This is a genomic window from Kribbella sp. NPDC051620, from assembly GCF_044453825.1.
GTDB lineage: Bacteria > Actinomycetota > Actinomycetes > Propionibacteriales > Kribbellaceae > Kribbella.
In genome coordinates this window covers 885371-1000713 of the sequence record NZ_JBITDB010000003.1, presented here as the reverse complement: position 1 = coordinate 1000713, position 115343 = coordinate 885371, and the positions used below count along the sequence as shown (strand labels likewise).

Annotated in this window: 96 protein-coding genes and 1 pseudogene (2 of these 97 running past the window's edge); 64 read left to right on the top strand and 33 right to left on the bottom strand. The window is 68.2% G+C overall.

All coding sequences use genetic code 11. The features are described 5' to 3' along the window. Positions 1–306, top strand: partial view of a hypothetical protein gene (locus ACIA12_RS17650; protein ID WP_396368045.1) — the 3' portion only. 240 nt of this gene lie to the left of the window's left edge; the window shows 306 of its 546 coding nt (coding positions 241–546); its start codon lies beyond the left edge, outside the window; the stop codon is at positions 304–306. Positions 307–1448: 1142 nt separating this feature from the next. Here the strand turns inward: ACIA12_RS17650 and ACIA12_RS17645 are convergent. Next, positions 1449–1697, bottom strand: a complete 249-nt coding sequence (locus ACIA12_RS17645) for a helix-turn-helix domain-containing protein (protein WP_396368044.1) — start codon at positions 1695–1697, stop codon at positions 1449–1451. A 214-nt stretch (positions 1698–1911) separates the two neighbouring features. On the opposite strand from ACIA12_RS17645, the gene ACIA12_RS17640 reads away from it, so the two are divergent. From ACIA12_RS17640 to ACIA12_RS17620, 5 genes are read left to right on the top strand one after another with little or no spacing between them, the layout of a single operon-like run. Beyond that, the gene (locus tag ACIA12_RS17640; protein ID WP_396368043.1) at positions 1912–2568 is read left to right on the top strand and encodes an SAF domain-containing protein; all 657 of its coding nucleotides are present in this window, start codon (positions 1912–1914) and stop codon (positions 2566–2568) included. After that, positions 2568–3830: a CpaE family protein gene (locus ACIA12_RS17635; protein WP_396368042.1), complete on the top strand. Its 1263-nt coding sequence runs from the start codon at positions 2568–2570 to the stop codon at positions 3828–3830. The genes ACIA12_RS17640 and ACIA12_RS17635 overlap by 1 nt, the downstream gene beginning before the upstream one ends. A 54-nt stretch (positions 3831–3884) precedes the next feature. Continuing rightward, complete coding sequence (locus ACIA12_RS17630) at positions 3885–4673, top strand: DUF4097 family beta strand repeat-containing protein (RefSeq protein ID WP_396368041.1); 789 nt, start codon at positions 3885–3887, stop codon at positions 4671–4673. A 46-nt stretch (positions 4674–4719) separates the two neighbouring features. Next, positions 4720–5376: an HAD family hydrolase gene (locus tag ACIA12_RS17625; protein WP_396368040.1), complete on the top strand. Its 657-nt coding sequence runs from the start codon at positions 4720–4722 to the stop codon at positions 5374–5376. A gap of 2 nt (positions 5377–5378) precedes the next feature. Beyond that, positions 5379–6629, top strand: a complete 1251-nt coding sequence (locus ACIA12_RS17620) for a glycosyltransferase 87 family protein (protein WP_396368298.1) — start codon at positions 5379–5381, stop codon at positions 6627–6629. Here the strand turns inward: ACIA12_RS17620 and ACIA12_RS17615 are convergent. Together ACIA12_RS17615 and ACIA12_RS17610 are read right to left on the bottom strand one after the other, a co-directional pair. Beyond that, a complete protein-coding gene (locus ACIA12_RS17615) occupies positions 6626–7951 on the bottom strand; it encodes a hypothetical protein (protein ID WP_396368039.1) in 1326 nt (441 codons plus the stop codon). The two genes, ACIA12_RS17620 and ACIA12_RS17615, sit on opposite strands and share 4 nt — an antisense overlap. A 10-nt stretch (positions 7952–7961) precedes the next feature. Next, positions 7962–8453 carry a cupredoxin domain-containing protein gene (locus tag ACIA12_RS17610; protein WP_396368038.1) on the bottom strand — a complete coding sequence of 164 codons (492 nt, stop codon included), beginning with the start codon at positions 8451–8453 and terminating at the stop codon, positions 7962–7964. Between the two features lie 267 nt (positions 8454–8720). Between ACIA12_RS17610 and ACIA12_RS17605 the strand changes: the two genes are divergently transcribed. The 7 genes from ACIA12_RS17605 (at position 8721) to pruA (ending at position 18239) form a co-directional block, all read left to right on the top strand. Continuing rightward, on the top strand, positions 8721–10184 hold the full coding sequence (locus tag ACIA12_RS17605) for a wax ester/triacylglycerol synthase family O-acyltransferase (protein WP_396368037.1): 1464 nt from the start codon (positions 8721–8723) through the stop codon (positions 10182–10184). Beyond that, positions 10181–10732 (top strand): DUF6912 family protein, encoded by a 552-nt coding sequence (locus tag ACIA12_RS17600; RefSeq protein ID WP_396368036.1) that lies wholly within the window; start codon positions 10181–10183, stop codon positions 10730–10732. The genes ACIA12_RS17605 and ACIA12_RS17600 overlap by 4 nt, the downstream gene beginning before the upstream one ends. Before the next feature lie 10 nt (positions 10733–10742). Next, a complete protein-coding gene (locus tag ACIA12_RS17595; protein WP_396368035.1) occupies positions 10743–11693 on the top strand; it encodes a Ku protein in 951 nt (316 codons plus the stop codon). 4 nt (positions 11694–11697) lie between these two features. Then, positions 11698–14424, top strand: a complete 2727-nt coding sequence (locus ACIA12_RS17590) for a BTAD domain-containing putative transcriptional regulator (RefSeq protein ID WP_396368034.1) — start codon at positions 11698–11700, stop codon at positions 14422–14424. Positions 14425–14461: 37 nt separating this feature from the next. Next, a complete protein-coding gene (locus ACIA12_RS17585; protein ID WP_396368033.1) occupies positions 14462–14746 on the top strand; it encodes a hypothetical protein in 285 nt (94 codons plus the stop codon). 15 nt (positions 14747–14761) lie between these two features. Continuing rightward, complete coding sequence (locus ACIA12_RS17580) at positions 14762–16504, top strand: RiPP maturation radical SAM C-methyltransferase (RefSeq protein ID WP_396368032.1); 1743 nt, start codon at positions 14762–14764, stop codon at positions 16502–16504. Between the two features lie 106 nt (positions 16505–16610). After that, the gene (gene pruA, locus ACIA12_RS17575; protein WP_396368031.1) at positions 16611–18239 is read left to right on the top strand and encodes an L-glutamate gamma-semialdehyde dehydrogenase; all 1629 of its coding nucleotides are present in this window, start codon (positions 16611–16613) and stop codon (positions 18237–18239) included. A 409-nt stretch (positions 18240–18648) separates the two neighbouring features. Here the strand turns inward: pruA and ACIA12_RS17570 are convergent, their stop codons facing one another. Next, complete coding sequence (locus ACIA12_RS17570) at positions 18649–19305, bottom strand: TetR/AcrR family transcriptional regulator (protein ID WP_396368030.1); 657 nt, start codon at positions 19303–19305, stop codon at positions 18649–18651. A 138-nt stretch (positions 19306–19443) separates the two neighbouring features. Here ACIA12_RS17570 and ACIA12_RS17565 point away from each other — a divergent pair, with 138 nt between their 5' ends. Continuing rightward, on the top strand, positions 19444–20307 hold the full coding sequence (locus ACIA12_RS17565) for an alpha/beta fold hydrolase (protein ID WP_396368029.1): 864 nt from the start codon (positions 19444–19446) through the stop codon (positions 20305–20307). 73 nt (positions 20308–20380) lie between these two features. On the opposite strand, the gene ACIA12_RS17560 is transcribed toward ACIA12_RS17565, so the two are convergent. Together ACIA12_RS17560 and ACIA12_RS17555 are read right to left on the bottom strand one after the other, a co-directional pair. Next, entirely contained in the window at positions 20381–20572 is a 192-nt protein-coding gene (locus tag ACIA12_RS17560) for a hypothetical protein (RefSeq protein WP_396368028.1), read from the bottom strand. Between the two features lie 83 nt (positions 20573–20655). Next, on the bottom strand, positions 20656–21153 hold the full coding sequence (locus ACIA12_RS17555) for a DUF2505 domain-containing protein (RefSeq protein ID WP_396368027.1): 498 nt from the start codon (positions 21151–21153) through the stop codon (positions 20656–20658). A 396-nt stretch (positions 21154–21549) separates the two neighbouring features. Between ACIA12_RS17555 and ACIA12_RS17550 the strand changes: the two genes are divergently transcribed. The 4 genes from ACIA12_RS17550 (at position 21550) to ACIA12_RS17535 (ending at position 25561) form a co-directional block, all read left to right on the top strand. Further along, entirely contained in the window at positions 21550–23328 is a 1779-nt protein-coding gene (locus ACIA12_RS17550) for a glycoside hydrolase domain-containing protein (RefSeq protein WP_396368026.1), read from the top strand. A gap of 114 nt (positions 23329–23442) precedes the next feature. Then, on the top strand, positions 23443–23913 hold the full coding sequence (locus ACIA12_RS17545; protein WP_396368025.1) for a MarR family winged helix-turn-helix transcriptional regulator: 471 nt from the start codon (positions 23443–23445) through the stop codon (positions 23911–23913). Next, positions 23910–24530, top strand: a complete 621-nt coding sequence (locus ACIA12_RS17540; RefSeq protein WP_396368024.1) for an NADPH-dependent F420 reductase — start codon at positions 23910–23912, stop codon at positions 24528–24530. The genes ACIA12_RS17545 and ACIA12_RS17540 overlap by 4 nt, the downstream gene beginning before the upstream one ends. Beyond that, positions 24527–25561: an LLM class flavin-dependent oxidoreductase gene (locus ACIA12_RS17535; protein ID WP_396368023.1), complete on the top strand. Its 1035-nt coding sequence runs from the start codon at positions 24527–24529 to the stop codon at positions 25559–25561. Before ACIA12_RS17540 ends, ACIA12_RS17535 begins: the two co-directional genes overlap by 4 nt. A gap of 35 nt (positions 25562–25596) precedes the next feature. Here ACIA12_RS17535 and ACIA12_RS17530 read toward each other — a convergent pair whose 3' ends face one another. The 5 genes from ACIA12_RS17530 to ACIA12_RS17510 all read right to left on the bottom strand — a co-directional run bounded on the left by ACIA12_RS17530 (position 25597) and on the right by ACIA12_RS17510 (position 35988). Then, complete coding sequence (locus ACIA12_RS17530) at positions 25597–29238, bottom strand: S8 family peptidase (RefSeq protein WP_396368022.1); 3642 nt, start codon at positions 29236–29238, stop codon at positions 25597–25599. A gap of 119 nt (positions 29239–29357) precedes the next feature. Beyond that, complete coding sequence (locus tag ACIA12_RS17525) at positions 29358–30323, bottom strand: winged helix-turn-helix transcriptional regulator (protein ID WP_396368021.1); 966 nt, start codon at positions 30321–30323, stop codon at positions 29358–29360. 81 nt (positions 30324–30404) lie between these two features. Continuing rightward, entirely contained in the window at positions 30405–31127 is a 723-nt protein-coding gene (locus tag ACIA12_RS17520; protein WP_396368020.1) for a FadR/GntR family transcriptional regulator, read from the bottom strand. Beyond that, a complete protein-coding gene (locus ACIA12_RS17515) occupies positions 31128–34376 on the bottom strand; it encodes a discoidin domain-containing protein (RefSeq protein ID WP_396368019.1) in 3249 nt (1082 codons plus the stop codon). 97 nt (positions 34377–34473) lie between these two features. Further along, a complete protein-coding gene (locus ACIA12_RS17510; protein WP_396368017.1) occupies positions 34474–35988 on the bottom strand; it encodes a hypothetical protein in 1515 nt (504 codons plus the stop codon). Positions 35989–36077: 89 nt separating this feature from the next. Between ACIA12_RS17510 and ACIA12_RS17505 the strand changes: the two genes are divergently transcribed. Then, the gene (locus tag ACIA12_RS17505) at positions 36078–36584 is read left to right on the top strand and encodes a SigE family RNA polymerase sigma factor (RefSeq protein WP_396368016.1); all 507 of its coding nucleotides are present in this window, start codon (positions 36078–36080) and stop codon (positions 36582–36584) included. Next, the gene (locus ACIA12_RS17500; RefSeq protein WP_396368015.1) at positions 36581–37786 is read left to right on the top strand and encodes a hypothetical protein; all 1206 of its coding nucleotides are present in this window, start codon (positions 36581–36583) and stop codon (positions 37784–37786) included. Before ACIA12_RS17505 ends, ACIA12_RS17500 begins: the two co-directional genes overlap by 4 nt. A 9-nt stretch (positions 37787–37795) precedes the next feature. Here the strand turns inward: ACIA12_RS17500 and ACIA12_RS17495 are convergent, their stop codons facing one another. Further along, positions 37796–40519, bottom strand: a complete 2724-nt coding sequence (locus ACIA12_RS17495) for an AbfB domain-containing protein (RefSeq protein WP_396368014.1) — start codon at positions 40517–40519, stop codon at positions 37796–37798. Continuing rightward, the gene (locus ACIA12_RS17490) at positions 40516–41982 is read right to left on the bottom strand and encodes a glycoside hydrolase family 76 protein (protein WP_396368013.1); all 1467 of its coding nucleotides are present in this window, start codon (positions 41980–41982) and stop codon (positions 40516–40518) included. The genes ACIA12_RS17495 and ACIA12_RS17490 overlap by 4 nt, the downstream gene beginning before the upstream one ends. Before the next feature lie 110 nt (positions 41983–42092). On the opposite strand from ACIA12_RS17490, the gene ACIA12_RS17485 reads away from it, so the two are divergent. After that, positions 42093–46571: a glycoside hydrolase family 2 TIM barrel-domain containing protein gene (locus tag ACIA12_RS17485; RefSeq protein WP_396368012.1), complete on the top strand. Its 4479-nt coding sequence runs from the start codon at positions 42093–42095 to the stop codon at positions 46569–46571. On the opposite strand, the gene ACIA12_RS17480 is transcribed toward ACIA12_RS17485, so the two are convergent. Continuing rightward, positions 46561–48405, bottom strand: coding sequence for a hypothetical protein (locus tag ACIA12_RS17480; protein WP_396368011.1), 1845 nt, complete (start codon positions 48403–48405; stop codon positions 46561–46563). The genes ACIA12_RS17485 and ACIA12_RS17480 overlap by 11 nt on opposite strands. Positions 48406–48547: 142 nt before the next feature. On the opposite strand from ACIA12_RS17480, the gene ACIA12_RS17475 reads away from it, so the two are divergent. Both ACIA12_RS17475 and ACIA12_RS17470 read left to right on the top strand, forming a co-directional pair. Then, a complete protein-coding gene (locus ACIA12_RS17475; protein WP_396368010.1) occupies positions 48548–49180 on the top strand; it encodes a hypothetical protein in 633 nt (210 codons plus the stop codon). Positions 49181–49214: 34 nt separating this feature from the next. Continuing rightward, positions 49215–50057, top strand: a complete 843-nt coding sequence (locus ACIA12_RS17470) for a tryptophan 2,3-dioxygenase (RefSeq protein ID WP_396368009.1) — start codon at positions 49215–49217, stop codon at positions 50055–50057. On the opposite strand, the gene ACIA12_RS17465 is transcribed toward ACIA12_RS17470, so the two are convergent. The 3 genes from ACIA12_RS17465 to ACIA12_RS17455 are packed head-to-tail and all read right to left on the bottom strand — an operon-like array spanning position 50054 to position 57153. Next, entirely contained in the window at positions 50054–50512 is a 459-nt protein-coding gene (locus ACIA12_RS17465; RefSeq protein WP_396368008.1) for a winged helix-turn-helix transcriptional regulator, read from the bottom strand. The genes ACIA12_RS17470 and ACIA12_RS17465 overlap by 4 nt on opposite strands. A 51-nt stretch (positions 50513–50563) precedes the next feature. After that, positions 50564–55972: an AAA domain-containing protein gene (locus ACIA12_RS17460; RefSeq protein ID WP_396368007.1), complete on the bottom strand. Its 5409-nt coding sequence runs from the start codon at positions 55970–55972 to the stop codon at positions 50564–50566. Continuing rightward, positions 55969–57153 carry a M48 family metalloprotease gene (locus ACIA12_RS17455; RefSeq protein WP_396368006.1) on the bottom strand — a complete coding sequence of 395 codons (1185 nt, stop codon included), beginning with the start codon at positions 57151–57153 and terminating at the stop codon, positions 55969–55971. Before ACIA12_RS17455 ends, ACIA12_RS17460 begins: the two co-directional genes overlap by 4 nt. A 100-nt stretch (positions 57154–57253) precedes the next feature. Here ACIA12_RS17455 and ACIA12_RS17450 point away from each other — a divergent pair, with 100 nt between their 5' ends. From ACIA12_RS17450 to ACIA12_RS17440, 3 genes are read left to right on the top strand one after another with little or no spacing between them, the layout of a single operon-like run. Next, positions 57254–57862 (top strand): hypothetical protein, encoded by a 609-nt coding sequence (locus ACIA12_RS17450; protein ID WP_396368005.1) that lies wholly within the window; start codon positions 57254–57256, stop codon positions 57860–57862. A gap of 14 nt (positions 57863–57876) precedes the next feature. After that, the gene (locus tag ACIA12_RS17445; RefSeq protein WP_396368004.1) at positions 57877–58566 is read left to right on the top strand and encodes a response regulator transcription factor; all 690 of its coding nucleotides are present in this window, start codon (positions 57877–57879) and stop codon (positions 58564–58566) included. Positions 58567–58568: 2 nt separating this feature from the next. Next, positions 58569–59906 carry an ATP-binding protein gene (locus ACIA12_RS17440; RefSeq protein ID WP_396368003.1) on the top strand — a complete coding sequence of 446 codons (1338 nt, stop codon included), beginning with the start codon at positions 58569–58571 and terminating at the stop codon, positions 59904–59906. Between the two features lie 15 nt (positions 59907–59921). Here the strand turns inward: ACIA12_RS17440 and ACIA12_RS17435 are convergent, their stop codons facing one another. After that, positions 59922–60611 carry an HNH endonuclease family protein gene (locus tag ACIA12_RS17435; protein WP_396368002.1) on the bottom strand — a complete coding sequence of 230 codons (690 nt, stop codon included), beginning with the start codon at positions 60609–60611 and terminating at the stop codon, positions 59922–59924. A 120-nt stretch (positions 60612–60731) separates the two neighbouring features. Beyond that, positions 60732–61322 (bottom strand): TetR family transcriptional regulator, encoded by a 591-nt coding sequence (locus ACIA12_RS17430; RefSeq protein WP_396368001.1) that lies wholly within the window; start codon positions 61320–61322, stop codon positions 60732–60734. A gap of 101 nt (positions 61323–61423) precedes the next feature. Here ACIA12_RS17430 and ACIA12_RS17425 point away from each other — a divergent pair, with 101 nt between their 5' ends. The 4 genes from ACIA12_RS17425 to ACIA12_RS17410 are packed head-to-tail and all read left to right on the top strand — an operon-like array spanning position 61424 to position 62843. Further along, the gene (locus ACIA12_RS17425; RefSeq protein ID WP_396368000.1) at positions 61424–62191 is read left to right on the top strand and encodes an SDR family NAD(P)-dependent oxidoreductase; all 768 of its coding nucleotides are present in this window, start codon (positions 61424–61426) and stop codon (positions 62189–62191) included. Positions 62192–62212: 21 nt separating this feature from the next. Beyond that, positions 62213–62521, top strand: a complete 309-nt coding sequence (locus ACIA12_RS17420; RefSeq protein ID WP_396367999.1) for an alcohol dehydrogenase catalytic domain-containing protein — start codon at positions 62213–62215, stop codon at positions 62519–62521. Further along, the gene (locus ACIA12_RS17415) at positions 62455–62733 is read left to right on the top strand and encodes a hypothetical protein (protein ID WP_396368306.1); all 279 of its coding nucleotides are present in this window, start codon (positions 62455–62457) and stop codon (positions 62731–62733) included. The genes ACIA12_RS17420 and ACIA12_RS17415 overlap by 67 nt, the downstream gene beginning before the upstream one ends. Further along, positions 62703–62843, top strand: a complete 141-nt coding sequence (locus ACIA12_RS17410) for a hypothetical protein (RefSeq protein WP_396367998.1) — start codon at positions 62703–62705, stop codon at positions 62841–62843. Before ACIA12_RS17415 ends, ACIA12_RS17410 begins: the two co-directional genes overlap by 31 nt. A gap of 21 nt (positions 62844–62864) precedes the next feature. Here the strand turns inward: ACIA12_RS17410 and ACIA12_RS17405 are convergent, their stop codons facing one another. Both ACIA12_RS17405 and ACIA12_RS17400 read right to left on the bottom strand, forming a co-directional pair. Next, positions 62865–64742, bottom strand: coding sequence for an amino acid transporter (locus ACIA12_RS17405; protein ID WP_396367997.1), 1878 nt, complete (start codon positions 64740–64742; stop codon positions 62865–62867). A gap of 277 nt (positions 64743–65019) precedes the next feature. Continuing rightward, positions 65020–67986, bottom strand: coding sequence for a BREX system ATP-binding domain-containing protein (locus ACIA12_RS17400; RefSeq protein ID WP_396367996.1), 2967 nt, complete (start codon positions 67984–67986; stop codon positions 65020–65022). Positions 67987–68130: 144 nt separating this feature from the next. Between ACIA12_RS17400 and ACIA12_RS17395 the strand changes: the two genes are divergently transcribed. Then, entirely contained in the window at positions 68131–68481 is a 351-nt protein-coding gene (locus ACIA12_RS17395; protein ID WP_396367995.1) for a hypothetical protein, read from the top strand. On the opposite strand, the gene ACIA12_RS17390 is transcribed toward ACIA12_RS17395, so the two are convergent. Next, positions 68474–69673: an MFS transporter gene (locus ACIA12_RS17390; protein ID WP_396367994.1), complete on the bottom strand. Its 1200-nt coding sequence runs from the start codon at positions 69671–69673 to the stop codon at positions 68474–68476. The two genes, ACIA12_RS17395 and ACIA12_RS17390, sit on opposite strands and share 8 nt — an antisense overlap. A 104-nt stretch (positions 69674–69777) precedes the next feature. On the opposite strand from ACIA12_RS17390, the gene ACIA12_RS17385 reads away from it, so the two are divergent. Then, the gene (locus ACIA12_RS17385) at positions 69778–70248 is read left to right on the top strand and encodes a winged helix-turn-helix transcriptional regulator (RefSeq protein ID WP_396367993.1); all 471 of its coding nucleotides are present in this window, start codon (positions 69778–69780) and stop codon (positions 70246–70248) included. Between the two features lie 167 nt (positions 70249–70415). Here the strand turns inward: ACIA12_RS17385 and ACIA12_RS17380 are convergent, their stop codons facing one another. Next, positions 70416–71396, bottom strand: a complete 981-nt coding sequence (locus ACIA12_RS17380; RefSeq protein ID WP_396367992.1) for an NmrA/HSCARG family protein — start codon at positions 71394–71396, stop codon at positions 70416–70418. Between the two features lie 89 nt (positions 71397–71485). Between ACIA12_RS17380 and ACIA12_RS17375 the strand changes: the two genes are divergently transcribed. The 8 genes from ACIA12_RS17375 (at position 71486) to ACIA12_RS17340 (ending at position 80965) form a co-directional block, all read left to right on the top strand. Next, positions 71486–71986 (top strand): MarR family winged helix-turn-helix transcriptional regulator, encoded by a 501-nt coding sequence (locus ACIA12_RS17375; RefSeq protein ID WP_396367991.1) that lies wholly within the window; start codon positions 71486–71488, stop codon positions 71984–71986. Between the two features lie 91 nt (positions 71987–72077). Continuing rightward, complete coding sequence (locus ACIA12_RS17370; protein ID WP_396367990.1) at positions 72078–72374, top strand: hypothetical protein; 297 nt, start codon at positions 72078–72080, stop codon at positions 72372–72374. Continuing rightward, positions 72371–73279, top strand: a complete 909-nt coding sequence (locus tag ACIA12_RS17365; protein WP_396367989.1) for an FAD:protein FMN transferase — start codon at positions 72371–72373, stop codon at positions 73277–73279. The genes ACIA12_RS17370 and ACIA12_RS17365 overlap by 4 nt, the downstream gene beginning before the upstream one ends. Next, a complete protein-coding gene (locus tag ACIA12_RS17360; RefSeq protein ID WP_396367988.1) occupies positions 73279–73830 on the top strand; it encodes a hypothetical protein in 552 nt (183 codons plus the stop codon). Before ACIA12_RS17365 ends, ACIA12_RS17360 begins: the two co-directional genes overlap by 1 nt. Next, positions 73827–75038: an NADH-ubiquinone oxidoreductase-F iron-sulfur binding region domain-containing protein gene (locus ACIA12_RS17355; RefSeq protein WP_396367987.1), complete on the top strand. Its 1212-nt coding sequence runs from the start codon at positions 73827–73829 to the stop codon at positions 75036–75038. Before ACIA12_RS17360 ends, ACIA12_RS17355 begins: the two co-directional genes overlap by 4 nt. Continuing rightward, positions 75035–75247, top strand: coding sequence for a ferredoxin (locus ACIA12_RS17350; RefSeq protein ID WP_396367986.1), 213 nt, complete (start codon positions 75035–75037; stop codon positions 75245–75247). The genes ACIA12_RS17355 and ACIA12_RS17350 overlap by 4 nt, the downstream gene beginning before the upstream one ends. 126 nt (positions 75248–75373) lie before the next feature. Continuing rightward, on the top strand, positions 75374–80239 hold the full coding sequence (locus ACIA12_RS17345; RefSeq protein ID WP_396367985.1) for an NAD-glutamate dehydrogenase: 4866 nt from the start codon (positions 75374–75376) through the stop codon (positions 80237–80239). 42 nt (positions 80240–80281) lie between these two features. Next, positions 80282–80965: an IMP cyclohydrolase gene (locus tag ACIA12_RS17340; protein WP_396367984.1), complete on the top strand. Its 684-nt coding sequence runs from the start codon at positions 80282–80284 to the stop codon at positions 80963–80965. 3 nt (positions 80966–80968) lie between these two features. Here ACIA12_RS17340 and ACIA12_RS17335 read toward each other — a convergent pair whose 3' ends face one another. Both ACIA12_RS17335 and ACIA12_RS17330 read right to left on the bottom strand, forming a co-directional pair. Then, a complete protein-coding gene (locus ACIA12_RS17335; RefSeq protein ID WP_396367983.1) occupies positions 80969–81424 on the bottom strand; it encodes a hypothetical protein in 456 nt (151 codons plus the stop codon). 27 nt (positions 81425–81451) lie between these two features. Next, entirely contained in the window at positions 81452–82189 is a 738-nt protein-coding gene (locus tag ACIA12_RS17330; RefSeq protein ID WP_396367982.1) for a GntR family transcriptional regulator, read from the bottom strand. 162 nt (positions 82190–82351) lie between these two features. On the opposite strand from ACIA12_RS17330, the gene ACIA12_RS17325 reads away from it, so the two are divergent. From ACIA12_RS17325 to ACIA12_RS17270, 12 genes are all read left to right on the top strand, one after another. Beyond that, the gene (locus ACIA12_RS17325; RefSeq protein WP_396367981.1) at positions 82352–83353 is read left to right on the top strand and encodes a Gfo/Idh/MocA family oxidoreductase; all 1002 of its coding nucleotides are present in this window, start codon (positions 82352–82354) and stop codon (positions 83351–83353) included. Continuing rightward, positions 83350–84231 carry a sugar phosphate isomerase/epimerase family protein gene (locus tag ACIA12_RS17320; protein ID WP_396367980.1) on the top strand — a complete coding sequence of 294 codons (882 nt, stop codon included), beginning with the start codon at positions 83350–83352 and terminating at the stop codon, positions 84229–84231. The genes ACIA12_RS17325 and ACIA12_RS17320 overlap by 4 nt, the downstream gene beginning before the upstream one ends. After that, positions 84231–85172 (top strand): 5-dehydro-2-deoxygluconokinase, encoded by a 942-nt coding sequence (gene iolC, locus ACIA12_RS17315; protein ID WP_396367979.1) that lies wholly within the window; start codon positions 84231–84233, stop codon positions 85170–85172. Before ACIA12_RS17320 ends, iolC begins: the two co-directional genes overlap by 1 nt. A gap of 791 nt (positions 85173–85963) precedes the next feature. Beyond that, on the top strand, positions 85964–86836 hold the full coding sequence (locus tag ACIA12_RS17310) for a deoxyribose-phosphate aldolase (protein WP_396367978.1): 873 nt from the start codon (positions 85964–85966) through the stop codon (positions 86834–86836). Further along, entirely contained in the window at positions 86833–87723 is an 891-nt protein-coding gene (iolB, locus tag ACIA12_RS17305; RefSeq protein ID WP_396367977.1) for a 5-deoxy-glucuronate isomerase, read from the top strand. The genes ACIA12_RS17310 and iolB overlap by 4 nt, the downstream gene beginning before the upstream one ends. A gap of 97 nt (positions 87724–87820) precedes the next feature. Continuing rightward, a complete protein-coding gene (iolD, locus tag ACIA12_RS17300) occupies positions 87821–89752 on the top strand; it encodes a 3D-(3,5/4)-trihydroxycyclohexane-1,2-dione acylhydrolase (decyclizing) (RefSeq protein ID WP_396367976.1) in 1932 nt (643 codons plus the stop codon). Beyond that, positions 89745–90641, top strand: coding sequence for a TIM barrel protein (locus ACIA12_RS17295; RefSeq protein WP_396367975.1), 897 nt, complete (start codon positions 89745–89747; stop codon positions 90639–90641). The genes iolD and ACIA12_RS17295 overlap by 8 nt, the downstream gene beginning before the upstream one ends. A gap of 81 nt (positions 90642–90722) precedes the next feature. After that, positions 90723–91718, top strand: coding sequence for a substrate-binding domain-containing protein (locus ACIA12_RS17290; protein ID WP_396367974.1), 996 nt, complete (start codon positions 90723–90725; stop codon positions 91716–91718). Between the two features lie 9 nt (positions 91719–91727). Further along, a complete protein-coding gene (locus ACIA12_RS17285; protein WP_396367973.1) occupies positions 91728–92774 on the top strand; it encodes an ABC transporter permease in 1047 nt (348 codons plus the stop codon). Then, positions 92771–93646: an ATP-binding cassette domain-containing protein gene (locus ACIA12_RS17280; RefSeq protein ID WP_396367972.1), complete on the top strand. Its 876-nt coding sequence runs from the start codon at positions 92771–92773 to the stop codon at positions 93644–93646. Before ACIA12_RS17285 ends, ACIA12_RS17280 begins: the two co-directional genes overlap by 4 nt. After that, entirely contained in the window at positions 93643–94866 is a 1224-nt protein-coding gene (locus tag ACIA12_RS17275; RefSeq protein WP_396367971.1) for a Gfo/Idh/MocA family protein, read from the top strand. The genes ACIA12_RS17280 and ACIA12_RS17275 overlap by 4 nt, the downstream gene beginning before the upstream one ends. 37 nt (positions 94867–94903) lie before the next feature. Next, positions 94904–96400 (top strand): CoA-acylating methylmalonate-semialdehyde dehydrogenase, encoded by a 1497-nt coding sequence (locus tag ACIA12_RS17270; RefSeq protein WP_396367970.1) that lies wholly within the window; start codon positions 94904–94906, stop codon positions 96398–96400. Positions 96401–97024: 624 nt separating this feature from the next. Here ACIA12_RS17270 and ACIA12_RS17265 read toward each other — a convergent pair. Together ACIA12_RS17265 and ACIA12_RS17260 are read right to left on the bottom strand one after the other, a co-directional pair. Continuing rightward, a complete protein-coding gene (locus ACIA12_RS17265) occupies positions 97025–100414 on the bottom strand; it encodes a beta-N-acetylglucosaminidase domain-containing protein (RefSeq protein WP_396367969.1) in 3390 nt (1129 codons plus the stop codon). Between the two features lie 88 nt (positions 100415–100502). Beyond that, on the bottom strand, positions 100503–101021 hold the full coding sequence (locus ACIA12_RS17260; RefSeq protein ID WP_396367968.1) for a TetR/AcrR family transcriptional regulator: 519 nt from the start codon (positions 101019–101021) through the stop codon (positions 100503–100505). 58 nt (positions 101022–101079) lie between these two features. Here ACIA12_RS17260 and ACIA12_RS17255 point away from each other — a divergent pair, with 58 nt between their 5' ends. Then, the gene (locus ACIA12_RS17255) at positions 101080–102135 is read left to right on the top strand and encodes an amidohydrolase family protein (protein ID WP_396367967.1); all 1056 of its coding nucleotides are present in this window, start codon (positions 101080–101082) and stop codon (positions 102133–102135) included. On the opposite strand, the gene ACIA12_RS17250 is transcribed toward ACIA12_RS17255, so the two are convergent. The 4 genes and pseudogenes from ACIA12_RS17250 to ACIA12_RS17235 form a co-directional block, all read right to left on the bottom strand. Continuing rightward, positions 102110–103129, bottom strand: a complete 1020-nt coding sequence (locus tag ACIA12_RS17250) for a Gfo/Idh/MocA family protein (protein WP_396367966.1) — start codon at positions 103127–103129, stop codon at positions 102110–102112. The genes ACIA12_RS17255 and ACIA12_RS17250 overlap by 26 nt on opposite strands. Positions 103130–103143: 14 nt before the next feature. Next, positions 103144–103557, bottom strand: coding sequence for a phytanoyl-CoA dioxygenase family protein (locus ACIA12_RS17245; protein WP_396367965.1), 414 nt, complete (start codon positions 103555–103557; stop codon positions 103144–103146). Between the two features lie 110 nt (positions 103558–103667). Then, positions 103668–104282: pseudogene (locus ACIA12_RS17240) on the bottom strand (phytanoyl-CoA dioxygenase family protein); the annotation flags it as partial. After that, complete coding sequence (locus tag ACIA12_RS17235; protein ID WP_396367964.1) at positions 104279–105277, bottom strand: LacI family DNA-binding transcriptional regulator; 999 nt, start codon at positions 105275–105277, stop codon at positions 104279–104281. The pseudogene ACIA12_RS17240 and the gene ACIA12_RS17235, both read right to left, overlap by 4 nt. A gap of 166 nt (positions 105278–105443) precedes the next feature. On the opposite strand from ACIA12_RS17235, the gene ACIA12_RS17230 reads away from it, so the two are divergent. Both ACIA12_RS17230 and ACIA12_RS17225 read left to right on the top strand, forming a co-directional pair. Continuing rightward, positions 105444–106481 (top strand): Gfo/Idh/MocA family oxidoreductase, encoded by a 1038-nt coding sequence (locus ACIA12_RS17230; protein ID WP_396367963.1) that lies wholly within the window; start codon positions 105444–105446, stop codon positions 106479–106481. 89 nt (positions 106482–106570) lie between these two features. Beyond that, entirely contained in the window at positions 106571–107314 is a 744-nt protein-coding gene (locus ACIA12_RS17225; protein ID WP_396367962.1) for a GntR family transcriptional regulator, read from the top strand. Between the two features lie 39 nt (positions 107315–107353). Here the strand turns inward: ACIA12_RS17225 and ACIA12_RS17220 are convergent, their stop codons facing one another. Then, a complete protein-coding gene (locus ACIA12_RS17220; protein ID WP_396367961.1) occupies positions 107354–108628 on the bottom strand; it encodes a hypothetical protein in 1275 nt (424 codons plus the stop codon). Between the two features lie 14 nt (positions 108629–108642). Then, the gene (locus ACIA12_RS17215) at positions 108643–109143 is read right to left on the bottom strand and encodes a SigE family RNA polymerase sigma factor (protein WP_396367960.1); all 501 of its coding nucleotides are present in this window, start codon (positions 109141–109143) and stop codon (positions 108643–108645) included. 450 nt (positions 109144–109593) lie between these two features. Here ACIA12_RS17215 and ACIA12_RS17210 point away from each other — a divergent pair, with 450 nt between their 5' ends. The 9 genes from ACIA12_RS17210 to ACIA12_RS17170 all read left to right on the top strand — a co-directional run. After that, positions 109594–110871, top strand: a complete 1278-nt coding sequence (locus tag ACIA12_RS17210) for a CpaF family protein (protein ID WP_396367959.1) — start codon at positions 109594–109596, stop codon at positions 110869–110871. Then, positions 110871–111731, top strand: a complete 861-nt coding sequence (locus tag ACIA12_RS17205) for a type II secretion system F family protein (RefSeq protein ID WP_396367958.1) — start codon at positions 110871–110873, stop codon at positions 111729–111731. The genes ACIA12_RS17210 and ACIA12_RS17205 overlap by 1 nt, the downstream gene beginning before the upstream one ends. A gap of 55 nt (positions 111732–111786) precedes the next feature. Next, positions 111787–112725 (top strand): type II secretion system F family protein, encoded by a 939-nt coding sequence (locus ACIA12_RS17200; RefSeq protein WP_396367957.1) that lies wholly within the window; start codon positions 111787–111789, stop codon positions 112723–112725. A 14-nt stretch (positions 112726–112739) separates the two neighbouring features. Next, the gene (locus ACIA12_RS17195) at positions 112740–112937 is read left to right on the top strand and encodes a hypothetical protein (protein WP_396367956.1); all 198 of its coding nucleotides are present in this window, start codon (positions 112740–112742) and stop codon (positions 112935–112937) included. Positions 112938–113050: 113 nt separating this feature from the next. Continuing rightward, positions 113051–113404 carry a TadE/TadG family type IV pilus assembly protein gene (locus tag ACIA12_RS17190; protein ID WP_396367955.1) on the top strand — a complete coding sequence of 118 codons (354 nt, stop codon included), beginning with the start codon at positions 113051–113053 and terminating at the stop codon, positions 113402–113404. Continuing rightward, positions 113401–113847, top strand: a complete 447-nt coding sequence (locus tag ACIA12_RS17185; protein ID WP_396367954.1) for a TadE/TadG family type IV pilus assembly protein — start codon at positions 113401–113403, stop codon at positions 113845–113847. The genes ACIA12_RS17190 and ACIA12_RS17185 overlap by 4 nt, the downstream gene beginning before the upstream one ends. A gap of 32 nt (positions 113848–113879) precedes the next feature. Further along, positions 113880–114278: a Tad domain-containing protein gene (locus ACIA12_RS17180; RefSeq protein ID WP_396367953.1), complete on the top strand. Its 399-nt coding sequence runs from the start codon at positions 113880–113882 to the stop codon at positions 114276–114278. An 81-nt stretch (positions 114279–114359) separates the two neighbouring features. After that, positions 114360–115154: an SDR family NAD(P)-dependent oxidoreductase gene (locus ACIA12_RS17175; RefSeq protein WP_396367952.1), complete on the top strand. Its 795-nt coding sequence runs from the start codon at positions 114360–114362 to the stop codon at positions 115152–115154. A gap of 25 nt (positions 115155–115179) precedes the next feature. Continuing rightward, positions 115180–115343 carry the 5' portion of an SDR family NAD(P)-dependent oxidoreductase gene (locus ACIA12_RS17170; RefSeq protein WP_396367951.1) on the top strand. 568 nt of this gene lie beyond the right edge of the window, so only the first 164 of its 732 coding nucleotides appear in the window; its start codon is at positions 115180–115182; its stop codon lies beyond the right edge, outside the window.

Genomic DNA, 115343 nt, shown 5'->3' with positions numbered 1-115343 from the left:
GAGGAGTGGCTGATCCCCGATACCGCACTCACCGGGATCCACGGGCTCGGCCCGTTCGCGGAACCGGCGGAGGGAGCTGTCGCCGCCAAGCTCGGTCTCGCGCATCTGCTGCGTGGGATCGCCCGGGATCGTTCACCGGTGACCTTGTACGCCGGCGGGCACCCGGTCACCGGCACGATCGACCGGGTCGGCGCCGACTTCCTCGAGATCGCCGAACACGCCCTAGACGCACCACGCCGCCGCACCGAGGTCTACAACTCCCGCCTCGTCCCCACCCAAGCCCTCGCCGCCGTCCGCCGCCGCTGACCCCGCCGCGCCCCACCCAAGCCCTGACCGCCGTCCGCCGCCGCTGACCCACACGCCGCGCCCCGGGACGCCGACGGCGCCATCCACTTTGAGCACCGAGCAGTCGCCCCTTCACGAGATCGGTGACTACTGGGTGCCCAAAGTCGCGCCGTCCGCCGCCGCTGACCCACCCCGCCCCACCCGAGCTCTGGCTGCTGTCGGCCGTGGCTGACCCACCACGCTCCACCCGAGCTCTGGCTGCCGTCCGCCGCCGGTGACCCACCACGCCCCACCCAAGCCCTGACTGTCGTCGGCCGTCGCTGACCCACCACGCTCCACCCGAGCTCTGGCTGCCGTCCGCCGCCGCTGATCCACCACGCCCCACCCGAGCTCTGGCTGCTGTCGGCCGTCGCTGACCCGCACGCCGCGCCCGGGACGCCGACGGCGCCATCCACTTTGAGCACCGAGCAGTCGCCCCTTCACGAGATCGGTGACTACTGGGTGCCCAAAGTCGCGCCGTAGCCGGCGAGTGGCCGCACTTTGGGCACGGAGTGGTCGCGAATCGACGAGTTCGGTGGCTGGCGGGTGCTCAAAGTGGCCGCAACCGCGCCTGGGTGGCCGACGGAAGTAGCTGGCGGCGTGGCGAAGGAGCTGCGGGGGGACGGGTTGGGAGCGGGGGTCAGACGAGTGGCCGCAACGGCGCTGGGGCGGCGGGGGTGGCTGGGGTGTGGTGAAGTCGCGGCGGGGCGCCCTGGGCGGGAGAGAGGGGAGGGTGAGCCGGCGCGGGCCGGGGGCCGTGGCGCTGGGGCGGCGGGGGTGGCTGGGGTGTGGTGAAGTCGCGGCGGGGAGCCCTGGGCGGGAGCGAGGGGAGGGCGAGTCGGCGCAGGCGGGGGGCCGTGGCGCGGGGGTGAGGCGGTCGGGGCGTTGCGGGGTTTTGAGCGAGCCGGGGCGTGCATGCGCGGCGAGGCGTGGGAGTGACGCGTGGGTTGGCAAAGTGCCCGGTGTGCCCGGTGTGCCCGGTGTGCCCGGTGTGCCCGGTGTGCCCGGGGTACCCGGGGTACCCGGGGTGGGCGGGGGCGGGTGAGGGGCGCTGCGGGTGAGGGGTGTGGCGGGGGCGGGTGAGGGGTGTGGTGGGCGCGGGTGGGGGCGGGGGCTGGTGGGGGTTAGAGCTGGGCGTCTTCGGGGGTTTCGGCTTCTTCGCCGAAGGGGTGGGTGTCTATGAATTGTTTGGTTTCGGTGTAGAGGCGTTCGATGTACTTCTCCAGCTCGGACGACTCCACCCGCCACTGGCCGCGGCCGCCGATCTTCACCGCTGGGATGTCGCCGCGGCGGACCAGGGCGTAGACCTGGTTGGCCGAGATGTTCAGGACCTCGGCGACGTCGGACAGCTGGAGGAAGCGTGGAGCCGGCATACGCGCTAGGTCCTTTCGAGAGGTCGGTTGCTTCAGTTTGCCACGGTTGGCATCTGGATGAGCCCGTTTGTCCCCAGGGTCAGCCGACCTGTGGATGACGGTGAACGCCGGACCGCCGGACACGGCAGAATGTCGGTCGCCAAGGGGCAACGGACAGCGATCGCCCGCAATCAATTGGTGACCGATACAAGAAACAAACTGGGGAGTGTGCCGAGTGGCCGACAGTCCTGTGCTGCGGAGTGGGTTCGCGGCGCCGTCAACGCCGACCCTGCGGACCCGGCGGGCGCGCTGGAAGGACGGCCGGCTGCTGCTCGGGGTGCTGCTGGTCGCGATCACCGCGCTGGCCGGCGCCAAGCTCCTGTCCGCGGCCGACGACACCACCACCGTCTGGGCCGCCAAGCGCGACCTGCCGATCGGCCAGACCCTCACCGGCGACGACCTGACCACCGTCAACGTCCGCTTCACCAGCGACGCCGCCGCCGGTCAGTACGTCACCGCCGACGCCGACCTCAAGGGCCTGATCGTCACCCGGCCGGTCACCAAGGGCCAGTTCGTACCGCGCGACGCCGCGACCCCCAAGACGGACAGTGAGCGCACTGAGCTGCCACTGTCGGTCGCAACCGGCCACCTCCCGTCCGACACCGCAGTAGGCGACCACGTCGACGTCTGGGTGGTCACCAAGGACCAGCCCGCCAGGATGCTCTGGACGGAGGTCCGCGTAGTACAGGTCGACCAGGTGAAGGGCGTCTCCGGCAGCTCGGCCCGCAGACAGGTGCTGATCGCCCTGGAAGCCAATGACGTCACCAAGCTGTCCGCCACCCTGGCCCTGCTGAACAACGGCGAGCCAGTGCTCATCCGGCGGGGCAGCTGATGTCCGTCCCTGTACTGCTCGCCGTCACCGGCGCGCCCTGGGAAGCAGACGTCGTACGCCGGGCCGAACGGGCCAACGGCATCCGCGTGGTCCGCCGCTGCGTCGACATCGCCGATGTGATGGCCGCGGCCGCCAGCGGGCAAGCACGAGCCGTCGTGCTCGCAGAAGACCTGCCCAGGCTGACCTCCGACGCAGTAGCCGCGCTCCACGCCAGGCACATCGCCCTGGTCGCCCTGGTCGACCCCTCCGACAACGGCGAACCATCAGGCGCCGAAGACCGCCTGAGCCGGATGGGCATCGAGCGGATCCTCCCCGCCGACGTCAGCGCGGACGACCTCGGCCGGGCGATCATCGACGCCGTCGAGTCAGGCCCGCCGGCAACCGTCTCCCACTTCGCAGGTGGCTTCGTACCGTTCAACAGCGACTCAGCACCCAACCCTGAGCCCTACGGTCAGGGCACCGGCCGGATCATCGCCGTCTGGGGCCCCACGGGAGCACCAGGCCGCAGTACGGTCGCCGTAGGGCTCGCAGCAGAGCTAGCAGCGCGGCAGATCCCCACCCTGCTGGCCGATGCCGACGTGTACGGCGGCACGGTGGCTCAGCTACTCGGCATGCTCGACGAGACCTCAGGTCTGGCCGCAGCAGCGAGATCGGCAAGCGGCGGCTCCCTGGACGTAGCAGTGCTCGCCAGGCACGCCAGACAGGTCGGGCCGAACCAACTGGTCCTCACCGGCCTCAGCCGCGCGGACCGCTGGACAGAGCTGCGTCCCACTGCCGTCGAGTCGGTCTGGTCGACCGCGAGGATGCTCGCACCCTGCACAGTCGTCGACGCCGGCTTCTGCATCGAGAGCGACGAGGAGATCTCCTTCGACACGCTCGCACCACGCCGCAACGGCGCCACCCTGGCAACGCTCGAGGAGGCCGACGAGGTGGTCGTGGTCGGGACGGCCGACCCGGTCGGCCTCACCCGGTTGATCAGGTCCCTGCACGAGCTCAGGGCGGTCGTACCGTCGGTCACCACTCGGGTGGTGGTCAACAGGGTTCGCTCAGGGTCGCTCGGAAGCTCTCCAGGCGACGCAGTGACCGAGGCGCTCACTCGGTACGCCGGAGTCGAGCCCGCCGCGTTGCTCCCCTTCGACCAGGCGGCAGCAGACGCCGCGCTGTCGCATGGCCGGAGCCTGGTGGAGGCGGCGAAGTCCAGCAAGCTCCGTAAGGGAATGCAGCAGCTGGCAGCGGGGGTAATCAGGGATCTGTTCAGTTGAAGATCGGGGGTTAACCCCACCGACAAGGCCCCGGCCGTGTGCCAGGGTTGAGCCATGTCCGATATCGAGGGCCGACCGGCCAGCACGATGAGTCCCGAGCGCCGGTACGGCATCGCGATCTCGGTCGCCCTGATCCTGGGCGGCGTCTACTGGGCGCTGACCAGCCTGAGCGAGGACACCAAGACCAGCCACCAGACCTACCCGGTGGTCGGCTCGGCGCTGTCGATCGAGACCAGCTCGACCGATCTCCAGGTGCACTCGGGCGACGTCAAGGAGATCACCGTCGACCGCAAGTTCGAGCGCAACGCCCTCGGCTCGGATCCGAAGGACAAGTACGACAACGGCAAGCTGGAGATCAGCGACTCCGGCTGCGGGTTCCTGTCGTTCGGCTGCCACACCGACTACGTGGTGACCGTGCCCAGGGACCTCGACGTGACGATCAGGACCAGCAGCGGTGATCTCAAGGTGGTCGGCCTGGGCGGATCGACCACGCTGGAGTCGAGCTCCGGCAAGATCGAGGCACAGAATCTGTCCGGCAGCCTGACGATGGAGTCCTCGTCCGGCGATCTCGAGGCGGCCGGTCTGAGTTCGGGCTCGGTGACGTCGAAGAGCAGTTCCGGCAGCGTCGAGCTGAGCTTCAGCACGGCGCCGACGACCGTCGACGTGACGACCAGCTCCGGTGACGCGCTGGTGCGGCTGCCGGAGGGCGTCGAGGCGTACAAGGTCGACACCGACAGCAAGTCCGGCGACGAGAACGCCGAGGTGAAGATCGACCCGGCCGCCACCCGCACGATCAAGGTCAAGTCCTCTTCCGGCGACGCGGTGGTCGAGTACGACCGGTGAGCAGGCGGCCGGGACCCGTGACCATGTCCTGAGTAGTCTTGCGCGCATGCCTGACGACACGCCCGTACTCCGTGGCCTGCTGGTGGACTGGGGTGGTGTGCTCACCTCCGGTCTGGACGACGCCCTGGGCCGCTGGGCCGAGTTGGACGGCCTCGACTTCGAGGCGTACTACCGGGCGATGGTCGACTGGCTGTCCGCCAGCCCGGTCGAGGCCGAGGTGAACCCGATCCACGCGCTCGAGCGCGGGCAGATCGCGGTCCCCGACTTCGAGCGCAAGCTGGCCTCGATGCTGGTCCGCAAGGACGGTGGCCCGGTCGAGCCCGAGGGCTTGATCGAGCGGATGTTCGCGCACTTCGAGCACCAGCCGCAGATGTCCGCGCTGATCCGCCGCGCCCGTGGCCACGGCATCAAGACCGCGCTGCTCTCCAACTCCTGGGGCAACAGCTACCCGCGCGAGACCTGGGACGGCATGTTCGACGACATCGTCATCTCCGGCGAAGTCGGCCTGCGGAAGCCGGAGCCGGAGATCTACCACCTGGCTGCCCAACGGCTCGCCCTCAGGCCGAGCGAATGCGTCTTCATCGACGATCTCGAGCTGAACGTCGTCGCCGCCCGCGAGCTCGGCATCACTGCGATCCTGCACACCTCGTACGACGAGACGCGCCGCGAACTGGAAGCCCTCTTCGGAGTCGATCTGACGTGACCATGCCCTCCACGACACCAGGCACCACACCGAGCACCCCGCCGAGTACCGACCGCCGCTGGATCGTCGTCGCCGTCCTCGGCTGCGCGGCCTTCGTCGCCCTCGGGGCCTGGGCCTACGGACTGTTCGACGGCATGATCGACCTGCGCGTGTACCGGCTGGGCGGCTCGGTCCTGCTCGACCGCGCTTCCCTGTACGACGCACAGCTCCCCGGTTCGGGCCTGCCGTTCACCTACCCGCCGTTCGCGGCGATCGCGATGGTGCCGCTGGCCGTCGTGCCGTGGGGCGTCGCGCTGGTGGTCTGGACGACCATCTCGGTGCTCTGCATCGGACTGATCTGGCGGGCGGCGCTGCCGGCAGCAGCCTGGACGCTCGTCCCAACCCAGTGGCGCGACCGGCGGATCGTAGTACTGGCTGCGCTGACCGGGTTGTCGTTGCTGCTCGAACCGGTCTGGCAGACGATCCAGTTCGGCCAGATCAACTTGTTGCTCACCGCAATGATCCTGCTCGACCTGGTCCGGCCGGCGAACGCGAAGTGGCGCGGGTTCTGGGTCGGCGTGACGATCGGGGTGAAGCTGACCCCGCTGCCGTTTCTCGCGTTCCTGCTGATCACCAAGCAGTGGCGGGCGTTCCGCAACGCGGTGCTCGGGCTGCTCGCGACGATGGCGATCGGCTTCGCGGTCGTACCGCACCAGTCCTGGCAGTACTGGACCGTCGTGATCCGCAACGCGAACCGGGTCGGCGGCCTGGCGTACACGGCGAACCAGTCGTTCATGGGGTTCCTCAGCCGGCTCGGCGACGAGGCGTCCTGGGTGAAGCCGGTCTGGTTCCTGCTGTCGGCGATCTTCGGCCTGGCCGTGCTCTGGCTGGCCCGCAAGTACTGGCTGGCCGACGAGCGCGTCACCGCGATCTCCGTGATGGCGCTGGCCGTGCTCTACGCGTCGCCGGTCAGCTGGAGCCACCACTGGGTCTGGATCATCCCGCTCGGCATCAGCCTGATCCGCGCGGTCCACCGCGAATGGGGCACCAGGCCCGCCCTAGTCACCGGCATCCTCTGGTACGGCCTGTTCATCCTCAGATCGATCTGGTGGGTCCCGTTCCGCGACGACCGCGAACTCAGCTGGACCGTCTGGCAGTCCATCCCCGGCAACTCCCACCTGATCCTCGGCATGCTCGCCTTCCTCACCCTGGCCTACACCAGCCGTTCCCTGCCCGGTACCTCCGCCGCAGCAGAGGCACCGGCCAAGGGCTAAGCGGAGAACAGCAGTAGCAGGCCACCAACCGTGTAGCCGACCATGACTACCAGGAGGGGGAGTTGGCCGGCCAGGGCCTTGTTGCGAGGGAAGAGGGCTACTGCTCGGTCGTGGGCGGAGATGACGCCCATCAGGTGGCCGCAGACGACGGCCAGGACCTGGATGACCGAGATTGTCGTGCTGTGGTTGGTGATTCCGGTGTTGAGGCCGAGCAGGCCGGTGCCGAAGATGTTGGCGCCGTTGGACAGCGGGTCGCTCAGGTAGATGAGGGTCCGCTGGCCTTCCAGGATCAACAGCGTCAGGTAGTGCGCCACGACGTACCCGAAGGCGATCGGTACTACGGAGTGCGCGAACAACCCGGGAAGCGCCGACCGGGAGCTGTCCGACAGTCGCCCGGCCAGGAGAGTCGCGCTCGAATACGTCACCAGCACGAACAGGATGAAGACGATCAGCGCGAGCGTGCCGAGCGTCGTCATCGAGTAGTCGGTGTTCTGCGCCCAGCCGATCCAGGCCGTCGAGTTGGAGAAACCGTCGTACGCCGTCGAGCCGAGCAGCGCGGCGACCATACCGACCAGGCCTGGTTGCGCCTTCAGCCCGTCGAGGTTCTCCAGCGGACGCCGGATGACGAGCTTGCCGTCGTCGCGCCGGCCCCACGGGGACAGCCGCGCCATCAGCGTCGCGTAGACCTCGAACGGGTCGGCCGTCGAGAACCAGCGATCGCCGAACAGAAGAGCGCCGAACAGCGTGATCACGACGTACAGCGCGAGCCACGCCTGCAGGACCGGCTGGGTGGCACGGTCCGGGGCGACCAGCTCGAGCCAGGTGAAGGCGAAGATGCCGAGCGCGGCCGGCCACAGACCGAGCCACTTCGGCAGCGTGAGCAGGCCTTGCGACGGCGGCTGGCGGAGCAGTTTGCTGAGCAGCAGGTGGATTGTGCGCAGCGGGTTCAGCGTGCGCCAGACCGGGCCGAGGAGCAGCGAGATCGGCACCAGCCCAACCCAGACCAGGATGTAGATGAACCCGAAGATCGGGTTCGTCAGCCGGTCCACGCCGAACACCAGCGCCACCATCGCGTACAGGAAGATCGCCAGCCCGACCAGCCGGACGAACCAGCGGAAGCCGGCCGAGTCGACCGTCCGGGTGACCACCTCTGGCAACGCCTTGCCGGATTTGTCACCCCGGTACTTCGGGTTGCGCCACGCGAGTCCGAGGACGACGAAGGAGAGCGCGATCGCGACGCCGGCACCGCCGACGGCGATCCCGAACGGTACGGGCAGGTCTTGCCGGCCGCCGATCCCGTGCAGCGGCAGGAGCAGAGGCATCACGGCCGGGTCAGGAGACGACGAGCTTGGCGACCAGCTTGCCGCTCTTGTGCGTCTCGATCTCGAAGGTGCCCTTCATGTCCGCGGTGAACCTGACCGAGTTGGGCTTGCCCGGCGCCAGCTCGAGCTCCTTGTCGTAGCCGTGGATGTGCAGCTCCTCGTCGGCGTCGCTGACCGCGGTGATCAGCACGGTCTGGCCGGCCTTCACCTTGACGCTGGCGCCGCTCGGGTTGACCTTGCCGTTGGCAACGATGACGTTGATGGTCACGTCCGCGGTCTCGCCGGACGGGTCGGTGGTGTTCGACGGCGACTTGGTGTTCGGCGTGCTGCCCGGGCCGCTCGGCGTCTCGGTCGGGACCGACGTCGGCGCGGTGGTCGGGGCGCTCGACGGGCTGGTCGGGCTCGATCCGCTGCTGGAGTCGTCGCCGCAGCCGGCCAGGACCAGCATGCCGAGAGCGGGCAGGAGCGCGAGCGCGGTACCGCGGGAGAACGTCGAACGCATGAGACGAGGGGCCTTTCGAAAGGTCGATTCACTAGCCGGGCGCACGACACGCCCCCTTGCCTGACGAACGCGCGGGGCCCAGTGTTCCCGCTGTGCACCATCAGTCGTGTCACGGTCGCTGACAGCCAGGTTCGCCACTCATGGCAAGTGTCGCAGCCCACTGTCGGCGGACCCGGTTAGGGTGTTGCTGCTCGTCTCGTGCAGTAGGGAGCAGCAACCCCCTAGGGTGACTGAACACGAAACCTCAACGCCGAAGGAGGGCCCGCGATGCCGGACCGGTTGACGTCGCTGGACCTGACCTTCCTGAAGGCCGAGAGCCCGGCCACGCCGATGCACGTCGGCACCGTGGACATCTTCGAGCCGCCGGTGCACGGTGACGACGGGTTCGACTACGAGAGCCTGGTCGCGCTGATCCGGGACCGGATCGCCTTCGTACCGCGGTACCGGCAGCGGATCCAGCAGATCCCGGGCCGGTTCGCCGGGCCGATCTGGGTGGACGACGAGGACTTCGACATCACTTTCCATGTACGCCGGTCCGCGCTGCCGCGGCCGGGCACGCATGCGCAACTGCTGGAGCTGGTCGCCCGGATCATGTCCCGGCGACTCGACCGGGCCCGGCCGCTGTGGGAGATGTACCTGGTCGAGGGGCTGCAGGGCGACCGGTTCGCGATCATCGCGAAGTCCCACCAAGCGCTTGTCGACGGCAACAGCACGGTCGACATCGGTCAGGTCGTCCTGGACTCCACTGCCCACCCGCGGGACACCCCCACCGACACCTGGCAGCCGGCGCACCCGCCCTCGGCCCTGGAGCTGCTCGCGGGCGTGTTCGCCGACGCCACCCGGCACCCGACCGCAGTGCTGGAGCTGGCGCGGGCCGAGATGACCAGCCTGACCGGCTCGACCTCGCTGCGTGAGGTGCTCGGTGACGTGGTCGGCTCGGTGGTCGCGCAGCGCCATGTCCAGGAGAGCTCGCTGCACGTCAAGACGTCAGGGCAGCGCCGGTTCACCACCGTGCAGACCGACCTCGAGGACTACCGGGCCGTCCGGGCGATGCACGGTGGCACCGTGAACGACGTGATCCTGGCCGTGGTGGCCGGCGCGCTGCGCGCCTGGATGATGACCCGGGGTGAGTCGGTCAGCCCGACGCGCGGGGTGCGCGCCGTAGTACCGGTCAGCATCCGGGACGACGATGACGAGGAGCCGACGTCGCTCGGCTCGCGGGTGATCGCCTCGACGGTGAACCTGCCGGTCGGGGAGAACTCGCCGGTCATGCGGCTGCACCAGATCTCGTACCAGACCAAGGTGCACAAGGACACCGGGCGAGCCGTCAGCGCCCGCTCGCTGGTCGGGATCGCCGGCTTCGCGCCGACCACGCTGCACGCCCTGGCGGCGCGGGTGGCGACGGCGACGGTGCGGCCGATCGACGACGTGGTGATCACCAATGTGCCCGGCCCGCAGTTCCCGCTCTACGCGCAGGGCGCGCCGATGCTCGCGTCGTACCCGGTGGTGCCGTTGATGCCGGGGCAAGGACTGTCCGTGGGCGTCACGTCGTACGACGGGAAGGTGTCGTTCGGGCTCAACGCGGACCGGACGGCGATGCCCGACCTGGCCGTGTTCGCCCAGTGCGTGACGGATGCGCTGGACGAGTTGCTGGACACCACCAAGGGGAGTCGTAGCCGCGCAGCGCGGGGACGCAAAAAACCTCGCAGTACCAAGAAGGCGGACTCATGAGGATCTACATCCCATCCACCGTTCCCCTGCTCGACGCCGCCTGCCATGCGGGGGAGTTCGGACCGGCGCCGCAGACCGTGTACGCGGTGACGCCGGCGCTGCGCGAGTGGTTCGCGACGGCCGACGACGAGGAGCTCGAGTACGCCGCGATGGAGCAGGCGGCCCGGGCGTCGATCGGACTGATCGCGGCCGACCCGGCCGCCCCGCGCAAGCGGGTCGTGGTGGCGTGCGACGTCTCGGCGATCCCGCCCGCGGATGGCACCGTCCAGCTGGGCGACGCGCGGCTGGAGCTGCACGTCGTCGTGCCGTGGACGGCGGTCGCGGCGGTGCATCTGGACGGCGACCCCGCGGTCGAGGTGGTCCGCAAGGCTGCCGAGCTGTGGGACGTGGCGCACGGAGACACCGCGAATCCGGCCCACGAAGACGCTGTCTTCGCCCTCGACTCGTGCGAAGGTGAAGACCTGTTGTGGTACGCGACACAGGAGATCCCGGATTTCCTCGCGGCCGTCGGGCCGCGCGGCGATCTGCAGGGTCGGGCGACGAGCTGACAGGGAGCTGATGGCGATGCAGGCGATCTGGAAGGGCGCCATCTCGTTCGGGATGGTGACGATCCCGATCAAGGTGTTCTCGGCGACGGAGGAGAAGGACATCTCCTTCCGTCAGGTGCATGTCGCCGACGGCGGCCGGATCAAGTACAAGCGGGTCTGCTCGATCGACGGCGAGGAGGTCCCGTACTCCGACATCGGCAAGGGCTACGAGATGGCCGACGGCCGGATGGTGGTGCTCGAGCCGGAGGACTTCGCCGATCTGCCGCTGTCGAGCAAGAAGGTCATCGACGTGCTGGAGTTCGTGCCGGCCGACCAGGTCGACCCGCTCTACCTGGGCAAGTCGTACTACCTCGCTGCCGACGGCGGTCCGGGCGCCAAGCCGTACGTGTTGCTCCGGGACGCGCTGGAGGGGTCCGAGCTGTATGCGCTGGTGAAGGTCGCGCTGCGATCTCGCGAATCGCTCGGACTGCTCCGTACGCACGACAACGTGCTCGTCCTCCAGGTCATGCTGTGGCCGGACGAGGTCCGCGACTCGTCCTTCGCGGCGCCGGACGAGGACGTGGAGATCCGCAAGCAGGAGAAGGCGATGGCGGAGTCCTACATCGACACCCTGCGCGGCGAGTTCGACCCGGACCAGTACCACGACGAATACCGGCACGCGCTGGAGCAAGTGGTCGAGGCGAAGGCTGCCGGCGTACCGCTGCCGGCCGAGTCGGAGGAAGAGGAGACCGAGGGCGCCGAGGTGGTCGATCTGGTTGCCGCCCTTCGTGCTTCGGTCGAGGCTGCCAAGGCTCGCCGAGCAGCCGGCGGCTCCGGCGGTGGCGGTCAGGGCGACGCGACCCCGGCCAAGAAGGCCCCGGCTGCGAAGAAGGCACCGGCCAAGAAGACCGCTGCCGCCAAGAAGGCTGCCGCGCCCGCGAAGAAGACCGCCGCCAAGAAGGCCACCAAGAAATCGGCCTGAGGCGGTGGAGTTCCGCCTGTTCGGAGGGGTCGACGTCCTGTCGGCGGGCCGGCTGCTGGAGGCCGGCTCCCCTCGCCAACGGCTGGTGCTGGCCGCGCTGCTCGTCGACCCGGGCCGCGCGGTCACCATCGAGACCCTGATCGACCGGGTCTGGGACGACGATCCACCGCCTGCCGCGCGCAATGTGCTGTACGCGCACCTGAGCCGCATCCGCCGCCTCCTCGGCCCGGACGTGAAGGTCGAACGACGCCACACCGGCTACCTGCTGGGGATCGACCCCGACCAGGTCGATCTGCACCGCTTCTGGCAGTTGGCCGATCGGGCCAACAACCCGGAGTACGGCGCCCAGGACCGCGCGAGTCAGCTCGCGAAGGCGCTCGAGTTGTGGCAAGGGACGCCGCTGGCCAACCTGCCCGGGGCGTGGGCCGCGCAGGTCCGCGACCGCTGGGACCGGCGCAGGGTGGACGCCGTCGTGCAGTGGGCCGAGTCCGAGCTCCGCCTGGGCAATACCGCCACGGTGATCGCGGAACTGCCCGACCTGATCGCCGAGTATCCCTTGGTCGAGCCGCTCGAAGCCCTGCTCATGCGGGCCTTGCACGCAGCCGGGCGTCCCGCCGAGGCGCTCGACCGCTACGCCTTGGTTCAGCGGCGTTTAGTGGAGGAGCTCGGCGCGGATCCGGGCATCGAGTTGAGCGAGGTGCATCGAGCGATCCTGCGCGGCGAACTGCCGGTTCAACCGGCCGCGAGGCTCGCAGTGCCGGCCCAGTTGCCTCCGGACACCTTTGGCTTCACCGGCAGGGTCAGCCACTTGCGCCGCCTGGACGACATCCTCGGGAACGCCGAACAGGGCGGCATCGCCGTGGTCTCGGGGACGGCAGGAGTCGGGAAGACCGCTCTTGCCCTCCGCTGGGCACATCAGGCGCGCGACCGGTTCCCCGACGGTCAGATCTACCTGAACCTCCGCGGCTTCGATCCAGGCGGTACGCCGGTGAGCCCGGCCGAGGCGGTCCGGATCCTGCTCGACGCCTTCGCCGTAGAACCTGACCGGATCCCCGCTGGACTCGAGGCGCAGATCGGGCTCTACCGCAGCCTGGTCGCCGATCGCCGGGTCCTGATCGTGCTCGACAACGTGGCCGACGCGGACCAGGCCAGGCCGCTGCTGCCGGGTGCCCGGGGGTGCCGGGTAGTCGTGACCAGCAGGAACCAGCTGCGCGGTCTGCTGACGGCCGACGGAGCCCAGCCGGTCACTCTCGACCTGCTCTCGCTCAGCGAGGCCCGCTCGCTACTGGCTCAGCGCCTCGGCGCCGACCGGGTGTCCGCCGAACCGGCCGCTGTCGACGACATCATCACGCACTGCGCGCGGCTCCCGCTGGCGCTCTCGATCGTTGCCGCCCGGGCGGTCACGTATCCCGAGTTCAGTCTGGAGGTGCTGGCGAGCGAACTGCGGGCCGGCTTGGACGAGTTCGCGGGCGCCGACAGCGCGACCGACGTCCGGGTCGTCTTCTCCTGGTCGTACCTGCGGCTCTCCCCGGACGCGGCCCGGCTGTTCCGGTTGCTCGGGCTTCATCCCGGCCCGGACATCGGCCTGCCGGCGGCGGTCAGTCTCGCCGCTGAGGCGCCTCGCCAGGTACGGCGGTTGCTCGGCGAGTTGTGCGCCGCGCATCTGCTGACCGAGCACGCGCCCGGTAGGTACGCCTTCCACGACCTTTTGCGGGCGTACGCCGGTGAGTTGGCGGTGACGGAGCATCCTGAGTCCGAGCGGCGCGAGGTGTGGCGGCGGATGCTCGACCACTACGTGCATACCGGCTACTTGGCGGACGGTCTGCTCAACACCCGCCGCGACGATGATCCGACCGTGCTCGCGCCGGTGTCGCCAGGGGTCGTTCCCGAGTGTCCGTCGTCGTACGACGAGGGGCTCGGGTGGTTCACCACCGAGCAGGCTGTGCTGTTGTCGATCGTGCGTACGGCGTCGGCCGTGGACCCGTGGCAGCTGGTCTGGACGATGACCAGATTCCTCGCCTATCGCGGGCTCTGGCAGGAGTCCCTGGAGGCGCTCGGCGTCGCGGTCGCGGCCGCCGAGCGGTCGGGTGACCAGGCCCGGCAAGCCTTTGCGTATCGCTATCTCGGCTGTGCGCAGATCCGGCTCGGGCAGTACGACGACGCGGCGGTCCAGCTGCAGGCGGCCCTCGACCGGTACCTGGCGTCCGGCGATACGGTCGGCGCCGCGCATACACATCGGCATCTGGCCTGGATGCTCGATCGGCAGGCCGCCCACGCGGAGGCGCTGAAACATGCCGAGCTGGCGCTGGCACTGTTCGAGTCGGCCGGACACCGGGCCGGGCAGGCGCGATCGCTCAACGCCGTCGGCTGGTTCCACGCGATGCTCGGCGACTACACCGACGCCCTGCGAAACTGCGAGCTCGCGCTCGAGCTGCAGGCGAGTCTGGCCGACCGCTTCGGGCAGGCCGAGACGCTCGACAGCCTCGGGTACATCCAGCAGCGGCTCGGCCGGCTCCCGGAGGCGATGGACTGCTACGAGCGAGGAGTGGCCTTGTTCCAAGCGGTCGGTGATCGCTATAACGAGGCCGACACGCTTGTCTCGCTCGGGGACGTCCACCACGCCGCTGGAGATGACAGTGCTGCCCGGATCGCCTGGGCCCGGGCGGTCGACGTACTGGAGCGGCTCGGCCACCCCGATGCCGATGCTCTTCGGGCTAGACTCGAATCCTGAAACCTGAACGTTCACGGGGCCGAACCTGGGGGAGACGATGGCCGAAATAACTGTCAGCGCCGACGACGTCGCCGGACTGGTGACGACGCTGGACCAGCTGAATCTGCCGGAGCCGCAGCGGGTGCTCTTGTCGGGGCTGCTGGCGTTAGCCCTCGAGGTCATCGGCAACGGTGAGCCGACGGCGACCGTCGAGGTGGCCGAGCCGCTACCGTCGTTCGCCGACCAGTTCGCGACGGCGTTCACCCCCGGAACGATGGCGCGCCTCGATACGGGCGGCACCGGAGCGGTCAGCTTCACGAAGTCGTCGAAGATCACCCGTTAGCCCCGGGGCCGTCTGATGCGGACGGTCCTGGTGTCCATGCCGTTCATGGACGTCGATCGGCCTTCGATCCAGCTCGGTCTGCTGAAGGCGATCGCCGGGCAGCAGGGCCTCGACGTCCGGACGCTGCACGCCAACCTCGACTTCGCGGCACAGCTCGGCGTCGAGCTGTATCGCAAGCTGTCCGAGCATCGCGGCCGGCTGATCGGGGACTGGCTGTTCTCGATCGAGGCCTTCGGCGACGAGGCGCCCGATGCCGCCGGAGCGCTGCTGGCCGACCACGACTTCGGCTACCTGGTCGATGACGCCGAGCGGCTGCTGCGCCGGATCCGCGACCACGAGGTGCCGGTTTTCCTCGACAACCTGCTGGAAACCCTTGCCTGGCAGGAGGTTCAGGTCGTCGGGTTCAGTTGCACCTTCCAGCAGAGCGTGGCGTCGTTCGCCTTCGCCCGGCGGCTGAAGGAGCGGTACCCGCAGATCGTCACGGTCTTCGGCGGCGCGAACTTCGACGGTGAGATGGGCCACGAGCTGGCCAGGTCGATCGACTGCATCGACCACGCGGTCGTCGGTGAGGGCGACACGGCCTTCCCGGCGCTCCTGCGCAAGCTTGCTGAGGGCAACGAGCTGGGGAAGGTCAGCAGCCAGCCCGTCATGACCAGGATGGCGGACCTCCCCGCTCCCGACTATGACGAGTACTTCGAGCGCTCGGAGCGGCTCGGCGTCCTCCCGGACGACCTGTGGATCCCGTTCGAGTCGGCCCGCGGTTGCTGGTGGGGTGCGAAACACCACTGCACGTTCTGCGGCCTCAACGGCACGACGATGCAGTTCCGCTCGAAGCCGGCCGGACAGGTCATCACAGAGCTCGCGGGTCAGGCCAGGCGGTACCAGACCTCCCGCTTCGAGGCTGTCGACAACATCATCGACATGACCTACCTGAAGGACCTCTTCCCGGCGCTCATCGAGGCAGGCGCCGGCTATGAGTTGTTCTACGAAGTGAAGGCCAACCTCAGCCGGGCACAACTCGAACTCATGGCCAAGGGCGGGGTCCGGGTGCTCCAGCCCGGAGTGGAGTCCCTGAGCAGCAACGTCCTGCGCCTGATGGACAAGGGAGTTCGCGCGGCCCAGAACGTCAACTTGCTGCGCTGGGCGCAGTACTACGGGATCCAGGTCGAGTGGAACATCCTGTTGGGATTCCCCGGCGAGACCGCCCAGGACTACGCGGACCAGGCGGCCGTAGTACCGGAGCTGGTGCATCTCCGACCGCCGTCGAGCGCTGCTCGGATCTGGATGGAACGCTTCAGCCCGCTCTTCTCCAGCCCCGGCCGTCGCTCCCCGGAAAGCAGTTACCGGCACGTCTATCCGGCCGGCGTCGATCTCGGCAAGGTGGCCTACTTCTTCGAGGACGACCTTCCGGGTGCCCTGCCCGACGCCGCGTACGACGAACTGCGGAAGGCTGTGGACGAGTGGAAGACCGCCTGGACCGGCGACCGGCTTCCGACCCTGCGGTACTGGTCGTCACCCGGCCGGCTGGAGATCTACGACACCCGCCGAGCGGGGCAAGAGGGCACGTACACCTTTGAGAACGCACTCGCCGACATCTATCTGGCGTGCAGTGACCGGCCCACCACCGCGAGTGCCGTCGGACGCAAGCTGGAGCTGCCCGTGGAGGCGGTCGGCGAGGCTTTCGCCGGGTTCGCGGAGCGCGGCCTGATGTTCCTGGACGAGGACCTCGCCGTCGCGCTGGCCGTCCCCGGAGAGTAGACCTGTCAGGTTCGTGGTTCTCGTTTGGACATGGCACCATGGCAGCGTCAGGTCTGGAGGCCGCCCGCTGCGACCCAGTCGAGCCGAACGAGGAGCACCGCACACCATGGATGCCGTCACCGCAGTACCCACTCCGATCAACGAGACCGTGCGTGGGTACGCACCCGGTTCGCCCGAGCGGGCCAGCCTGGAGGCGAAGCTCAAGGAGTTCAACGCGGCCGGTGCGATCGACCTGACCTGCACGATCGGCGGCGAGCAGAAGCTCGGCGGCGGTACGCCGATCCAGGTGGTGCAGCCGCACAAGCACGCCCACGTGCTCGGCACCCTCGGCAACGCGACCGAAGCAGACGGCAAGGCCGCCGTCGACGCGGCCCTCGCGGCCGCTCCGGCCTGGCGGGCGCTGTCCTTCGACGACCGCGCCGCCGTCTTCCTCAAGGCCGCCGACCTGCTGGCCGGCCCGTGGCGCGACACGCTGAACGCCGCGACCATGCTCGGCCAGTCCAAGACGGTCCAGCAGGCCGAGATCGACGCCGCCTGCGAGCTGATCGACTTCCTCCGCTTCAACGTCTCGTTCGCGCGCACCATCATCAACGACCAGCCGATCTCCTCGCCGGGGATCTGGAACCGGGTCGACTACCGCCCGCTCGAGGGCTTCGTCTACGCGATCACCCCGTTCAACTTCACCGCCATCGCCGGCAACCTGCCGGCCGCGCCCGCGCTGATGGGCAACACGGTCGTCTGGAAGCCGTCGCCGACGCAGCAGTTCGCGGCGCACTTCACGATGCGGCTGTTCGAGGCGGCCGGTCTTCCCGCCGGTGTGATCAACCTGGTCACCGGCGACGGCATCGACGTCAGCAAGGCGGCGCTGACCCACCCGGACCTGGCCGGCATCCACTTCACCGGCTCCACCAAGACCTTCCAGTCGTTGTGGGGCACGGTCGGCGCCAACATCGCTTCGTACAAGACGTACCCACGACTGGTCGGCGAGACGGGCGGCAAGGACTTCATCCTGGCGCACCCGTCGGCGGATCCGGCAGTACTGAAGACCGCGATGGTCCGGGGTGCCTTCGAGTACCAGGGCCAGAAGTGCTCGGCTGCCAGCCGCTCGTACGTCCCGCGCAGCGTCTGGAACCAGATCCGCGACGACATCGCGGCGGAGACCGACTCGCTGACGATGGGCGACGTCACCGACCTGTCGAACTTCATCGGCGCAGTGATCGACGACCGCGCGTTCGCCAAGCACAAGGCGGCGCTCGACCGGGCCCAGCAGGCGGCCGGTATCGAGGTCCTTGCCGGTGGCACCTATGACGACTCCGAGGGGTACTTCGTCCGGCCGACGCTGCTGGTCTCGGACGACCCGACCGACGAGATCTTCAGCACCGAGTACTTCGGCCCGATCCTCGGCGTGCACGTCTACGAGGACGGCGACTTCACCAAGGTGATGCAGCAGATGGAGCACTCGGCGCCGTACGGGCTGACCGGTGCGGTCATCGCGCAGGACCGGCACGCGGTCGCGGAGGCCGCGGAGTACCTGCGCTTCGCCGCCGGCAACTTCTACGTGAACGACAAGCCGACCGGCGCCGTTGTCGGGCAGCAGCCGTTCGGTGGAGCGCGTGCGAGCGGCACGAACGACAAGGCCGGCTCGATGTGGAACCTGATCCGCTGGGCCAGCCCGCGGTCGATGAAGGAGACCTTCACCCCGCCGACCGACTACCGCTACCCGCACCAGGGCTAGGCCGCTAGTCCTCTCCGGACGGGGGAATAGGCACTTGGCCCCACCCGTGCTCGTGTTGGGGGCTGGAGTGTTGAGCCCGCCCGAACCACTTGGGTCGGGCGCGCATGGCGTAGTCGACCCCGCTTGTCGCAGTGGGGCTGGTGCATGGCCAGCCGTGCTCGTGTTGCGGGTTGGAGCGTTGTGGCCGCCCGAGCCGCAGTTGAGTGGGCGCCTGACCTTGTTGACTGGGCTGGGCGTGGCTCGGCCGGCAGTCACTGGCTGGGGTGGGCTGGAGATCCGCGCGCGGTCAGTCGTTGTCGAAGGCTGACCAGATGGTGCGGCGTTGGTCGGCGGGGCATCCAGGGCTGTTGTGAGGTCACCAGTGGGTGCCGCGTGCTGGTCGGCGACTAGCTGGGTGTTCGATGGCGGGTTAGGCCGCCAGGCCTCGGCGGACTGTGATGTAGAACGACGTCAGGTCTTCGATCAGGGCTTCTACCTGGTCGGGGACGCTGGGGTCCGCGTCGAGGAGCCAGTCGGCGATCAGGTCGAAGAGGCCGCCGACCAGGCCGATGGCGATCGCGTGGCGGGTGTGCAGGTCGGACTCGTCGCGGTCCAGTTCCTCGGCGGAGTCGGGGACTTCGTCGTACCGGTCCCAGATCTGCTCCAGGAAGCCGGCCGCCCAGCGCCGGTTGGTCCGCCGCTGGCGCTCGACCGTCTTGGAGATGCCTCCGGCCTGGCCGAACGTGACCTTGGCGACTCGCGGATCGTCGAGCAGCGCGTGCGCGAAGGCGGCGACGATGCCGGGGACCGCCTGGCGCTCGTTGCCCTCGGCCCGGGCCGCGACCGCCATCATGTCGGCCATCAGCCGCTCCGACGTCCGCTGCAGGAGTGCGACGTAGCAGTCCTCGCGGTTGTCGAAGACCTCGTAGAAGCTCTTCGTTCCGACGTACGCCGTACTGCAGATCTGCTCGATCGACGTGCCCAGGTAGCCGTGCGCGGCGATCAGGTCGAGCGCGGCGTCGAGCAGCTGCTCGCGGCGCTCGGCTTTGCGCTGCTCGGCCGTCAGACCTCTGATCACTCGCCCCATGGAGCGACGTTACCCCCGGTGGCGGGTTGATAACCACTCGGCGAGTTATGAACACGAAGGCTTGTTCATAACCGCGAGACGTGCTCCACTGTCGGTCATCCCGTCGTCACCGAACGACACTGCCCCTCGGGAGCCGCTATGAGAACTGTTCTCCGGCGAGCCGCAGCAGGCCTGGTGGCCGCCGCACTGCTCGCCAGCACCTTCACGGCCTCGGCACAGGCCGCCGCGCCCAGCTCCGGCTTCGACAACTGGTCCTGCAAGCCGTCGGCCGCGCACCCCAACCCCCTCGTGCTGCTGCACGGCCTGGGCGGCAACGGCCCGGGCAACTACTCGTTCCTCGGGCCGTACCTCGCAGCGAAGGGGTACTGCGCCTTCACGCTCACCTACGGGCAGGCGACGCCGGCTATCCCGGTCGGCGGGACGGTCTCGATCGTCCAGTCGTCGGCGGAGATCGAGGCGTTCGTCGACCGCGTCCGGACGACCACGGGGGCGGCGAAGGTCGACATCGTCGGGCACTCCGAGGGTGGGTTCCAGAGCCTGTACGGTCCGAAGGTTCGCGGGTACGCGGGCAAGGTCGGCCAGGTGGTCGCGCTCGCGCCGCCGACGCACGGTACGACGTTCGGCGGTCTGGTGAGCGTCGGCGACTATCTCGGGCTGCGGCCGCTGGTCGACCAGGTACTCCGGGAGTTCGGCTGCCCGGCCTGCGACGAGATCATCGTCGGGGGTGCTGAGGTGGCGAAGCTGACGGCCGGCCCGATCGCGCAGCCTGGGGTCAAGTACACGGTGATCGCCTCGCGCGCGGACTTGTTGGTGACGCCGCATGAGACGTCGTTCATCCGCGAGGCCGGTGTGCGGAATGAGTTCGTCCAGGACACCTGCCCGCTCGATCCGGTCGGGCACGTGGGACTCGCCTTCGACCCGACGGTGGCGCAGCTGGTCGCCAACGCGCTCGACCCGGCGCATGCGTCGCGCGTGGTGTGCGGCTTCGGCCCGCCGCTGTGAGTGCGGGGCGCTAGACCTGGGGGCGGCGCGGATGTCAGCAGCAGGGGAGTTGGCATCCGTGCCGTTGCTTTTGTCAGGCGGTCCGGTCGAGGGGCTGAGCGGCGGGGCCGATCAGGACGGCTGAGCCACAGGCGACGCAGATCCATTCGTCGGACAGGTCGTCGGCTGGATGGTCGCCCGGATCGACCCGCTCGAAGGGGACCGTGTCGTCGCAGAGTACGCAGTACCAGGTGTCGTCGATCGGGCCGCGGCGTCGGGTACGCATCAGAAAACCCACCTCCGATAGTCCTTCTCAGGTTGCCATCGGAGGCGGGTTCACCAGGTCAGCGACACGGCCGCCGGACGGGATCAGTTGTCGCCGTTGTGCCAGTCGCGGCCGAGGTCGTGCTCCTTCTGCAGGCCCTTGCGGATCGCGTCCACGACGAACGGCTCGATCTTGCGGCCGATCAGCGGCACCGCCACCTTCACGTCCAGGTCGATCGCCTGCACCGTCTCGCCACCCGTCGAGGTGATGCTCGCAGTGCCCTTGAGGGTGACCGGCGTGTTCGCGATCTCGCCCTTCACCTCGGCATTGCGCGACCCGTCCGCGTTGGCCGGATGCCAGGTCTCGGTCTGCACGACGGTGAGCGTGCCACCGACGAACTTCCGCGCGATGTCCGGCACGTCGTCGGCCGGCATCTCCCGCTCCACCCGCACCACGGTGTCCACACCGGACTGACTCACCTTCACGTCGTACGACAACGCCTTGGTCTTCTCACACGCCTGCTCGCGAAAGGTAGCGTCCGTGACGATCGAGAAGACTTCCTCCGGGGTGGCGTCATAAGACGCCGACATCTTCAGCTCCATGCCGCACATCATGACATCACCGCCAGCACCCACCTTGGATTGCAGGAAGTTGCAGTGGGTGGGCGGGGAGGGAGGACCTTTGGGTCGGTAGGGTTCCAGGGCTCGGGGGTGGCTAGGTGAGGAGAATTGGTGAGGGTTTTCAGGGCTGTTGTGGGGTCTGTGGTTGTTGCGTTGGTGGGTGGACTGGTTGGTGGGGCCGGGGTTGCGGGGGCGGAGGATACGAAGACTGTCTCTTACCTTGGGTATGAGGTGACGGTGCCGGCCAGTTGGCCTGTGGTGGATCTGGTGAAGGATCCGACGGCGTGTGTGCGGTTCGACCAGGCGGCGGTTTACCTGGGGCGGAGTGGTGGGCAGTCTGATTGCCCCGCGCATCTTGTGGGGCGTAGTGAAGGGCTGGTGCTGGCGCCGCTTACCGCGCCGGCCAAGTCGGTTGAGGGTGAGCTGCAGGTTGCCGTCAAGGACGCCGGTGTGCTCGCGACCGCGTACTACGTGCCCGGTGCGGATCAGACAGCGCGCAAGGTGCTCGCCAGTGGTCGGGTGACCGCCAAGGCGGTGGCCAGAGCGGTACCGGCGGCGCCGCGGGCGATCCAGGCCGCGCCTTCGATCATCGCTACCAAGAACATCTACCAGCCTGCGTTCGACATCTGCGACGCGCCGAGCCAGAGCACGATGGATGCCTGGAAGGCGCCGAATTCGCCGTACCGCGCGATCGGTATCTACATCAGCGGCGCTTCCCGTGGTTGCGCCGCCCAGCCCAACCTGACGCCGCAATGGGTCGCCGCGCAGGACAGTGCCGGATGGCAGTTCCTCCTGATCGACGTCGGCAAGCAGGCGCCCTGCACCGGCTTCTCGAACAAGATCTCCACTACCCCGGCAACGGCGGTCAGCGAAGGCCGGACGGCCGCAGCCAATGCGGTCGCTGCGGCGCAAGCGCTGGGCTTTGCTCCGCGGAGCGCGATCTACAGCGACATCGAGCACTACACAACGACGGCGGCCTGCAAGGCTTCCGTGCTCTCGTACCTGAGTGGCTGGACGCAGGAGCTCAACTCCCGCGGGTATGTCGGTGGCGCGTACGTCGGCGCATCGTCCGGTGGTGCGGACCTGTCCAGCGCTTACACCAGTACGGCGTACACGCGGCCGGACAACCTGTGGTTCGCCCACTGGAAGAACACGCCGGTCCTCACGAGTAGGTTCATCCCGGCCGGCTACTGGGCGGCACACCAGCGGGTGCACCAGAACGAAGGCGACGTCAGCAGGACCTACAACGGTGTGACTCTCAGCGTCGACGAGAACATGCTGGACCTGACGATGCCGCCCGCTGCTGTCACGGGCGTCACTGGCACCGGCCGGAACGGGTCTGCCGTACTGCGCTGGACCCTGCCCGCCACGACCGTCAGCCAGGTCGTTGTCCGCCGCAACGCGGGCAAGGTCGCCCCGGCGCTGCCGACCTCCGGTACGGCGGTCTACGCGGGTGCGAGTATCAGCGCTGTCAACGCGGGCGGCCTGGTGAGCGGTACCGGCTACACCTTCCGTATCTGGGTCAAGGACAAGTACGGCAAGTTCAGCCCGGGCGCTGACAAGTACCTCGCCGGTACTTCGAGTACGGCCGCCGCCAGCGCCGCGTCCATCATGTACACCGGGTCGGTCACGCTGAAGAGCCAAGTCAAGCGACTGGACACCGGAGCGGTCCTGGCCGGCGTACCGGTAACCCTGTACGCCAAGGCGATCAACGCGTCGAAGTGGACCGCCGTCGCGACCGTGAAGTCGTCCACCACCGGCGCAGTGAGCGCGGCGCACAAGCCGACCGTCACCACCCGCTACATGTGGACCTACAACGGCACAACCGACGTGCTGGGATCGGGAAGCCCGATCGTGACGGTTGCCGTCCACCCGGCGATGTCGAGCTACCTGTCCCCGGCAGCGATCAAGCTGGGCGCGAGCAGCGTCTTCTACGGCTACCTGAACCCGGCCCACGCCGGCTCAACCGCCTACCTGCAACGCAAGTCCGGCACCAAGTGGGTCGCGGTCACCACCACCAAGCTGTCGACCAACGGCAAGTACACCTTCGCCATCAAGCCGACCGCCCGCGGCACCTACACCTACCGCGTCGTCTGGCTGGCCGACGCGGACCACCAAGGCACCCAGACGGTCGCCAAGGTCCTCACGGTCAGCTGACCGAGCCCCCAAGAAACCGCCCCACCCATGAGGTGGGGCGGTTTTTTCTGTCCCCAGCCAGTGCATTTGGTTGATGTGTCATCATTGATACATCAATCAAGTGCGAGGTGGAACGTGAGCAGGACGGCTGCGGTGGGGCGGCGGCGGATGTCGGTGGGGGAGTTGGCGGTTTGGCGGGCGTTGGTCGATACGACCGACGAGTTGCGGCGGCGGCTCGGCAACCAGCTGGCGGAGGAGTCGGGACTGTCGGCTGCTGACTATCGGGTGCTGCTGGCGTTGAGCGAGGCCGACGGCAAGCGGAGCCGGTCGTCGCGGCTGGCCGAGCAGATGGAGTGGGAGCGGAGCCGGCTTTCGCATCAGCTCGGCCGGATGGAGAAGCGCGGGCTGATTCGCCGGGAGGACTGCGCGACCGACAACCGTGGCGCCGAGGTCGTGCTCACCGCCGAAGGGGCGGACGCGTTCCGGAAGGCGACGGCGCCGCACACCAAGGCGATCAAGAAGCACTTCGCGGATGCGCTGACCCCCGCCCAGTTCGACGCCCTCGAGGACATCCTGCAGTCGCTGGAAAGGCACCTGCAGCAATGAGGATCGCGGTGCTGGGTGCCGGCCATGTCGGGCCGGTGATCGCGCGCGTCGCGGTCGAGGCCGGGTACGACGTGTCGATCGCGGCGTCGGGGGATCCGGCCAGGATCGAGTTGATCACGCAGGTGATGGTGCCGGGAGCCAAGGCGCTCTGGGCCACCGACGCCGCGGCCGACGCAGACCTCGTCGTGCTGGCGATCCCGCTCCACAAGTTCGCCACCTTCGACCCCGCCATCGTCGAAGGAAAGCTGGTCGTCGACACGATGAACTACTGGCCGCCGGTCGACGGAGTGCAGGAGCTGTTCGAGGACCCGTTGCTGACCAGCAGCGAGGTCGTCCAGCAGAAGCTCAGCAAATCAACGGTGGTGAAGACCTTCAACCACCTCGGCTACCACGAGCTCGCGGACGACCGCAGGCCGCCAAACCAGCCGGACCGCCGCGCGATGGGCATCGCCGGCAACCGGCCGGAAACCGAAACAGTTGCCGAGATCATCGATGCCATCGGCTACGACCCCGTGATCCTGGACGGCCTGCACAACAGTCGCCTGCTCCAACCCGGTGGCCCCGCGTTCGGCGTACCGCTCGGAAAAGCACAACTAGTGAGAGAGATGCAACGATGACAGACTTCCCGCTCGTGATCGGGCTGGACACCTTCGGCGACGTGACCTCGGACGAGCAGGGCCGGCCGGTCTCGCACGCCCAGACCATCCGTGACCTGGTGGAGCAAGGCGTGAAAGCAGACGAGGTCGGCCTCGACTTCTTCGGCATCGGCGAGCACCACACCGACGACTTCCCGCTGTCTGCCGCCGACGTCGTGCTCAGCGCCATCGCCGCCCGGACGCAGAACATCCACCTGGGCTCGGCCGTCACCGTCCTCAGCTCGGACGATCCGGTCCGGGTCTTCCAGCGCTACTCGACCCTCAACGCAGTCTCCAACGGCCGCGCCGAAGTCATCCTCGGCCGCGGCTCGAGCGTCGACTCCTTCCCGCTGTTCGGCTACGACCTCGCCGACTACGAGACCCTCTTCGAGGAGAAGACCAACCTCTTCGCCGAGCTGCTCAAGGGCGGCCGTGTCAGCTGGGAAGGCAAGACCCGCGCGGCCCTCCATGACCAGGACGTCGTACCGCACCTGGACACCCCGCTGCCGACCTGGATCGGCGTCGGCGGCAGCCCGCAGTCGGTGATCCGGGCCGCGCACTACGGCTTCAACCTGATGCTCGCGATCATCGGCGGCAGCCCGTCGCGGTTCGCTCCCTTCTCCGACCTGTACCACCGTGCCCTCGAGCAGTTCGGCCGCGACCCGCTACCGATCGGCGTGCACTCGCCGGGTCACGTGGCCGAGACCGACGCGCAGGCCCGGGAGGAGTTCTGGCCGCGCTACCTCGAGGTGATCACCCGGATCGGCAAAACCCGCGGCTTCGCGACCCCGACCAAGGCCCAGTACCTGGCCGAGGTCGGCCCGAAGGGCGCCCTGTTCGTCGGCTCACCCGAGACGGTCGCCCAGAAGATCGCCGCGACCCTGAAGAACCTGAAGGCCACCCGCTTCGACCTCAAGTACGGCATGGGCGGCCTGACGCACGAGTCCCTGATGACCAACATCGAACTCTTCGGCACCCAGGTCGCCCCGCGAGTCCGGGAACTGATGGCTTAGCAGAGCCAGCAGTCCCCGGACCCCGTCAAGGGGAGTCAGCGCAGGCCGACTGCCCGGTCGATGGTCTGGCTGACGCTGTTGCCCGCTTTGTCGCGAGCGACAGCACGAAGGCTGACAAAACCAGCCTTCGACGGTGCGTCCAGGCGGCCGATCCAGTCGTTGCCGGAGTGGCGCAAGGACAGCGTCTTCCAGTGGGCGCCGTCGTCGTAGGAGACGTCCAGCGTGACCGTGCTGATCACACCGGCACCGGCAGCGCCGGCCAGATGCGACGGCGTCACGGCGATGTCGGTACGCCGCGAAGCCCGGCCGCTCAGATCGGTACTGACCCCATAGTCGAGCTGGATCAGCGGCAGCGTCTCCAAGTACCGGTAGTCGGCGTTGTCGGAGTTGAAGCCCCACTCCGTCCGAGTCCGCGGCGAGTACGGCCGGCCCGGCAGGTCACGGGTGGTGTCGACGACCAGCCGGTACGGAAGCTTGTCCGGTGACACCTCCGTCGAGACGAAGTCGCTGCCCTCGCTCACCAGGGTGGTGCCCTGGTAGAGCGCGGTGTTCAGCGTGACGCCGCCGTACACCGTCCCTTCATGGCGCCCATCGCCCCACCCCGGCATCCCGAAGGTGCTGATGATGTCGCCCACCCGCGACGGCGGCGTGCTGTTCACGTTGTCCGCGAGCAGCCGAGGCCGCTGGATCCCACCGAACCACGTTTCCTTCGTGGTACTCCGTGCCTTGTACGCCGTCGACGACCCAAAAAGCGTCAGGTCGGAAACAGCCGTCTGGGTCAGCCACTTCACAGGCCCGGCCGTCACCCACGCCGTGTAGTTGCCTTGCGCAAGAACTTGCGTCGCTGCCGCGCCCACTCCCCAAGAGAAGTCGGGGGAGAGGTCATAGCGGATGTCCAGCGCCCGGCCCTGCTTGGTGTCCCGGAACGTCTCGTCGATGCGAGCCAGCTCTCCCGGACCCGGCCGGTACGACGGGTCGGCCGGGATCGCGCCGTCGTGGTGCTGCACGAGGTCGTACAGGTACTGCGGTTGCGGATGCGACGTCACCACGAGAACCCGCCCACCACGCTGGATCCGGTCGAGGAACTGCTGCGCGCGATCAGTCCCCAGCGAAGCCACCGGCAGGGCAGGCGTCTCCTCCTGCGGGAGGTCGGCCCAGGCGTCCAACGGCCCGAAGCCGTCGTTGAGGATCAGCAACAGCTTGGCGCCGGCCTTGAAGGCAGCCGCGGCCTGCTCGGTCGGGGCAACCTCGTCGTTGCGATGGACGACAGCGATCTTGCCTCGGGCAACGACCTTCGCGAAGTCGGCCACTGAACCTTTGCCGGCCAGAACGACCGGGTAAGCAGACGTACCCGTCGGCAAGGAAGGTGACCAGCTCTGGACGTTCACGTCGAAGGAACCGACGGTCAACGGCGACTGCACCTCACGCCACCGCGACGCGAACGTGTAGGACCCCTGCGTAACCTTGCGCGTCGGGGTCGCCCACACGCTGTCGTAGATCCACGGCTCGAGCTGATACATGTCGACAAACCGATGGAGATCTCCGTAGCTGCGGTACTGGTCGACCCGCACGTAGCTGTTGACCGTCTGCTGCGGTGCCGTTGCCTCAACCTTGCGGAGCTTCGATGCGTCGAACCTCAGCGTCCGATCGCCATCGACGACCACCTCGGGATCGCTGAGCACGGCCCGGCTGAGTGAATGCGGGCTGTCGAGTCCGCGCGCATCGGCGTACAGCCAAGCGGCGTACGTGCTCGGCTGGATGCTGAGGTCAAGCTTGCCGGTCGCGTCCACCTCGTAGACCTTCGGCACCGTGTCTCGCTTGATGTCCTTCATGACGAGCATGCCGGGCAGCGACGAGTTGACGCTCAGCTTCACCCGCTGGCTCTGCTTGGTGAGGCCGACGGGCGTGTGCGTGCGCAGTACGCCGTCCGTGCCGGTGGCAGTCAGTACTGCGCTGTAGCCGGCGTCCTCGACCGCAGCGCCGAGGTGGCTGACCACTCCGACAGATGCCGTCCCGGCGGCGGGCACTGTCACCGAAGGCGCGGTCAGGGTGAACAGGCCGTCGGGGATGCCCTGCGTCTTCAGCACCAGGTTCAGCGTGATCGGCGAAGCGCCGGAGTTGGTGTAGGTCACGTCCTTCTGCGTGGTCTGCGACGCCGGATACGGCCACGTCGCGAAAGCGAAGGCGGAGCCGGTCGCGAAAACAGTGCTGCGAACCGCGGCCGCCACATCCAGCCGACCACTGCCGGCCGCGAACGGGCTGTACTGCTGGGTCGTCTTCGTCGTGCTGACCAGGGCGTCCTTCAGTTGCTGCCCGGTCCAGTCAGGATGCGTCCGAGCGAGCAACGCGGCGGCGCCGGCGACATGCGGGGTCGCCATCGACGTCCCGCTCATGGTCAGGTACGAGCCTTCACCTTCCGGCGCGTACTGCGAACGCGCGGCGAGCACGTCGACACCGGGTGCCGTCAGGTCGGGCTTGAGTCCGTTGTCGCCGGTACGCGGGCCACGGCTGGAGAATCCCGCGAGCCGGTCGGCGCTGTCGACGGCACCCACGGTCAGGGCCGCATCCGCCGCGCCCGGTGCGCTCACGGAGAACGGGCCCGGCCCGTCGTTGCCGGCGGCGATGACGAACAGCGCGCCCGTCTCGGCGCTGAGCCGGTTGACGGCCTCGCTCATCGGGTCGGTCCCGTCGGTGGGGCCGGAGCCGAGGCTCATGCTGATCACCTTGGCGTGCTGGTCGCGGGCGGCCCATTCCATCCCGGCCAGGATCCACGAGTCCTGCCCGCTGCCGTCGTTGTCGAGCACCTTGCCGATGTGCAGGTTGGCCCCGGGCGCGACACCGCGCTCGACTCCGCCCGAGGCTGCGCCGGTACCGGCGATGGTCGAGGCGACGTGTGTGCCGTGGCCGTGCCGGTCGGTGATGTCGAGCCCGGGGACGAAGCTCTGAGAGGCCGCGATCCGGCCACCGAAGTCGGGATGCGCGGCGTCGATACCGGTGTCGAGGACGGCGACGTCCACGCCTTGGCCGGTATCACCGCCGGCCCAGACCTCGGGGGCGCCGATCTGTGCGGTGGTGTCTGCGAGCGTCGCCTTGGCCTTGCCGTCCAGCCAGATCCTGGCGATCCCGCCACCGAGCTTGGCGGACCCAGCGGAGCGCTTGGCGGCAGTGGCGGCAGTCAATGAGGTCCACAAGGCGGCAGAGCGGTCGGTGGTCAGCGCGGCGCCCTGGATGCTGGTCAGCGCGAGAGTTCGGCGGGCGCCTGGCGGGACAGCCTGCTTGCGAGCGGCGGCGTCCGTGTAGCTGACGATCAGCGGGAGTTGCTTGCTGTGCGCGTCGTCGTAGCCGTCGGCCAGCAGCTCGGTGACGTTGAACAGGTGCTCGTCGAGTACGCCGGACGCGAGGTAGGCCAGCGCGGCGTCGGGGTAGACGTAGGTGTCCTTGCCCGACGTCATGATGTGCGCGCCTGCCGGTCGACCGGCCGCGTTCTGCACCGTCGCGGTGGTGTGACCGTCGGCGGTGACGGCGGCCGTCACCTTGTCGCCGGTGATCAGGGTGACGGTCTGCAGCGGGAGAGCCCGGTTGGGGCTTGAGCTGGGGCTGGTGCTGGGGAGCGGCGGGGTGGCCTGGGACAGGCCCGGGGTCGCGAGCAGGGCGAGGGCGGCACCGAGCGCGATCACCCCACGTTTGGAGGAGGGCAGCAAGGGGGCTCCAAGGTAGGTGGAGCCCTGATTAAAGGCAGGTCAGAACATGGAGCACTACTTACTTTCTTGGCGCAAAGAAGACACGGCCAAGTCGGTCAGAGCCAGCCGCGCTCGCGAGCCTGCCAGCCGAGCTGCAACCGGGAGCGCGAGTTGGTCTGCTCCATCAGCAGTTGTACCCGCCGCGCGACCGTCCGGCGGCTGATCCCGAGCCGTGCCCCGGCCGCGTCGTCGGTCAGCCCGGCGACCAGGAGTGACAACAGGTACCGGTCTTCGGCGGACATCGTCGCCTCGGCGGTCAGCTCGTCCGCCGCGGTCACCGACAGCGGGCTGGCGCGCATCCAGACGGTCTCGAAGAGCGCGACCAGTGCGTCCAGCAGGCTGCTCGGATGGACCAGCAGAGCCGCGTCGTGCGCGGACGTCGTCCAGTCCAGCGGCAGCAACGCCAGATCCCGGTCCGCGATCGCGAGCTTGGTCGGTACCGTGTCGGCGATCCGGGCCTGCTCGCCCGCCTCGACGTGGGTGACCGTGCTCGCGGACAACAGCCGGTCCTCCAGCGCCGTACTGTCGTAGACGACCCGATACGCGACACCCGCGGCCTGGCGGTTCAGCTGGGTCCTGTTCACCTCGGCCGACGCGACGTACGGAGCTGCGACCAGCCCGCGGAACTCCTTCTGGGCGGACAGCTGCACCCGGTCGAAGGCCCAGCCGACCGCGTCCTGGCCGGAGACGATCTCGATCAGCTCCTCGGTCCGCCGGCTCGTGGGCTTGCGGTACGCCTCGGCCGCCAGCCGTTGAGCCGCCTCGCGAGTCCGGATCAACTCCTGCTCCTGCTGCCGGATGAACTGCTCGACCGCCAGGTCGGGTGGCACCGCGACGACCAGTTCCTGCGGCGGCGGAGTACGGTGCACGAACCCTTCACGCTGCAGGGCCGCGACGGCCCGGCGTACCTGGGCGATGCTCAGGCCGACGCGCTCGGCGAGCTGGGGGACGGAGGCGCTGCCCTGCCGGACCAGCGCAAGGTAGGTCGCCTCCTTGGACTCGGGAAGGCCGACGGCCTTCATGACAACCCTGCCGTCGAGAACTCGCGCATGGCTCTTCGTATCACCGCAAGCCGAGCTGCGTCAGCCTTTTCCCGGCTGATCTCACTGCGGCGCTTGCAGCCGGTCGCGGATGCGTTGCTCGAACTGCGCTTGGGTGGTGTCGATGTGCTGGGTCATCGCGGTCGAGGCCTTGTCGGGATCACCGGCCGCGATCGCTTCCGCGATGTGGACATGTTGCTGTGCCGCGACCTCGAGCGAGCCGGGCAGGCCGCCCGCGAACAGCAGCCGGTCGGACTGCTCCTTGAAGTCCCGCAGCTTCGAGACCGCGGCCTGCAGGAACACATTGCCCGAGGCCTCGGCGACGGCGTCGTGGAAGGTCCGGTCGTACTGCCGGAACGCCTCGTGATCGGAGTAGGCGGCGACCGACGCCTCGGCCGCCGTCCGGATCGTGTGGACCTGGGCCGGCCGGGCCGACGTCGCCGCCAGCCGGGCCGACTCGGCCTCGATCAGCCGTCGGTGGTCGAACAACATCGCCACGTGCCGCAGATCGGTCGGCTGGAAGTAGCCGACCTGGTCGTCGGCCTGCTGGTTGGTGGGCACGGACACGAAGATGCCCGCGCCCCGCCGGGTCTGCAGCCGGCCGACGGCCGCGAGAACCTTGATCGCCTCGCGCGTCACCGAGCGGCCGGTGCCGAGCAACTCGGCCAGCGCCTTCTCGGTCGGCAACCGGTCGCCGGGCCGCAGGCCCTGCTCCGCGATGTACGTGACGAGCTGCTCGGCGACGAGTTCGTAGCCGGGACGGTAGGGATCAAGGTTCTCGGGCATTCAGAAACCGCCGTAGATCTGGAGTTCGTAGATGCTGCCGCCGTTGAAGTTGGAGCCGGTGACAGTCAGCTTGACATACCGGGCCTGAACGGCGGCCGTCCGGATCGACGGATTGCGCCGCACACTCGTGGCCACCGCGGTGTGGTCGTCGAACATCGACCAGTTCGTGCCGTCGAGCGAGTACTCCAGCTTGTACTTGTACCCGCTCGGCAGCTCGAAGTTGGTGACGATGCTCTTCACCGCGGTCGGGGCGCCCAGGTCGACCTGGAGCCAGGACGGGTCGGGCAGCCCGAGCCCCTGCGCCCACCGCGTGGACAGGTCGCCGTCGACGGCCAGTGCCGGGACGTTCGGTTCGGAGTACGACGAGACCGTGACCGGCTTGCCGACCGCGATCCCGGCCTCGGCCGGAGTGGTGACCGTCGTCGCCGGGCTCGGCGGCGCGGCGTTCAGGTTCACGTCACGGGCCACGACCGTGTAGCTGTGCGTGGAGCCGGCGGCCAGGCCGTCGACGCGCAGTTGGTTCAGCGGGGTGGTGGCGATCCGCTGACCGTCCTGGTAGACGACGTAACTGGTCACGCCGACATTGTCCGTGCCGGTCGGCCAGCTGAGGTCGATGGTCGTCGGCAGCAGCACGTTCGCCGTCGGCTTCGGCAGCGCGGCCGGCGGCTGCTGGTCGTCGGTGATGACGGCCGGCTTCCCGTAGGCCTCGATCTCGTAGATGCTGCCGCCGTTGAAGTTGGAGCCGACGATGGTGAGCCGGAGATACCTGCCCCGCACCTGAGCGGCCGCGTAGTTGTCCGACTGGGTCGTCGCGGTTCCGGTGTGGTCCTCGAACATCGTCCAGTCCTGGCCATCGGGCGACACCTCGAGCTTGTACCGGTAGCCGCTGGTCAGCTCGAACGTGGTGATCACCCCGGTCAGGTCGTACTGCGCGCCGAGGTCGACCTGCAGCCAGGACGGATCGGGCAGCCCGAGTCCTTGCGCCCACCGCGTCGACAGCTTGCCGTCGACCGCGAGGGAGGGGACGTTCGGTTCGGAGTACGAGGAGACTGTGACCGGCTTGCCGAGGGCGAGGTCCGCGCCGGCCGGCATTGTCGCCGTGACGCTCTGGCTCTTGCCGGACTCGTTGCCGACCGCATCGCGGGCGCTGACGGCGAAGGTGTAGGTCTGGCCGGAGACGAGACCGGTGATCCTCGCCGACGGCTCCTTCGACGCGCTGGTGAGCTTGCCGTTGACGTAGATCGAGTAGCCGGTGACACCGACCGCGTCCGTCGAGGCCGGCCAGGTCAGGTCGGCGATCGTCGGGAAGCTCGGCTGGACGACCGGTGTGCCCGGCGTGGTCGGCGCGAGCTGGTCGGTCGGCGCCGGCTGCGGGTCGAGGTACCGGTACGCCGGTTCGAGCCCGGCGTTGTCGACGATCGACGCGGGCAGCTGCTCACAGCCCGGGACGACCGGGTTGTTCGCGATCGTCGAGTTGATCGTGTTGGCCTGCGTCGCCGACCGGGGCTGGGTGGTGAAGTTGTGCTGGGCGTCGATGTCGATGCCGTGGTTGAGGAACAGCCACAGCGCGTCGACGTTGCACAGCGCGTTGCCGGTCGTGGTGAAGCCGCGGCTGCCCTCGTCGTGGTAGATCGCGCCGTACGCCGGGCCAGGGGTGTTCTTGATGTAGTTGCCTTCGACAACACTGTTCGGCTGCATGCCGAGCGTGTAGATCGCGCCGCCGTCGGCCTGGTGCTTCATGATGTCGCTGATCGCGTTGTCGCGGATGATGTTGTTCTTCGCGGTGGTCGGGGTGTCGTAGATCGGGATGCCGAAGTTGCCCGGGTAGTTGGTGTCACCGCCGACGTCGGTGTTGCCCCAGCCCCAGCCGACCGAGATCCCGGAGTACGGGAGGTCGTAGATCTTGTTGTGCTCGATCACGGTGTGCTCGGTGTAGCCGGCCAGGATCGCGAGCGAGCCGCTGTAGTCGGCGGCCGCCCTGGTGATCAGGTTGTTGCTGACCAGGGTGTCCTTGGTGATCGCCCGGGCATCGCTCGGGTGGTGATCGATGATGTCCGTGCCGCCGACCTGGATGCCGGTCGCGGCGACGTCGCGGACGATGTTGCCGCGGATCGTCGTACCCTGCGAACCGGTGTTGAGGTTGAGGCCGACCGCGCCGAGATGGGTGAACGTGTTGCCGGTGAAGGAGATGTTCCGGCTGTGGCCGACGTTCACCGCGCCCGGGGTCTTCTCCCAGTACAGCCGGGAGGCGTCGAAGTCCTTCCAGCCGGTGCCGTTGATCCGGAAGCCGGCCTGACCCTCGACCATGCCGTCGTCGCTGCTCGGCGCGAGCCAGGTGGAGTAGGAGAAGGTGATCCCGTCGAACTGGATGTTCTGCACGGGATCGGTGATGGACCCGGTGACGTCCACCAGGTTCTGGACCTGGGGAACCACGACCGTAGCGGTGGTCGGGCTCTGGCCAGGCTTGGGCATGTAGTAGACGTCACCCGTGCTCTTGTCGAGGTACCACTCGCCGGGCGAGTCCAGTAGCTCGTACGCGTTCTCGATCCAGGTCGGGTTCTGGATCTCCTGGCCTTCGTGCAGGTTGGCGTTGTAGTAGCAGGGCTGCTGCATCGTCACCGTCGTGCCGACGGCCGACTGGACCGGGCAGCGGTAGTGCATCCAGCCCCAGCGGCTGTCGACCTCGATGTCGCCCTGGTTCTTGAAGCTCGCCAGGCTGCGGGTCGTGTCGGTGTAGCCGGTCGCGGTCTTGGACCAGCCGGGCGGGTTCTCCGGGCCGCGTGCGCGCTGCTGGCGTTCGCCGTTCACGTAGAACTGGCGGAAGTCGATCGAGCCGACATGCGCCTTGTAGATGTTCTTGGCCGGGTCGGACAACGTCCAGCCGGTCACCAGCCGGCCGCCGTCAATGGTCACCGACGTCCCGGGCAACGCCTGGTAGATGACCTTGTGCCCGTTCCGCCCGGAGTCCTGGCTGGTGAGCTGGAAGGTGCCGGTACGCCGGTAGTCGCCCGGCAGCAGTACGACGTGGATGTCGCCGCGCTGGTGCTTGGTCAGCTTGCGGACCTGGTCGCGCGCCAGTTCGAGCGAGCTGAGCGGGCGGCTGAGACTCCCCGACCCGCCCGTGGCGTGGGCGGCGGGGGAGACGTACAGGGTGGTCGGGCCGGTGGCCTCAGCGGGCGCGGCAAGGAGTGCGGTGGGAACCAGCAAGCCGGCGAAGGCAGCGAGCAGCCGGCGCGGAACGTTTGGCATTGACGGGCCAATCGATCGACGATGGGGGATGAATCAGGTTCATTCGCCGGAAGAATCGCACACTTCGCCGGTGAGTGGAAGATGAATCGGGTTTATTTCAGTCCGAGTTGAACCAGGACCACTTCTCGGTCTTCAGCGGCACCCCCGCCTCGGTGAACCAGCGCGCCACCCGGTCGCGGTTCTCCTCCAACGGAAGGTGGTCGGCCAGCTCACCCCTGGCCGTCACGGCGGCGAAGCTCGCGACCAGCCGCTCGCTGAGGGTGCCGCTCGTCGGCTGCCCGAGCCGCTGATCGAAATACTCGACGAGCGCCTCAGCCGAGCCGAAAGGCGTCTGAACGCTGTAGGCGTACTCGCGCCCCGTGTCCGCCGAGCCGGGTAGATAGTCGTAGTGCTCGGAGAAGTGAATGCCCGCTTTCTCGTCGGTCGCGTCCAGGGTGAGCTTGAGCGTGAAGATGCAGTTGGTCCGCTCCCGGTACACGCTGAGCAGCGTCTCCTTCCAGTCGTGGCCCCAACTCTTGAACTCCACGCCGGCCGCCGTCAGCCAGCCGGCGACCCGGTCCCGAACAGCCATCGGCCGTCCCGGCGCGAGCTCACCCCGCTCAGCGAGTACGCCGAACGCCCGCACCAGCCGGTCGTCGACACTCAGCCCCTCGGCCTGCTCGCCCACCCGCGCTTCCAGCCAGCCCAGCAGAGTCTCGGCCGCAGTCCACGGAATCTCCACCTGATAGTGACCGTCACGATAGGTCTGATCGGAGACGCCATAGCTCTCCTCGAACCGAAGCTGCTTGTTGTAGCTGCCGATCGAGAGTGACACCGTGACGAGTCGGTCACCGCCCCGCGGCTGTTGCAGCAGGACTTCTCGGCGGTCGTACCCAGGCGGGCCTTCGGCCCATTCGACCCCGGCTGCTGCCCGCCAGCGCGCGACCTGGTCCCGGGCGGTCGCTTGCCCGGCTCCCGGGTCGAGCCGGCCACCGGCGATGGCCTCCTCCAGGCAGCGAATCAGGAGATCCTCGGGGTCCGCGGGCTCATCGGCGATGCCCAGTTGCTCTGCCAGATAGGCGGCCAGTACGGGCAGATCGCCGTACGCCATCGGCACTGTGTAGGTGTAGCCGAGCACCTCGTCCGGCGCGCGGTACTCCTCCGTGAAGGTGAAATGGTCGTTGTCCCGGCCGACGGTGCGGAAGTCGATGCTGTACATGACTGACCGGTCGGTGCCCGCCTGAGGCACCCGCAGGAGGACGTGCTCGCGCTCGATCCGCCGGTGCGCGCCGCCCTCGACCTCGATCCATTCATGCGACAGGCCCGCCTTGTGGAACCAGCGTCCGACGGCGTCGCGGATCGACCAGAGGTCGTAACTGCTGAGGTCATCCTGTTCCGCCTTCGCCCGGGCAGCCGTCCCGAGTCGCTGCACGTCGGCGCCCACGACCGGGCCGGTGCCTTCGAGGAAGCCGGTCAGCGTCTCGATCCCGGTTCCCCGGATCAGGGCCTGGTCCTCTTGCTCGGGCGTCTTGAGCGGGCGGTAGGTCAGTACGAACTCGATGTCGTCGGCCGCGGACACTTCGAGCACACCGGCAGGCATCCGCGAGTTACCGGCCGTCCTGAGGATCTCCATGGCCCCAAGTTATGGGCCAATGGGGTCTGACAACCGATCTCCGGGCCGTTCCGTATTCATCGGTGACGGGATGAGCGAGGGGATGTGGGATGGCACGAGACGCTGAGTTCAGCGAGTACGTCGGGCAGCGCCGGACGCAGTTGCGGCGGATCGCGTACCTGCTCTGCGGAGACGTCCACAAGGCCGAGGACCTGGTCCAGACGGCGCTTCTGAAGCTGTATGTCGCCTGGCCGAAGGTCCGGCGGGCCGGGAACGTGGACGCCTACGCCCGGCGGATCCTGGTGAACTCCGGGATCGACGAGAGCAGACGGCCGTGGCGCCGCGAGGCCCCCGGCCTGGACGGCGTCGACGTCCTGATGGCCGACGACTTCGCCGTCGAGGACCGGCGGGCGCTGATCGAGGCGCTGGCCAGTCTGCCGATCGGCCAGCGGCAGGTGGTGATCCTTCGGTACTTCGTCGGGCTGTCCGTCGAGGAGACCGCGGCCGACCTGCACTGCAAACCAGGCACGGTGAAGAGCCAGTGCTCCCGCGCCCTGGCCCGGCTCAACGAATTGCTGACCGCCCAGTTCGGGGCAGTGGGAGGAACCGACCGATGATCGACGAGAAGGAACTGTCGGATCGGCTCGCGGACGCCGCGAGCGCCCAGGACAATCTGTTGCCCAGGGCACTGAGTGACGACCTGGCGGCCGGCCGCCGCCGTCTGCGCCGGCACCGTGTACTGACCGGCAGCGGTGTGGTCGGGGGCGCGGCTGCGGTCGCGGTACTGGTGCTGGGGATGACCAGCTGGCTGTCGACCAACGCTGGGCACAGTAGTCCCCCGGTCGGCGGACCGACCGGCAATGCCATCGCGCCGAACGACGTCCGGGAAGTGGATGCCGCCTTCAACGGGAAGATGCGGGGACTGTTCGCCAAACACTTCGATCCGGGCGTGCGGCACCTCACCTTCGAGAACGCGGCCTTCGCGGTCAACCGCCAGCCAGGGCAAGAAGCAGTCATCGGCCAAGCAGGCTGGAAGATCGCCGGCCAGCAGGGCAGGAGCCTGATCGACCTCGGTCTCTACGGATCCGGCGACGGTCCGGGCTGCGGCCACGTCGAAGGACTGAAACCGGTCTGCCACAGCACGACGATGCCCGACGGCGGATCGGCGACGATCGGCAGGGTGGGCGATCGGGCGGAGATCCAGTACCGGCAGCCCGATGGTGAGGTCGTCTACCTCGCGGTCCGTCCGTGGTTCGGGACCGGCACGACGACCGGGGCGCACGAGATCGGGATCACCGACGCCGAGCTGATGTCCTTCGTCGCCGACCCCGAGTTGAACCTGCCGCCGATGACCGCCGAGGAAGTGGCTGCCGAGCAACAGCTGAAGGACTATGCGCCCCACACCGACGAGGTCCTCCGCGAGACGAATGCGATCCTGCCAGGTGACACGGTGGACCCGCGGCGGATCCAGGAGATCGCCGGGAGGTACATCGCCGTGCTGGACTGGACGAACGGTTCGCTTGCGGCGACGGTCGAGTTCGGGGCGAACGCCAAGCCGAGGGCCCGTACCTGCGAAGTCCAGCTGTCCGTGCCCAGTTGCACACCGCTGACCTTGCCGGACGGCAAGAAGCTCCAGTACTACCAGGGCGCTCGGTCCTACGGGGACGGACTCAAGTATGTGATGGGCGCGACCTACGTGCAGCCCGATGGCGACCTTGCCTCGGTCCGCATTCTCTACCCGGGCACGGCTCTGCCGGCCGGAGCCGCCACCAAGGACCAGTTGATCGAGTTGGTGACGGACCCGGTCTTCGACAAGTAAGGATCCTCGTCAGCCTCCGAGGCCGGGGGTGTCGGTCCAGGTGGTGTCCGCGTCGTAGCTGCCGGCGCCGTCCCACGGATTGGCGCCTCCGGCAACGGCTATGTAGACGAGCTCGTTCGCATGGCGCACGTAGTGGGTCGGGTAGTTGAACGACTGCAGAGAGACGTTGCCGGTACCTCCGGCCCGCGGCGGTTGCGCGCAGAACGTCGCGTCCTTGGCGAAGGTGGAGGTGCCGTCGTTGGGGTCCTTGTAGATGCGATAGCCGCGATGGCGCAGGAACTGTCCGGGGAAGTTGCGCGACTCGAGCGAGTAGCAACTGCTCTCGGCCAATCCGGCGCGGATGACGAAGCTCGCGTCCTGCCGGGCTTGCAGCGGTGAGGCGGCGTCGATCACGTCCGTGCGGGCAGCGCCGTCCTGATGCCGAAGGTACCGATTCGTGTAGCCGGCGGTGGTCACCCGGAACGATCTGGTCTGCCCTTCGGCCAGGTCGGCGCCACTGCGCCACCAGCCTGGTACGACGTTCCACGTCGCGTCCTCGCGGAAGGAGCCGCCCGTGTCGCTGTCGAGCCAGACCTCTGCGTTGCGGTGACGGAGATAGCGTCCGGGCAGGTTCTTCGACTCGAGCGACGTACCGCCGCCGCTGAGCCCTTCGCGAGCGCAGAACGTCGCGTCGGCGGTGAAGGTGCCGCCCGTGTTGGCGTCCTTCTGGATGCGGTTGTTGAAGTGGCGGAGGTATTGGCCGGGGAAGTTGCGCGACTCGAAGGAGTAGCAGGCTGCGTCGGCGAGGCCCGGGCGGACCCAGAAGGTGCTGTCCTGCTTGAGTCCCTTGCTGCTGGCGGTGTTGACCACCTCGGTCGCGGCCAATCCGTTGGCGTGCCGGAGGTACCGGGTGGTGAGGCCTGTCGTGGTCACCTGCAGGGACGCGAGTTTGCCGGTCGGCAGCACGGTGCCCTTGGCGGCGGCGATCACCTTGAGGTTGACCTCGCGGACCTTGGCGAAGTCCATCTTGCGGACCTGGCGGTCGTAGGTGAAGAAGCCGTTGATCTCGTCCTCGACATCGGTCGGCTCGGTGTAGACGCTGCCGGACAGGCCCGAGCCGGTGATCAGGTCGGTCAGCTGGCTGGTGATCTGGACGTACCGGTTGGTGAGGGCCTCCGAGGTCGGCAGCATCTCGTAGGCGAAGGTGTTGCCGCTCGACCACTCGTGCTCTGGGACGTGCAGGCCGAGACCGCCGTACTCGCCCAGTTGGAGGACACGGGTGGATGAAGGTGCCCGGGCGACTGCCGGGCCGACGTACATGTGGTCGTCGATGATGTCGCCGTTGCCGGGGTCGGGATCGGAGTCGCAGCAGTTCGAGCCGGAGTTGTGGTTGACCAGGCGGGTCGGGTCGAGCGACTTGACCAGGTCGGTGATCCGGCCGGCGTCGTACTCACCCCAGCCCTCGTTGAAGGGGATCCACTGGATGATCGAGGTGATGCCCTTGTGGTTGTCGATCAGCCGGCGCAGCTCGGTCTCGTACCGGGCCTGGCCGGTGGCCGAAGCGTTGCGACCGGCAACGAGTGCGGGCATGTCCTGCCAGACCATCAGGCCGAGCTTGTCGGCCCAGTAGAACCAGCGGGCGGACTCGACCTTGATGTGCTTGCGGACCATGTTGAAGCCGAGCGCCTTCTGCTGTTCGAGGTCGAAGCGCAAGGCCTCGTCGGTCGGCGCGGTCGAGAGGCCGTCGGGCCAGTAGCCCTGGTCGAGGGTGCCGAGCTGGTAGACGAACTTGCCGTTGAGGGTCGGACGGAGGACGCCGCCGAGCGTGGCCTTGCCGACGGATCGCATCCCGAAGTACCCGCCGACCGTGTCACCGCCGGCAAGGGTGACCTTGAGGTCGTACAGGTAGGGATCGTCGGGGGACCAGAGCCTGGGGTTGGGGACGGGGATGCGGAACTGGGTGCCGGTGGTGCCGGTTGCTTGGCCGACGAGCTGGCCGTTCTGGAGGACTTGTGCGGTGACGGTTTGGCCGGCAGTGCCTTGGACGGTGAGGTCGAGAGCGCTGGCGGCGACGTTGGGGATGGTGTCGAGGCGGGTGATTCTGGCGGCGTTGGTGGGCTCGAGCCAGGCGGTCTGCCAGATGCCGGAGGTCGGGGTGTACCAGATGCCGCCGCGGTTGAGGCGTTGCTTGCCGAGCGGAATGTCCTGGGTGTCGACGGGTGCCCAGACGCCGACGATGATCTCGTTCGATCCGGCGCGGAGGGCTGTGGTGATGTCGTAGGAGAAGGCGTCGTAGCCGCCTTCGTGGGTGCCGAGCAGGGTGCCGTTGACCCAGACCTTGGACTGCCACATGACGGCGCCGAAGTTGAGTTGCACGCGTTGGCCGGACCAGGCCTGCGGGACGGTGAAGGTGCGGCGGTAGTACATCCGCTCTTCGTGTCGCTCGATGCCGGAGAGCGCGGATTCGATGGGATAGGGGACGAGCACTTCCTCGTTGAGGGTGGTGCCGGTGGGTGGGTTGTCGAGGTTGGTGGTGGGTGCGAACTGCCAGATGCCGTTGAGGCTTTGCCACTGCGTGCGGGTCAGTTGGGGTCGCGGATATTCCGGCAGCGGGTTGGTCGTGGACACCTGATTCGACCAGGGCGTCGGCAGCCGTGGAGTCTTGGGAGCGAACTCGGCGACTGCTTGTGCGGATACCGAAGGTGCCAGTAGGGCCGTCGCGATGAGAGCCACCGCCAGCATGAGGCGCCTCATGGGGTCGCGTTCAGAAGGTCCAGGGCGCTGTGCTGGCGGGCTGCGTCCAGTTTGTCGACGGGGCCGTACCAGTGGAGGCCGTACTGGTCCATCGCCGTTCGGTCAGAAGCGAAGGCTCGGTCGGATTGCTTGCGGAGGTAGGTGGTGTAGGGGTGGTCGGAGAGGGCGGCGTTCAGTTTGCCCAGGCCACGGACGTGCGCGCCTTTGAAGGAGGGGCCGTCGCCGCCGCAGTCGCCTGACTCGCAGGGCTCGCGGAGGATCCCGTCCGCTGTGTTGAGGCCTGACGACGTGGTGGCGGCGTCGGCTATTTGGCGGGCGGTGGTCAGGTACGCGGTGTTGTTGGTGGCCTTGGAGAGCTCGGTGAGCGCACCCAGGAGGACGCCCTGGTTGTAGGTCCAGGCGACGTCGCCGTTGTTCTTGCAGGTGGAGAGGTTGATGCCGTCGTTCACCAGATGGGAGCTGTTGATCATGCCGGTCTGCTGGAACCAGGTCCAGCCGGCCTGCGCCCGTTGCAGGTACGTCGTGTCGCCCGAGATCCGGTTGTGGAGGGCGGCGCTGAGCTGGATGTAGAGCGAGTTGGAGATCGCGTTCTTGTACGTCTTCGCCTCACTCCACCAGACCCCGCCACCACAGGTGTTGTCCCAGTACGCCGCCATGTGGTCGGCATCCGCGCGCGCCGTCTGCAGGTACCGGGCATCACCGGTGTAGTCGTACGCGGCGATCCACGCGAGACCCCACCAGCCGGTGTCGTCGATGTAGTCGTTGCGGAACTGCCCCTCCGCCTTGTTGAGGTTCAGGTCGTAGGTACGCCCGATCGCGTACCGGTAGCTGTTCATCCCCGACACCCGCGCGTTGTCGATCACGGCGGTCAGCGCGTTGGCCGCGTTCCACCAGCCGGTCGTGTCGAAGAGCCCGGTCGACCGGTTGTAGAACTGCATCTGCGCCGTCGCCGCGGCGGTCCGCCGGTCCCACGCGTTCCAGGTGGTCCGCGCCCACGGCGTACAGGCGATGTCGGCCCGGTCACCGGCCTTGCCGCAGGCCCGCAGTGCGCCGACACCTTCGTTGTTCCAGTCGTCCACGTTGAACATCTGCGTTCGCCAGCCGCGCTGTCCGGCCGGTACCACCGTGTTGCCGAGCCGGCTCCCACCGGACCAGGTCCGGCCGCCGTCCATCGAGCGGTCCAGCCAGACCTCGTCGCCGGGGTTGCCGTTCTCGATCGAGGCCCAGCCCATCGCGTCGGCGTCGTCGAAGTGCAGCCGCAGCGTGCGGCCGAAGATCGTCGCCGAGACGGGTGACCGGTCGCCCGGGGACAGCGCCGGATCGCGAGCGTCGCAGTACTTGTTGCAGATGGTCGCGTTCGCCGACATCGTCACCGCCTGGGTGGAGGGTGCGGGCGCCGGCGGTGGAGCGCCGGCCGGGACGGAGATCGCTGTCAAGAGGGCGGAAACGATTCCAACAATCATGAGTTCTCCCTGGGGCGGTAGGAAGAGAGCGTTTTCACGAAAGTAGACGCAGGCTGTGAGGTCGTCAATACTGCACGTGATCGAAACTAATCGAACTTTGAGGGAGTGCGATGTCCGCCCGTCGCCTGAACTTCATCGCTGCGCTCGCCCTGCTGTCCGGCGTGCTGGTCGCTGTCCCGGGAACCGCCGGCGCAGCTGACGGCCCTGCCGACGTGCATACCTATCTGGAGGATCCCGGCCGGGTCGCCGAGGGCCAGGTCGCGCCGCACAGCCGGCTCTGGCCGTACGCCGACGACGCGTCCGCCGTACGAGCCGAAGGCTCGCCGTACGTGCGGTCGCTGGACGGTTCGTGGAAGTTCAAGCTCGTCGACAAGCCGGGTGACGTGCCGGCCGGCTACCAGCTCCCGGGGTACGACGACTCCGGCTGGTCGACGGTGAATGTGCCGCACACCTGGCAGAGCGACTTCCTCGATCACCCGATGTTCCGCAACATCCCCGAGGAGGTCTGGCCGGACGCGCCGCCCAACGTGCCCCGGGACGTGAATCCGACGGGTGCCTACCTGAAGACGTTCACGGTGCCCGCGGATGAGGCCGGCCGTCTGCAGTTGCTGCGGTTCGAGGGCGTGACGAGCGGATACTTCGTCTGGGTCAACGGGAAGTACGTCGGCTATGACCAGGGCGGCTACAGCCCGGCCGAGTTCGACATCACCGACGTGGCGCACGCTGGACGGAACCTCGTCGCGGTACAGGTTCATCGGTGGGGCTCGGGGTCGTACCTCGAGGACTACGACCAGTGGCGGTACGCCGGGATCTTCCGCGACGTCTACTCGTACTCGGTGCCTGCGGCAAGGATCCAGGACGCCTACGTGACAACGGATCTGGACGCCTCCTACCAAGACGCGACGCTGACCGTCGATACCGAGCTGGCGGGGGCCGAGCCGGGGTCTGTGCTGACTGCGATGCTTCGTGATCCTTCGGGTGCGGTTGTGACGACGTTGACTGGCACCGGCCCGAAGCTGAGTGGGGTCGTGCACAGTCCGGCGAAGTGGTCGGATGAGACGCCGACGCTCTACAGCCTGGTCCTTTCGTTGAGTGATCCGTCCGGCACTGTCGTGCACCGGACCAGTCAGCGGATCGGCTTCCGCGAGATCGAGGTGCGGGACAAGCAGATCCTGCTGAACGGCAAGCGGATCCTGTTCCGCGGCGTCAACAGGTCGGAGACCGATCCGAAGACCGGCCGGCACATCACCCATGAGGCGATGGAGAAGGACGTCCGGCTGATGAAGCAACTGCACATCAATGCCGTCCGCACTTCGCACTACGAGAGCGACCCGTACTGGTACGAGCTCGCCGACAAGTACGGCCTGCTGATCGACGACGAGGTGGACATCGAGACGCACGCGCACGAGTCCTGCCCGTCGGTCTGCCTGGCCAGCAAGCCCGAGTGGCAGGCGGCGTACCACGACCGGTTCGAGGCGATGGTCGAGCGCGACAAGAACCACCCGAGCGTCGTCTTCTGGGATACCGGGAACGAAGCGGGCCTGGGCACCGCGCACTACGCGATGGCGGAGTGGGCCGACGCTCATGAACCAACCAGGTTGTTGTACCACCAGTCCAACTCGCCCGACGGCGATGCGCCGTACGCCGATGTCGCGGGTCCGCGCTACCCGACGCCGGCCTCGCTGGAGAACAAGGCGAAGACGTTCAGCAAGCCGATCGTGATGGGCGAGTACGCCCATGCCATGGGCAACGGCCTCGGCAACTTCGACCAGTTCTGGGCGCTGGCCCGCAAGTACCCGTCGATGCAGGGCGGCTTCATCTGGGACTGGGCCGAGCAGAATCTCGAGCAACCGTTGCTCACGACGCCGGACTCGTCTGCTGGGAAGGTACAGGCGTTCTTCGTCGGCAAGCCGTCGCTGACTCTTGGACATGAAGGTAAGGGCATTGACCTGTCCAGCTTGGACGACTTCGTCGACGTCTTCCGGTCGCCGTCGTTGGAAGTACCTGGGCCGTTGACCCTCGATGCGTGGGTGAAACCGGGCAGCTGGACCGGGTCGATGCCGATCCTGACCAAGGGACAGCAGTACGCGCTCCAGCAGCCGAACGCCTCGACGCTGGAGTTCCGGGTCACCTTGAACGGGCAGCAGAAGACGGTGACCGCGCCGACTCCCGCGGGCTGGATCGGTAGCTGGCATCGGATCACCGGTACGTACGACGGGACTGCGCTGACCTTGTACGTCGATGGCAAGGCGGCTGGGTCGACGCCGGCCACTGGCACGATCGAGCCGGGCTTGTGGGAGGTGAACGTCGGTCGCAACGCGCAGACGCAGCAGGACCAGGTCGGCAGTCGGATCGCGCATGGTGTCTTTGACCAGGTGCGGATTCTGCGACGTGCTCTCACTGCCGCGGAGATTGTTGGCGGAGCGGATTTCGTCCAGGATGCGGTGCTCGCGCTGGACTTCGAGAGCACGGTCAACGCGGGGCGGTTCCAGAGTCTCGGCATCAGCCTGTCAGGGACTGATGGCCTGGTCGGGACCGATCGCTACCTGCAGCCCGAGACGGTCGAGATGGCCTGGGCACAGTCGCCGTTGCGGTTCTCGTCGAGTGCGCCCGGGGTGGTCACCCTGCAGAACGAGCAGCAGTTCGCGCCGCTGACCTTCGACCTGCGCTGGGCCGTCCGGCAAGCCGATGAGGTTGTCCGGCAAGGGACGCTGCCGGTGACCTTGCCGCCGGACAGTTCCCGCACCGTGGAGTTGCCGGTGGCCGCGGACAACCCGCGGTCGCTGGAGCGGTTCCTCGATCTGGATGCCGTGAGCAATGGCGCGGCGGTCCAACACGATCAATTCCGTCTTGGTGGAACGGTGGTGACCGGAGTTGGTGACAAGCCGGCCTTGGGCCGACCCGCCGTGGTGACCCAGGGCAGCCGAGTCGTCGTCTCGGGCAAGGACTTCACCTACACGTTCGCCGCGGGAAAGCTCGTCTCCATGGTTGCTAGAGGCAAAGAATTGCTGAAGCGCGGTCCCGAGCTGGATGTCTGGCGACCGCCCACCTCGAACGAGACCTACGACTGGGGAACCGCCGATCGGCAGGTCTGGAACGCGCTGGGCATGGATCGGCTGGCCGTGAGTGCTGGTCCTGCTGGGGTGGAGGAGCTGCCCGACGGGCGCGTTCAGGTGACCGCGCCAAGCGTCGCGGCCGCGCCCGGGCATGCTGCTGAGCTGTCGTTCGAGCAGACGATGACCTACACGATCGATGCCGCTGGTGCGATCACCCTGGCCCACCAGGTGACACCACGCGGCAGCAAGCTCACCAACCTGCCGTACCTGCCGCGCGTCGGCTTCTCCCTTCAAGTGCCGCAGACCCTGGGGAAGTTCGCGTACTACGGCCGCGGCCCTGAGGAGAGCTACAACGACAGGGCCTCGGGCACCCGCATCGGTGTCTACCGGAGCACGGTGGACGAGCAGTACGTGCGGTACTCCCGTCCGCAGGCGTACGGCAACCACACCGATACCCGCTGGACGAGTCTCAGTGACAGCCTTAGCGGGGTGCTGGTTGCTGCTTCGAAGGGTGACTCGGTTGACGTGAGCGTGACGCCGTACGACCGGCTGGACCTGGCGGAGTACGACTTCCAGAAGCAACTGGTGCGCAACCGTGGCTGGGTGACGCTGCATGTCGGCGATGCCGAGACGGGGATGGGTGAGACGCCCAACAGCGTTCAGGCGCCGTACCGGATCGATCCGGCCCAGCCGCGCTCGTACTCCGTGACGCTGCGGCCGCTGTCCGCCGCAGAGGCTGCGACGGGCGCACCGGCGATCACTGGGCCGGCCGCTTGCGATCCGACCACTGCGGTCAAGCCTGAAGGTGAGGCGAAGCAAGGTGTGCCGCAGAGCGTCTCAGTGACTGTCACTGGCGAGTGCGCCGAGCCGGTGCGCGGTACCTCGGTGAAGTTAGCGGTGCCGAGTGGCTGGATTGTCTCGCCGGCTGTGGTGTCGCTGGGTGACGTGGTTGCCGGGCAGACGAGGACCGCCTCGTTTGTCGTGACTCCACCGGTCAGCGCAGGCTTCGGCAGCTACTCGTACGTGGCCACGACCAGCTTTGAGGATGGTGGGCCGGTTACTGCGACAGCCAGCGTCGACCTGCCGCTGGCATCCGGGCAGCGCTGGGCCAGCGACCTCCCGTACGTCGGTACGCCGACCAACGGGTGGGGACCGGTCGAGCGGGACACCAGCAACGGCGAGGACGTCGGTGGAGATGGGGGACCATTGCGGATCGGTACTACCGGCTACGCCAAGGGGTTCGGTGCGCATGCCAACTCGGTGATCACGCTGGACGTGCCTGCCGGGTGTACCCGGTTCGATGCGACCGTCGGCCTGGATGCCGAGGTCGGCGGGTCGGGGAGCGTCGGCTTCGAGGTGCGGGGCGACGGCGTAGTACTGGCGTCGACTTCACGGCTGACGGGCGGTGGCAACGGTGTGGCGGTGACTGCCGACCTGGCTGGGCGCTCGCAGTTGCAGTTGGTCGTCAACGATGCGGGGGACGGCAATGGGTCCGATCATGCCGACTGGGCGGCGGCGCGGCTTACCTGTTGAGGGGAGTGAGGGTGGCGCCCGTGCTGAGGTGTGCGGTGAGGTTGGCGCGGGCGCTGCTGGATGGCTGGGCGACCAGGTTTCCCTTGTAGGTATGGCCGTTGAGGGAGATGCGGTCGACGCGGCGGCTGCCGGCGGCCAGCAGGTAGGAGCCGCCGGTCGGTGCCTTCCAGTAGGCCGAGGCCAGGACGTTCTGGTCGAAGCGGCTGCAGGCTGCTGTGTCGACTGCCTTGCCTGCTGGGAGTGCTGGGGTGCCGGGTGCTAGTAGCTCCGCGCTGGCCCAGCCGTTGCCGTTCCAGGTGTCCGAGCGGGTGCAGACCCAGTTGCCGACTCCGCCGCCAGGCAGGGACTGCTGGGCGAAGATCCAGTTGTTGGCGGAGCGGACTCCTTGACCCTGCAGGGCTTCCAGACCACAGGCGGTCTTGGCCCAGCTCAGTAGCGCGGCTGTACTGGTCGCCTCGCGTGGGGAGCGGGCGGCGTCGCTCGACGGTGGTGGCATGTAGGTCAGGTGGACGGGGCTGAGGCCGCCCAGGTAGGTCAGGAGGAACGCGTGCTTCTCGGCGACGGTTGAGGCCGAGCGGAGTTGCAGGGTCGACCAGGAGGCGCAGGTGGGGCGGGCGATCTGGGCAGTGATGCCGTCGGCTCGCGGGAGGTCGGCTGCTGGGGTGTTGGGCTTTACCAGGTTGCGCAGGGTTGCTGTGGCGATCCAGGGGCCGGTTAGGAAGCGGATGCCCTTGGTCGACTCGCTGATGACGACGGCTGCGGCTGTGGTGACGTCTGCGTTGTCGGCTCTGGCTATGACTAGTCCGGTGCTGTCGGTGCTGTCGGTGCCTTCGGTGTAGCGGGCTAGGCGCTGGCCGTCGTACAGGAGGACCACTGGCGTGTTGTCCACGGTGCCGGAGTAGAGGAGTTGGGGGGACTGGATGGGGGCGGCTGTCGGCGTACCGGCTACTGCTGTCACGCCGGTGCCGACAGACCAGGCGTGGAGGGCTCTGGTGAGGAGGGCCTTGTCGGTGAGGCGGTCTCCGCGCGGAGGCCAGGCGGTGAAGTCCAGGCGGGCCGTGTCCTGCCACTTGTTGGCGGGGGTGCGTTGCAGGCCGTCCGCGGTGAGCTTGGGGGCAAGCATCAGCTGGGCTTGTGATGCGGTTAGTGGTTGCTCCTTGCCTGCTGTGGCGAGGAGGGAGATGAGGATCACGGCGGCCAGTACTGCGGTGACAGCGATGGCCACTGCGCGGCCGCTGACCTTGCGGCCCATCAGATCGGTCGGTGCGAGACGGACCGCGCAGGGGTCGGACGATGAGACGTCGAGAGGGTCGTCGGCGGTGACCTCTTCGAGCAGGGCAGCCTCGTTGACCGCTGCTTGCGGGTGCTGGACGCCGATGGCCCGTAGCTGCAGCTCGGCGTCGTCTACGGACAGTTGCTCCGCCCGTACGAGCGCCCAGGCGGCCCGGGCCTGCGGGGTGAGGGTGCTGAGCGCCTGGTCGAGTACCAGGTTGTCCACTGCGCCCAGGCGGGGGAACAGTCGGAGGCCCCAGACCTGCGGTAGCCAGCGGAGCGGAGTACGAGAGGAGGCTTGTCTGATGGCGTCCTGGAGTATCCGGCGACGGAGGAAGCTGATTGCGTCGGTCTCACCGGCCAGTAGTCGCTGGAGGCGACGGCGGTCGGGCAGTGCGCGCTGGACGATGCCGTGCGCGGCCAGGATGCGGCGGTGGCGGCCCAGCGAGGACGGCAGGATCAGGTAGGCGAGCCGGACGAGGGACGGGTAGGCATCGAGCAACGCGGCCTCGACCTCGGCCGGACCGACGGTCTTGCGGTCGGGCAAGACGTGAATGTCCATGACGAGCCCAACGAGTGACAGCGCTGGCAGTCACACCGCCGCCCGAGACGACATTGCGATCGCTTCCTGACAACTCCCTGACATCGTCTTCATAGGTTGCGGGAGAGGATCACAGCGGTCATGGACAGGAAGGTCGGAAACGTTGCGCGCTCGCGGCTCGGCGGTCATCGGCGTGGTCGCCGTCGCGGTGGGTCTCGCCGTCTCGGCTCCGTTCGTGAGCTCGGCGGCCGGCTCGGCACTGAGGGGTACCGAGCCGGCCGGCCAAGCAGTCGCACCGGCCGGTTCGGTTGCGACGGGGCCGGTTGATCTGGCTGGGACGGCGCCGGCGGCGGACTGGATCGGACTGGTCACCGGTGATCAGGTGGCGGTTGACGGGCGCGGTTCGGTCGTCGCCTTCCGGCCGGGCTCTGGGCGTGGTGGCATCCCGGTGCGCGTCTACTCGTCGGGCGGTCACCTGTACGCGGTACCGGCTGATGCGGTTGCTCTGGTCGAGCGCGGGGTGGTCGACCGGCGGTTGTTCGATGTGAGTCTGCTGGCGCGGCCGGAGTACCGGCGGCAGAACGCGGCGGGGCTGGCGGTGATCGTGACCTACAGCAAGCCGGCTGCGCGCGAGCTGGTCCGCTCGGGGCAAGGGGTTCGGGTCGAGCATGTCTACACGTCGATCGATGGCGACGGGCTGCTAGTCGGCTCGGTCGATGCGTGGCGGCGGCTGATCTCCTCGGGAGGGGTCAAACGGGTGTGGCTGGACGTAGTACGGGACTCTTTGTACAGCTGACGTCACCGGCGGTGATCGCGGTTATCCTCAGGCCGTGAGCGAGACGAGTGGAGTGCAGCCCAGCGGGGAAGCGGTGACCGGACGCTGGGACGGGGTGGATGTCCACTTCGGCGAAGAAGGTGGCCGGCTCACCTATGGCAGCTATCTGCGGCTGGAGCAGCTGCTCGATCAGCAGCGGCTGGAGTCGGATCCGCCGGCGCATGACGAACTGCTGTTCATCACGATCCACCAGGTCTACGAGCTGTGGTTCAAGCAGGTCCTGCACGAGATGACGGCGTCGCGCGACGCGATGCTGACCGGGCAGCTCTGGAAGGCGCAGCACCTGCTCCGGCGGGTGCACACGATCGAGCGCACGCTGATCCAGCAGGTCGACGTGCTGGAGACGATGACGCCGCAGGACTTCGGCGAGTTCCGGCACCGGTTGTCGCCGGCCAGCGGGTTCCAGTCGGTGCAGTTCCGGGAGATCGAGTTCCTGTCGGGGGCCAAGGATCCGTCGTTCGTGAAGCGGTTCCGAGGATTGAGCGCGGCCGAGACGGCACGGCTGGAGCAGCGGCTGGCCGAGCCGACGTTGTGGGACGCCTTCCTGGGCGTGCTCGAGCAGGCTGGTTTCTCGTCGACCGACGAGGATGATCTGCGCAAGGCATTGCAGACGGTGGCTGGGGATCGCAGCAGTCATGCGGAGATCTGGGAGCTTGCTGAGGCGCTGGTTCAGCATGACGAGCTCGCGGCCGCTTGGCGTGCGCGGCACGTGGTGATGGTCGAGCGGATGATCGGCGCCAAGCCAGGTACCGGCGGTTCTTCAGGCGCTGGTTATCTGCGCAGCCGGCTGGATCTTCGGTACTACCCGTTGCTCTGGCAGCTGCGTTCTTCGCTCTAGACCGTTACCGTCAGCTCGTCGAGCTCAGGCAGATGGCCTTCGGTGCATCGGGCAACTATCTCGACCGGGTGGCCGTCGTGGCTGAGCTCGAGCGGCTTGGGCGGGGCGTGGTGGCGGTTGCTCCACTGGGCCAGCCCGAAGACGACGGGCATCAGGTCCTGGCCGCTCTCGGTCAGCTGGTACTCGTACCGGCGGCGCTTGCCCGGCTCCTGGTACTCGGTCTTGGCCAGCACCCCGAGGTCTACGAGCGCCTTGAGGCGTCCGGCTGTCGTCGCCTCGGTCAGCCCGGTGCGGGCGGCGAAGTCGTCGAAGCGGGTGACGCCGTAGTACGCCTCGCGCAGCAGCAGGATCGTGGATCGCTGCCCGATCGCCTGCATGGCGAGATCGATCGGGCAGTAGTCGCCGAGCGGCTGTTGACCCCGCTCGGCCAGGCGGCCCTTCAGCTCAACGTGCATGAACTCACGGTAGCCGCTGACTTGTGTCTTCCGTAGTCAGGCGGATGCTGGTCAGTTGTCGGTCGGGCGGTTGAGGGCGTCGTGGAGGCGGGCCAGTACCGCGTCTGGGGTGGTGGTCCAGTCGCTGGTCAGTACGTGGTGGGTTCGCCAGCCGCCTGCGGTGAGAGCCCGAGGGTGGGTCGTCAGGCGTTCGAGCAGGGTGTCGGCGGCGATTCGCGCCGGGGTGTCGATCAGTACTGCGAGTTGATGGCCTTCGTCGTTCGGCCGGCGCAGCGCCAGGTCGCAGCGGAAGACCGACTCGCCGACCTGCGTCTCGACCACGACCCCCTCCGCCCGCAGCCGCTCGGCCAGTTGCTCGACGACCGTCGACCGAATCGCACCTCCGTCGGCTTTCGCATGCCGTCCTCTCCCGGCGTCACCGGCCGAGCCGGTGGTTGTGGCGCGTGGGCGCGATACGGCGTACTGGCTGAGGACTGCCTGGGTGGCTTCGGGGTTGGCTTGGGAGACGGCGTTGGCGTAGGTGAGGAAGCGGCGCAGGGTGTTGGCGCCGTCGTTGTAGGTGTTGGTGATCGCCTCGGGGTCGATGCTGCTGACGATGACCATGTGCTGCCGGGCGCGGCTGAAGATGACGTTGAGGCGTTTCTCGCCGCCGGAGGTGTTGATCGGGCCGAAGTTCATCAGCATCCGGCCGTCGGGGGCGGCGGCGTAGCAGACGCTCATGATGACGATGTCGCGTTCGTCGCCCTGGACGTTCTCCAGGTTCTTCACGAACAGTCCGGCGTCCTGCTCGTCGCGGGTCCGCACCTGCTCGGCCTCGTACCGCGCGCCGAACTCCGGATCCGCCTCGGCCAACTCGTCCAGCGCCCGCTCGATCTCGCCCTGTTGGGCCTCCGAGAACGCCACGATGCCGAGGCTCTTGCCGGTGTCACGCGCGAGGATCTCGCGAACGAGGCCGGCGATCCACCTCGCCTCGGCCGGGTTCGTACGCCGTACATAGATGCCATCGGCAATCCGCACCGCGGTGATGCTGCCCGCCAGCATCCCGTCCACAACCTCCCCTACCTGAGAAGGCGAATCATCACCCGCCCGAACGGTCCATGGTGGTGCGGGGTGGGCGGGTAGGCGGTCGGGGATGGTTGCGAGGCGGCCTTGGTAGAAGGCTGCGTTGCTGAACGAGATCAGCGCCTCGGAACGGCTCCGGTAGTGCCAGGTCAGCATGGTCGACGCGAGCCGGAGCGCGCTGATCGCCAGGAAGCTGTCGTCGGCCAACGCGACGCCGACGTGCTCGACCTCGTCGTCCGGGTCGGCGGCCGGGGTGGCGACGCGGAAGTACTGCGTCGGTGGCAGTTGCATCTGGTCGCCGACGACGATCACCTGGGGTGCGCGGTGCAGCGCCGGGATCGCTTCCTCGACGGGGATCTGGCTCGCCTCGTCGTAGATCACCACGTCGAAGGAGGTGTCGAGCGGGAGGGTGTCCGAGACCGACGACGGGCTCATCAGCCAGACCGGGCGCAGGCGGGAGACGACCTCGCCGGTGTCGCCCGACGCGAGATCGCGGATCGACTTGTAGCGCATGACCTTGCCGAACTCGTGCTCCAGTTCGCGTCGCCCCGCGCTGAACGCCTTCTTGCGCGCTCGCTCCTCCGGCGACATCCCGGTCACACTCGCCTCGGAATGCGCCAGCTCACTCAAGAACCGCCGCCGTACGCCGGCCACCACCACCTCGGCGTTGACCGTCGTCAGCTCGTCGTACACCGAACTCAACTCCCCGACGATCGAGTCGAGCCGCGCCGAGGTCACCTCCCCCAGCAACGGCGCCGCCGCCCGAGCCCGCTCCCACTCCAACGCACAAACCGCATACTCCAACTGCTCCGGCGTCGCCTCCAACCCACGTACTGCCTCCTGCACCGAGGTCGGCACCTCCCCAAACCGCCGCATCACCCCAACCAACCGCTGAACCACCGGCACCACCTCAGACGAAGCCAGCACCTCCACAACCTCCCGCACCCCACCCAACGTCCCCTCGGCATACCCCGCCACCAACAACCGCCCACTAACCCCCTCCGCGTCGCCCAGCAGCACCCCAACCCGAGCAAGCCCCGCAGCAACGCCATCAACACCAGGCGAGCCAGCCGACGCCGAGGTGACCTGACCGGAGCCCACCCCCGAACCCGCAGCGGCTACGCCGCCGGCCCGTGAGGCGGGCGAGCCGGTCTGGTCGGAGCGCGCCGCGGGAGGTGCGGTGGGCGAGGTGGCGTGGTAGGAGTGCGCCGCCGGAGTTGCGGCGGATGCGCCGCCGGTGGGTGGGGTGGTGGAGGGGGCCGCACCGGCAGCGGTGGGTGCGGTGGGGGCCGGTTGGTCGGTTGCCAGGGTGGGGAGCCATGGGGCTAGGGACTGGTCTTGGGTTAGGTGTTGGAGGGTTTGGGAGAGGGTTTTGGGGTTGGGGGTGCCCCAGGTTTGGAGGGCGTTTTGGGTGCTGGCGGTTGTTGCGGTGGTGCTGTCTTGGGCGGTGATCAGTGTGGTGAGGAGTTCGGTGATGGTGGGGCGGACGGCGCGGGTGGTGGTGTCCGTTCGGGTGTGGACCAGGGACTTGATCCGGCGCCAGTCGGCGGACAGGAAGGCGAGCAGAGTGCCTTCCTTGCTCTTGGCAACTGTCAGGGCCGAACGGGCATCGGCTGGTGGAAGGGGGTCGGTCCAAGCGGACGCTTCTTGCCAGGCGGTCTGTTCGGCCGACAGGAGAGTCTCGTGGTCGGCGGCCGCGGCTCGCAGCTCACGGGCTGTACGGGAGTGGCCGTCCAGCGCTTCGGACTTGCCGCGTTCGGCTAGCGGGAGCATGACCTTGCCGAGCTCGGTCAAGCGGCGGAGGACGGTGAGGTCGATGGACGGCCAGCCGTCGGCGGGTGGTGTCAGGCCGGTGGATTCCAGCGCGTTGAGGACGGCCGACCAAGCAGCGCGGGCTTCGGCGGCAGTGGCGGGGATCTCGGTGTCGGCGCCGGGGGCTGACCAGACCGAGGGGGCGACGAGGCTGAGGGCGCTTCGGGACAGTACGCCGCCGCTGGAAGGATCCGCTGCGGCCAGGCCGGAGGACAGCTCACCCGCGACCTCACGGGCGCCCCACCAATCGCCCGGGGAAGGGATCAACTTGCGTTGCGATGGCTCCAGGGATGAACCCCAGGCGGACGAGCGCGACTCGGCCAGGGTGTTGACGACGGTGCGCAGGGAAGGGGAACCGCCGGCCAGCAGCGTTTCGAATTCGCCGACGGTGGCGAGCAGGCGATCGACCCGGGCCACCAGCGCGTCCCGGCGTACCGTCAGGTCTTCGAGGTCGTCGGAGGCCGCGAGCCAGGTCTCGTAGGTGTCGCGCAGGCCGTGGACGAAGGCCTTCTTGTCGGCTTGGGAGTCGTGGATGAGCGTGCACAGGCCGTCCAGGCGGCGGCTGACCAGCCGGGCGTGGACGACGTCGAGCGCGGCGCGTTTCTGGCAGACGAAGAGCACCCGCTGACCGCGCGCCACGAAATCCGCGATCATGTTGGTGATCGTCTGCGACTTGCCCGTCCCCGGCGGCCCCTGAATGACGAAGCTCTCACCTCGTTGAGCCCGCGCCACCGCCGCCACCTGCGACCCGTCCGCCGGCACCACCAGATGTCGCGCCGACGTCGGCAGCTCAGACGGATCGCTGACCAAAGGCCGCGGCCGATCCGAGAACAATTGGTCGAACGACGGGCACGACCGTCCGGTCTCGAGCAGTTCGTCGTAGTCGCGTACCAGCCCGAGCGTGCGGTAGTTGAAGTTCGCCAGCGCGACCGCGCACAGATCGACATCCCACGAGTAGGGACTGCCGTCGTCGCCCGTCTCCAGCGTGTAGCTGTCGGTCTCGATCGCGCCCGGCCGTCGCGGCTCGCCGAACACGACACTCAGCGGCAACTCCTGCACAGCAAGCTGATTGCGGAAGATCTGCACCCCGAGCGGCTGATAGTCGGGCTGCCGATACGAGTAGGAATAGTGCCGCCCGCCGAACTCGTTCGCCCTGTTCCCGTGCTGTCGCCGCCGGTAGTTCCGCAGCTTCACCATCGCGCGCTGCCTGACGAGATCGATCCGCGGCTTCGCCCGCAAGTGCAGTTGCAGCCCTGGCTCGGACGCTTGCAGCTCGGCCCGCAACCTCTCATGCAGTACTTCGACAGCGTCCGGCTCGCTCAGATCCACCTTGGCCGGAAGGTTGATCCCGTACAGCTGGTGCAGGTGATGGCGCAGCGTCGGATTGACCTCCGCGACCGGGTCGGTGATCCGCAGCGTGTACGAATCGCGCACGCCCCGCTTCTTCGCCAGCTCCACCTTGACGAGCACCAGCGGCGAGGTCAGCCGCGTCGCCGGGTCGTTCTTGAGATCGTGCCAGCGCAGGAACGCCGGGACGAGCCGCAACTGGTCCTGCCCGTACTCCGCTCGGTCGCGCCTGGCCGTCGAGATCAGCTTGTCCAGCGCGGAGGCGGCGTACGGCGCTTCGTCGTACCGGATCCATCTGCCGAGCGGTTTGGCCTTGCCGTCGACGAGTTGCGCGGCGAGGTCGGCGTTCCAGGTGAAGAGCTGCTCGGCGCGGATGTTGCGGACGTCGAGCATCAGCGGGACGGAGACCTCGGTGAGGTTGATCGTCTGGGCCGTGTGCCGGAAACTGACCAGCCGGTTGCGGCGGGAGAGGTCGAAAAGCCTGTCCCGCAAGGCTTTCAGGACTGCCTCGCGCCGATCCGCCGTGTCGCGGGTGATCGCGTCGACGTCGAAGTCGAGCGGCTGGTCGCGGTAGTTCTCGAGTTGCTCGATCAGTGAGCGCAGGTCCTGGGCGCGGCGATGGCGATCGGGCTCGGCCATCTGGGAAGCCACCGAGACGATCACCGGATGCAGCGAACCGGTCAGTGCGTAGAAGTTGCCTCGGGCATCGATCAGCCGGGCGACGTCCTCGGTGCGGGACAGGTCGAGTCCGCAGCCGAGTCCGAGCAGGAGTTGGCCCAGGCTGAAGATGTCGGTCAGTGGATCGTGATGACCGAGGACGTGCTCCCAGCTCTGCCAGCCCGGCACGAGCACCGGCGCGGTGATCGCCTCGGGGGTGGGCTCGGTCACCTGCAACTGCGGCCGGCCGCCGCTCTCGCCGAGGTCGAGCTCGGTCTGACGATGCGCGACGACCTCGACCGCTGAGGACCGATGTCCTTCCCTGGCAGCGATCTCGGCGGTTTGGAGGGCTGGGCGCGACGCATCCTCCGGTGCGAAACCGAGTCTGGTCCGGTCGTCGACGGTGATCCGGTCGAGTCCGCGCAACGGCGCGACCAGCCCGCGCTCGTGTACCTCCGCGGTGGCGTGGAACAACGGCAGTACCGCGGCCAGCAGCGCGTCGTTGCCGAGCCCGCCCTGCGAGACGGCCAGCGCCACGAGATCCCTCATACCGGCGCCCATCGGCGCGACGTGCTCCGTCATGGCGTCACCGCCCGGGTGAGCTCGGCCCGGCGCTTGTCGCTCCAGCCGAGCTCGTCGTCGGCCAGATCGTCGTACTCCGAAAGCCCGGCTCGCCGCGCCAGCCGCAGCGAGGCGATGAGCCCGTCGTCACCCAACTCGGGATCGGCCGTCGCGAGATCGAGCAGCAGATAGCAGAGGTACTGCCGGGTCGCACCCGTCAACGCGCGCGGCCGCGGGATCGGCGCGCCATCCACCGGCCGAATCGCCAACGGCTCGTCGAACCGCGGCACCGCACCACCCGGTACGCCGAGCGGCCCGGGCGGATCCGCGAACCCGGCCGCAAACGTGGCGACCGTGTCCGAGCGCAGCCCTTCCGAATGGGCGATGTGCGCCGCGAAGTCCATGCTCAGCTCGCGGAGCAACGCGGCGTCGAGCAGATCCGGCGAGTCGACGTCGAGTGGACCGGTCAGCAGCACCTCGACGTCTTCGTCGGCCAGCCAGTTCTGGAGTGCCCAGGCACGGGCGACGCCTTCGGGGTGGCTCGTCCCGCGACTGCCGGTGCTCAGGTCCAGCTCGCCGGCTTGGCGGAGGTAGGCGGCCGGGTCGACGGAGGCCAGTCCTGTTTGGACTTTCAGCAGCGCGCGGACCGTAGTACCGAGGTCTCCACAGGCGACGAGAGCGCCGCGGTCGGCGAACAGTTCGCAGGCCATCACCCAGCGGCGATGGGTCTCCAAGTACTGCGCTGGAGTGCGGGCGTCGGCTGCTGCTGCGTCGAGTAGCCGGTCGACTGCGAGATACGCGCCGTCCTCCACGGTCCACAGCACCCGATGCGCCAACTCATGCCCGCAGACCGCCGTCAGCTCGTCCGGATCCAACCGCTCCAGCAGCGGCCCCTCGAACAGGATCACCGCCCGATCGGCCTGATGCAGCAACGACGCGTTGGGCTGCCCGGCTCCTTGCGCCTGGAAGAACTCGATCTCCACCTGAAGCCCGAGCGCCTCCGCGGCCCGCCGACCCGCCGCGTGCAACTCGGCGTGACTCTCCGCCTCGAGCCGGTACGTGTTCCGTAGCAGGAGGTCGCTCAGCCCGTCGTCCCGCGCGTCGCCCTCCCGCAAAGCCGCCCAGGCGCGCTCGTCCACCCGGCGCACCTGCGACAGGACGGCCCGGTGATAACCCAGCACCCCAAGCGACTTCTCAACCACAACGTCACCATAACGACCCCCGCAGACAGAAAGTTCACGCTAGTGTCAGCGCGCTCCGACTTGGGCATTGGTGGAGTAACCGATCGAGGGGATGGCCGGCGTGAAGCTCTACTCCGATGTGGGTGTGCAGCGGTTCGGGCAGGTTCTCGGGGATCTGATGTTGCTGGGCTGGATGGCGTTCTGCACGGCGCTGGGGCTGTTTGTTTTCAAGATCACCAATGCGCTCGGGTATCCCGGCCGCAAGACGGCCGAGGCCGGCGACGGGCTGGCGGCTGACCTGCACAAGTTCTCGGAGCCGGTGGGGAAGGTGCCGGCGGTCGGTGACGAGTTGCGCGCGCCGATCGACGGAGCGGCGAACGCGGCGTCCCGGCTGGCCGAGGCGGGGCGGGATCAGGCGCATGCGGTGGAGCAGCTGGCCTATCTGCTGGCCGCCGTGACGATCGGGTTGCCGGTGTTGTTCGCGTTGCTGATCTGGCTGCCGCGGCGGATCAGGTTCAGCCGCCGGGCGACGGCCGCCCGCAGGTTCATCGACAACGCGGCCGACCTCGACCTGTTCGCGCTCCGGGCGATGGCCAACCAGCCGATGCACAAGCTGGCCAAGATCTCCGACGACCCGGTCACGGCCTGGCGCGACGGCGACACGGCCGTCATCACCCGACTCGCCGACCTGGAACTCCGCAGTACCGGCCTGAGGCTGCCGACCACCTAGCTACTCTCAATCTCATGGCAAGGGTTCTGCTGGTTGAGGATGATGACGCGATCCGGACGTCGCTGGGCAAGTCGCTCACGGCCGCCGGGCATGCCGTCACGGCGCTCGCCAGTGGAGCCGAAGGGGTCGCGGCGGTCGCTCGGGACAAGCCCGACGTGATGCTGCTGGATCTCGGGCTGCCGGATCTCGACGGGCGGGACGTGCTCGCGATGGTTCGCGCCGTCAGCGACGTACCGGTGATCGTCGCGACGGCCCGTGACGACGACGCCAGTGTGGTGCGGCTGCTCGACGCGGGCGCCGACGACTACGTGATCAAGCCGTTCAGCTCGGCCCAGATCGACGCGCGGATCCGGGCAGTACTACGCCGAGGCGGCCCCGACCAGCAGGGCGAATCGACGCTCAGCCTCGGCGCGCTCTCCATCGACCCGGCCAGCCGCGAGGTGACCGTCGACGGCCGGCCCGTCGACCTGACCCGCAAGGAGTTCGATCTCCTGCTCGCCCTGTCACGCCGGGCGGGAACTGTCGTCACGAAGCGCGAGTTGCTCGCCGAGGTGTGGGGCCTGCCGTGGGGTGGCGGCGACCGTACTGTCGATGTCCACCTCTCCTGGCTGCGCCGCAAACTCGGTGAGACGGCCGCCGAGCCGCGCTTCGTGCACAGCGTCCGCGGCGTCGGCGTGAAGCTCGCCTCCCCGGACGCGGGCTGACGATGCGCCGACGCATCTTGCTGCTGTCGGTAGGCATGACCACGCTGGTCGTGCTCGCCTTCGCCGTCCCGCTCACCCTCCTGCTGCGCAACGCCGCCGCCGACGATTCGCTCAAGACCGCTCGGCTCAGGGCCGTGAACGTGGCCTACTACGTCGGCGACAAGGACCACACCGCGGCCGACATCCAGGCGTACATCGACGACGTCAAGAAGGACGGGGTCGGCGGCATCTCGGTCCGGCTGCCCGACGGTACGACGCTCGGCGACCCGCCGCCCGACGGCGTCACCCCTCCGAAGCCGACACCCGCCGGGGACGGGGACGGCGACGACGGCGGCAAGCACGGCCCGCCGAAGGTGTCGGACGCGACGTTCCGCGACGTACACGGCGGTGGCAAAGCGGCAGAGATCAGTGTCAACAGCTCCACCGGCCCTGCGTCGGTCTGCCTCTACCTGACAACCGACGAGCTGTACGAGGGCCTCGGGACCCGCCTCCTCATCCTGCTCGGCGGCAGCCTGCTGGTCCTCCTCCTCAGCGTTCTCGGCGCCGAACTCGTCTCCCGCCGCCTGGCCCGCCCGCTGGAGGAAACAGCCCGTACTGCGGAACGCCTCGCCAAGGGTGACGTTGATGCGCGCGCTCCGACGACCGGCCCGGCCGAGGTGGCCAAAGTAGGGGCCGCCCTCAACGGTCTCGCCGATCGCATCGACGAGGTCATCGCCGTCGAACGCGAAGCCGTCGCCGACCTCTCGCACCGGCTTCGCACCCCGCTCACCGCACTGCGGCTGCAGGTCGAGGCGCTCCCCGACCGCGAGCGAGCCGAGGAACTCAACACCCAGGTCAACAGCCTCGAGCGGACCCTGACCGCCGTCATCAGCGCGGCCCGCCGGCCACAACGCGAGGGTCGGGTCCCACACTGCGACGCCGTCGAGGTGACTCGCGCCCGAGCCGCCTTCTGGGCGCCACTGTTCGAGGACCAGGGGCGAGACCTGGTACTTGACCTAGTGCAGCCGCCCGCCATGGTCCGAGCCTCGGCCGACGACCTGTCCGCGGCACTCGACGCCCTGGTGGAGAACGTCGTCGCCCACACGCCCGACGGCACCCCTGCGCGCATCATCCTCACCCGGCAACCGGTCGGCGGCAGTACCGGCGTACTGATCGTCGTCGCGGACGAAGGTCCGGGGATCCCACTGGGAGCAGGGGAGCGCGGCCGCAGCGACCGCGGCTCCACCGGACTAGGCCTCGACATAGCTCGCCGTTGCGCCGAGGCCGCCGGTGGCCGGCTGACCATCCACCCGAACCTCCCGCGCGGCTCCTCCGTCCACCTCACGCTCGCCGCACCCTAGGCATCGCCCTGGGATTCAGCTCTTGCAGGTGGGTGCGAGGGTTTGCGCGGCCAGTTGATCGTCGCGGGTGATGGGCAGCTTGTACTTCGCGGCGACATGTAGGTAGCGGGCCACGTAAGTGCAGCGGAACGACTTGTTGAGCGGCAGCCATTCGCCCGGGCCCTGGTCGGACTTGCTGGCGTTCGTGGCGCCGTCGACGGCAAGCAGGTTGTCGGTCTGGTCGTTGGCGAAGTCCACCCGGCGCTGCTCGGGCCAGGTGGAGGCGCCGAGGTCCCAGGCGCGAGCGAGCGGGTAGACGTGGTCGATCTGCACCTTGCCGGCGGCTGCTTTGCGGAAGCTGATCAGCCGGCCGGTGTAGGGATCGAGGAGCTGGCCGGACATCACGACGCAGTGCTTCGGGCCGGTCTTGTAGGTGACATCGGTGAGTTGCCGGGCGAGGACGTTGTTGCGGGTGTCGCAGCCGTCGTGGCCACCCGGGCCGGTGTGGTTGTCGGACCACGGCTGACCGAAGGAGCAGGCGCCGGACTTGCCGCATTCGCGGTCATAGCCCTTCACCTTGGGACGGGTGGCGACGACTTTCAGAAGGGCGAGTTCGGAGCGGATCGAGCTTCCCGAAGTACCGGCTGGTGCTGGTTCGACCGCGGTACAGGCGGTGCTGAGGAGGAGTAGGCAGACAAGCAGGACGGCAGGGCGGGCAGACGTCATCAACGGGTTGCAGCACTCACTTCGGGACGGGGGAAGGACGACCGGTCAGCGTCGTCCGCTGGCGAGTTCTATCACCGCAGGCAGACGAGAGCTTCGACGACTCGCCAACTGGAGGGCGGATCAGCGAGCGGCGGCGAGGCGGCGGGCGGCGTCGACGACGAAGGCCCGGCGGCGGGCGCGTTCGTCGAGGTCGTCCCCGCCGACGCCGGTGATCAGCTCGGCCAACTGGGGAACGGTCTGCCACCAGGCCGCGAGTGCGATCAGAGCGAACACCAGGTGGGCGGGATCGAGCTCAGGATCGAGTACGCCGTCACGCTGTGCCTGAGCGAATCGCTCGACCTTCTCACGGTAGTGCGCCGACCGCCGCTCGCCGTCCGCGGCCGGTCCGCGGGTGAGGCCCTCCCACTGCAGCAGCCGTCCCAGCTCGGGGTGGGCCGCGTGATAGTCGTACGTCGCGCCCGCGAACTCGCCTACGTCGTCGAGCCCCGCCCCGGTCAGGGCGACCGCGCTGGCGAGCCGGTCCAGCTCATCCGTGAGCACGATCTCCCACAGCGCGTTCTTGTCGCCGTAGTAGCTGTAGAGCCGCTCCTTGTTGATGCCGGCCCGTTCGGCGATCCGGGTCATCGTCGTGCCCTCGCGCCCGTACTCGGCGAATTCAGCTGTCGCTGCGTCCTTCAGCCGGCGGCGCGTTCCTTCGGTGTCCCAGGCCATGAGCCAGCTTAGAACATCTCCAACGCAACCGTTGCAGATTGGCCGGGGCGCCGGTACGGTGGAATCTCCAACGCAATCGTTGGAGTTTCGGAGGAGGCGCGATGGAGGAGCTTCACCACCGCCGTGCGGATACGGCGGCCGGCCAGGGCAGCGGTGCGGGACTGGCGCTGGTCACGGGTGCCAACAGCGGCATCGGCAAGGAGATCGCCCGGCAGTTGCTGAGCCGTGGCTTCGTCGTCCACGTCGGCGCGCGAGACGCCGAACGCGGTCGAGCGGCCGTTGACGAACTCGGCCTGGGCGCTCGGCTTCTGGTGTTCGACGTGACCGATCCGCGGTCGGTCGAGGCAGCCGCGTCGCAGGTCCCCGCGCTGGATGTACTGGTCAACAACGCGGGCGTCAGTGATCTGGGCCAGACCCCGGTGGAGACTTCAGCTGACACACTCCGCCGGGTCTACGAGACCAACGTTTTCGGCGTGGTCACCGTCACCAACGCCTTCCTGCCGGCTCTGCGGCGCTCGGCCCGTCCGCGCATCGTCAACGTCTCCAGCGGTACCGGCTCGCTGGGCTGGAGCACTGGGCCGAACCCGCAGTTCGACCACCGGATCGGCGGGGCCGGCGCGGCGTACCGCTCGTCGAAGGCCGCGCTCAACGCGCTCACCGTGTACTACGCGCAGACCCTGGCCGAGCACGGCTTCAAGGTCAACGCCCTGGCGCCGGGCCTGCGCGCCACCAACCTGAACTCCCGCGCGGCCGAGCATGGCGGCGACCCGGCAGAAGCAGCAGCAGGCGCGGTTCGCCTCGCCCTCCTCCCGGACGACGGCCCGACGGCGGGCTTCTTCTCCTGGGACGGCACGACCGCGCCTTGGTAGACATCCGAGGCCGACGACAGATTGGCGGCAGTACGTATTCGTGTTCACGCGGCGGCGGTCAATCCGACCGACACCATGCTGCGTTCTGGGATCGCGCACTCCTGGTTGGGCAGTCGTCCGGCTCCCTATGTACCAGGGATGGACGCGGCGGGTGTCGTCGACGCGATCGGTCCAGGCACTGACACGTTGCTCCGGCCGGGGGACCCGGTGATCGCGATCGTCGAGGCCTACAGCCGGCAGGCGCCTACGCGGAGTTCGTCGTCGTGCCGGCGGCATCGGTGGTGCCGATCCCGTCCGGCGCCGGCTTTGCGGCCGCGTCCACGCTGCTGATGAATGCCCTGACAGCCCGGGTCGCGCTGGACCTCTTGGCCTTGCCGGCCGGTCGTACTGTCGCGGTGACCGGAGCGGCCGGGGCCTTCGGCGGGTATGCGGTGCAGTTGGCCAAGAGCGACGGTTTGCGCGTTCTGGCCGACGCCGCGGGTGGACCACCGATCACGCTCGCCTGCTCAGATTGCGGGATCAAGCAACCAACGGTGAGCTGATCCTGCGCGTAGCGGACGTACTACCGGCCGGCCAAGCAGCCGAGGCGCACCGGCGACTGGCCAAGGGCGGAGTACGCGGCCGGCTCGTTCTCGACCTCACCACCTTCTGACATCCCGTACAGAGCTGACCTTCAGCCCACGTGGATGCCTGGTCGGCGGGTGGGATCGGACTCGTGCTGGCGGATGATCTCGCGGACGACCGGTGCGGTGTCGCCGCGGCCGAGGATGAGGTAACGCAGCAGGTGGCTGAGTGGGTTGCCTTCGGACCACTCGAAGTGGCAGTGCGGCAGCACGTCGGTGGTGTCGCGCAACGCGAGCAGGATCGCGGCGATGGCGTTGGGTACGGCGGGGCTGTCGGCCCGGAGTACCCGGTAGCCGCCGATCTCGACCCCCTTGACCCGCAGTACGTCGCTGAACGTCGACGGGTCGACCACGTCGATCTCGAGGAACAGGATGTCGGTACGGCGGGGGACGGGGTCGGCGTCGCGGACAGCCGTCTCCTTGGCGGCGTACTCGGCTTCGTCGCCTGCCTGCCGCTGGTTGGCGATGATGTTGAGGATGCCGTCGTTGCGGATCGACTCGGTCAGGAAGGCGCGGGCCGGGTCGTCGAACTCGATCCGGTCGGCGCGCAGCTCGGTGGTGCGGGAGACCCGCGAGATCAGCGAGACGGTGATGATGCCGGCGATGAACAGGCCGGAGATCGCGATGCCGTCGGGCTTCTCGATGATGTTCTCGACCAGTGCGTAGAGGAGTACGAGGGTCAGCACGGTGAAGGCGATCGCTGCTCGCCGCTGCCGGCGTCGCGCTGCCGAGATGGTGACGGCAACGGCCCCGGAGACCATCATCACCAGGATTCCGGTGGCGTAGGCGCCGGCCTGGGCGTCGACGTCAGCGCCGAACGCGATCGTGATCGCGATGCTGATCGCTGTGTAGACCAGGACGACGGGTCGCACGGCGCGGCCCCACTCGGGCGCCATCCCGTACGACGGGAGGTAGCGCGGCACGATGTTGATCAGGCCGGCCATCGCCGACGCACCGGCGAACCACAGGATCAGGACGCTGCTGAGGTCGTAGACGGTACCGAACACCTCGCCGAGCTTCTCGTGGGCGAGGTAGGCGAGCGCCCGGCCGCTTGCGGCGCCACCGGGCTCGAACTCCTTGGCGGGAATCAGCACGGTGGTGATGAAGCTGGTGGCCAGCAGGTAGACGCTCATGATCAGCGCGGCCGCGGTCAGCAGCTTCTTGGTGTTGCGGATCCGGTCGGCCAGCCGCTCCTTGGCGTCCTGGCCGTCGGCTGCGACCAGCGGCATCATGCTGACACCTGTCTCGAAACCGGACAGCCCTAGTACCAGCAGCGGGAACGCGACGACGGCCGGTCCGATGACTCCACCGATGCCCTGGCGGCCATCGGTGAGCGCGTCGACCCAGGTGTCGAAGGCGGCAGGTGCGGTTGCGACGTCGTACAGGCCGACGACGACAATGGCCGCGTTGAGGACCAGGAAGATCCCGACCAGCGGGATTGCGACTCCGACGGCCTCGCTGAAGCCCATCAGGAACACGCCGCCCAGGATGAGCAGCAGTACCACCGTGACCAGGACTTCCTGCCCGTGCAGGAAGCCGGGGGTGTACGGATTCTCGATCAGGTGCACGGTGGCGTCGGCCGAGGACAGCGTGATGGTGATGATCCACGAGGTCGCCACGAAGCCGAGCAGTACCAGGACGAACAGCTTGCCCCGCCAGAACGGCAGCAGGTTCTCCAGCATCGCGATCGAGCCCTGCCCGTGCGGACTCTCTTTGGCGACCCGCCGGTACATCGGCAGCATGCCCAGCAGGGTGAGCGCGACGATGAGCAGGGTGGCCAGCGGCGACAGCGCGCCGGCGGCGAGGGCCGCGATGCCGGGCAGGTACGAGAGCGTAGAGAAGTAGTCGACGCCGGTCAGGCACATGACCTTCCACCAGGCCTGAGGGGTCGAGTGGTCCTCGCCTGCCTCTGGACCGATCGGCTGCACGCGATGCTGGAGAAGCCACCCGGTGAGCCCGCGGCCGCAGCCGACTGCTCCCGCGGGCCCTTGACGGTGGCAGGCACGACGTACTCGTCCGGAGAGATCACGCGAGCAAGAATGCACGACCCGTCGGGCCAAGTCGTAATCGGTGTTAGAGACGTGTGAGAACTCTCCTCTACCGGCCGCCCGCCCACTATCATCCGACCCTCGCGCCGGGGTCGGGGAGGATACGACTCGAACTTCCGCTCCAGATTCCGCACGCGTAAGCAGTAGCGCATTGGTGTTATCGGTCTGTGGGCTCGCCGAGTCTCATTGCGAGGGCGGTGACCTCTCTGCGGGATGCTGTTCCGGTTTTTCGCAGCAGATTCGAGACGTGGACGCTGACTGTCTTCTCGCTGATGAACAGCGCGCCGGCGATCTCCGCGTAGGTTCGGCCGGCGACGAGGTGGGTCAGCACCTCGCGTTCCCGCTTCGTCAGGGTTGTGAACGGCGCGGGGACGACGTCATCGTTGCTGGGGGCAAGCGGTTCCTCGAGTGGAATCCTGCCGATCGCAGCCAGCGCGAGTGCCTGGCGCCGCAGCGGGACGGCTTCTTCCAGTACTGCGAATCGGTACACCGTCCGCAGTGTGGCGGCGACGGTTGACGGCCGGGCGCCCTCATTGAGCAGGGCCTGGACCCACCGCCAGGAAGCGATCATCTGCTCCCACCGCAGACCGGCGGCTTCGCACAGCCGGGATGCCTTCTCCCACGGTGTCGAGCTGGGCCGCTCGCCGACGCAGCGCCCGGTTTCCGCCTGATAGAGCGCCTCAATCGCCGGCTGCACCAGGTCCTCGGAGTCGAGTACATCGAAAGCGGGATGGGGAAGGCTGTCGTGGAGGGCGATGAGCCGGTCGAGGGTGGTCCTGGCCTTTCTGACACCTTCCCGGTCGTGGTGATCGCGTGCGCCCTGGGCCAGGTCTGCCGCGGCTCGCGCGCTCCACATGAGCATCTCGTCACCGACCCGCTGATCGGTGACCTGCAGAGTCATCGTCCGCTCGAGCAGGTCGAGGGCGGGCTCGGGCTGCTGCCTCGCGAGCAGGTACTCGGCCAGGATCGGCGGGGCCCCCATCCCGGCTCGGGTTTCGAGGGTGGGAATCAGGTCCGCCGCCCGTTGGAGGTGCATCTCGGCGGTCTCCAGTTCGCCGCGACGGGTCGCCAGCAGTGCTGCGTCCAGCCTGGTCCCCGCGCTCGCACTGCCACTGCCGGGGAGGGCGAGACCTTCGCGGATGACGCTGCTGCTGTCCGACAACCGCCCCAGCGCCATCAGTTGACGCGAGGCCATGTTGGCCAGCCGGACCGCGCCCTGGATCGCGTCTGCCTCGAGCGCGCGCTGGAATCCCTCCTCCGCCACCTGGGCGGCCTTCGTGATGTCGCCGTGGTAGCGGAGTTGGTGGTGCTTCATGATCGCCGACCACGCGATCACCTCCGGGTCGCCGGATGCCTGGGCGTATTGCGCGGCGAGCTCGAGGCAGTCGTCCGAGCGCTTCAGGTCCGATCGCCTGGTGGTCAGCGACAGCACTCCGTAGGCGACGCTGAGGGCCGTGCCGTCACCGGAATGCTGAGCTGCCTCGATCGCCGCCTCCGCGTGCCGTCGCGATGCCTGGTGGTCACCGCTCCATACCTCGCAGGAGCTGAGATTGGACAGGGCGTTGGCGTACTCGGCCCGATCGGGGAACGGCTCGCTCAGCCGCACCGCTCGCCTGGCCTCGGCGAGTGGTTGGCCTTCGACTCTGTCCAGCTGGTAGGCGGCGTCGGACCAATCGAGCAGCAACCGGCACGCGTGCAGCGGGTCCTCTTCCGGATCGACGAGGTCGAGCGCGCGGCTCAATGCATCGATACTCGTCTCGACGTCGCCGACCAGATGACTTGTCCGCGCCAGGTCTTCCATGAGTCGTACCTCGCCGGCGACGTCGGCGGTCTTGCCGTGATGCACGGCCGGCCACAGTCTGGCGGCTCGGCGCAGATGGCCGGCCGCCTCCTGTGGCGCCCGGATCTTCTGGGCCAGCTCGGCGGCCCGCATCGAGGCACCGAGAGCGGCCGCTGGATTGTTCGCCGCCTCATGGTGCAGGGCAAGATCACCCTGCCTGCGTACTTCGTCGATGCCGACGCTGGAGCCGCCTTCGAGTGCCGCGGCCCACGCCGCATGGATCGGCGCGGCGGCACCCGGGGCGAGGGTGGTACTGAGGACGTCGGCGAGAAGCGGATGCCGGAACCAGCACGCGTCAGGTCCTTGCGCGATGAGGATCCCTTGATTCGTTGCTTCGGCGACAGCCGCGTGGACGTCCGGCAACCCCAGAGTCGCCGCCACCGCCATCAGATCGCTGAACGCTGCCGGTCGTCCACCAACCGCCAGCAGACTCGTCGTCTGCCGGGCGGGGGCCGAAAGTCGATGCCAGGCAGCAAGAAGAGCATCCGCCAGTTCGACCGGGAGTCCAGGTGGGAGCAGTTCGTCGTCGGTCGTCAGCCCCCTGATGAGCAGCTCGCTGAGGTAGGGGTTCCCGTCGGACCGGCGTACCACCTCCGCGACCAGGCGAGGTTGGGGCCGGCCGCCGATGATCATGGCGATCTGTTCTTCGGTCTCGTCCCTGCTCAGTCTCGCCAGGCGCATCTCTGCCACGCCCGGCAGCCGTCTCAGTTCGGCCAGCCAGTTGTGCATCGGATGACCGGCGCCGAGTTCCTCGTCGCGATGGGTCGTCAGCACCGCGAGGCGCTGGTTGCGGAAACCGGCGATGAGGTAGGCGAGGGCGTCACGGGAGGCAAGGTCGGCCCACTGGACGTCGTCCACGACCAGGAGAGCCGGATGACGAGCCGCGATCGCCAGTACCAGCGCTTCGATCACGGGCAGGAGCCGTTGATGGCCGTTGGACGATCCGCCGAGGGAAGGCAACAGCTCCGCCGCGCCGTCGACGGATTCGAGCACGTCGGCGACCTCTGCCGGATCGGCAGCCGTCACCCAGCCGTCCAGAGCTCGTACCAGCGGGAGGTACGGCGAATCGACGGAGCCGAAGTGGAGGCACTGCGCCCACAACACCACGGCACCCCGACGGGCGGCGTCCTCACAGGCACGCCTCACCAGCCGGGTCTTGCCCACCCCGGCCTCACCGCGCACGAAGACCGCGGACGGCCGTCCCTCAGCGGACCGCTGAATCGCCGTTTCGAGGATCCGCTGCTCGTCCGCCCGCCCCGCAAGGAACGTCGGTTGTCCGGCCAACTTCTCACCCCCACGCCCAAGTCTGCGCTGTCGAGCCGAGATCTGAGGGTCTTTTCCGCATTTCTGAGGAGATTCGGCGGATGTGGGTCCAGGCCCCGCGGGCCCAGCCTGGAACCAGGCAACGACAAGAGGGGGGCGACGGTGATGTTGACTGCGGAACTGGTACTGATCGTCGGGATGGCTTGTGGAGTGGGCATCCTGGTGCTGGCCGGCCTGCTGGCAGGCCGTGATGACGAGCTCGACCCCGAGGTCGAGTCCACGAACTGGCGCCGGGCGGATGCCGAGGTGATCTCGGTGCTGCGGTCGGGGGACCGCACGTTCCTGCTGGTCCGGTTCCCGGTAGGAACCTCGCTGATCCGCAACGACGTGCGGTACCCGCTGCCAGGCGGCGCCCCGCACGCCGGACAGCGGGTACCGATCAAGTACGACCCGGCAGCACCGGCCCGGATCGTCTTCGACCTGCCCAGGTACAACTCGCTGACCAAGCTCAGCTGACCGTCGCTGCCTCGCGCAGCGACCTGCGGACGATCGAGGCGCCGATCAGTGAGATGGCGAAGACCACGCTGAATGCGATCGCGCCGTCGACCAGCGCGGACATCAATCCGCCGGCGGTGACGATCGCACCCAGCGCCGGGGCGCCGATGCCCTGGGAGATGTAGCCGACCAGATAGCCGCCGGAGACCATGCTCGCGCGGTGGTGTGGCGCGGCGTACCGGTTCAGGATGGTCAGCCCGCCGGCGAAGTTGAAGGAGTATCCGATTCCGGCACAGGCCGAGGCGAGGAAGAAGACCACGATCGCGTGCGTCGTACCGGTGACGACGAACAGCCACACCGCGCCGGCCGAGAAGACGGCGCCGACGATCACGGCGGTCCACAGGTTCAGCCTCTTGGCCAGCAGGGCGGTGGCCGAGATCGAGACAGCGAAGACCGACAGCAGTGCGCCGGTGAGCAGGGCGTTGTCCGAACGCGCGAGTTGATGGGCGATCCTGGCGCCGAGCGGAAGGACCAGCGATCCGAGCATGAACGACGAGGCGAACGCGATCGAGCCGGCCGCGAAGATCCAGCGGTTGCCGCGCGGGATGACGATCGCGCGGATCCGCCAGCGCGATCGCGTCTCGTTGGGTGTGTGCCGCGGCAGCCCGAGGGCGAAGAAGGCGACGGCAAGGATCGTCAGCGCCAGCACGACGAAGGTCAGCCGGAGCGGGTACGGCGCGTACTGCGACAACCCGCCGCCGACCAGCATCGCCAGCGCGATGCCCAGGGCGGAGACGGCGGTACCGATCGCGCCGGCGCGCTTGTCGGCGCCGGCTGCGCTGAACTCGACCATGGCCACGCTCGCCGGGCTGAGTGACAGGCCGACGCCGAGGCCCATGAAGGCGCGGCCGACCAGCAACAGGGTGACGTCCCTGGCCAGGATGAACAGCACTACGCCGGCGAGTTCGGCGGCCAGGCCGAGCAGTATCGCCGCCCGCCGGCCGATGTGGTCGGACAGGTTCCCGAAGATGACCAGGACAGGGATCAGCGCGATCGGGTAGGCGGCGAAGATCCAGGCCACGGTGGTCGACGTGATGCCCCAGTCGGCCTGATAGAGCGGGTAGATCATCGTCGGGCACGCGCTGGTCCACAGCGCGAGCGCGACGACCGCGCCCGCTGTCCAGAAACTGGCGCGCTCACTGAGCGATCGCACGGGTCCTCCAAGTGCTGCGGCAGACCGCCGCCTAGCTGAGTTGATTTTCTGAACCTAGCATCTCCTGGGTATAGTTCCATAACTCAGCTCGGAAGGTGGACCGGATGCCGAAGTCGCTGGGCAGGGACTCGACCTGCTCGATCGCGCGCAGCCTGGAAGTGCTCGGCGACCGCTGGACACTGCTGATCCTGCGCGAGGCGCTGATCGCGGGGTCGACCCGGTTCCAGGAGTTCCGTGAGGCGCTCGGCATCGCCCCGAATCTGCTGACCCAGCGGCTCACGTTCCTGATCGACGAGGGGTTGCTGACCCGCCGTACGTATCGGGAAGAGGGCGCCCGGGCGCGGGACGAGTACGTTCTGACCGAGAGCGGCCGCAGTCTCAACCTGGTGATCGCCGCGCTCAGCGATTGGGGCAGGACCTGCCGGCCGCGTCCGGACGGGACTTCGCCGGCGTTTGTTGCCGAGGACTCCGGGGTGCCGGTCCGCTTGGCGTTCGTGACCGGCGACGGCGACCAGGTGGACGCAGAGCGGTTGGTCGGCCGTCGCACCCCCGACCGCGAACTCGCCGACCGCTGACGCCGCACCGCCTGACTCTTGGCCGGCGGCCTGCAGCACCCGCCGCCGACCCAGGCCTGCCTGGTCGAAGCCCTGGCCCGCCCCTTGGTGCTAAAGCGAGGTTCGGGCAGCTGACTCGGTGCTCCGACCAGCGGCACGGTGTCGTCGCCCCGTCCAGGATGGAAGGGTTAGCTCACGGTCGATTTGACCTCGTCGGTGTGGAGGCTGAGCCAGGTTTCGAAGGTTTGGAGGTCGGGGTTGAGTTCGCGGACCAGGTTGAGGTCGCGGTCGCCGGTGAAGCGGGCTGAGTCTTCGGCGTAGTACTGGAACATGTTGGCGAACTCGACTGCCATCGGGAAGTTGAACTGGCGGAAGTCGTCCCAGGTGTGGGGCTGGTAGGTGACCTCTTCGCCGAGGGCCTTGCTGAGGGCGGCGGCGTACTGGTTGCCGGTCAGGTGGTCGCCGGCGATGCTGACGGTCTTGCCGATGAACTCGTCGCCGCGCTTGAAGATGCCGAGGGCGGTCTTGCCGATGTCGACGCCGGCGATGCCGGACAGCGGCTGGTCGGCCATCGGGAGGGTGAGGATGAGCTTGCCGTCCTCGCCGCGGATCGGGCCCATGCCCTGCAGGATCGCCTCGAAGTAGAAGGTGGTCTGCAGGAACGTCGTCGGTACGCCGTACTTGGTGAACAGCTCGTTGGCCTCGCCCTTCGCATCGAAGTGCGGGACCTTGTACCGGCCATCGTCGAGGCTCGGCACCCGGTCGGTGTCGCCGAAGTGGCCGCGGGTGTCCTCAAGCGTCGACCAGATGACGTGTGCGACGCCGGCGTCCTTCAACGCCCGGGCGGCGTTGTCGGCCTGCTCGAGTTCCATCTCCGCGCGGGTCCGGGCGGCCTCTTCCTCAGGCGTGCGCTCGACCCAGTAGTTCGTCACCACATAGGCGCCGTGCGCGCCGTCGAACGCCTTCCGCAGGCTCGCCTCGTCGTCGAGGTCGGCCTCGACCACCTCGGCGCCGGCCGCGGCCAGGGCCTTCGACTTGTCCGACTGAGCGTTCCGGGTCAGCGCCCGTACTGCGAACCGCTGCTCGGGGTCGGCCAGTATCGCCTGGACCAGCCCGCCGCCCTGCGAACCGGTAGCCCCGACCACGGCGATGAGCTTCTTGTCTGTCATCGAAATTCTCCCTCGAAGATGTTGGGTTGATGTGTCAACCTAAAGCGAGCATAGCGCGCTTGGTTGATGTGTCAACCCCGTCGGGTAGGATGGTGCTCGTGGCGAACGAACCGTGGCTCGACGACGACGAGCAGAAGGCCTGGCGCAGCTATCTGCTGATGCGCAAGACGCTGGAGACGCACCTGGCCCGGCACCTGCAGCGGGAGTTCGGCCTGTCCGAGTCCGACTTCGAGATCCTGGTCAACCTGTCCGAGTCCGAGACCGGCCGGATGCGGGCCTACGAGCTGGGTGAGGCGACCCAGTGGGAGAAGAGCCGGATGTCGCACCACCTGACCCGGATGGAGAAGCGGGGGCTGATCCGGAAGGAGGCCTGCGAGGCTCGCTACCCGGAGATCGTGCTGACCGACGAGGGCCTGGCCGCGATCAAGGCCTGCGCGCCGGTACATGCCGGCCGGGTCCGCGAGTTCTTCATCGACGTACTGGGCAAGGAGCGGGTGGTCGCGTTGGGCGAGGCCGCCGCCGAGGTTGTCGACGCGGTCGACAAGCACCAGCGGACCGACTGCCCGCCAGAGGTACGGGGCTGCGGCTGAGAGGCGCTCTCAGGGAGGTCTCAGCAGAACTTGACCCCGGCTTGAGGTTCTCTTGGCGTGCGCCTGAGGCCCCCGGCGCGAAGCTCGTGACATGGTCACCACAGCGATCGATCCTCACTCAGACCGCACCCGTTGGCTGCGCAGGTCCGCAGCGGCTGCCATCGCCACCGTCGTCCTCGGGATCACCGGGACGGGGCTGGCGGTGGGCATCGTCAGCGCGCGCCAGCCCGACGACTCGGGCGGCGGCGCCCAGGCCACCAGCTCCGACGACAGCGGCAGTACTTCCGACAACGGCTCGGGTAGCGGAAGCAGCTCAGACAGCAGCGGCACTGGGCTCGGGTCTGCTCAGCAGGACGCTCCCACCCAAGGCGGGAGCAACGGCTCATGACCGCCTCGCGTACCTGGCAGGCGTGGAGCTGCACCGTCCGCCTGACTGTTGACGACCCCGTAGTACTCGGTGCGGCTACCGGCGCTCTCAAAGCGCTGATGGATCGCGTGGACAAAGCAGCCAGCCGTTTCAGACCGGACTCCGAGCTGTCCGCGGTCAACACCCGCGCCGGCTCCATGGTCCCGGTCTCCCGCCTACTGGTCGACCTGGTCGACGTAAGCCTCGTCGCGGCCTCCAACAGCGGCGGTGCCGTCGACCCGACCGTAGGAGCCGCCGTAGTCGCCGCCGGCTACGACAGTGACATCGAGATCGTCCGCACTCGCCTCCCCAAGGCCACCCGACCCACGACCCCCGCCCCTGGCTGGCAGCAGGTCCGGTTGAACCGCAAGATCGCCATGGTCGGTGTTCCCGAGGGCACCTCCCTCGATCTGGGTGCCACAGCCAAGGCCTGGACTGCAGACCGGGCGGCCCTGGTCCTCAGCAAGCGGCACGGCTGCGCAGTACTGGTCGAGATCGGCGGAGACCTCCGTGCAGCCGGTACGCCAGCTGAGCCCTGGGTAATCCGAGTAGCGGAACGCGAAGGCGAAGAAGGCGTCGCCGTAACCCTCGCCCACGGCGGCCTGACCACCTCCACCCGTACTGCGAGGAGCTGGCTGACCTCAACTGGCCATGCCCACCACGTCATCGACCCTCGCACCGGCCAGCCCGCCGACGGCCGCTGGCGCACAGCATCGGTCTGGGCGCCGACCGCCGTACGAGCCAACACCTTCAGCACTGCCCTCATCGCGACCGGTGAGGCAGCACTAGGGCGACTGACTCTCGCCGGACATCCGGCGCGACTCATAGCCGGCGATGGCGAGGTCACCGAGCTGTCGGGCTGGCCCTCCGCGAGCAGGGCCGCCTGATGACGTTGTGGTACCTGGCCCGCGCGGCCGGCGTGATGGCCCTGATCTTCTTCACCCTGGCCGCATCGCTCGGCGCACTGGGCTCGGGGAGCAAAATGCCGGAGCGGCGGTTCTGGCTGCAGTACGTCCACAGGTCAGCCGCTGTGACCGGCCTGCTGCTCCTGCTCGCACATGTCGTGGCAGTGATCGCCGACAGCTTCGTGGACATCACTGTGTCGGTCCTCGTCTGGCCCTTCGGCTCCGGATACCGGCCGTTCGCGATGGTGGTCGGAGTGCTTGCGTTCTACGCCCTGATCCTCGCAGCACTCGTCGGTGCCGCCCGGGGCAGGCTTGCGCGCTCCGAGGCCTTCACCAGGCGCTGGCGCTCGATCCACATCGCCGCCTCCATCGGCTGGCTCCTGGCAGTCGGCCACAGCCTGCTGGCCGGCACTGACCGCGGTACGCCGTGGATGCTCGCGATCACTCTCACCTGCTTGGCGGTCGTCGGCGCATCCGTCGCCGTACGCCTCCGGAGCAGGACAACGACCGCTCGGCTGGTGAGGACCTCATGACGATCCTGCAAGAGACCCCTACGCCCCTGCGCGCCATCGGGCAGCCCCGCCTGCTTGCCGGGCTGGCCACCGGTCGTGCAGACCTCCCACGGCACCTCCAGGTGCACGGCCCACTCCCGGAGCTCAGCAGAGAGGCCTACGCCGAGCTAGCGACGGCTGTAGGTCTCAGGGGTCGAGGGGGAGCGGCCTTCCCGGTCGCACTCAAGCTTGCGGACCTCCCGTCCAGGGGGATCGAGGCAGTAGTGATCAACGGCTCCGAGAGCGAGCCGGTCAGCCGCAAGGACCGTCTACTCCTCACCATGGCACCGCACCTGGTACTGGACGGCGCTACCGGTCTGGCACGCGCATTGAAGGCGCCACTGGTTCTAGTAGCCGTGCACGACCCCTCCGCGGCCGCCTCGGTGAGGGCTGCGCTCCTAGAACGGCAGGACGGCGTAGAGGTGCAGGTCGCTGATACACCCGGCCGCTTCGTCGCGGGCGAGGCACGAGCCGTGTTGAGCGTGTTGGAGGGCGGCGCACCGGTTCCGCCTGGCCGGAAGGTGCTGCCGACCAGGAAGGGCTACAACCGGCGTCCGACCTTCCTGTCCAATGTCGAGACCTTCGCTCAGCTCGCAGTACTGGCTCGGCTCGGTGCCCACGAGTTCAGCAGCACCGGGCTGATCAGCGAGCCGGGGACTCAGCTCCTGACGATCGACGGCGCAGTAGAACGACCAGGAGTCGTCGAGACTCCGACCGGCACCCCACTAGAGGCAGTACTACGCTTCGCCGGCGCCTCCCCAGGCCCCGTGCTGGTCGGCGGGTACCACGGCAAATGGCTACCGACCGGCCTGAGCCGCCCCGAGACGACCGGCGGCGCAGGCATCGTCCTAGCGCTCGGTACGGACACCTGCCCGCTTGGCGAGGTCCATCGGGTCGCCCAATGGCTGGCGAGCCAGTCCGCGGGCCAATGCGGCCCCTGCGTCTTCGGACTGGCCGCCCTGGTCGACGACTTCGCCAGGTTGCTGAAGGGAGATCCGGCCGGCTGGCACGACGCGCAACGGCACCTGGGGCTGGTACCGGGTCGTGGTGCCTGTGCGCACCCGGACGGATCGGCTCGCTTCCTCGCCTCGGCACTCGAGGCCTTCGACGACGACATCCGGCAGCACCTGGCCGGCGGCTGCGGCCGCGCGGTCCGGGGTGTGCTGCCAGTACCCGGAGGTACCTGGTGAACAAGCTGGAGCTCGACTGGACCCGCTGCGACGGCCACGGCCTCTGCGGGACCCTCCTGCCCGACGAGGTCTGGCTCGACGAATGGGGTTTCCCGGTCATCCGGAACCGTGAGATCACCCCTGGTGAACGGGCGAACGCGCGCCGCGCAGTACTGGCCTGCCCGGCTCTTGCGCTGCGGCTGACGAGGTCTGTTAAAGGTGATTCGTAAGGCATCGGAAAGGACCGTCCCGACACCACACCAGTGACAGAAGTGGACTAATCTCTGAGGGAGGGACACAGAGTCGTGTCGCTCGGCGCAGAGCGCCGCTTTTGTCACGCGTGGAGACGGTGGGGAATGCAGAGCAAGCTGGACGTCCAGAAGGCGGATGTGCTCGCCAAGGCGGTGGCCGCGGGGTCGCACGGCAAGGACCAGTCGGTTGATGCCGGCAAGTTACGGACCTTCCTGGAGCGGTACTACCGCTACGTCGCCGCAGAGGATGTCGCCGAGCGGCAGCCGACCGACTGTCTGGGCGCCGCCAAACACCACTACAAGTCCGCGCTCTCCCGGCCGCAGGGTACCGCCAAGGTGCACGTCTTCACGCCGACCGTCGAGGAGCACGGCTGGTCCGCGAACGGCCGGACGGTGGTCGAGATCGTGATCGACGACATGCCGTTCCTGGTGGACAGCGCGTCGATGGTGATCACCGACCACAACCTCGAGCTGCAGTTGCTCGTGCACCCGCAGTTCGTGGTCCGCCGCGACGTCGCAGGCACCCTGCAGGAGGTGCTCGACGACGCGGCCGCCGCGGACGAGCACGACCTGGTCCGGGAGAGCTGGATGCACCTGGAAGTCGAGCGGATCGCCGACCCCGCGGACCACCGCGCGCTGGAGCAGGCGCTGCAGCGGGTGCTCGGCGACGTGCGTGAGGCCGTCGAGGACTGGCCGAAGATGCACGAGAAGGCCGTCTCGATCGCCGAGTCGCTGGACCCGTCGGAGCTGCCGGTCGGCGCGGGAGAGGTCGAAGAGGCCAAGGAGCTGCTGGAGTGGCTCGCCGACGAGCACTTCACCTTCCTCGGCTACCGCGAGTACAGCTTCACCATGAACGGCGAGCAAGGCGTCCTGCGCGGCATCCCGGGCACCGGCCTGGGCATCCTGCGGCCGGACCCGAAGCTCGACGAGAACGCCGGCAAGCTGCCGCCGGAGGTGAGCGCCAAGGCCCGTGAGCGCAAGCTGCTGATCCTCACCAAGGCCAACTCGCGCTCCACCGTGCACCGCTCGTCGTACCTGGACTACGTCGGCATCAAGCAGTTCGACGAGAACGGCGAGCCCGTCTCCGAGCGCCGGTTCATCGGGCTGCTCTCCTCCACGGCGTACACCGAGAGCGTCATGCAGGTCCCGGTACTGCGCCGCAAGGCGATCGAGCTGTTCAAGCAGACCGGCTTCGACCCCAACAGCCACAGCGGCAAGGGCCTACTGGACGTACTGGAGACCTACCCGCGCGACGAGCTGCTGCAGGCGCCGGTGGAGGACCTGCTGCCGATCGTGCAGTCGGTGCTGCACCTCCAGGAGCGCCGTGCGGTCAAGCTGTTCGTCCGCCGCGATGTCTACAACCGGTACCTGTCCTGCCTCGTCTACCTGCCGCGTGACCGCTACACCACGGCAGTGCGGCTCAAGATGCAGCAGATCCTCAAGGACGCGATCGGCGCCGAGTCGGTCGACTACGCCGCCTACGTGACCGAGTCCGTGCTCGCGCGGGTGCACTTCGTCGTCCGGATGAAGCAGGGGTCGACGGTAGGCGATTTCGACGCCGAGATCCTCGAGCAGAAGGTCGTCGAGGCGACCCGTGCCTGGCAGGACGACTTCAACGTCGCGCTGCACGCCGACGGCGGCGACGGAGCCGTCACCCGGCTGGCCAGCCAGTACGCCGGTGCCTTCCCCGAGGCGTACAAGGAGGACTTCGACGCCCGGATCGCCGTGCGCGACGTGAAGATCCTGGACGCCCTCCCGGCCGACGACGGGCTGTCCATGTCGCTCTACACCCCGATCGACGAGGAGTGGGAGGGCGAGCGCCGGTTCAAGGTCTACCGGACCGGTACAGCGCTGTCCCTGTCGCAGGTACTGCCGCTGCTGACCCACATGGGCGTCGAGGTGATCGACGAGCGGCCGTACGAGATCCGCCGGCCCACGGGTACGGCGTACATCTATGACTTCGGCCTCCGGGCGCCGCAGGGTTCCGAGGAGAAGGAGGAGCTGCGGCAGCTCTTCTCCGACACGTTCCAGGCGGTCTGGGAAGGCCGGGCGGAGAGCGACGCGCTCAACGCCCTGGTACTGCGGGGCAGCCTCAGCTGGCGACAGGTCTCCATCCTGCGGGCGTACCAGCGCTACATCCGCCAAGGCGGCACGCCGTTCAGCCAGAGCTACATCGAGAACACCTTCCTCAACCACGTGGAGATTGCGAAGCTCCTGGTCCAGCTGTTCGAGACGAGCTTCGACCCGGCCCGAGGCGAGGCCGACGACCCCAACCGGGTGATCGCGGTGGAGCAGTTGCAGAAGGAGATCGGCACCGCGCTCGACACGGTGAAGAGCCTCGACGAGGACCGGATCCTGCGGTCGTACCTGACCGTCATCAAGGCGACGCTGCGGACGAACTACTTCCAGCCGGCCGCTGATGGCTCTCCCCGGACCTACATCTCGTTCAAGCTGGAGCCCAAAGCGATCCCGGACCTGCCGCAGCCGCGGCCCGCGTACGAGATCTTCGTGTACTCGCCGCGGGTCGAGGGCGTGCACCTGCGCTTCGGCGCCGTCGCGCGTGGTGGGCTGCGCTGGTCGGACCGGCGAGAGGACTTCCGGACCGAGGTGCTGGGCCTGGTGAAGGCGCAGATGGTGAAGAACTCGGTGATTGTGCCGGTGGGCGCGAAGGGCGGGTTCTACGCCAAGCAGTTGCCGGATCCTTCCGTTGATCGCGACGCCTGGCTGGCCGAGGGCATCGCGTCGTACAAGACCTTCATCTCGGGGCTGCTGGACATCACGGACAACATCGTTGCCGGGGACATCGTTCCGCCGTCGTCGGTGGTCCGCTATGACGGTGACGACGCCTATCTGGTGGTTGCCGCGGACAAGGGGACGGCGACGTTCTCGGACATCGCGAACGGGGTGGCCAAGGAGTACGGGTTCTGGCTGGGTGACGCCTTCGCGTCGGGTGGTTCGGTCGGGTACGACCACAAGGCGATGGGGATCACCGCGCGCGGCGCGTGGGAGTCGGTCAAGCGGCACTTCCGCGAGATGGGCCACGACTGCCAGAACACCGACTTCACCGTGGTCGGTGTCGGGGACATGTCGGGTGACGTGTTCGGCAACGGGATGCTGCTGTCGGAGCACATCCGGCTGGTCGCGGCGTTCGACCACCGGCACATCTTCCTCGACCCGTCGCCGGACGCGGCTGCCTCCTTTGTCGAGCGGCGGCGGCTGTTCGACCTGCCGCGGTCTTCGTGGGCGGACTACGACCCCGCGCTGATCTCGGCCGGTGGTGGCGTCTACCCGCGGACCGACAAGGCGATCCCGATCTCGGCCGAGGTCCGCGAAGCGCTCGGCCTGGAGGGGCACCCGGACGCGCTGACGCCGAACGAGTTGATGCAGGCGATCCTCAAGGCACCGGTCGACCTGTTCTGGAACGGCGGCATCGGTACGTACGTGAAGGCCACCGCCGAATCGCACGCCGATGTCGGCGACAAGGCCAACGACGCGATCCGGATCAACGGGTCACAGCTGCGGGCCCGTGCCGTCGGCGAGGGCGGCAACCTCGGCTTCACCCAGCTCGGCCGGATCGAGTACGCGACCGCCGGCGGCCGGATCAACACCGACTTCATCGACAACGTGGCCGGCGTGGACACCTCCGACCACGAGGTGAACATCAAGATCCTGCTCGACAAGGTGGTCGCCGACGGTGACCTGACCGAGAAGCAGCGCAACGACGTGATCGCGTCGATGACGGACGAGGTCGCCGCGCTGGTGCTGAAGTCGAACTACCGGCAGAACATCGGGCTGGCCAACGCGACCGCGCAGGCCGCGGCGCTGATGCACGTCCACCAGGACTGGGTCCGGCGGCTGGAGAAGCAAGGCCTGCTCGACCGGGAGCTGGAGTTCCTGCCGAGCGTCGCGGAGTTCAAGCGGCGCAAGGCCGAGGGGCGCGGGCTGACCTCGCCCGAGCTGTCGGTGCTGATCGCGTACACGAAGATCGTGCTCGAGGCCGAGCTGCTCAAGACCTCACTGCCGGATGACGACTACCTGGCCGCGAAGCTGGTGTCGTACTTCCCGAAGGCGATCCAGGACCGGTTCGCGGAGCCGATGAAGTCGCACCAGCTGCGCCGGGAGATCATCACCACGCAGGTGGTGAACGAGTTCATCAACTCGTCCGGCATCACGGCCTACCACCGGTTGTCGCTGGAGACGGGCGGATCGGTCGAGGACGTCGTACGGGCGAACCTGGCCGCGTCGAGGATCTTCGCCCAGCCGGAGCTGCTGGCTCGCAATGCCGAGCTGGACAACGTGGTGCACGCCGCGACGCAGACCGCGATGCGGCTGGAGACGCGGACGCTGGTCGAGCGCGCGACCCGCTGGCTGGTGTCGAACCGGCGCTCTCCGGTCGACATCGCCGAGCTGATCGAGTTCTTCGCACCGGGGATCGCCAAGCTCACCGCGGCCCTGCCCGACGTACTCCGGGGTCGCGAGCTCGCTCTCTACGAGCAGCGGCGTGAGGCGCTGGTGGCCGAGGACGTGCCGGAGGAGTTCGCGACCCGGATCGCGGTACTGCCGCCGGCGTACGCGGCGCTGGGGATCGTGGAGACGGCGGACCGGGCCGACCTCGACGTACTGGAGGTCGCCAAGGTCCACTTCGCGCTGGGCGAGCGGCTGCAACTCGGCCTCTTCCTGGAGCGCATCATCGGACTGCCGCGGACGGATCGCTGGCAGACGATGGCCCGCGCCGCCCTCCGCGACGACCTGCACGCGGTGCACGCACGGCTCACCCGTCAGGTGCTGGCGTCGACCGACGCCGCCGCCGATCCGGAAGACCGCGTCCGGGCCTGGCAGGACCTGAACTCGACGGCCCTGTCCCGCGCCGCCACGATGATGGAAGAAATCGTCGAAACAGAGGGGCCGGAACTGGCTCACCTGTCCGTAGGCCTCCGCCTGGTCCGCACCCTCATCAACAACCAAGCGTGACCACAGGTCGTCACACCCCGGAGCAAGGCTAGGCTTCGGGGCGTGGCGACGCTTGGGGACATGGTGGGGCGCAGTGAGTATCCGGGGCGTGGGGTGGCGATCGGGCGGGATGTCGACGGCGTGCCGTTTGCCGCCTATTGGCTGACCGGGCGAAGTCCGGCGTCTCAGCAACGGGAGCTGGTCGTTTCGGAGTACGAGATCGTCGTCCAGGACATCCGGGGCGAGGCCAGTGACGAACTGCGGCACTACACGGCCGCGATCCGCACCGAGGACTGGGTCATCGTCGGCAACGGCAGCCACGTCCACGAACTCGCCGCGGCGCACGGCGACTGCGTCGACCTGCAGGTCGTACTCCGCAACATCGACTACGAACCCGACCCGCCCATCCGCACCCCCCGAATCTTCGCCGGAGCCGTCACCGAGGGCCCCGAGCTGATGGACGTCGTCGTCGGCTCCGCCCGCTCGTACTCCGCCGACCAGGTCCAGCACCCGTCCCTGTTCCTCCGCCGCTCGGAGGAGGCAACAGCCGGCGTCGTCAGCACCTACTCCGGCACCGCCGCCGAGGTAGTCACCGACGGCTACCCAATCGTCGTCGCGGTGGGTGAGGAATGGGAGTCCCTCCCCGACCTCCTCTGGAACCGCCTGAACCCGGCCCTGCGAGTTGCCCTGGCCGTCATCCCCCTGTACAGCGAAACCTTCGAGGACACGATCATCCGCTCGCGGTGACCCCTACCGCTCGCGTTTCCATTTCCGCAACCGCCGCACCGCCGACGGGGCCGCCCCGCCACACTGAACCCACACCTGCGTCCGCAACGCGAAGAACGAATAGTGGCTGCGCCCGGCCAGGTCGCACACCTCTTCAGTCATGAACCATGGCAGGGCGCCCGCCAACACGGCCGGAGCGCCGTAGAGGAAGTCGTGCATGTCGATCGGATGCCAGGCCGCGAAGCTGATCGCCAGCGGCAGCACCACGATCGACAGCAGATAGGCCGCGGCGAAGAAGACCTCCTCGCCCTGGGGCACTGCCGGCTCGGACGCCGCCGCGTGCCGGGGGGCAGCCTGCTCGGGCAACGGAAACCACTCCAGCCCTCGAAGCCGGATCTTCCGCTTCGGCCGCCGAGGCTCGTCGAGCTCGTCCTCGAAGTCTTCTCCGTGGTCGACCTCATCCGACTTACCCGCAGCCATCCGTAGATGGTCTCACCCAGCCTCAGGTCAGCGGTCGCTGACGATGACTTCTACTGAGTACTGGTCGGCGCGGTAGCAGTGGTCGCCGAATTCGACGGGGGAGCCGTCGGCGTCGTAGGCGCTGCGGGTCATGGTGACCAGTGGCTCGGCCTTGGACATGTGGAGGGTGCGGCGTTCCTCGGCGGTCGCGTTGCGGGCGCCGATGCGCTGGCGGGCGACGGTGGGGCGGATGCCGCGGGCGCGCAGTACGGCGTACAGGCCGTCGGTTTCGAGGAGGTCGGTGGTCAGGTCGGCCATTGCCGGGGGCAACCAGTTGCGGAGGATCGCGAGCGGCTGGTCACCGGCGTACCGGAGCCTGACGATCGACACCAGCGGTGTGCCGGCCGGGAGGCTGAGCGCCTCGGCCGCGCGATCGTCCTGAGCGGCACAGACCAGGGACAGTACGTCGGTACGCGGAGTGCGACCCTCACGGACCAGATCGTCGTACAGGCTGGTCAGCTCGGCGCGGCGATGCACCATCTGGTTGGCGACCGTCGTGCCGATGCCGCGGCGGCGGACCAGCAGGCCCTTGTTGACCAGCTCGGAGATCGCCCGGCGCACGGTCGGCCGGGACAGGCTGAGCCGGCCGGACATCGCCAGCTCGTTCTCGAACGGGTCGCCGGGGCGCAGGGTGCCGTCGCTGATCGCGGCGGTCAGCTGCTCGGCGAGCTGGTGGTAGAGCGGCACCGGGCTCGTCCGATCGATCTGGATCGGGAGGGCGGCCATGTCCGGATGTTACAGCAAGGAGGTATGTATGTCCCGACGTGAAAATGTGCTTACAAAGTATTGACACGCCTGGTGCGGCCAGGAAAGCTGACGGGGCGAACCAGCACCGCGGGTGGGCTGGTCCGGCGGACAGCCGCGAGCCTTGACGAGAGGGAAGCCAGGATGCGAATCGGGTTGGTCGGGACCGGGCGGATCGGGGCGTTCCACGCCGCGACGCTGAAGAGTCTGGCGGTGGTGGAGCAGGTCGTCGTCACGGACGTCGACGCGAGCCGGGCGGAGCTGGTCGCCAAGGATCTCGGCCTGGAGTTCGCCGCCTCGGTGGACGAGCTGCTGGCGAGTGGCATCGACGGGTTCGTGATCGCCGCGGCCACCTCCGCGCACGCCCGCCTGATCGAGCAGGCCGTCGCGGCCGGCATTCCGACCTTCTGCGAGAAGCCGGTCGCCATCGATCTCGGTGAGACACAGCGGATCGTCGAGCTGGTCGAGGGCTCGAACGTGCCTGTGCACATCGGCTTCCAGCGCCGGTTCGATGCCGGGTACCGCTCCGCGCAGGAGCAGGTCGCGAGCGGTGAGCTCGGCTTCATCCACCACATCCGCGCGAACACGAACGACGCATTCCCGCCGCCACGCGAGTACATCCCGACCAGCGGCGGCTTCTTCCGCGACTGCACGGTGCACGACTTCGACATCATCCGGTTCGTCACCGGTCGCGAGGTGGCCAGCGTCTTCGCCACCGGCGCGAACCGGGGCGAGTCGTTCTTCGGCGAGTACGGCGACATCGACGCTGCCGCCGCGCTGCTGACGCTCGACGACAGCACCTTCGTCGCGGTGAGCGGCACCCGCTACAACGCGGCCGGCCACGACGTACGGATGGAGGTGCTCGGTTCGCTCGGCTCGATCGCGGTCGGTCTGGATGAGCACACCGCGTTGCGCTCGGCCGAGCCCGGCGTCCTGTTCCCCGGCGGACAGTCGCACGGAACCTTCATGGACCGGTTCCAGCCGGCGTACGTCGCCGAGCTGACCGCGTTCACCGAGGTGGTCGCCGGTACCCGCGCCGTCCCCTGCACTGTCCGCGATGCCTTGCAGGCCTTCCGCATCGCCGACGCCTGCGAACTGTCCCGACGCGAGAACCGCGTAGTTGCCTTGGAGGAGATCGGCCGATGAGTGACGTTGCCACCAGGATCGCCGGAGCGCCCATCTCGTGGGGCGTCTGTGAGGTCCCGGACTGGGGTTGGCAGTACGACCCGGAGACGGTGCTGGCGCAGATGCGCGAGGTGGGCATCGCGGCGACCGAGTTCGGGCCGGACGGGTTCCTGCCCGACGATCCGGCCGACAAGGCGAAGGCGCTCGCGGATCTCGGGTTGCGGGCGGTTGGTGGGTTCGTGCCGGTTGTGCTGCATGACCCTTCGCATGATCCGGCTCCTGAGGTTGCGCGTGCTCTGGAAGGGTTTGTCGCTGCTGGGGCCGGCACGTTGGTACTTGCGGCCGCGACCGGTGCGGATGGGTATGACGATCGGCCTGTACTCGACGACGCCGGCTGGGCCACGTTGCTGGCCAACCTCGACGCGCTGGCCGGGCTGGCTTTCAAGCAGGGGGTCACAGCGACGCTGCACCCGCATGTCGGCACGATGGTCGAGAACGCCGAAGACGTCGACCGGGTGCTGGCCGGCTCGACGATCGGGCTCACGCTCGACACTGGGCATCTGTTGATCGGTGGGGTCGACCCGGTGGCCTTGGCGTTGAAGCACACTTCGCGGATCCTGCACACGCACCTCAAGGATGTGGACGCATCCTGGGCCTTGAAGGTTCAGACGGGTGAGGTCAGCTACACGGACGCCGTACGGGCCGGGATGTACCGACCGTTGGGTGGCGGTGACATCGACCTGGCCGCGATCGTGTCGGCGCTGGAGAAGTCCGGCTATGACGGCTGGTACGTGCTGGAGCAGGACACGATTCTGACCGGGCGGCCTGATGGGGAAGGGCCGCTGGCCGACGTACGGGCCAGTATCGAGCATCTGCGGCGGATTGCCGAGGCGGTCTGATGGCCGACGACGTACTCACCATCGGGCGGATCGGGGTCGACCTGTATCCGCTGCAGACGGGGACACATCTCGAGGACGTCGAGAGCTTCGGCAAGTTCCTCGGCGGCAGCGCGACCAACGTCGCCGTCGCCGCCGCCCGGCACGGCCGGAAGGCGGCGGTGATCAGCCGGACCGGGAACGATCCGTTCGGCACCTTCATCCATCGCTCGCTGCTCGAACTGGGGGTCGACGACCGGTTCGTGACGCCGGTCGAGGGGTTGCCGACGCCGATCACGTTCTGCGAGATCTTCCCGCCGGACAACTTTCCCTTGTACTTCTACCGGTTCCCGAAGGCGCCGGACCTGGTGATCAACCCGTCCGAGCTCGATCTGGACGCTGTGCGTGATGCCTCGATCTACTGGTCGACGGTCACCGGGTTGTCGGCGGAGCCTTCGCGGACCGCGCACTTCACCGCTTGGGAAGCCCGCGGGCGGCGGCCGTTCACCGTGCTCGACCTGGACTACCGGCCGATGTTCTGGGCGGATCCGAGCGAGGCCCACGAACAGGTTTCGCGGGCGCTGCAACACTGCACTGTTGCCGTGGGCAACCGTGAGGAGTGCGAGGTCGCCGTCGGCGAGACAGACCCCGACAAGGCAGCCCAGGCGCTGCTGGACCGCGGCCTGGACCTGGCCGTCGTCAAGCAAGGCCCGAAAGGCACGCTGGCCCGCACCCGCGACGAACGAGTTGAGGTCCCGCCCTTCCCCGTAGAGGTCGTCAACGGCCTAGGCGCCGGCGACGGCTTCGGCGGCGCCCTCTGCCACGGCCTCCTCGCCGGCTGGCCCCTCGAAAAGATCATCCGCTTCGCCAACATCGCCGGCGCCATCGTCGCCTCCCGCCTCGAATGCTCCACCGCCATGCCCACCGAATCCGAAGTACTAGCCCTACTGGAGACCTCCCCATGACCGCCGACAACCTCGGCGACCCCAGCCCCCACCCAACCAACCCCCACACCAACGAGCCGCACACGAGCGCGCCGCGCACGAGCGAGCCGCGAGCTGGCGAGCAGCGCATGGGCGCCGACGGGGACGAGCTCGGTGAGGCCGGGCTGTACGCAAGCAGCCCCCGCACGAGCGAGCCAGGCACGAGCGAGCCGCACACGAGCGAGCCCCGCGCTGGCGAGCTGCGCGCGAGCGCCGACGACGGCGACCTAGGTGAGGTCGGTCTGTACGCAAGCAAATCCCGCACGAGCGAGCGCCCCACGAGCGAGCCGAGCATGGGCGAGCGCCCCACGAGCGAGCCGAGCATGGGCGAGCGCCGCGCGAGCGAGCCGAGCATGAGCGAGTCCCGCACGAGCGAGCCGAGCATGAGCGAGTCCCGCACGAGCGAGCCGCGCATGGGCGAGCCCCGCACGAGCGAGCCGCGCATGGGCGAGCGCCGCACGAGCGAGCCGGGCATGGGTGAGCCCCACGCTGGCGAGCCGGGCACGAGCGAGCCGCGCGCGATTGGCGACGGTGGCGAGGTCGGTGAGGCTGGGCTGTATGTGAGCGAGCCTCGTGTGGCCGGGCCTCGCGAGAGCAGCGCTGGGCAGGCGAGTGCTGGCGGGGCTCTTGAGAGCAACGGTGCTGTTGACGCTGGCGGTGGTGCTGGTGAGGGTGTGCTGGGTGGTGGTGGAGGTGGGGTTGAAGCGAGGGTGGTGAGCCCGCGAAATGGCGGGGTAAGTAGTGGTTGGGCGGGTTCTGAACTGGGGGTTGAGGTGAATCCGACTGAGATCAGGGTGCGGTATCCGGAGCGGATTGCTGAGGGGTGGCAGCAGCGGCGGCGGCGGGAGTTGGTGGGGGAGGATGGGCGGCTGCTGATCGTGGCGGCTGATCATCCGGCTCGGGGCGCGCTCGGGGTGCGGGACGATCGGATGGCGATGGCCAGCCGACCGGCGTTGATCGATCGGCTTTGTACCGCGCTGCGGCGGCCTGGCGTCGACGGTGTGCTCGCGACGCCGGACATCCTCGAGGACCTGCTGCTGCTCGGTGCGCTCGAGGGCAAGGTCGTGATCGGGTCGATGAACCGTGGCGGGCTGCAAGGCGCGTCGTTCGAGCTGGACGACCGGTTCACGGCTTACGGTACTGCGGATGACATCGCCGGGCGCAGGCTGGACGGCGGCAAGATGCTGACCAGGATCTGCCTCGACGACCCCGGTACGGTCGCGACGCTGGAGAGCAGCGCGCGGGCGGTGACCGAACTCGCCGAACGCAAACTGATGGCGATGGTCGAACCGTTCTGGTCAGTACGCCGCGACGGCCGCGTCACCAACCTCCTCGACCCGGACTCGGTCATCAGGTCGATCCACATCGCCTCCGGCCTCGGCGCCACCAGCGCCTACACCTGGCTCAAGCTCCCGGTCGTCGACGACCTGGCCCGCGTAATGGATGCAACCACCCTCCCGACCCTCCTGCTCGGCGGCGACCCGACCGTCGCCCCCGAAGAGACCTACGCCTCCTGGGGCAAAGCCTTGAGCCTGCCCTCGGTCCGAGGTCTCGTAGTAGGCCGAGCCCTACTCTTCCCACCCGACGGCGACGTAGCCGCCGCCGTAGACCAAGCCTCATCCCTAGTCCACGGAGGCGCCGCATGACTGAGTGGTTCCGTCCCGCACGCTCTACCGCACGGGACGGCTTCGATGTGGTTGTCAGCCCCGGTGAGAAAGACTGGGAACACACGGGCCTGTACGTCGGTACGCTGCGGCCGGGGCAGTCCGTGGAGATCGAGACCGGGGACTCCGAGTGGCTGGTGTTGCCGTTGTCGGGGTCGGCTGAGGTGGTCGTTGACGGGGAGACTGTTGCGCTCGGTGGACGGGCTGATGTGTTTGCCGGGGCGACTGATCTGGCGTACGTGCCGCGCGGTACGACGATGGCTGTTGTCAGCGCCGGAGGTGCCCGGATCGCGTTCCCGCATGCGCGGGCGGCGTCGGTCCATCCGTTCCGGCGGATCGGGGTTGAGCAGGTCGAGACCGAGCTGCGGGGTGCGGGTGTCGCCTCCCGGCAGGTGCGGAACTTCGGTACGCCGGCGGTGCTCGAAGCCGATTCGATCATCGCCTGCGAGGTGCTCACCCCGGCCGGGAACTGGTCGTCGTACCCGCCGCACAAGCACGACGAGCACAAGCCTGGCAAGGAGAGCGTGCTCGAGGAGATCTACTACTTCGAGCTGCAGCTCTCCGACGCTGCTCCTGAGGTTGTCAAGGGCAACGACCCGATCGGCTACCAGCGGGTCTACGGCACCGACGACCGCCCGATCGACGTATTGGCTGAAGTACGCAGCGGGGATGTGGTCCTGGTGCCACACGGTTGGCATGGTCCTGCGATGGCGCCTCCTGGTTATGACATGTACTACCTGAACGTGATGGCCGGCCCCGGCACCGAACGCGAGTGGCTGATCAGCGACGACCCCCGCCACGGCTGGGTCCGCGAACTCTGGAAGACGGAGAAGGTCGACCCGAGGCTGCCCTTCGGGAGCAGCGAGTGATCGCGCCGGCCAAACTGCCGCGCGCCGGGGCGGTGGCCTGCCGGGTCGGTGGTGGGTTGATGGGTGGAATGGCGTCGACGGGTCTTGGAGGAGTCAAATGACGGTGCGTCTTACGGTCGCGCAGGCGCTGGTGCGCTTCCTGAGCGTTCAGTACTCGGAGCGCGACGGCGAGCGGCAGAAGTTATTCGCCGGCTGCTTCGGCATTTTCGGGCACGGGAATGTCGCGGGTCTCGGACAGGCGTTGCTGCAGTCCGAACTCGAGGACCCCGAGGCCTTGCCGTACATCCTGGCCCGCAACGAGCAGGCGATGGTGCACAGTGCCTCGGCGTTCGCCCGGACCCGGGATCGGCTGCAGACCTATGCGTGCACGGCCAGCGTCGGACCCGGCTCGACCAACATGATCACCGGGGCGGCGCTCGCCACGGTGAATCGGCTGCCTGTGTTGCTCCTTCCGTCGGATGTTTTCAGCACCCGGGTGGCCACGCCGGTGCTGCAGGAACTGGAGAGCACCACCGCCGGCGATGTCTCCGTCAACGACGCGTTCCGCCCCGTCTCGAAGTACTTCGACCGGATCTGGCGCCCTGAGCAACTACCCTCGGCCCTGCTCAACGCGATGCGCGTCCTGACCGATCCGGTGGAGACCGGTGCGGTCACGATCGCGCTGCCGCAGGACGTGCAGGCGGAAGCCTTCGACTGGCCCGAGGAGCTGTTCGCCGAGCGCACCTGGTACATCGCTCGCCCGTTGCCGGAGGCATCTATTGTCGGCAAAGCGGCAGAGCTCATCCGGTCTTCGAAGAAACCCCTGATCGTGGCCGGTGGCGGCGTCGCCTACTCCCGCGCCCAGGACGCCTTGCGGGAGTTCGCCGAGCAGACCGGCATCCCGGTCGCGGAAAGCCAAGCTGGCAAAGGATCTCTGCGCTACGACCACCGGCAGTCGGTCGGCGCGGTCGGGTCCACGGGCACGACGGCCGCGAACGCGCTGGCCCGCGAGGCCGACCTGGTGATCGGCATCGGCACCCGCTTCGCGGACTTCACGACGGCGTCGCGGACCGCCTTCCAGAACCCGGACGTCCGGTTCGTCAACATCAACGTGGCGCGCTTCGACGGTGGCAAGCATGCTGGTCTCCCTGTTGTCGCCGATGCCCGGGAAGCCCTTGTTTCGTTGGCTTCCCAGCTCGGTGATTGGTCGGTGGAGGACCAGTACAGATCATTGACCGCCGAGCTCGCAACCCGGTGGGACGCGATTGTGGACAACGCCTACAACCCGCCGGCAGAGGTGACGAGCAAGCTGGCCGAAGGACTGCTCACCCAGGGCGAGGTTCTCGGTGCCGTCAACGAATTGTCGGCGGCGTCTGATGTGGTGGTGTGCGCAGCCGGTTCGATGCCGGGTGACCTGCACAAACTCTGGCGGACTCGCGATCCGAAGGGATACCACGTCGAATATGGCTACTCCTGCATGGGATACGAGATCGCCGGCGGACTGGGCGTCCGCCTCGGCGCACCCGAGCGCGACGTCTTCGTCCTGGTCGGCGACGGGTCGTACCTGATGATGTCCAGCGAGCTGGTCACCGCGGTCCAGGAGAACGTCAAGATCATCGTCGTCCTGGTCCAGAACCACGGCTTCGCGTCGATCGGCGCCCTGTCCGAATCCCTCGGCTCGCAAAGGTTCGGTACGGCGTACCGGCGGCGCTCCGGCGACGGCCGGCTGGACGGCGACTACCTGCCGGTCGACCTGGCCGCCAATGTGCGCAGCCTCGGCGTCGAGGTGCTGGACGTCAACAGTCGCGCCGAGCTGGAGAAGGCGATCGGTACGGCGAAAGCCGCCGACGGCCCGATCGCGATCCACGTCAGGACCGACCCGCTGATCGGCGCTCCCGACAGCGAGTCCTGGTGGGACGTACCGGTCAGCCAGGCTTCCGAGCTCGACTCGACCCGCGCGGCCTCGGCGAAGTACGAGGAGTTCAAGAAGGCGCAGAAGTCGTACCTCGCACCGGTCGAAGCACCGGTCGAAGGAGGCGGCAATGGGTAGCGTCAAGATCGGCAGCGCGCCCGACTCCTGGGGCGTCTGGTTCGCGAACGACGAGCAGCAGACCCCGTGGCAGCGGTTCCTCGACGAGGTCACCGAAGCCGGCTACACGCGGATCGAGCTCGGTCCGCCAGGGTACCTCCCGACCGATCCCGTCCAGCTGAAGGAAGAGCTGGACAAGCGCGGCCTGGAAGTGACCGCCGGGACGATCTTCGAGCACCTGCACCGGCCCGACTCGTGGGACTCGACCTGGCGTGACGTCTCGGCCGCCGCCGAGCTGGCCGCGGCGATGGGCGCCAAGCACCTGGTGGTCATCCCGTCGATGTGGCGCGGCGACGACGGTCAGGTGATCGAGCCGCGGCTGGATCACGAGGGACAGGCCCGGCACGGCAAGCAGGTGACCGAGCTCGGCCGGCGGATCGCCGCGGAGTACGGGCTGAAGACGCAGTTCCATCCGCATGCGGACGGACACGTGGACAGCCAGGAGACGGTGGAGCGGTTCCTGGCCGAGACCGACGGGGAGCACGTCAACCTTTGTCTGGACACCGGCCACATCAGTTACTGCGGCGGCGACAATCTCGAGCTGATCCGGAAGTACCCCGAACGGATCGGCTATGTGCACCTGAAGCAGGTCGATCCGGTGGTGCTCGCGCAGGCGGAGGCCGACGGGATCGGGTTCGACGAGGCGGTCCGGCGGGGCGTGATGTGCGAGCCGCCGCTGGGTGTGCCCGAGCTGCCGCCGGTGCTGGACGCGCTGGCTGGGCTCGATGCCGATCTGTTCGCGATCGTCGAGCAGGACATGTACCCCTGCCCGCCCGACGTGCCGCTACCGATCGCGACACGAACGCTGAAATATCTGCAGACCCACGGGGGTGGTGGTGTATCCGTATGACGACCAGCAGAGTATTGCTCTGCGGTCACACCCGTACGCCGCGGCGTTACCGCGGAACATCTGAAAGGCTGGTTGGTAGTCATGGTTCGGTGGCAGAAGAAGGCGGTGGCCACGGGGGCGGCGCTCGTGCTGGTCGCGGCGCTGGGCGCCTGTAGTTCCTCCGGCGGCAAGAAGGAGGAGGAGAAGGCGAGCGGCTCGTCCGGCAACGTGGCGACCACGCCACGGATGAAGGTTGCCCTGATCACCCATTCCAAGCAGGGTGACACCTTCTGGGACATCGTCCGCCGCGGCGCCGAGGCGGCCGCGCAGAAGGACAACATCGAGCTGCAGTACTCCTCCGACCCGGACGGCGCCGGCCAGGCCAACCTGGTGCAGACGGCGATCGACTCGAAGGTCGACGGCATCGCGGTCACCCTGAACAAGCCCGACGCGGTGATCCCGAACGTGAAGAAGGCGGTGGCGGCCGGCATCCCGGTGACCGTCCTGAACGGCGGGCTGGACACCTGGAAGACCTCCGGCGCGATCGGGTACTTCGGTCAGGACGAGCGGATCGCGGGTCAGGCGACCGGTGAGAAGCTGAAGTCGCTCGGCGCCAAGAAGGTCATCTGCGTCATCCACGAGCAGGGCAACGTCAGCCTCGAGGCCCGCTGCCAGGGCATCAAGGACAAGTTCGGCGCGGTCGAGAACCTCAACGTCGACGGCGCCGACCAGCCCGGCACGCAGGCGACGATCACCTCGAAGCTGCAGCAGGACAAGGGCGCCGACTACGTCATGGCGCTGAACGCGGGCGTCGCCCTGACCGCCGTCCAGGCGGCCAAGGACGCGGGCTCGTCGGCCAAGATCGCCAGCTTCGACATGAGCAAGGAGATGGCCAAGGCGGTCCAGGACGGCACGGTCGACTTCGCCGTCGACCAGCAGCCGTACCTGCAGGGCTACCTTGCCGTCGACGCGATCTGGCTGAACAAGACCAACGGCGACACGATCGGCGGCGGCGAGGCGACGCTGACCGGGCCGGCGTTCATCGACAAGTCGAACATCGAGGCCGTCGCGAAGTACGCCACGGCCGGAACGCGCTGAGGCCCGGCCATGGCATCGACCATCACGACCCCGGCAGCGGCCGACGACCGGGTCGCCACCCGGTCCGTGGGCGCACGCCTGCTGAGCCGTCCGGAGATCGGATCCCTGGTCGGCGCGGTGGTGATCCTGCTCTTCTTCGTGGTCGCCGCCGCTCCCTTCCGCGACGTCAACAACGTCGGGACGGTCCTGTACGGTGCCGCGTTGATCGGTGTCATGGCCGTCCCGGTCTCGCTGCTGATGGTCGGCGGCGAGTTCGACCTGTCGGCCGGCGTCGCGGTGACGACGGCCGGCCTGACCGCGGGCATCTTCGCGTACCAGTTCAGCGTCAACGTGTGGGTCGCCATGTTCGTGTCGCTGGCGCTGGCGTTGCTGATCGGCGCCTTCAACGGCTGGCTGCTGATGCGGACCGGTCTGCCGAGCTTCCTGGTGACGCTCGGCACCTTCTTCATCCTGCAGGGCCTGAACATCGCGGTGACCCGGCTGACGTCGGGCGCGGTCGCGTCGAACTCGATCAGCGACATGGACGGGTTCTCCTCGGCCCATGCGGTGTTCGCTTCGCAGTTCAAGCTCGGCGGGATCACGATCAAGATCATCATCGTGTGGTGGGTCGTCTTCGTCCTGATCGCCGCCTGGTTCCTGCTGAAGACCAAGGTCGGCAACTGGATCTTCGCGGTCGGTGGCGACGCCGCCGCGGCCCGGGCGGTCGGTGTGCCGGTGAAGCGGGTCAAGATCGGCCTGTTCCTGGCCGTCGGCTTCTTCGCCTGGTTCTTCGGGATGCACCTGCTGTTCGCCCAGAACGGCGTCGTGCAGTCCGGTGAGGGTGTCGGCAAGGAGTTCCTGTACATCATCGCGGCGGTGGTCGGCGGCTGTCTGCTCACCGGCGGCTACGGATCCGTGGTCGGCGGCGCGGTCGGAGCGCTCATCTTCGGCATGGTTCAGCTGGGCGTCGTGTACGCCGGCTGGAACCCGGACTGGTTCAAGGTGTTCCTGGGCGTGATGTTGCTGCTGGCCACGATCGTGAACCTCGTCGTCAAGAAGAAGGCGGAAGCGCGATGACCACCACGAGCAGTTTCGACGCCGAGGCGGCCAGCGGGCCGACCACCCCGGTGGTCCACCTGGACCAGGTCGGCAAGAGCTACGGCAACGTGAACGCGTTGCGCGGGGTCTCGCTGGCCGTCCGGCAGGGTGAGATCACCTGTGTCCTCGGCGACAACGGCGCGGGCAAGTCGACGTTGATCAAGATCATCGCCGGCCTGCACGAGCACACCGACGGCACGCTGTCGGTGAACGGCGAGCAGCGCCGGTTCAAGTCGCCGCGGGAGTCGCTGGACAGCGGGATCGCCACCGTCTACCAGGACCTGGCGCTCGCGCCGCTGATGTCGGTCTGGCGGAACTTCTTCCTCGGCAACGAGATCACCAAGGGGTTCGGCCGGCTCGACATCGGCGAGATGAAACGGATCGCGGGCGAGGAGCTGACCAAGATGGGGATCGCGATCCCCAACCTCGAGCAGCCGGTCGGGATGCTGTCCGGCGGTCAGCGCCAGTGCATCGCGATCGCCCGGGCGATCTACTTCGGCGCCAAGGTGCTGATCCTGGACGAGCCGACCGCGGCACTCGGCGTCAAGCAGTCGGGGGTCGTGCTGAAGTACATCGTGAAGGCACGGGACGCCGGGCTCGGCGTCGTCTTCATCACCCACAACCCGCACCACGCGTACCTGGTCGGCAACCACTTCGTCGTGCTCAAGCTGGGCCGGGTGGCTCTGGACACGCATCGTGCCGACATCACGCTGGAGCAGCTGACCAACGAGATGGCCGGTGGTTCCGAGCTGGAGGCGCTCAGCCACGAGCTGCGGGACATCGACGCGGGTGCGGTGGCCCGGCCGGTCGACGGGCCGGCCAGGATCCAGTCCCCGCTGGAGAGCACATGACCCAGGACCTCAGGATAGGCATCATCGGCGTCGGCGCAATGGGCGCCGACCACGCCGACCGAGTCGCCCGCCGCATCTCAGGCGCCCGCCTGGTAGCCATCTCCGACCCAGACACAGCCCGAGCCGAGGCACTAGCCGCGGCCCTGAACAGCACATCAGCCTCAACTGGTACGGGAGGCGCTGGCGCGGCTGCAGGCGGTGGGCCGGGAGCGGCGGGCACCGGGGCACCGGGAGTGGGTGGTGCGGGTGGAACGGCGTCGGCGGCCGGTACGCCGGGCTCCGCCGATGCGGGCGGGCCGCCGCCCGGCACTCCCGGCACCCCCGGCACTCCCGGCACTCCCGGCAGCCTCGGTGGTGGCGGGGTGCGGGTGATTGGGGATCCGGTGGCGTTGATTGGTGATGCGGAGGTGGATGCGGTCATCATCGCTTCGCCGGGGTTTGCGCATGGGGAGCAGTTGATGGCTTGTTTGGAGCATGGGAAGCCTGTGCTTTGTGAGAAGCCGTTGACGATGGATGCCGAGTCGGCGCTGCGGGTGGTCGAAGCGGAGCACAAGCTCGGGCGGTCGCTGATCCAGGTCGGGTTCATGCGCCGCTTCGACCCGGAGTACGCGCGATTGAAGCAACTGCTGGACTCCGGTGAGCTCGGCCGGACGTTGCTGCTGCACAACGTGCACCGGAACAAGACGGTCCCGGCGACGTTCCGCAGCGAGATGATCGTGCGCGATTCCCTGGTGCACGAGGTCGACGTGGCGCGCTGGCTGTTCGACGACGAGATCGTCCGGATCACCGTGCATGCCCCCAAACCGACCAGCCTGGTCGCCGAAGGGGTGCTCGACCCGCAGTTCGCGGTCTTCGAGATGGCAGGAGGCGCCCTTGCCGACGTGGAGGTGTTCGTGAACTTCCAGGTCGGCTACGAGGTGCGATGCGAGGCCGTCGCCGAGAGGGGCAGCGCGACGATCGGTCTCGGGGTCGACGTACTGACCAAGCAGGCCGGACACTGGGGTGGCGCGATGCCGGCGGACTTCCGGGTCCGGTTCGGGCTCGCGTACGACATCGAGGTCCAGCGCTGGGTGGACGCCGCGGCGAAGGGTGAGATCGACGGCCCGACCGCCTGGGACGGCTACGCGGCGGCGGCGGTCTGCACGGCCGGCGTCCGGTCCCTGGAGGAAGGCCGCCCGGTCGAGGTCGAGATGGTCGCCCGCAACGAGGTCCTCGGATGAAGAAGACGGAATCACCGAACGAGCGAGGGATGTAGCTGTGAGCATTGAGCGAATCACCCATCTGGTCGGCGGAACCCCGTGGACGGGCGTCTCCGAGCGGACCAGCAAGGTCTACAACCCGGCCACCGGCGAGGCGACCGGTGAGCTCGACCTGGCATCGGCGGCCACCGTCGACGAGGTGGTGAAGGTCGCCCACGACGCCTCGAAGGCGTGGGGCACGATCTCGCTCACCAAGCGCGCCCAGGTGCTGTTCGCCTTCCGCGAGCTGCTGAACGCGCGCAAGGAGGAGATCGCCGCGCTGATCACCGCCGAGCACGGCAAGGTGCTCTCGGACGCGCTCGGCGAGGTCACCCGCGGGCTGGAGGTGGTCGAGTTCGCGTGCGGCATCCCGCACCTGCTCAAGGGCGGTTTCAGCGAGAACGTCTCCACCAACGTCGACGTCTACTCGATCCGCCAGTCGCTCGGCGTCGTCGCGGTCATCTCGCCGTTCAACTTCCCGGCGATGGTGCCGCTGTGGTTCGTGCCGATCGCGATCGCCTGCGGCAACAGCGTGGTGCTCAAGCCGTCGGAGAAGGACCCGTCGGCGGCGAACGCGGTCGCCGCGCTGTGGAAGGAGGCGGGTCTGCCCGAGGGCGTGATGAACGTCGTGCACGGTGACAAGGAGGCCGTCGACCGGCTGCTCGAGCACCCCGACGTCAAGGCCGTCTCCTTCGTCGGTTCGACGCCGATCGCGCGCTACGTCTACGAGACCGGCACCAGGAACGGCAAGCGGGTCCAGGCTCTCGGCGGCGCCAAGAACCACATGGTCGTACTTCCCGACGCCGATCTCGACCTCGCCGCTGACGCCGCGGTCAACGCCGGCTTCGGCTCTGCAGGTGAGCGCTGCATGGCGATCTCGGCCGTGGTCGCGGTCGAGCCCGTCGCCGACGACCTGATCGCGAAGATCCGTGAGCGGATGGCGACGCTGAAGACCGGCGACGGCACCCGCGGCAGCGACATGGGCCCGCTCGTCACCGGACCGCACCGCGACAAGGTCGTCGGGTACGTCGAGGCAGGGGTCGAGGCCGGCGCGGAGCTGGCCGTCGACGGCCGCGAGGGTCCGTTCGACGGTGGCGACGACGGCTTCTGGCTCGGCCCGACGCTGTTCGACAAGGTCACGCCGGACATGTCGATCTACACCGACGAGATCTTCGGCCCGGTGCTGTCGGTGCTGCGCGTCCCGTCGTACGACGCGGCGCTGGACCTGGTGAACTCGAACCCGTACGGCAACGGCACGGCGATCTTCACCAACGACGGCGGCGCCGCCCGGCGGTACCAGACCGAGGTCGAGGTCGGCATGGTCGGCGTCAACGTCCCGATCCCGGTGCCGATGGCGTACTACTCGTTCGGCGGCTGGAAGAACTCACTGTTCGGCGACACCCACGCGCACGGCACCGAGGGCGTGCACTTCTTCACCCGCGGAAAGGTGATCACCTCGCGCTGGCTCGACCCATCCCACGGCGGCCTCAACCTTGGCTTCCCGACGCACGACTGAGTCATTCGCCATGTCCATCAATTACCCGGCTGAGGACTTACATGGTTACGCACGGTCTTCCTTTGAGATAACCGACCTGCCACATCTCGCCACACACCAGCCGGCCAGCTGAGTAGGTCCAGTTCACGCGCTCGAATCTGAACGCACACTGCCCTCCGCAGACAATGCTTCTCGCCCACCGATTGGGTGTCCCGGTGGGGCCGAAGTAATGGAAATCCCAGACTGATCCACTCGACGGGTATTGCAAATAGACGGTGGCCTGCCGAACGTAGGTTCCGGTACGCCAGACGGTGATGCAGACGTCGGAAGTGCAGACGGTCTTGGTCGTTTCGGCCAGGGCCGGCTGAGTCGATACCGCGAGCGTGGCGAACGTTGCAATTGCGATTGCGGCGGCGCGTTTTCTGGTGGCGGACATAGCTGATCATCTCCCGAAAGTCAATTGCCTCACCGCTTCGCACGGTACACCTCGGGGTGCACATAGGCCACGGACCGCCATGAATTGAATCCGCCGGGCCAAGGAATTTGAATCTGTGGCCAATGAATTTGGATCTGTGGCCAATGAAATTGCCGGCGGCTACTTCCGAGTGATCCGCGCAATCCAGTCTGAATGGACTTGCAATACGGTCACGAGACGATGCTGTAGGCAGCGAAGTCATACAGGGAGTAGCCGTACGTCGTTGCGCGGTCGACGCCCTGCAGGCGTAGATAGCGACCGGTCGCGTCGAGCCAGACGGTGTCGGTACCGCCGTCGCCTCCGGTCACCTCGGCCGCCGTCGTCCAGGTCGAGCCGTCGTCGGAAACCTCCAACCGGTACGCCGATCCGAAGGCCGCCTCCCACTGGAGCACCACCTTGCCCACCCGCGTACGAGTACCGAGATCGACCTGCAGCCAGGAAGCATTGTCATACCCGGAAGCCCAGCGCGTGCTCGGATCGCCGTCGACGGCGAGGTCCGGCGTGAAGGACGTGCCGGGCTCGACGCTCGACGCGGTGGCTGGTCGCTTGAGCAAGGCGTTGGTGGTGGAGGTCTTCGGGCGGACCGACGCCGTCAACGTGCTGGTGTAGGCGGCGCTGCCGACCGTGAAGGTGACCGGGATGGCAACGGACGTGAGAGGCGCGTCAGCAGGCGGCGTCAGCTCGATGGGAACCGTGCGGGCGAAGCCACGGGCCACCTGCAACTGTTGGTCGGCAGGCACCTTCCACCCAGGCGGCGCGGTGATGGAGAGCGTGCCGGCAAGCTCGACGGGTGCGGACAGCTCGACGTTGACGGTCGTGGCCTGCCCGCGAACGACGTCGGTGTCATTGACCGCGATGGTCACCGGCGCTACGTCCGCCCACCGCGGGATCACCTCGGCAATCTGCGGCGTAGTGCTCCCGTCCTTCCACACAAGGCGAATCGCCTCCGCCTGAAGGCCGCCAAGGTCCAGCTCGGTGTACGCCCTGGTCACACGACCAGCGGGACGCCACTGGCCGGCCACGCGAACCTCTACCTCAGCAGAGCCCACCGCAGCCGTCCGCTGGAGCACGGTCACCGCCGCGAGCGCTCGGGGCGCCGACAGGGTCGCCACCAAGGCATCGCCGGCTACTGGCGCTTTGCCCGCCACATAGGCGGTCTCGACGTTGCCATCGACCGCTGCCCGGTACGACGAACCGGCGGCAGGCGTCGGCGTACCGGCGACCGTCAGCTCGGTCCTGCCGCCGCCGAGAGTCTGCACGGAGAACTCCCGAACCACGACCCAGAAGTCGTCCGCCGCCAGCGCCCGGTACCGGACATAGCGCGCCTTGGTCCCAGCCGGTGCTGTCAAACGAACCTCGGCCGTCGTGGCGCGGGTCAGCTCGGTCCAGTGGGTCCCATCGATCGAGTACTCGAGGGCGCCGGACTGGATGTAGTCGTTGACGCTGCCCGGTTTGCCCATCAGCAAGGCGATGTCGCCGATCGGGGTGCTCTCGCCGAGATCGACCCGCACCTCGGAGTCCGGCCCAGGAGTGCCGTTGCTCCAGAAGAATGTGTTCAGATCCCCGTCGACCATCCGTGCAGGCACGTTGTCCTGATAGGTGCCGAGCGTCGTCGACGCGGTTCGTGCCGGGACGACGCCGAGCCAGCGATCCTGGACGCGGCCGATCTCGGCGAGCAGTTCGTCGACCACGCGTTCGCCGATCCGCGGATACGTCCCACTGTGCGGCAGCCGGCTGTCCCGGATCGCCTTGGCCTGTGCGACCAGCGCGTCGATCTCCTGACGGGCTGTCCAGGCGCGAGCGCCGTTCCCGTTGTCGAGGGTGGTGAGCAGATCGAGCCCGCGCAGCATTGCCTGGCCCCACAGTTCGGTTGCCTTGAGCCACGACTCCGCCTCGGCGGCGAAGGCCGGGTCGGGCACGCCGGCGCGGATCGTGGCCGGCGCCTCGGCGACGGACTTCACCACTGGCCGGAGTACGGCGATCGCCTCGGCCCGGTCGCCCGCGCGCCAGGTCTGCCAGAAGGTGTCGATCGCTGCCTGCAGAACCGGAGCACTCTGCGGGTGGAGCGTGCCGTCGTACGTGTTGAGGTCGGCGAACACCTTCAGGGCGTTGATCGTGCGCTGTTCGCCGTCGGATCGTTCGGCCAGGGCGCGAAGCCAGGACGCTTGTTCGTCGTACAAGGCGGGGTTCCAGCCGAGTTCGGCGAACGAGTAGAGCGCGGTCTTGCTGACCGCGGCCTGGTTCATCGGGTTCGAGATGATGCCGACGACGTCGGCGGCGAGGGCCGGCTCACGGCCGCTGTACGGAGCGAGCAGCAGCCGTCCGGCCGCGTAGTCATTGACCGGGTAGTTGTCCCAGATCAGGATGTTGTGCCCGAAAACCGCCTTCGCGGCAGCGGCCTGTGCGGCTGTGATCGTCTGCGGAACCACGCCGACACCGGTCCAGTGCACAACGACATCGGGGTCCAGCTGCTCCCGTAATGCCTTCTTGTAAGGCGTTTCCGACACGTTGTAGTACTCCGTCGGCACCATCTGCAGCGGCGCGACATCGGGCTTTGTCTCGACCCACTCGCGCTGGACGCGGTTCAGCAGCTCACTCTGCGCCCGGCCGGCGGCGGCTCCGCCGGTCCCGTACTTCGCCCGGTCGGCGTCACAGTGCCAGGTGCTGTAGTCGATGTCGTCGAGCGGCACGTTGAACGACCGCCCGCCGAGCGCGTAGAGCGCCTCGAACTTCGCGATCAGCGCCTGGAAGTCCGGCTCCGAGGTGTAGCAGATGTCGAGCCCGGGGGAGAGCGCGAAGGTGAAGTCGACCTTGTTCTGCCGGGCGCGACCGACGAGTTCGCCCAGCTGCGCGAGCTTGTCAGCGGGGTAGGGCTCGCGCCACTTCTCCCGGTGGTACGGGTCGTCCTTCGGCGCGTACTCATAGGTGTTCATCCGGTGCGCGCCGAGGTAGTCGACATGATCCAGCCGGTCGGCCTGCGACCAGGGCGTGCCGTAGAAGCCTTCGATCGAGCCGCGGTACCGCATCGTCGGCCAGTCCCTGATCGAGATGCCAGGCATCCAGTCGGTACCGCTGTGCCGGGTCTGCACGAGTTGGGTGAGCGTCTGCGCGGCGTAGTACGTGCCGTCGGTGTCGACGCCATCCAGTACTACCTGGCTGCGCCCGCGCTGATCCCGCCCGGCGGCCAGCACGTACCCCTCGGCCGGCAACCCGGTACTGCCGCCGACCTGCAGCGCATCCAACGGCCCGTCGCCCAGCCAGACCGTGGTAGGCGTACCTGGGTCGGTGCCGTCGGTGGTCTTCACCTCAGTCACACCGGCCCGCTCGAGCACTTGCCGCACGACCCGTTCACTGTCCGCGTCGGAGTCCTTGCCGCGCACCAGTCCGACCACGGAGGTCAGGGCGAACCCGTCAGTCCGGTTGGTCACTTGCTGGGGCTGGGGCGAGACCAGCCCGGCAGCAGGGCCGGCGTACGACGTACTGGCGGCAGTGCCCGCAGAAGAGGCGAAGGGCGCGATCAGACCGACGACGGACAGCAAGAACAGCGAGCGACGACGCACGGGAGTCTCCTCAGGACTGGGCGGCTCCAGATAGTTAGCCACTGTGCATAAGTGCGCGTCAAGGCGTCATTGACACAAATCTGAACGTTTAAGTAGAGGTGGTGAGGGCGACGAGTTCGTCGACGAAGGCCTCGTCGAGCCGCCCACGGGCTACGAAGGCCTGGTAGAACAGCGGCCCGATCAGCGCAGCGAACTGCGCGTCACTGAGCGGGCCGGTGATCCTGGCAAGGGCTTCCTTGCGGACCGCCGCCAGGCGTTGAAGTGCGGCGGCGGTGCCCGCATCGCGCTCTGCCCGGGCGATCAGTGCAGTCAGCACCGACGCCGTCTCCGAGGTGGCCAGGTTCTTGCGTAGTCCGTGGAGAAACTCTGGGATGCCGGCCGGAGTGACCGTGTCGTCGATCCGGGTCACGTAGTACTCGAGGGTGAGGTCGACCAGCAGTTGCTCGGGGGTCGCCCAATGCCGGTAGAGCGTATTGCGCGAAACCTGCGCCTGTCGCGCCAGCGCGCTGAAGGTCACCGCCTCGGCGCCCTCGGCCAGCAACAGTTCTCGGGCGCAAGCCAGGACGTGCTGCCTGGTCCGCTCGATCCGGGGATCCGCTGAGGTCATGGAGTTATGGTACAACTTGTTCTATAAAGTGCTACTTGTCCCACACTGAGGAGTGGTGATGGCGAGGACGGTGATTCGCGGGGCCCGGGTGTTCGACGGGCAGGGTCTGACCGAGCCGCGGGAGGTGGTGATCGACGGTGGCGTGATCTCCGCCGAGGCGGGCGAGCTCACCGGAGCCGAGGTGATCGAGGCAGCGGGATCGGTCCTGCTTCCCGGTCTGATCGATGCGCATCTGCATCTCCATGGCCCGGAGACGCTCGACAAGTTGCTGTCCTTCGGGGTGACCACTGGACTCGACATGGCTTGCTGGCCGGCCTCGCGGCTGCGCTCGCTGCGCGACCTACCTGGTGTTACCGACATCAGGAGCGCCGGGCTGCCGGTCATCGGCACAGGTGGACGGCATGCCAAGTTCCTGGGTGCGTCCGCTGATGCCTACGCCGGTACGCCGGAGCAGGCGGTCGACGCGGTCCAGCGACGGGTGGCGGACGGTTCCGACTATCTGAAGCTTGTCCTCGAGGCGCCAGGAGAAGGTGGTCCTGACCAGGCGACCGCAGCGGCACTGGTGGTGGCAGCCCACGACGCCGGGTTGCTGACGGTCGCGCATGCGGCCACTGTGGGCGCGTACGACGTAGCGATCGCAATCGGCGTGGATGTGGTCACGCATGTGCCCTTCCGAGAGCAGTTGCGGCCGGATCAGGTTGAAGCGCTGGCTGCTGCCGGGCGGGTCGTAGTACCGACGTTGACGATGGCTGAAGCTGTCAACAAGTTGCGGGGAAGCGCTGAGCTCTTCAAAGCAGCTCTGGAGTCCGTTGCTGCTCTACATGAGGCGGGTGTGCCGCTCCTGGCTGGCACGGACGCCAATGCTCAGCCAGGTGTGCCGCCGGTCGAGCACGGCAGCAGCCTGCATCGCGAACTCGAGTTGCTGGCTCAAGCGGGCCTGAGCAATGCCGAAGCGCTCTATGCGGCGACGGCCGGCCCAGCGAAGTACTTCAAGCTGGCAGACCGTGGTGTTGTCGAGCCAGGTCGTCGGGCGGATCTCCTGTTGATCGCAGGAGATCCCCTGACGGACCTGTCGGCCACCCGGGACATCACCAGGGTGTGGGTGGCTGGATAGCGGTGGTCGGCCGGGGCTGAAGGCCGGCGTCGCGGTAGCAGGCGTCGATGAGTTCCATCGTTGCGTGGGCGTCGTCGGCGTCCGTGATCAGCGGGGCGCCGTTGCGGAGGTGTGCGGCGAACGCTTCCAGCTGGTACGTGTAGGAGGACTTGGTGCCGAGTCGCTCGACCCAGGTGTCCTCCTTGGTCTTCACCGTGACCCGGTCGTCCAGGTGCGGGAGGACGAAGCTCGGCGCGAACGCCTCACCCCGGGTACCGATGATCCGCAGGCTGAAGTCGAGTTCCTCACCGGCCATGCTGGTCCGCACTGCCCCGGTAGCCCCGTTGGGGAACACCAGGTCGGCGTTGAGCCACTCATCCACACCAGGAAGCCGTTTGCGCTCGCCCGCCCGTGCACTGGCTAGCTTCGGCGCGCCACCACCCCAGGGCGCGAGCATCCGCTGCGCATGCAGCGCATAGCAGCCGACATCCATCACTGCTCCACCAGCCAGGGACAGCGACCAGCGCGGGTCGTCGTCAGCCGGTGGCGGCATCACCATGGTCGCCTCGACGTGCTGCAGCTCACCGAGCTCACCCTTCGCCAGCAGCTCATGCAGCCGCCGCGTCACCGGGTGGAAGACGTAGTGGAAGCCCTCCATCAGTACTACGCCCTGCTCGCGCGCAGCGTCACGCACCAAGGCAGCCTCGGTCGCATTGCTCGCAGAGGGCTTCTCGGTCAGTACATGCTTGCCGGCGGCAATCGCCCGGAGGTTCCACGGACCATGCAGCCCGTTGGCGAGCGGGTTGTACACGACCTCCACCTCCGGGTCGTTGATCACGTCGTCGTAGCTCGCCAGCACCCGCTCCACCCCGTGCTCGGCGGCGAACGCCTCCGCCCGGCCGGTATCCCGGGCAGCGACCGCGACCAGCCGGGCGCCGGTCAGCCGGGCCGGTTCGGCGATCGCGCGGCCCGCGATCCGGGCGGCGCCGAGGATTCCGATGCGAAGCGGTTCCATGCATACTCCCTTGCTCAGATGTCATCCGTACGGCGGCGTACAGAGTGTTCGTCGAGGGCCTGCTGCAGCCGGATGTCGGGCCAGTCCTCGGCGAGGGCTTGGCGGACCAGGTCGGCCTGGGTCTGGGGAGCGAGACCGCCGATCGGCCGGTCCCGGTCCAGGTTGGTCGGGAAAGCGTATCCCTCGGCGCTCGCGGCGATGACATTGTCCAGATCGAAGGCGTCATCCTGCCGCAGAGTACGCAGTACCGGATAGAGGGTGACCGCCATCCGGACCCGGTCGACGCTCTCCATCGCCCGGCCGAACGCGGACGAGATCTGCAGCAGGTTCGCCATCCGGAAGATGCCGGTCGAGTGGTTGCTGCCGGCCGCGTGGAACAGCGCCGGGTTGAAGAACACCGCATCGCCCTTGGCCAGCGGTAACTGCACGTGATGAGCAACGAAGTGCTCGCCGAACTCGGGCTGCCGCCAGGCCAGGTACCCAGCTCGTACTTGTGCGAGTGCGGCAGATAGAGCGTCGGCCCACTCTCCACCGGCATGTCACAGTGCGCGACCGCCCCCTGCAGCGTCAGCACGCTGGACAGCTTGTGCACGTGAGCAGGGTATTGGGCGGCGACGTCGTTCGACTGGAATCCGAGGTGGTAATCGCGGTGCACCGTCTGACCTTCACCTCCCGGATTCACCACGTTCACCTGCGACGTGACCTGGTACGCCGGGCCGAGCCACGCCTTCGCCGTCAACGCGAGCAGATCGTTGGAGTAGTAGGCGGCGAACACCTCCGGCGCCCGGAGTGCCAGCTTCTCCAACGCGTTCCAGACCCGGTCGTTCGCACCCGGCTTGGCGAAGTGGTCGCCTGCCGCGGTCCCGGCCCGGTGCTGGTCGTCGATCATCGCGCGGAACTCGGCAGTGGTGGCGTCGACCACATCATTGCCGAAGGCACCTTTCAGGACGACGATGCCCGGGCCCTCACTGAGCGCCTTGGCGAACTCGGCCTGGACCTCCAGCGGGTCCTCCTTGCGGATGCGCGCGGCGTCGTACAGCGGGACCTGCTGCTCGATCGCATCGGCGTACGGGTAGTCGGCGGGGTCGGTGCCGGTACGCAGTACGGCGAGCAGGTCTTCCAGGCGAGCGTCTTCGGGCTTGAGCCAGGTCATCGGTGGGGCTCCTCTCGCGGCGGCGCGGTTGTGCAGCGGGGGACGAGGGTCGGGGGGATCACCACTGGGGTGGTCGGTGGCGAGCCGGTCAGGCGGGAGTGCGCGGTGGTGATGGTCTGGGTGGCCAGCGCTGCGGTGTTCTGGGCAATGGTGGTGAGGTTGAGATGGGAGAGACCGGCGATTGCGGTGTTGTCGTAGCCGACCACCGAGAGGTCCGCGGGGATCTCCAGGTGGGACTGGCGGATGGTGTCGAGGAAGCCTGTCGCCGCGCGGTCGTTGAAGAGGGTGACGGCGGTGACCGGCGGAGGGTCGTTGAGGAAGGTCTTGGCGGCGTCGGCTCCGTCTGCTTCGGTGCGACCGCCGGGTTGGACGCGAGCTTCGAGACCGGCCTGGCGGACCGCCTTGCGATAGCCGGTACGCCGCTCCGCCGCGCCCGGCGTCTTGCCGCCGTCGATGTGCAGGATGCGCGTATGACCCAACGACAGCAGGTGTTCCACGGCAAGCCGCGAACCGGCCGAGTCGTCGGTCCGTACTACGTCGACGCCGGCCGCGCGGACGTTGCGTCCGATCGCGATGACGGGCTGTGATTCGGCCAGCGTCGACAGGGCAGATGCCGGGAGCTGTGGTCCGAGGAGGATCAGCGCCTCGCAGCGGTAGTCGAGCAAGGACTGCACGGCGCGCGACTCGGCGCGCGACGGGGCGACGGCGCTGAGCGTGAGGTCGTAGCCCGCGGCTTCCGCAGCGGAGTACAGGGCCTCGACCAGGTCGCCGTGGAAGGGAGCCCGTACGTCGAAGGTCACGCCGAGCAACCGTGTCCTCGTACGACCGAGCAGCCGGGCGCGGTGGTCGGGCCGGTAGCCCAGCTCGTTCCCCGCTGCCAGCACCCGGGCCCTGGTCGCGTCGCTGGCGCCGGGCGCGTCGCGGTACACGATCGACACCAGTGCGCGCGAGACCCCGGCCAGCCGGGCGACATCCTCCATCGTGGCGCGGGACAACGGATTACCTCCAGCTGGTCCGAGACGATTACGCCGCAGAACTCTTGACGGGCCCATCAAAGCAGTGTTCGCTAGCTCGTGACTAGAGCGCTCTAGTAGATGTTGCTACTACTAGTAGTTGCTCGTCACAACGGGGCACACCAGACGTCATGAGGAGATCGACCACATGCGTACCGACCATGGGCTGCAAGTCATCCGGATCGCTCTGATCGGCGCCGGCCGGATCGGGACCATGCATGCGGGCAACGTCGCGCGCCGGGTGCCGGCCGCCGAGCTGACCGCGGTGGTGGACCCGCGGGTCGACGCGGCCGAGAGTCTCGCGGCGAAGTACGACGCCCGGGCGTACCCGGACATCGACGACGTGCTGAAGGATCCCGAGATCGACGCCGTCGCGATCACCTCGATCGCCAAGGTGCACAGCGAGCTGGTGGTCCGCGCCGCCGAGGCCGGCAAGGCGATCTTCTGTGAGAAGCCGGCCTCGCTCGAGCTGGCCGAGATGGACCGTGCGATCGCCGCGACCAAGCAGGCGGGTGTCGTCTTCCAGGTCGGCTTCAACCGGCGCTTCGCGAGCGACTTCGCAGCCGCGCACGCCGCGGTGGTCAACGGCGACGTCGGTACTCCGCAACTGATGCGCTCGGTCACTCGCGATCCCGGCTGGCCGGGTGGGATGAAGCATGCGGCCGGCATCAAGCCGTGGACGATCTTCCGCGAGACGCTGATCCACGACTTCGACACGTTGCTCTGGCTCAACCCCGGCGGCCGGCCGGTCGAGGTGTACACGCGTGCCGATGCGCTGGTCGCCCCGGAGTACAAGGAGACCGGGCTGATCGACACGGCCGCGGTGATGCTCAGCTTCGACAACGGCGCGATCGCGACCGCGGAGGCGAACTTCTCGGCGCTCTACGGGTACGACGTGCGCGGTGAGGTGTTCGGGTCGAAGGGGATGGTGACGGCCGGGCGGCACGCGAACAGCCCGATGCTCCATTACGGCGAGCGCGGGATCAGCCAGCAGACGCTGCGCAGCGACGAGGAGATGTTCACCGACGCGTACGTCGCGGAGATGTCGCAGTTCGCCGACGCGATCCGCACCGGCTCGGCTCCGCCCGTCACCGGGGAGGACGCCCGCAACGCGTTGCGGGTCGCGCTGGCGGCGATGAAGTCGCACGAGGAACGCCGGCCGGTCCAGCTCGACGAGCTCGGATGAGGCTTTCCGGCCGCCCCTAGATTGGAAGAGATCTGATCAAATCGATGCTTCGACTCGACGGTGCGCCCCCGACCCTCCAAGATGTGCCCATGAGCACCGTCCAGGTCAGCGTAGATCGCACCAGCCGCACCCCGCTTCACGTACAACTCGCGCAGCAGCTCGAAGCGGCGATCCAGGGCGGTGACCTGCCGGTCGGTTCCCGGCTCAGCAATGAGGTGGACCTCGCGGAGGCGTACGGCCTCAGCCGCCCCACCGTCCGCCAGGCGATCGCCCGGCTGGTCGACCAGGGCCTGCTGGTCCGCAAGCGCGGCGTCGGCACACAGGTCGTCGGCAACTCCGGTCAGGTCCGCCGCAGCCTCGAACTGACCAGCCTGTACGACGACCTGGCCGCGGCGCACCGTAAGCCGCAAACGGAGGTACTGCGCTTCGGTATCGCCCCTGCGACCCCAGACGTCGCCGTAGCCCTTCAATGCGAGCAGGGCGATCGCGTACTGCGCCTGGAGCGGCTCCGTCGCGCCGATGGCGAGCCGCTGGCCCTGATGCGCAACTGGCTGCCCCCGGAGATGCTCGACACCGACCCGAACACGCTGGCCGAGCGCGGACTCTATGAGCTGCTCCGAGCCGAGGGGGTCCGGCTGAAGGTGGCGCACCAGACCATCTCGGCCCAGCCCGCCACACCAGAGCAAGCCCGGCTCCTGATGGAAGAGCCGGGCTGCCCGCTGCTGGCGACCACACGGATCACCTACGACGACCACGGTCGCGCGGTCGAGTACGGATCGCACCTGTTCCGCGCCTCCCGCTACGCCTTCGAACACACCCTCGTCCACCGCTGACCCACCCCTCAGAGGGCCGGCGGCGGACGAGAGAGCCTCTTACTTCTTGGTGCCGGGGAACTTCCAGTCCTTGTCGCCCGCCATCTCCAGCAGCTTCTCGACGCTGATGGCCGGCCTCGGCCGGGTGTGCTTGGAGCCCTTCTCCCCGACCGCGTTGTAGCTGGTGATGCTGATGTAGCGGCCGTCGGCGTAGCGGATCACGGCTGTGTTCCCCAGTACGCCCTCCTTGGCCTGCCGGGCGTCGCTGTACTCAGGGGAGTTCTTGTCCCAGCCGGCCACACCGCCGCCTGGCAGGACCTTGCAGTGGTTCGGCGCCCCCTCCACTCCGCACTTCTTGATCATCGGCACCTCATAGGTGACGAAGGCCTCGACGTACGACTTGCCCTTGCCGTCGTCGACGAGCACAGAGGCTGCGTTGTAGTCGTCCGGAAGGCCACCCCGGGTTGTCGGCTGAGTGACCTGCAGGCCCTTCGGCAGTACGGCCCTGAGCGTCTGGAGGGTCTGCTGGACCGGTACCGGCGGCTTGCTCACCCCGGGGCTCGTCGGCTGGGGCTTGTCCGGGGTGTTCGACTCCACCAGCTTCGGCGGGAAGCGCCAGGCCCTGCTGTCCACCATGCCGATCAGCTCGGCTGTGGTCAGCGCAGGCTTGGCACGCGTCTTCTCGACCGTCACAGCGCCTTTGCGAGTCACTGTGCTTCCGTTGAAGCTCGACAAGACGATCGACTGACCGCTGGGGCGGACCACGTAGACGTGATTGAAGAGCACACCAGCCGCCCGCTCCTCGATTTCCTCGTTCATGACCGTGAGGCGAGAGCCGTCGGCGCGGGTCGTACAAGTGCCTGGCTTCTGGTTGGAGCAGCCCGAATCGTTGGCCGGTGGCCTGATCGCGAGGCTGAGCAGCGACAGGCCCTTGCCGTCGTTGACGAGCAGCTCCGCCTGATAGCCGCCGCCGTCGTCCCAGACCTGGGCCTTGGCGACCTTGAGTCGGGCCGGCAGGAGCTTGATCAACGTCGCCTTGGTCTCGTTCAGGGTGGCCGGCTTCGGTGCCTGCTGGGTGATCGTGGTCGACTGCTTGGTCGTCGTACTGGCTGCCGGCGGCGGGGCGTCCTTGGCGAAGAGCTGGTTGCCGCCGACGATGACGGCCGCGGTGGCGACCACGGCCGTGGCGCCGGTGGCGGTGAACAGGGCGGTGCGGCGGCGGCGCAGGGTGAGGCCGCGGGCCATGCCGCGTTCGACCAGGTCGGTGGACTCGGGTTCGAGGTTCTCGGTGGCCCGGCGCATCAGCTCGGGCAGGGTGTCGTTCAGGTTCTTCATCGGGGTCCTTCTTCTCAGAGAGCGATCAGGTGGTCGACGTCCGAGCCCAGGACGGCGCGCAGCCGGTCCAGGGCCCGGGACGTTCTGGTCCTGATCGCACCGGCGTTCTTGCCGAGATCCAGCGCGACCTGTTCGACGCTGCGATCTTCGAAGAACCGCAGCACCAGCACCGCACGGTCGAGAGGGGCCAGCTCGGCCAGCGCGTTCTGCAGCGAGATCCGCAACGCCGGATCGCCCGGCCGGTCGGCCCGCTCCGGCATCGAGGACACCGGCTGCTCGCTCCAGCTGCGCCGGCGCCGTTGCGAGATGAAGGTCCTGGCCAGCACCGTCTGCGCGTAGGCCGGCGGGTTGTCGATCCGCTGCAGGCCCCGCCAGGCCCGGAACATCTTCGCGAGCGTCTCCTGGACCAGATCCTCGGCGTGGTGCCGGTCCCCGGTCAGCAACCAAGCCGTCCGATACAACTGTGGCGTTCGCGCCCTGGCGAACTCCTCGAAGTCGTCCGTCGTAGATCTCATCCCGGCCTCTCCGTCGTGGTCTCACCTGTACGACGCCCCACCCGCCCGCCCGCGTTACACCCCCGAGTCTCACCCCCACCCGGGTCTCCCACCCCGTCCACCTCACTGCCCCCACCCACCCGCCCGCCCACCCAACCCACCCGCCCCGCGCCCCGCGCCGCGCGCCGCATTTCGGGGGTTAACCCCTCAGGTGGTGGGTTGTCACCACTGGTTCAGAGGTGGCAACCCACCATTGCGGGGGTTAACCCCCGAAATGGGGGACGGGGTGGGTGCAACAAGGTGCAACGGAATGGACCTGGGGTGAAGGGGCGGATACGTTCGGTGAGCCTGTGTCGTGGCACGGTTATCCACAGGCGGTCGGGACCGGGTGGCGCTGGTGGACCCCGGGTTGAAAGGATGTCGCTCAGGGTGACCGGCCGGGTCGCCGTCCGAGACGCTCACGGGGAGACGATGACAGCCGACAGACTTGCCCCGCGCCGGTACGTCGGCGGCGACGCGGTCGAGCTGATCGACGCCCAGGTCCGCGACCTGGTCCGGCGCGAGGGCATCGACCCGCTGCGCAACCCCGGCGCGGTGAACGCGATCGTCGCGACGGTCGTGAAGGAGTACGACGAGCGCAGCCTGACCGGGATCGTGCCGCCGATCGGCGACCTGGAGGCGGTCAGCCGTGAGGTGCACGACCGGGTGGCCGGCTTCGGCCCGCTGCAGCGCTATCTCGACGACCCGGCGGTCGAGGAGATCTGGATCAACGAGCCGAGCCGCGTCTTCATCGCGCGCGAGGGCCGGCACGAGCTGACCACCACGGTGCTGACCGAGGAGGAGGTCAGCGACCTGGTCGAGCGGATGCTGAAGACCACCGGACGGCGGATCGACGTCTCCCAGCCGTTCACCGACGCGCGGCTGCCCGACGGCAGCCGGGTGCACATCGTGCTCGGCGGCATCACCCAGCGCTATGCGGCGATCAACATCCGCAAGTTCACCGTCCGGGCGACCCGGCTGGCCGATCTGGTCGCGCTCGGTTCGCTGACCCAGCACGCCGCTGCCGTGCTCGACGCGTCGGTTGCGTGCGGTCTAAACATCCTCGTCTCCGGCGGCACGCAGGCGGGCAAGACGACGATGCTGAACGCGTTGTCCGGCTCGATCCCCGGCAGCGAGCGGGTGATCAGCTGTGAAGAGGTCTTCGAGATCAAGCTGCCGATCCCGGACTGGGTCTCGATGCAGACCCGGCAGGCCGGTCTCGAAGGGACCGGCGAGGTCCGGTTGCGCGACCTGGTCAAGGAGTCGCTGCGGATGCGGCCGTCGCGGGTCATCGTCGGAGAGGTGCGCGGCGAGGAATGCCTGGATCTCCTGCTGGCGCTGAACAGCGGCCTCCCTGGCATGTGCACCATCCACGCGAACTCGGCCCGCGAGGCGCTGACCAAGATGTGCACGCTGCCACTCCTGGCCGGGGAAAACATCGGCTCCAGGTTCGTACTGCCGACCGTCGCGGGCTGTGTCGACCTGGTCGTCCACCTCGGGATCAGCCACGACGGTCAGCGCCGGGTGCGCGAGATCCTCGCGGTCAGCGGCCGGATCGAGGGCCAGGCGATCGAGACCGAGAACCTGTTCGCCACCGTCGACGGGCAGTTGCGTCGCGCCGAGGGACAGTTGCCGCACCCCGAGCGCTTCCTCCACCGCGGGTACTCGCCGGCCGGGCTGCTCACCGAGTTGCCGGGAGGTGTGAGCTGATGGGGCTGCTGCTCGGTCTCTTCTTCGGTATCGGCGTACTGCTGATCATCTGGACCTTCATCGCGCCGCGCGAGGCCAAGGTCAGCACTGACGGCCGTCTGGTGACTCGCAGCCGGGATCTGCTGGCGGCGGCGGGGGTGGAGGGCGTCACGCCGGCCGCGTTCATCGGGGCTTGTGTGATCACCGGGTTCGTCGCGTTTCTGCTGATGTTCCTCGTCTCGGCTGCGTTGCCGATCGGGCTGGTGTTCGGCGTGATGGCGGGTGGGGCGCCGGTCGCCTTGCTGAAGGGGCGCGCCCGCCGGCGGCTGGCGGAGTTCCGCGAGCTGTGGCCTGACGTGGTCGACAACATCGCGTCCGCAGTACGGGCTGGTCTGTCGTTGTCCGAGGCGCTGGCCCAAGTGGGGGAGCGCGGGCCGCTGCCGTTGCGGGAGCCGTTCCGGCGGTTCGGTTCGGACTATGCGTCGACTGGGCGGTTCGCGGATTCGCTCGACCGGCTGAAGGCACGGCTGGCCGACCCGGTCGGCGACCGCGTAATCGAAGCGCTGCGGATCGCCCGCGAGGTCGGCGGTGGCGACCTCGGCCGCCTGCTGCGTTCCCTCTCCAGCTTCCTGCGAGACGACGCCCGCACCAGATCCGAACTGGAAGCCAGACAATCCTGGTCAGTCAACGGAGCCCGAGTAGCCGTCGCCGCCCCCTGGCTGGTCCTCGCGATGCTCTCCTTCCAAGGCGACGTCATCCAGCGCTACAACTCCCCAGTAGGCGCCCTGATCATCGGCACCGGCGCCGTCGTCTGCGTCCTCGCCTACCGCCTGATGCTCCGCATAGGCCGCCTCCCCGAGCCAGAACGGGTCCTGCGATGAGTCCGACAGTCGACACCTCCCTCCTTCTCCCGACGCTTGGTGGGGAGTTGCTGCGATGAGTCCGATGGTGCTTGGGGCTTTTCTTGGGGGGTTGGGCGGTGGTGGGTTGTTGTTGGTGGTGCGGCGGTTGCCGTTTTTGCGGAAGCCTTCTGTTGATGATCGGATCGGGCCGTATCTGCGGGATCTCGGTGGGTCGGATGTGTTCCGGGGGGTGGTGGATTCCGGGTCGCCGTTCTATGCGATCGTGCGGCTGTTCGGGCCGTCGTTGCGGGCTGGGGCGGAGCGGCTCGAGCGGATTCTGGGTGGGGCGGCGTCGATTCGGCGGCGGCTGGCGCGGGCCGGGATCGACCGTACTGTTGAAGAATTCCGGATCGAGCAGGTGCTCTGGGGTGCCGCGGGGTTCGGGGTGGGGCTGCTGGTCGCGCTGATCTCGTTGTCGTTGGGCTTCGGGAACCCGATCGGGCTCCTCGTCCTCTGCTGCTTCCTCGCGATCATCGGCGTACTGTCCCGCGACACGTACCTGACCAGCCAGGTGAGTCGTCGCGAGCGACGGCTGCTGGCCGAGTTGCCGACGGTCGCCGAGTTGCTCGCCTTGTCTGTCGCCGCCGGTGAAGGTCCTGCGGCCGCTCTCGACCGGGTCGCTCGCTCGTGCCGGGGCGAGCTGGCCGACGAGCTGCAACGTGTTCTCGCCGAGACGCGAGCGGGCGATCCGCTGGTGCGGGCGCTTGATGCTCTGGCTGATCGCAGCGGGTTGCTGGCGCTGTCCCGGTTTGCCGATGGGCTGGCGGTCGCGCTCGAGCGCGGGACGCCGCTGGCCGACGTACTGCGTGCTCAGGCGGGTGACATCCGCGAAGCCAGCCGCCGGGAGCTGATCGAGTCGGGTGCCCGCCGGGAGGTCGCCATGATGATTCCGGTGGTGTTTCTCGTGCTCCCGGTGACCATTGCCTTCGCCTTCTACCCAGGCGCCGTCGGGATCCGGCTGATCGCCGGATGAATTGAGGAGATGCCATGTCCCTGTTGATGACCAGACTGCTCGTAGCCCTGGTGACCAAGTCCAGACCGGCCGGCAAAGAGCGCGGCGACGTCCCCGGCTGGGTCCTGATCACCGTGATGACCGCCGGCCTGGTGGTGGCGATCTGGGCCATCGCCGGCCCCAAACTCGCAGACATGCTAGGCAAAGCCCTGGACTCCGTCTCCAACAAGTGACCCCTCCCCACCACCTCCACCCGCTCCGCCTGCCCAAGGTCTCGGCGGTACTTCGGTACGTCCCGCGACCGGGTGACCGGTATGCCCCGCGACGGGGGGAACGGGGTGCCGCGGTGGTGGACTTCGTGATGGTGTCGATGCTTGTCGTGCCGTTGTTCCTGGGCGTCCTGCAGGTAGGGCTGTTCCTGTACGTGCGGAACACGATTACCGCGGCGGCGTCCGAGGGGGCGCATTACGCGTCGGTGATCAACCGGGAGCCGGGGGATGGGGAGGCTCGGACGCGGGAGTTGATCGATGGGGTTGTGCGCAACGAGTTGATCGACTCGGTCGAGGGGCAGGCGACTGATGTCGATGGGCAACCCGGCGTACTGGTTGTGGTCAAGGCGCACATGCCGCCGCTCGGGTTGTGGGGTCCCGGCATCTCCTTCACCGTCGAAGGCCACGCCGTCAAGGAGACCGGCCAATGAGCCGCCGGGATGAGCGGGGGAACGCGGTGGTGGAGTTTTCCTGGTTGGCGGTGTTGTTGCTGGTGCCGCTGATTTACGTGATGCTCGGCGTTTTCGACGTGCAGCGCGCCTCGTACGGGGCTACTGCTGCGGCTCGGGCGGCGGGGCGGGCCTTTGTCATCGTGCCGGCTGGGTTGTCGGAGGATGAGGCTCGGGAGCGGGCGTTCGAGGCGGCTCGGGTTGCGATGAAGGATCAGGGGATGGAGTTGAGTTCGGGGCAGCTCAAGATCACTTGTGATCCGGCCTGTCTGCAGCCGGGGTCGACGGTCACCGTTGAGTTGGATACCGAGGTACCGCTGCCGCTGATTCCGGACGCGCTGGGTGGTGAACGGCCGGCGGTTCACGTCAGTGCTTCGCATACCGAGCCTTACGGGGATTACCGCGAAGCCAAGGGCGACGGATGAGGGCGCCGAGGAAGCGGGATGAGCGTGGGCAGATGACGGTGCTCATCATCGGGTTCACCGCGATCGTGTTGCTGATGATCGTCGTCGTGACCGACATCTCGAAGGTGTTCCTGGTACGCCGGGATCTCGACGCGACCGCGGATGGGGCGGTGCTGGCGGCCGCCAACGGGCTGGCGGCGATCTACGCCCAGCCGAGCGGTGAGGGGAATGCCGAGCTGGACCCTGACGAGGCGCGGCGGCTGACGGCGGACTATCTGGATTCTGTTGACGCAGGCAACCGATTCGACGGATTGGACTGGTCGGCCGACGTCACCGGTACCACCGTGACGGTGACCTTGACGTCGACGGTCGAGCTTCCGTTCGAGCCGCCCGGCTGGCAGGGGTCGGCCGACATCGCTTCGGACGCGGCGGCGGTAGTACCGATCAGATGACCGACGGCTCATCGGCTGATCGGGCATGCGCCGGCTCAGATGACTCACGGCCGGCGTATGCGATAGGGCACAGTGGGGGCCATGGACATCGATCTGGGTGGACGGCGGGCGTTGGTTTCCGGTTCCAGTCAAGGGATCGGGCTGGCGATCGCCACCGAGTTGGCGCGGTCCGGCGCCTCGGTGGTGGTCAACGGGCGTGGCCAGGACAAGACCGAGCAGGCGGCGGCTGAAGTCCGGCGCGAGGTACCCGATGCCGAGGTGACCGCGGTCGCGGCAGATCTTGCGTCAGCAGCTGGTGCGGACGAAATGAGAGCAAAGGTCGGCGAGCTCGACATTCTCGTCAACAACCTCGGCATCTTCGGCGCCAAGCCGGTGCTGGAGATCGACGACGACGAGTGGCGCCGGTACTTCGAGGTGAACGTCCTCTCGGCCGTCCGGCTGATCCGCCATTACCTGCCAGGCATGATGGAGCGCGGCTTCGGAAGGGTGATGAACATCGCCAGCGACTCGGCCGTGGTGACGCCGCTCGAGATGGTCCACTACGGCGTGACGAAGACCGCCCTGCTCGCGGTGACGCGCGGTTTCGCGAAGGCTGCCGCCGGTACCGGCGTCACGGTCAACAGCGTGATGGCCGGCCCCACCCACACGCCCGGCGTCGAGGAGTTCGTCGGCGAACTGGTCGGCGACGATCTGCCCTGGGACGAGGCGCAACGCCGGTTCATGAAGGAACACCGCCCGTACTCCCTCATCCAGCGCCTGATCGAGCCGCCCGAGATCGGCAACATGGTCGTCTACCTCAGCTCCACCCAGGCCTCCGCCACCACCGGCGGCGCCATCCGGGTGGACGGCGGCTACATCGACTCGATCCTCCCCTAGCCGGTACTACGGACCGCCAGCCCCCATGAACATCGATCTGACCGGCCGCCGCGCACTTGTTTCGGGTTCGAGCCAAGGCATCGGGCTGGCGATCGCCACTGAGTTGGCGCGGTCGAAAGCCGCTGTCGTCGTCAACGGCCGCAACCCGGACAAGACCGAGCGGGCCGCGGACTCCATCCGGCGCCAGGT

Bases quoted from the DNA above. Each gene is read 5' to 3' on its own strand.
- ACIA12_RS17495 (WP_396368014.1), bottom strand. From the start codon at position 40,519: ATGAGGCGCCTCATGCTGGCGGTGGCTCTCATCGCGACGGCCCTACTG.
- ACIA12_RS17205 (WP_396367958.1), top strand. From the start codon at position 110,871: ATGGGGCTGCTGCTCGGTCTCTTCTTCGGTATCGGCGTACTGCTGATC.
- ACIA12_RS17435 (WP_396368002.1), bottom strand. From the start codon at position 60,611: ATGACGTCTGCCCGCCCTGCCGTCCTGCTTGTCTGCCTACTCCTCCTC.
- ACIA12_RS17620 (WP_396368298.1), top strand. From the start codon at position 5,379: ATGCCCTCCACGACACCAGGCACCACACCGAGCACCCCGCCGAGTACC.
- ACIA12_RS17210 (WP_396367959.1), top strand. From the start codon at position 109,594: ATGACAGCCGACAGACTTGCCCCGCGCCGGTACGTCGGCGGCGACGCG.
- ACIA12_RS17255 (WP_396367967.1), top strand. From the start codon at position 101,080: ATGGCGAGGACGGTGATTCGCGGGGCCCGGGTGTTCGACGGGCAGGGT.
- ACIA12_RS17375 (WP_396367991.1), top strand. From the start codon at position 71,486: ATGGTGCTCGTGGCGAACGAACCGTGGCTCGACGACGACGAGCAGAAG.
- ACIA12_RS17195 (WP_396367956.1), top strand. From the start codon at position 112,740: ATGTCCCTGTTGATGACCAGACTGCTCGTAGCCCTGGTGACCAAGTCC.
- ACIA12_RS17250 (WP_396367966.1), bottom strand. From the start codon at position 103,129: ATGGAACCGCTTCGCATCGGAATCCTCGGCGCCGCCCGGATCGCGGGC.
- ACIA12_RS17625 (WP_396368040.1), top strand. From the start codon at position 4,720: ATGCCTGACGACACGCCCGTACTCCGTGGCCTGCTGGTGGACTGGGGT.
- ACIA12_RS17600 (WP_396368036.1), top strand. From the start codon at position 10,181: ATGAGGATCTACATCCCATCCACCGTTCCCCTGCTCGACGCCGCCTGC.
- ACIA12_RS17540 (WP_396368024.1), top strand. From the start codon at position 23,910: ATGAGGATCGCGGTGCTGGGTGCCGGCCATGTCGGGCCGGTGATCGCG.
- ACIA12_RS17345 (WP_396367985.1), top strand. From the start codon at position 75,374: ATGCAGAGCAAGCTGGACGTCCAGAAGGCGGATGTGCTCGCCAAGGCG.
- ACIA12_RS17280 (WP_396367972.1), top strand. From the start codon at position 92,771: ATGACCACCACGAGCAGTTTCGACGCCGAGGCGGCCAGCGGGCCGACC.
- ACIA12_RS17610 (WP_396368038.1), bottom strand. From the start codon at position 8,453: ATGCGTTCGACGTTCTCCCGCGGTACCGCGCTCGCGCTCCTGCCCGCT.
- ACIA12_RS17525 (WP_396368021.1), bottom strand. From the start codon at position 30,323: ATGAAGGCCGTCGGCCTTCCCGAGTCCAAGGAGGCGACCTACCTTGCG.
- ACIA12_RS17465 (WP_396368008.1), bottom strand. From the start codon at position 50,512: ATGCACGTTGAGCTGAAGGGCCGCCTGGCCGAGCGGGGTCAACAGCCG.
- ACIA12_RS17275 (WP_396367971.1), top strand. From the start codon at position 93,643: ATGACCCAGGACCTCAGGATAGGCATCATCGGCGTCGGCGCAATGGGC.
- iolD (WP_396367976.1), top strand. From the start codon at position 87,821: ATGACGGTGCGTCTTACGGTCGCGCAGGCGCTGGTGCGCTTCCTGAGC.
- ACIA12_RS17370 (WP_396367990.1), top strand. From the start codon at position 72,078: ATGGTCACCACAGCGATCGATCCTCACTCAGACCGCACCCGTTGGCTG.
- ACIA12_RS17230 (WP_396367963.1), top strand. From the start codon at position 105,444: ATGCGTACCGACCATGGGCTGCAAGTCATCCGGATCGCTCTGATCGGC.
- ACIA12_RS17180 (WP_396367953.1), top strand. From the start codon at position 113,880: ATGACGGTGCTCATCATCGGGTTCACCGCGATCGTGTTGCTGATGATC.
- ACIA12_RS17645 (WP_396368044.1), bottom strand. From the start codon at position 1,697: ATGCCGGCTCCACGCTTCCTCCAGCTGTCCGACGTCGCCGAGGTCCTG.
- ACIA12_RS17380 (WP_396367992.1), bottom strand. From the start codon at position 71,396: ATGACAGACAAGAAGCTCATCGCCGTGGTCGGGGCTACCGGTTCGCAG.
- ACIA12_RS17425 (WP_396368000.1), top strand. From the start codon at position 61,424: ATGGAGGAGCTTCACCACCGCCGTGCGGATACGGCGGCCGGCCAGGGC.
- ACIA12_RS17330 (WP_396367982.1), bottom strand. From the start codon at position 82,189: ATGGCCGCCCTCCCGATCCAGATCGATCGGACGAGCCCGGTGCCGCTC.
- ACIA12_RS17225 (WP_396367962.1), top strand. From the start codon at position 106,571: ATGAGCACCGTCCAGGTCAGCGTAGATCGCACCAGCCGCACCCCGCTT.
- pruA (WP_396368031.1), top strand. From the start codon at position 16,611: ATGGATGCCGTCACCGCAGTACCCACTCCGATCAACGAGACCGTGCGT.
- ACIA12_RS17615 (WP_396368039.1), bottom strand. From the start codon at position 7,951: ATGCCTCTGCTCCTGCCGCTGCACGGGATCGGCGGCCGGCAAGACCTG.
- ACIA12_RS17630 (WP_396368041.1), top strand. From the start codon at position 3,885: ATGTCCGATATCGAGGGCCGACCGGCCAGCACGATGAGTCCCGAGCGC.
- ACIA12_RS17185 (WP_396367954.1), top strand. From the start codon at position 113,401: ATGAGCCGCCGGGATGAGCGGGGGAACGCGGTGGTGGAGTTTTCCTGG.
- iolC (WP_396367979.1), top strand. From the start codon at position 84,231: ATGGCCGACGACGTACTCACCATCGGGCGGATCGGGGTCGACCTGTAT.
- ACIA12_RS17480 (WP_396368011.1), bottom strand. From the start codon at position 48,405: ATGGACATTCACGTCTTGCCCGACCGCAAGACCGTCGGTCCGGCCGAG.
- ACIA12_RS17295 (WP_396367975.1), top strand. From the start codon at position 89,745: ATGGGTAGCGTCAAGATCGGCAGCGCGCCCGACTCCTGGGGCGTCTGG.
- ACIA12_RS17510 (WP_396368017.1), bottom strand. From the start codon at position 35,988: ATGGAGATCCTCAGGACGGCCGGTAACTCGCGGATGCCTGCCGGTGTG.
- ACIA12_RS17360 (WP_396367988.1), top strand. From the start codon at position 73,279: ATGACGTTGTGGTACCTGGCCCGCGCGGCCGGCGTGATGGCCCTGATC.
- ACIA12_RS17260 (WP_396367968.1), bottom strand. From the start codon at position 101,021: ATGACCTCAGCGGATCCCCGGATCGAGCGGACCAGGCAGCACGTCCTG.
- ACIA12_RS17355 (WP_396367987.1), top strand. From the start codon at position 73,827: ATGACGATCCTGCAAGAGACCCCTACGCCCCTGCGCGCCATCGGGCAG.
- ACIA12_RS17570 (WP_396368030.1), bottom strand. From the start codon at position 19,305: ATGGGGCGAGTGATCAGAGGTCTGACGGCCGAGCAGCGCAAAGCCGAG.
- ACIA12_RS17505 (WP_396368016.1), top strand. From the start codon at position 36,078: ATGGCACGAGACGCTGAGTTCAGCGAGTACGTCGGGCAGCGCCGGACG.
- ACIA12_RS17485 (WP_396368012.1), top strand. From the start codon at position 42,093: ATGTCCGCCCGTCGCCTGAACTTCATCGCTGCGCTCGCCCTGCTGTCC.
- ACIA12_RS17440 (WP_396368003.1), top strand. From the start codon at position 58,569: ATGCGCCGACGCATCTTGCTGCTGTCGGTAGGCATGACCACGCTGGTC.
- ACIA12_RS17490 (WP_396368013.1), bottom strand. From the start codon at position 41,982: ATGATTGTTGGAATCGTTTCCGCCCTCTTGACAGCGATCTCCGTCCCG.
- ACIA12_RS17430 (WP_396368001.1), bottom strand. From the start codon at position 61,322: ATGGCCTGGGACACCGAAGGAACGCGCCGCCGGCTGAAGGACGCAGCG.
- ACIA12_RS17285 (WP_396367973.1), top strand. From the start codon at position 91,728: ATGGCATCGACCATCACGACCCCGGCAGCGGCCGACGACCGGGTCGCC.
- ACIA12_RS17320 (WP_396367980.1), top strand. From the start codon at position 83,350: ATGAGTGACGTTGCCACCAGGATCGCCGGAGCGCCCATCTCGTGGGGC.
- ACIA12_RS17520 (WP_396368020.1), bottom strand. From the start codon at position 31,127: ATGCCCGAGAACCTTGATCCCTACCGTCCCGGCTACGAACTCGTCGCC.
- ACIA12_RS17585 (WP_396368033.1), top strand. From the start codon at position 14,462: ATGGCCGAAATAACTGTCAGCGCCGACGACGTCGCCGGACTGGTGACG.
- ACIA12_RS17580 (WP_396368032.1), top strand. From the start codon at position 14,762: ATGCGGACGGTCCTGGTGTCCATGCCGTTCATGGACGTCGATCGGCCT.
- ACIA12_RS17565 (WP_396368029.1), top strand. From the start codon at position 19,444: ATGAGAACTGTTCTCCGGCGAGCCGCAGCAGGCCTGGTGGCCGCCGCA.
- ACIA12_RS17515 (WP_396368019.1), bottom strand. From the start codon at position 34,376: ATGCCAAACGTTCCGCGCCGGCTGCTCGCTGCCTTCGCCGGCTTGCTG.
- iolB (WP_396367977.1), top strand. From the start codon at position 86,833: ATGACTGAGTGGTTCCGTCCCGCACGCTCTACCGCACGGGACGGCTTC.
- ACIA12_RS17200 (WP_396367957.1), top strand. From the start codon at position 111,787: ATGAGTCCGATGGTGCTTGGGGCTTTTCTTGGGGGGTTGGGCGGTGGT.
- ACIA12_RS17220 (WP_396367961.1), bottom strand. From the start codon at position 108,628: ATGAAGAACCTGAACGACACCCTGCCCGAGCTGATGCGCCGGGCCACC.
- ACIA12_RS17215 (WP_396367960.1), bottom strand. From the start codon at position 109,143: ATGAGATCTACGACGGACGACTTCGAGGAGTTCGCCAGGGCGCGAACG.
- ACIA12_RS17395 (WP_396367995.1), top strand. From the start codon at position 68,131: ATGTTGACTGCGGAACTGGTACTGATCGTCGGGATGGCTTGTGGAGTG.
- ACIA12_RS17460 (WP_396368007.1), bottom strand. From the start codon at position 55,972: ATGACGGAGCACGTCGCGCCGATGGGCGCCGGTATGAGGGATCTCGTG.
- ACIA12_RS17175 (WP_396367952.1), top strand. From the start codon at position 114,360: ATGGACATCGATCTGGGTGGACGGCGGGCGTTGGTTTCCGGTTCCAGT.
- ACIA12_RS17445 (WP_396368004.1), top strand. From the start codon at position 57,877: ATGGCAAGGGTTCTGCTGGTTGAGGATGATGACGCGATCCGGACGTCG.
- ACIA12_RS17335 (WP_396367983.1), bottom strand. From the start codon at position 81,424: ATGGCTGCGGGTAAGTCGGATGAGGTCGACCACGGAGAAGACTTCGAG.
- ACIA12_RS17290 (WP_396367974.1), top strand. From the start codon at position 90,723: ATGGTTCGGTGGCAGAAGAAGGCGGTGGCCACGGGGGCGGCGCTCGTG.
- ACIA12_RS17535 (WP_396368023.1), top strand. From the start codon at position 24,527: ATGACAGACTTCCCGCTCGTGATCGGGCTGGACACCTTCGGCGACGTG.
- ACIA12_RS17635 (WP_396368042.1), top strand. From the start codon at position 2,568: ATGTCCGTCCCTGTACTGCTCGCCGTCACCGGCGCGCCCTGGGAAGCA.
- ACIA12_RS17555 (WP_396368027.1), bottom strand. From the start codon at position 21,153: ATGGAGCTGAAGATGTCGGCGTCTTATGACGCCACCCCGGAGGAAGTC.
- ACIA12_RS17605 (WP_396368037.1), top strand. From the start codon at position 8,721: ATGCCGGACCGGTTGACGTCGCTGGACCTGACCTTCCTGAAGGCCGAG.
- ACIA12_RS17325 (WP_396367981.1), top strand. From the start codon at position 82,352: ATGCGAATCGGGTTGGTCGGGACCGGGCGGATCGGGGCGTTCCACGCC.
- ACIA12_RS17365 (WP_396367989.1), top strand. From the start codon at position 72,371: ATGACCGCCTCGCGTACCTGGCAGGCGTGGAGCTGCACCGTCCGCCTG.
- ACIA12_RS17500 (WP_396368015.1), top strand. From the start codon at position 36,581: ATGATCGACGAGAAGGAACTGTCGGATCGGCTCGCGGACGCCGCGAGC.
- ACIA12_RS17560 (WP_396368028.1), bottom strand. From the start codon at position 20,572: ATGCGTACCCGACGCCGCGGCCCGATCGACGACACCTGGTACTGCGTA.
- ACIA12_RS17595 (WP_396368035.1), top strand. From the start codon at position 10,743: ATGGCGATGCAGGCGATCTGGAAGGGCGCCATCTCGTTCGGGATGGTG.
- ACIA12_RS17385 (WP_396367993.1), top strand. From the start codon at position 69,778: ATGCCGAAGTCGCTGGGCAGGGACTCGACCTGCTCGATCGCGCGCAGC.